Here is a 115,343-nt window from a genome sequence, read left to right on the forward strand (position 1 = left end):
CCTCGAAACCGTTCTCATACATTAACCATTCCGAGTAGTGGGCCCAGCCCTCAATGAAGTCCGTCGCGTTGGCGACTAAGTACCTGTACTTCGTTGGAAGGTGTAAGGAAAGCTGTAAGTGATGGCCCGGATAGGTCTCGTGTACTGCCGTATTCAGTATCTCGTAGTAGTCCTTCTTGGCGCCTCTGGGAGTTACGAAGAGGTAACCCATATTTAAGAAAGAGAAGGGAGATGGGGGATTGTAAGCAGCGAAAGGTATAGTTGGAATTAGAGGCTTGGGGGTGTCTTCGACGCTCAATTGCTCGTCTGGAGCTAAGGGCGCCAGCTTCCTTTCGATTACGAAACTTCTAGCTAAGGCAACGGCCTCTTGGTAGGCGGCCTTCGGATCCTCTACTTCCCTTCCCTTGGGCATCTCTCCCAATTCCTCCTTTAACTCAGCGACCTTTCTCCTAGCTAAGCTCTCGAGCACACCAATTCCCATTCCTATGTTCCTAACTCCTAAGAGCTCATTGAAGAGAGTCTCCCCCATCGGTTCGAAGCCTTCGTCCGCTTCCAAGCTTCCCAGCCACTTCTCGTACTCGCTAACCTTAGCGAGGACGCTTTGGGGTACTGAGAGCTCCAATAACGTTAGCTTCAGGCCCTCTAGTTCGGCTAAGGCCAGCTTTACCCACAAGTCCCTAGGTTTCTCCAAGAGCTCCTTACTATTTTCGAGAATTTCTGGAATGGCCCTTATTCTGCTTGCCAAGGCTTCGGATTTGTGCCTCTCCGGTACGTCCTTCCTCAGCAATATTGATAGGAGCAGTTCCGTTACGACGGATGGAGCTATCGGATAGCTCTTCCAAGGCCTCCAAAAGGCCAGCTCTATTAATTCAACTCTAATAGACCTGATGGCCTCCGAAACGTCTATCTCTAATGAAGGTTCGTCCCACTCCTCCAGCTCGCCTAGCAGCGATTCAGATGCGTCTACGTACCCTTCCAACCATTCGAGGTTCAGTTTCGGGTAAAGCAGGTCGTATTGACTGAGACCCAAGTAGCTGGCGTAGTGGGGAAAGTAGTTGAAGTGAGAGATTATAACCTTATCGAGAGGGTTCAACTTTAGCCTTCCTCGTTATTGGGGCCTCATTAGAGGTTAAAGTCCCTCTTCCTCATCGGTTCGCTAAAAATTCATGCGTATTAAGTTCCACTCTTCACCGGCCTCTAATAGCCATCCGGCGAGCATTCGAGCCATAAGGTCCCTAGCTTCCTCTTCGTCTCTAACATGGTAGCCGCTGTTCTTTAACGCTCTGTATGCCATCTTGGAGTTGATCCTAGACTTCATCTTCTCAGTTAACATTTTCCATACAGCTAATAGGTTAGCCTTGTCTTTATTGTTCTGAACTACTGCGGAGAGCAGCTTGAAGTCGGCCCCGGAAAGGAAGGCCTTATCGTACCACTCGGTATCCCTAACTAGTTCTAGGTAATACCTTAGTGGCTCGTAGTCGCGGACGAGCTTCTTCGTCGCAAATATAGGTTTCCAGCTCAACTCGGTTTTTGCCTCGCACAGATTAGATACCCCAAACACTTATATTAGTACTACGTTTGGGAACAGTAATTTTACTCACCTAATAGGTTCTCGATAATCGGTGTTATCGCCTTTATGACGTCTATAGCCATCACTACTGCGTAAGGTTCCTCGTCTTCGTTCAGTACAACTAGGTAAGGCGTTTCGAACTTCTTCATTAACCTCAAGGCGTCCACTACATCAGCATCGTACATAACGAAAGTCGGCTCCGTGTCTACGTATTGCTCTATGCTAGCCTCTACGTCGCCTTGAGCTACTGCTTCGGATAGTTGAACGTAACTGAAAACGCCCATGAACTCGTCGTCGGTCGTTTTAACTAATAGCGCTATGTTGTTTCCCTCGCTTATCTTTCGCGCCGCTTCCTTAATGCTAGTTGAAGGCAGAACCCAGACCCCGCTCCTGGCTATTTCCTTTACCATCAAGGGATCTCTCACGCGAGTATAAGTTAAGTAACGGAGTTTAATAATACCTAGGCCAATAGCTAGCGTTCAAAGGAACTAGAGGGATGGACCTCGGGAAGAGGGACCCTCAAGGGTATTACGTAATAGTCGCTAAGGCAGAGGCCAAGGAATTAGTTGGAGAGGGTTTAATCGAAGAGGTGGGCGATTGCGTTGTAATTAGAATTAAGTCCAAATCGAGGGCGCAGAAGTTGCTTAGGAAGCTTCAATCGAGAGGCTTACTTTGCACCTAGTTCAGCCAACTTCTTCAATACCTTCGTTGAGCTCACCGAGCCGTAGTAACCGAAGTCCCCCTTTACGACCGCTACGAGGGGATACTCCTCTATCTCTTCTTCTACGGCGATTACCTTCCCTATGCTGTCATTGCAATCGAACACTGGTACGCCTTCGTGATACACTTCGTACACTCGAAGTTTCTTCAGCTCGCTTTCGCTCAAACCTATTACGTCCTTGAGCTCCACGTATCCTATTGGCCAATTGCTGGCGTCTATTACTACTACCGCTTCCCTTCCGTCCTTAAGTATCTCGAATGCCTCCCAGAGAGTTTGGCTCAAGTCCACTGCAACTCTTTCCAACTCCAAGTCGCAGAACTTAGGTAATGATTGAGGCTTCCTCTTCTTCTTTATTGCCAACGATCCTATTGATAAGGTGTTCAAGAGAACCGTTGCGATAGATGCCGAATACAGCTCTTGCGAGAGCTTGCCTATTTTGAATTGGCTCGCTAGTAGAGCGGTGTCGATGCCCCCTTTAACTGTAGTTAGAAGGGAGGTCCTCCAATTCCATCCAGTAATTAACCTTACAATTACGGCTTTGATTAAGACTACCGAGAAGTTAGCCACAATGAGAATTGGGGCAACTCTCGAAAGTATAGCGAACGGGTTAACTAGGACGGACGAACCCACGAAGAACAGCGGTTCGAAGAACGAGTGATTTACAGCTTTTAACTTGCTCTTCAACCAAGGCCTTTCTATTAAGTACTCGCTTGCGACCAAGCCCATCATTAGGGAAACGACTGCGCTGTTCAGTCCAATGCTTTCCGAAGCATACCCAACTAATAGTATCAACGCTATCATGAAACTCAAAGGGAACTCCTTAGCTAAGAACTTCTCCTCGTATTCAAAGAATCTCTTAAAGAACTTCTCACCGTAAATTACGGACGCGACCGCTAGGAAAACCGTTAAAGCCAATACCTTTACGTCGAAAACTATGAAGAGATATAGCGAGAGGATTGCAATTACCTCCGCTATTTCATCTATTATTAGGAAATCTTCGAAGCCCTCTAGTTCCACGTGCTTCAGCAAGCTACTAATTCTTATCGTGCTAGGCATTGCGAATATTACTGAAAGCAAGAGGGCGTCCTTGAAATCTATTGCGGAAGCTAGGAGGGCGAGCGAAGCTAGGAACGGGGCAAAGAACAAAACTAGACCTCTAAGCAAGTAGCCCCTATTTACGTTCCTCAGAGACAAACCGAGGTCTTCAGTGCCCATCAAGAACGCCGTGAAGTTAAGGCCTACCGTAAAGAGCAAGGGGGCGAACTTATACTCTTCCCTGAACGCAGGGAAGAACGACATTAGGATGCCTAGGACGAGGGGACCTAACAGATGAGGCAACCCTATCTTTAAGGCTAGTTCCTCCGCGAGCTTAGCCAAAAGTAGAGTCAACCCTATGAGCGACGTCACTAAACTGACGTCCATTTCCCTTCTCTGTCCTCTTTTTGGAAGGGCCTCAACGCGGATTTTAAGTGTGAACGCGTAACCAAATATAGGTTTAATTAGAGAAGTACCGAGGACTTGAGATCATGAAGGCTCTCGTAACTGCGTTACTGCTCTCAGCTCTAGTTTCCGCTTACATAGTAGGGGCACCGGAGCCCCATTGCTCTACCTGCCACACTCCAGCGAACCCGGTTAAGTTCGAGGTCAAGGGATTACCTAAGTACTACGTTCCGGGAAAGGAATATAACGTAACTATAGCTATAACGGAGAAATGCGAAGGGAAGTGCTGCGAAGGCTTCTACTTCTCTATACCAGCGGGAGATGTTAAGGTGAGCGATCCGAAGGCGATGAAGGTAGAGAGACCTCCCTTTGGAACCCCCTATCTGACTCACACTGAAGAGGGTAGGTTCAGAACTTCTTGGAGCTTCAAGTGGATAGCGCCTAAGGAGAGGATACCTCTAACCTTTACCGTTTCAGTACTCAAGGCAAACTGCGATAACGAGCCTACCGGAGACAACTTTTCTATAAAAGAGATAAAGGTATACCCGGAAGGGTACGTGCCTCCTAAGAGCTCTAACAGGTTGCCTTACTTGATAATAGGCGTTGCATCGATAGCCATTGCGACTCTGTTGCTAATACTCGCTATAGCGTAAGGGCTTTTAGTTAGTTCAGCGAGGCTTTTTCTAGAAATGCGCGTAAAATTGCTAGCTCTCATAGTAATTGCCCTCGCAATTTCCTCCCGCTCGCTACCGGTAATAGAACTGCACCAAGCGTATTACCAACTAGGCGAGCTAAGTCACGCAACCGTAGTTGTTAGATCTGATTCGAATGAGGATTACCATGTAAGGGTTAAGTTAATTGGCGCGAAGCTGGAAAGCGGCGGAAACTCAATTGAATTCGCGAGGAAGGTTAAGTCGGGAGAGGCCATAAGGATCGATTTGAACTTCGTACCGAGGGAACCGGTAACTCGAATTAGATTGGAAGTGAACTCCGTTAAGGCCGAAGGCCTCTTGGGAAAGGTCCCCGTCCCAGGAGCGCTAGCCGAATACGAGATAAGAGAAAAGGTCATATCTATAGGGCTCTGGAACCCCCTTAGTAAGGCCGTTCGCTTCGTGGTTTCCTTCAATGCCGCCAATCCAGTTAAGGAGGTAGTTGAGAAGAAGTGCATCGAGAGGGGAACGGCGTACTCCACCTATTACTATTGCTTGAAGAAGACGTGTGCCGTGCCGTTCTACGGCAATTTGAACTGTACCAAGTGGGAGACCGTAGAGGAAGTGAACTACAGCTGCATTGAGTGGAGAGATGGGGGTTGCACCAAGTACTTGGTCGTCCCGATACGCCTCAATAAGTGCGTTGAAATGGTGGCCGGACCGGGATGTCTCTTATGGACGTGCGCGAAGTGGAAGGTAGAAAGGGAACCAGTGGAGTTCTGCAAGGTCGAAGTAACGGAGGTGAGGAAGCTCTGGCCTTCCTACGCTTTGTGGAGCGGGGAAGTGGAAGGTTTTGCGGAACTAAAGGTTCCATTCGAGTACAAGGAGGGGTCCCTCGAAGCTGGAGGAAACGAGGTCACGCTGTTCAGTGTTTACGCAGATGGAGAATTGGTCTTAGAGGCTAGGGAGAGCGCGTTCCCCGATATAATTCCTTTTATAGAGACGCTCATCCTGTACGCATTTTCCTTCTATTTCCTTTGGAGGAGTACCCACGGGTGATAGGGTTTGAGGGCCTTGCTTCTCATCGCTGCATCGCTAATACTAGCGTTCGCTTGCGTGGACGTTACCGTTTACCCGCTGAGCCAGTTCAAGCCCTTCGAAACGTCCACAGCGGTCTTTCGACTCCACTCCGAATGCCAAGCCGAGGTAAAGCTAATTGCGAAAATTTCCAATGCGACTGTTAGCGGAGCCAAGGGATTCGATTCAGTTGTTTCCAACTTGCTTATCTTGGAAAGGGAGCTCAAGAAGGGCGACCTAACCGCCTTCGCCACGCTCGTTCCTACCTCCGACAGAGTCAGCGTCCATATTTCTCTTTATATAAATGGAAGGCTTTCCAAGGACGAGGTAACGTACTTGGGAACGCCGCCTTGCGTCAGGGTCTACGCCTCCTCGCTGAATTTGAGGGATGCGTTAAAGGGCTTCGAAGTACCGGAGAACGCTAAGGCGCTCGATGTGCTTGTAATTAATCAGTGCGATGAACGTGTCTCGAGCTTGCTAAGCGTTAGGTTCCCGTTGGGCAAGGCGATGCTTTTCGCTCCCTACTACAAATGCGACGAATACGAGACCATAGCGTACACTGTTAAGGAATGCGCCAAAGACGAGTTAGGAACGCCGATTACAATTTGCGTAAAGAGCTCCAATACCGGACCCTTCAAGACCATTTACGTGAAGAAGAGCGCCCAACCGGTAGTGAGGAAGTGCACGGATTGCGTTCCAGTAGAGACGGCGAACGGAACTAATTACGTTTGTTCGAAATGCGAAACGTATGTTAGGGAACCAGAAGTTCTGGAGGAGATATCCGTTAGGGAGCCTAGATGCTTCGAGACGAGGTGCGCGAAATGGAACGAAATAGCTAGGACCCTAAGGGTTTGTAGGGAGTGGAGCGGTAAGGCGATTCGATCGAACGTTGAAGTAATAGGCAACTACTTCTCCTTGGAAGTTCACTTAGATAGAGGGGAAGCTAAGGAGTACCTCATACCCTTCGTCCTCACTCAGAGGTATTACGTAATAGGTTCCTTCTCGAGGGCAGTTGAAGTTCCAGTAGCGGTAATTGAGTACGGAGGAAGCGAGGTTAGGGTGAACGAAGCAATACCTAACTACGGATACGTCTTCACAGTATTACTAACGGTCCTCTCCCTTCTCTCAATTTCGTATTTCTTGATGAAAGTAGTGGGAGGATAGGAGCCCAGAGACCCCGTAGGGGGTGTGGTGGGCCCGGGGGGATTTGAACCCCCGACCTACGGGTCTCTCCTCCCGGGTCTTAACGCTCCAGACGACGATCATCGCCTTTCGGCTCTACCAGACCCGTAGTACGTCTGGAGCCCGCCGCTCTGCCTGGCTGAGCTACGGGCCCACCATATCTCATCCGTTGGTCCGATATCTAACGCTCGTAAACCAGTTTATAAGTGTTTATATCAACGCACCTTCGTTAAGTTCATTTCCAAGCATCGAAATACCGTTACCGATGCTAATGCGTTTCGGTGATGGTACTATATTTACGGAGTGCGTGCTATATCGTTATTATAAGAACTTTCTCGAGGTAGGTCTGAGAGTATTATCCAAACTGCATATGGTTATTTAGTTACGGCTGGTACCGTAGGGTGCTTATGCAATTAATATATCCCCGTTCGCTACGCCAATTTGGTTACAAGCTTAGAGAACGCTAGACGGGGCGGGAAATATGATAGGGTTATTAAAAGGTTTTATTCTGCAGCTCTCTAGTATGCCAATATCTAGCATGCCAATAACTACTAACCGAAATAAGGGATCAGGGAGGAAAGCCATATTAGTGCGTTTCAACGACCGTGCATTAAAGAAGTCTATTTTTAGGTACCAACTATGGAGAATCATTTCGCTAACATACGTTAATGGCCCCATGCCTATAGAGGGCTCGAACGCGCTAAATCAAGGATTCATTGGAGTTCCGTTAAGAGGACCACCTCGAGACAAGTTCTTTCTCTATATTCTAGTACGTGAGAGCATCGTGGGAAGGAAGCTATCGAGGAAGTACGAGAAGTTTCTCGAAAAGGAGATCTCGAGAATTGTTGAAGAAATTTTCGAGAATAGAGACGAAATAGATGCGAAAGACTTCATCGAGAAATTCTTCTCAAACATTGAGGAGAGACTAAATATGAGATTAGAGAACAAGGAGATTCTGTACGACTTCTTTACTACTGGTCGAACAGTTAAGCGACGAGGTGGTGAGGCAATAGAACTAATATATAATGACCTTGCTTCGTAAATCACTATGTAATGTTTTTAATAAGGACACGTTGTCAGTAACGAGTATTTTTCTAATGCCTCTCGGAGCCCTTCCATGGTTTATCTATACGAGCAATCTTAACTACTTCAATTCCACCTTGAATAGCGAAGCGTAGTTACCGTTTATATGGAAAGTAAATTGGGGTAACTCTTAGATATCGCGATTCCTCGCACAACTCCTCGAAACAGTTACTTGAACGCATCAATTAAAAAGAGAATGTCTTTAATGGCGGTTTCCATCACTTCTTCAACGTTACGAGATGACCTTTGATAATCGAATATCTTTGCAAGCCACCATGAAAGGTACCTCCTCTTGATGTCCTCATCTAAATGTTCTAATCCGCTCCCTAGTCCCCAAGATCTCACGTGAGCATCTACTATTTCGCGCAACCTCAAGGATCTACCAGTTTCCCCTTCACTGAGTTTAATCAAAACTTCCCTATCCATCATCTTATCGAAGACCTTCTCGAAACTTTCGATTAGTTTGAACCAAGCCGTTAGCCAAATCGGACCATTTGTAACGAGTTCTTTAATCTTAGGTGGAACTTCTCGCTCCAGAAATTCCAGCACTTCGTTGAGCAAGCTCTCTTCTACTTCCACTTCCGCGTTATCCAGACGGCATGCGACTTTCTCTTCACACGCTCTGTAGAGGTCGCAATATCGAACGTCGCAGAAGGCCAAGCGGTGGCGAAGCGCGACCAATCTATGTGCTCTGTTTTTATTCCCTATAACGCATCTATATCTTCCCTTGAAAGCTGCCACAGATTCTCCTAAAAGATCTCCTAGAACTGGAGAAATAGCGATTCTGACGACATCGGTCGATTCGCTTATCGACTGAATGTCGCCTTTTAATTCTTCAATTAAATTGCTATACGAAAGCTTACCGAATTCGAAGCTAGGAATCTCGATAACTAAATCAACGTATAACCTACTACCATGGAGTTCCGCACAATTACACCTAGCTCTCTTGATCCCTTCATCTATGTTACAAGGGTACGCAACGATACGATTTATCCTAATAGGTAAGACCCTTCGAGCGCATTGATGTGTAATACCCACTAGCGTTTCTAATGCATTTAAAAGTCCATTGGCTTCAACGGATTCGAGGCAAGCCATTAAATGGGCTTTAGGTTTATCCAGCGGTAGCTTTATGCTATTAACTCGAATGTAGCAATCTAATCCTCGCGAAAGGGCTTCGCAAAGCGTCCCCGGAGGTATGTGACGAAAGACGTCCTCTGGTTGCGGAAGCACTGGTCTCTTTCTTTCCGTTAAAGTGAACATTTCCATGGCGATTCTCGCTTTCTCTTGGTCGCTAGCTTCCTTACTTTCCTTTACAATCTTCAGAATGAACTTGTACCTCCTTTTAATGCAAGGTCTAACCCGCAGGCACGGCGTCAGACTGAAGTACTTGACGCTATAGTCACATCGGCTAACATCGAAGCCTCTCCGGAACCTATCGGGCAACGTTCTAAGCAATTTTTCCAATGGATCGACGTTCCCTATGTTCTCTTCTAATACTTCGCTTGCCTCGCGTACTAGGTGGTTTACTAAAGAAAGTAGCGTACATACGTCGTTTGGTATGCACGCTTCTATGCGGAGTTTGTTCCATACAACTCCGTAGGCGCCCTTAATTATTCTCGATTTGCTACAATCCGTTGGCAAATAAGTAGTCATTTCGTATATAGCGCTCTGTATCCCGGCAGTCAATGGCTTAATACTTTTTTCGATATAGGGAAATTTCTGATGACAATTTGAATGCTCTCTTAAGCTCATAACTTTCAAGTCAACCCTCTTGCGAATTACTTCGTCGTTACCGTACTTCTTATTCAATCTACTCAAGAAGTTGCAGTGCAAGTTTTGATTCTCATAGAATAGTACTATGACCACCAGCTCGACTCTGTTATTACTTTCGTTTAGTAGCTCTTTTGCTGTTTTCAGCATTTCATCTACTGCTGCAGTTGGGTGCCTAACCGAGGAATCGGAGTAGGTGACTTTGATGGTGTATGGAGAGGTCGTTGTGAACGGTATCTTCATGCATTTCTTACTGCCACAGGTTTCGAACCACTCTTCGCCGAAGTCGTTCCTAGGCGCGTAGAGATGTACGTTTTCAACTAGCTCGCCTTGAGGCTTCGTTTCAACTAAGTAATGGCTTACGAGCAACGCGTTAAGTACTTTTAAGGCTCTATTGAGGTCGTCGGTGAATATGTATAATAGTTTACGTCTACCTTCTCTCACTCCTCCCACTCCTCATCCCAATCTGAATAGAAGTCAGCTAAAGCACCGATCGAGTGGGCCAATCTGTGTTCGAAGTTCGAGTAGACTATGCAATCTGAACCCCCCTCGGGGCTTGTTGCCTCATAATACTTGTTAGGAACCCTTTCAAGCGTCCTCGAGATCCCAACCAGTTTACACGTCCTTACTGAGCCTTCCTTAGATGGCTCGCCTCTCCGGACGTATATACCGAAAGCGTGTTGGGTTCCCTCCTCGCTCATCAGCACTTCGGTTATTCTCGAAATATTACTGCTTATCTCTAAGTTATCCTCTCCCGAGGGTACCATTATGAAATACACTGATTCCGGAGGGTTCATTGCGTACAAGAGGAACCTATCGGTAGCGTCGCCTTGTAGGCTAAGTACGAGCGATGGTGTTCTTAGTTCTATCGATTTTCCATACTTTTGTACTGGTATGAAATAGAATTTGTCTCTCAATATCAGCGCTGATTCCAGTGATGGCGAGAGCACAAGGGTATCCTTTGGGTCGATAACTGTCAGACAGTATTTCATGTCCCTCTTCAACCCTTCCTCTGTACACCACAAGTGCTTCTGAGGATCTCTGTCAACGATTGTTATAGACGTAACCACTGGATAATCCGAAATAGAACATAGATAGCCTTCTCTACTTCCGTTCTCCTCCAGTTCCACGCTTTCATTGGAGGGAACGTTTATTTCAGAGCTTCCAGAAGTAGCTTCCAAACGTTCGCTGTGAACTGGAGGTCGCTTAACCCCATAGAAATAATCTGGCATTACCTCGAGGAACTTACCGAAGGCTTGTTCTATTAAGATCACGTGGGTTAATACTCTAGAGAAGACTCCGAATCCTAAAATGATTATTCTATTTGACCTTAGAAGGTGATGGAACCTGAGTGTTCTTCCAAATACGTTATCTAATTTCACGCAAGGCATGGATTCAGCATGAAACAACCTTCTCATAAGGTCGAGACTTGAAGCGACCAGTGACGACACAGAGAATATCTTTATGGGAAAGATGTAATCGATTACGTCCGAACTGCTTCGAGTCTCGTCAAGCGCAAGTGGATATATTACTAGGAAGAGGAGCGATACAAGTAGGGGTAGGAACATCCAAAGGTACTTCAAGATGCAATCGGGCGATTTCGTAAAGTACTTCCATTTAAACGGACATTCTAACATCAGCGGTATTGAATATGGCCATATAAAGTAATCTCTCCCATCTGAGTGCAACTTCGAAGATGGATTCGAAGCGAAGTAGAAGAGCTCCAAGGCGTATATTACGTTGAAGTAAAATAGGGTGAAAAGGGAGATTTGAGGGATCATGTTCTCTAGGAACGTTATCAGATCTCCCTGCGGTTCTGCTGCGTTCGCAGAGATAAGCCCAAGGGCCAACGTAATAACCCATGCCACCGCGTACTCTAATATAACTTCATTGCTTCCCTGAGCCCTCGGGAATAGATGCGTAAAGTAGATTAGATTAAAGGCCACAACTACGGCTTCAAGAACTGTTACGCAAAGCTGGTATAGGTACCGGTATAAATATGGTACGTGCTCGGAGTGGACGACATCATGCCACGTAAGTGTAGGCATTATAACTACGATCATGAAGAGAAAGAGACCGAGCCTAGAGTAGGGAGGATACTTATGAACGTATTTATCTAGTACTTTTAACGAAAACTCAGGCTTGCCCATATGTACTAGAAGAAGTGTTAAAACTAGAGGTGTTAGAAAAAACAGTAAGCACGTAAGTGGGGTCGATAGAAGTGAGAGCAGATGTGAGAGCAACTGAATAGTTATATCCAATATTATAATCAGCATGGGATTGACAAGTTCGCTGAGGATAAGCTCGATCGAATTTATAAGTAGCGTTCTCAACGAGTCTGACAATACCACGAGGACGTAAAAGATGGTAGATAAGGTAAAGGCGACCATCCTCAAGAAAATGGACTTTCTGCGCAATAGCAGTTTTAAGGAGGCAAAAAGTAATAGTGAGATAAATGTTGTAATCAAGAAGGAACTACTGTAACTTGGAAGGTTCGAATTGCGATAACTTAGTAATTGCGAAAAGTATAAGTTAGCCACCAATAACGCGGCAACGAGTTGCGCAAGCAATACTGCTAGATAAGCAATAGTCTCTATGTCGGCCCTGTCCTCCGCTTTACTCAACCTACTGGGACCGCGTACTTCCTCAATACGAGACTTATATTAGGCTTCTCGTTTTCAAGTATTTAAACTTTGGGTCGGTAGTAACGTTTTAATTCCAATACCTTCGTCAGAAAATGTGCGTGAAATCGCATGAAACGTGCACAAGTACTTATAACGATCCTTCTATTTCTTTCAACAATTGCGTTGTCATCGCAAATATCTATAGGGCTAGGCAATTGGGGGCCTCCTAACCCGGTCCGCTTCTACCCAAGAGGTCCGGCTTACGTAATAACTAGCTTCGCCTACGATACGTTGGTGTGGAAGGACTCCAAGGGAGTAATACCTTGGTTAGCCGTCAAGTGGGTAAAACTGAACGATACTGCATGGGTTTTCTATTTGCGAAAAGGTCTTACTTGGAGCGACGGTGAGCCCTTAACCGCCGAGGACGTAGCTTTCTCCTATAACTACCTTAAGGAATCTAAATGGGCATGGAAGGATATGAGCGTCTTGAAGAGAGCGGTCGCGTTGAACGAAACGACTGTTTTAATAGAATTGAATAGGCCCTTCCCTCTATTTGTAGAGGAGTACGCTACCACGGTCTTCGTCATTCCCAAACGCGTTTGGTCCTCAAAGCCTTCGCTAAGCGTATCGAGCGGACCTTACGTCCTCAAGTCCTATAGTCCCGGAAGCGGCTACGTCTTCGTAAAGAATCCGAGGTTCTGGGGTCCCGAACCCCTTTTCGATCAACTAGTAATACCTTCAATGCAGTTCACCTCGCCTCAAGCGCTCGCCTCGGCCTTCATTTCCGGTAAAGTAGACGCAATAACCCTAATGGGCAAGGCATGGAGATTGATAAAGGTAATAGAAAGTAGGAAGCCTAATGCTATAATAAAGAAAGGGCCTATGTACTGGGTCCTCTTCTTAGGCTTTAACTTAAATAAATACCCATTCGACGTAAAGGAGTTCCGTAAGGCAGTGTCCCTCGCTTTGGACTTGAAGCAGCTAGTTCTTAGAAGCGTGGGTAGCTTCGAAGGGGCCTTACCGGGAGTCCCTGGATACGTTCCGCCTTACAGCGCGTTCTACAATAAGAACGTAGGCGTTCACGAGTACTCACCGAAGGAAGCGGTCCAATTGATGGAGAAACTCGGAATTAGGGATTCGGATGGAGACGGTTGCGTTGAACTTAACGGAAGGAAGTGGAGGCCTCTCCTAGTTACGTCGAAGAGTTGGGTAACGGAGGCCTTAATAGTTAAGGAAATGTTAGAGAGGGTCGGAATATGTGTGAACGTGAAGACCGTAGCTGGAACGAAGCAACTCGATTGGATAGTTAAGAACGGTGCGTTCGATATGGAGATAAACGGCCACGGCGCGACGGGTAACAACCCGTTCGCGTTAACGTGGATATTCAAAGCATTTGGAACTCCTTGGTTCAATGAGAAATACGAAAAACTAATGAGGAAGTTGACCTCTGCAAAGAACTTGGAAGAGGCTGAGGAAATAGCTAAGGAAGCTCAAGGAATAATAGCGGACGAGGTGCCCAGGATAGCCCTCTACTATCCCTATCAGTTCCTCGTCAGCGACGGCAAGGCCCATTGGTTCTTTACCTATAATGGAATAGATGGCGGAATTCCGCTACCATATAACAAGCTAGCTCTATTGAAACCGATCCGCTGAGAAGGTGCTCCGCTTGAGGCCCCTCCAAGTAGTTTTTTCGATTCCGATTGTCCTCGTCACGGCTTACCTAATCTCGAGGTACGGACTAGGTAGTCCCTTTAGCGACCTAGGCGCCAACGGCTTCCTAACTGAAGAGCAACGAAAGGCCTTGGAAGAGGCCTACGGCCTTAGCGGCGATCCCTTACTCGGTTTCATTAATTTCACTTTATCCTTACCGAGGGGCGGACCGCCGAGCTCTATTTACTCCAAACCTTCCCTAGAGCTAGTTCTGGGTCCCTTCGCGCTAACGGTAGCGATCGTGGCCTTCGCAGCCACCGCTTCCGTGATCGTTGCAAGCGTAACTTTCGTTGCTAATCCAAAGGCATTGAAGCTCCTAGGGAGCGCGGCCTTCGTGCCAGAGTACTTCTACGCGATTGCGTTCCTCGTAACCTCGTGGTACTTCGGATGGCCCAACCCCACCCTGAACTTCTCTTACGATAAGTTCCTCGCTTACTTCGCAATAGTTTGCCTATCCATATCTTCGAAGCTAGCCCACCTAATCGACGAAATGGCTAGCGAGTTGTCATCCTCCCAGTTCGTAGCGTTCTGGAAAGCAGTAGGGTTGAGCGATCGCGCAATCAGAAGGGTTGAACTTAAAGCTATGTGGAAGGGGCTTTTAGCTTTCCTATTAACTTTATCAGCGGAAAGCTTAGAGAGAAGCGTCATGGTTGAATACTTGATAAACTTTCCCGGAATAGGCTACTTCCTCTTCACGTCAGTAGTAGAAGTGGACGTTGGACTGGCGGCATCTAGCTTCGCTCTCCTTTCCATTGCCGCCTACGCATTGGTTCAATTGGCTTCCTCGGTAGGTGATTCCAGATGGAGTGTGTGGAAGTAGAGCCCCTAGCTTCCCCAAGTCCGGCCTTCCCATTAGGGGGAGACCCCCTAGGAAGGGACGCGTTGTGCGTGTTCCTCTCCTTGCTGCCCAACACTTTAACGGCCCAAGTTGCTGCCATAGCCACTTCCTTCGCCTTCTTGTGGATATTGGTTCTATTAGCAGCTTCATCAAAAATTAGAAGGATCGAAAGGAGTTCGCTTAGCTTGGCCAACGGCTTCCCCAAGTTGCCATTCTTCGTCTTCCTCTCCTTAGTCGTCTCCTTAACCCCGCTTCAGATAGGCGCGCTCGTTGGAATATTAGGTTCCATTAGGTACGCAATAGGGCTTCTGGAGAGGGCCGAGGAAATAATGAACGAGTGTTTCTCAGTGGCGAGCCTTTCGTCGGGCGGAACTAAGATATGGGTCGTTAGGAAACACGTCTTGCCCCACCTAATTGGCTTAATTCTAAGGTCTTCCCTAATAGTAGGCGCGATAGCCGTTCACGCGGAAGTTGGCTTGGGAATGATGGGGCTGGAAGACGTTAGGCATCAAGGTATAGGCCAACTAGTCTACTTGGTTCTAAACACTCCCGGCGCTATCCAAACCCAGGCCGGATTGATCCAAGCGCTCTTCGTTACCTCATTTTCAACGTTCCTATCGGCCGTTCCTATGATACTTAGAGCTTCATTACCCTCGATCCGTGATAGGAAGAGGTACCTGAAGTGAGGAGGGCCTTAGTTCTCGGAATTGGTAATAGGATGTATGGCGAGGACGGATTCGGTAGCTGTTTAGGGGAGTTCCTATCCAAACAGAAGCTAAGCGACGTTGAAGCTAGGGACGGAGACTACATGGGAATGGGGCTAATAGGTTGGTTGGAAGGCTTCTCCTTAGTGATCTTCTTGGACGCTGTAGTTGATGACGTGAAAGAGGACCTAGTAGTATACAAGATCGTTCCAGAGAACGCTACTTACGAGGAGTTAGCGGAACTGCCCGTAGACGCGCACAAAGCCTCTCCAACCCAACTGGCCGCATTCGCGAAGCGTTCGGGAATATTCGATGGCGAGGCCTACTTAGTTGGCTTGAAGGCTGAAAAAGTCTGCTGGCCGTGTCCGCTTACCGAGAGAGCGGCGAACTTGATGCCCCTGGCTGTGGACAAGGTCAACGAGATCTTGAGGAAGTACGGCTTCAGTACGTTCAGCAAAGAGGGGCTAGAGGAGTGGGTTCGCTCTAACTGCATGGAAATAAAGTTCTGAACGCCGAGTACCAAGCTTATGAACATAGTCTAAGAGAGAATAGGGTGGATGGGAGATGGGTAAAATAAAGAGACTACTCCTAGATACGCTTAAACCCCTCAAGGGCTTGAGCATCATCGACATTGCTAAGGAAATAGTCGATATGGAGGGCCTCGGTAGAGTTACTATAAAGGTCGATGAAATGGACGTCGAAACCGTTACCCTTTCTATAATAGTTGAAGGGGACGACATTGACTTCGAGAAGCTGAAGGCGGCGTTGGAAGAGAGAGGCGTTGTAATACATTCGATAGATGAAGTGACTGCCGAGAAAGAGTAAATGAGCCCCGTTTCACCTTCCTAAAAGGTAGTGAATTGTGATTAAGGTCTATAATACTCTAACTAGAAAATACGAGGATTTTCAACCCCTTCAACCTCCTCTTGTAAGAATGTACGTTTGCGGTCCTACTGTCTACGATCACAGTCACATAGGCCACGCGAGAACTTGGGTCGCCTTCGATGTTGTGAAGAGGTACTTACGCTTAAGAGGGTATTTCGTAATACACGTTCAGAACATAACTGACATCGATGATAAGATAATCAATAGAGCCAACGAGCTTGGGGTTAGCTGGAAGGAAATAGCAGATAAGTACGCAAAGGAGTACTTAGATTTAATGAAAGAGATGAAGGTATTCCCTACCATTCATCCGAGAGTTACCGAACACATTAGCGATATAATAGAATTCATAAAGGACTTAATTGAAAAGGGATACGCATACGTAACTCCTTCCGGGGTCTACTTCGATGTGGACAAGTATCCATACTACGGTCAACTTTCCGGTGTGAAAGACAAGGAGATGTGGAGTCAAGAGACCTTCGTGAAGGACAAGAAGAACCCATACGATTTCGCTTTGTGGAAGTGTGCTAAGCCCAACGAGCCTTGGTGGGAGAGTCCTTGGTGTAAGGGGAGGCCTGGATGGCACATAGAGTGTTCCACTATGAGCAGTAAGTACCTGGGAAAGCAATTCGACATACATGGCGGGGCTAGGGACCTAATTTTCCCACATCATGAGAATGAGATAGCGCAGAGCGAGGCCAGGTTCGGGGTAAGGCCATGGGTAAAGTACTGGCTTCACAGCGGTTACTTGACTGTAAAAGGGGAAAAGATGAGCAAGAGCTTGGGTAACATAGTTCCCTTAGTAGATCTATTGAAAGAATATCCGGCCGATGTGGTTAGGTACTGGCTCACCACTGCCCACTATCGCTCGGAACTAGATTTTTCATATGATAGACTTGACCAAGCGAAGGTAGCCCTTGAGAGAATGAAGATGAGCGTTGACAAGCTTAGGAGAACTGTCGAGAAAGGCTACCCCAAGGGCTCGCTCAAGGACGAGGAGGTAAAGGCAATTTACGATATATGGAAGCTTAGGGAGGAGTTCCATCAAGCTATGAGCAACGACTTCAATACTCCAGAGGCTTGGGCCAAGGTAAGGGAGGCCCTCAGAATAGCCAACGAGACGGATTCGTGGGAAGTGGCTGCGATAACGCTCAACTTCGTTGAAGAGGCCGACCAAGTGTTTGCTGTATTTGAAGAGAAACGCGTGGAGGGCGTGGAACCGTTCGTGGACCTATTAGTTAGAGTTAGAAGTAGGTTAAGGGAAAGGAAAATGTGGGAATTGAGCGACTGGATAAGATCCGAACTAGATAAGCTCGGGGTAAAGCTATTGGACAAAGGTAGGGAAACTGAATGGAGGTTCGCGAAATGAGGATAGCTAGGGATGCATACGCTAGAGAGAAAGGGGCTTACTTGATATACGGATGGGCGGAAGGCGTCGAAGTGAAGGAGGAAGACGCGGAAGTAACTGAATTCTTGAGGAAGGTAGAGGAGGAGGTTAGGAGAAAGTACGTATTAGAGAAAGTAAAGGACGTTCCAGTAATAAGGGCGTATAGAGACTTTATGTGGAGAATTGGCATTGATCCAACTAAGATAAGGCCTTCCTCAGAGGCACTGCTCAGAAGGGCCTTGAGGGGTAGCATCCCTACAATAAATTCTCTGGTCGACCTAGGGAACGCGGTTAGCTTGAGGTATCTAGTTCCAATAGGAATATATGATTTGGACAAAGCGAAGGACTCAATGATACTGAGAAAAGCGAGGGAAGGCGAGATATTTCTCCCTATTGGGAAAGGGGAGGTGAGGTTGAACGGGAACGAGGTAGTATTAGCGGACGAAGAGGGACCAATGCACTTGTTCCCTTATAGGGACTCAAGGAGAACCATGGTGACCCTAGACACGAAAAGGGCCTTGGTTGTGGGAGCGGGAGTTAACGGCGTAGAAGAGGAACTAGTGAAGAAGGCAGTGAGCGAAATACTGAACTTCCTCCGCGAGAAAGGCGCTGAGGTGAGCGAAAACGTCTACGGATGTGAGGACATATAGGAAGATGGCTCTCAAAGCGGCTTCCAAGGCCGCGGAGTACTTAAGGAACACCTTCCTGAACTCCAACGAAACTGAGATAGTAGAGGACCACGGTTCGGACGTATCTAGGAGAATGGACCTTAAGGCCGAGGAGGTAATAATTAACGTCTTAAGGGAGGAGGGATTCAAAGGCGCCATAGTAACTGAGGAGAGAGGTACCCTAGGGGAAGGTCCCCCCTTCGCAGTTGTCGATCCAGTGGACGGGAGCTTGAACTACGTCGTGGGTTCGCCTTACTTCGCGGTCAGTATAGGAATATCGTTGGGAGATTCGTTGGAAGAAGTGGAGGCCGGGGCGCTCTGCCCAGCGTTCGGCCACCCTTGCTACTCGTTCGAAGGGCCTAGGGCGTTCCAAGGAAGCGAGGAGTTCTCGAAAGGCCGCTTAGAGAAGGTACTATTCTTCTACGGAGATCCCCTAATAGAGAGGGAAATGGAGATACTCAAGGGCATATACTCCATCTTAGGTAAACCGAAGATCAGGACTCCCGGGTCTATCTCGCTGGACTTGCTCAGCGTGGCCAAAGGGAAGGCCCTAGCAGCCGTAGACGTTAGGAGCAAATTGAGAAACGTGGACTTGGCGGCAGCTGTCCCCTTGCTGATTCGCGTAGGCGGGGGCGTGAACGAGGAAGTCTTGAAAGTGAAGGTCGATGGCGTTAGAGTAGCTGGCGACCTAATTGCTACTTATGATAGAGAATTGTTGAACAAATTATTACAGATCTACGCGTCCTTCCCAAAGGACGCGGTGTACGGGGAGTGAGGCGGAACCAAGCGCTTTACCTAACGATCCTACTGACCATTACCGTCATAGGATACCTAGTACCGATACCGAAAGTTAAGAGCGGAATGGCTTCAGCGCCCTTGCTCTCTAGCTCAGCCGAATCAATGAAGGTCTCGAACGTAACCAGTTCCTCATCGCTCAATGCGAGCAACGTGATAATATTCAATGTTACCAACGAGGAAATTAGCTTCTCGCCCAACTTCTATGAGAAGGTCGAGAGAATACTATCTGAGTTCTCTCTTAATTCCTCTCTAAATTACAACATATTGAACGAGGAGATAAGGGATAGGGTCTCGGAAGCGCTCGTTAACTACGTTAAGCAATACTTCCCCTATCTCTCGTATATGAAGAGCTTGATAAACCAATTCGACGCGATTTCCATATACGTTGTAGAGCAAATGAGTTCCCTCTGGAACTTAAAGCTTCTTTTAGAGAACTTGGATAGCGTTAAGAGAAACGTCTATAGCGAATTACTGAACGTATCTAAGGCCGTTAACGAATTCGAAGAAAAATTCTACCAAACGGAAATTGAAACTTACTTGAAGCTTAACGAGAGCGAGGCTTTGTTAAACGAGAAGTTGGAGATGGCTAGGAAAATTTACGATTCGATCGTTAAGGTGAACGAGGTCTTCCGTCAGATATATTCGAAGTTCAACCGAGTATTGGAGCTGGAATGTTCTAAAGGAGGCCTATCGATCAGGGAAGTAAGCGTAATTATTAGCGAATCTAACTCTACTCTTGAAAGAACGTTCGGTAATGTTCTATCTAATGCGTTCTTAGAGACTGCGGCTGCTTGGCCGAAGGACTTGAACGAAATATGTAAGGACCCGAGGCAGAGGTCCTCCTTCGTTGCACAGACCCTAGCTAGGTTCGTTTCCATAGCACCGGATTCCCTATCAAATGACGTAGGGGAATTATTCGGTTTAGATCCAGAATCATCTAAGACCATAATTACCATCGCATTGAGCTTGGGACCAAAGGTTAAGAGAGAAGTCTTGGAATCGGCCTTCGTTGAAGCCCTAAGGCTAATTTACAACGTCCCTGCCAACGAGGCAATACTCCTACTAGGAGGCATAAAGGGTCACGCTGAGGCTCGGGCCGAACTTATAATAAAATATATGAACGTGACCAACGGATGCATCGCTACCGCAATTAGGGAGAGCGTAACGACGAATTCCCCCCTAAGCGTTTCCCTATCGCGATGCGAAACGGAAGGCCTCTTAAAGGTCCTTAACGATCTCTATGGCGTTGATCCGCTCTCCCTTAACGTGAGCTTAGCCTACAGGGGCCTCACGAGCGACTGGCTAGATTACTTCGCTAAGGAAACCATTTACGAGAAATTGAGGGGGTTCGGGGTCCCCCATCCAATAGCTTTCGAGATAGCGTTCGAGGGGGTTAAACCGAGCGAGTACGAAGTGCTATATCAGACCCTCAACGCTAGCGGCTCCCTTTACGCAAAGGAAATAGCTTTCGCTATGGCCCATTCGAAGGACTTCGAGCAAGCAAAGAAGATAGCGCTAGTTAACGTCTTCAAGGGCTACGTCAAGGAATTGGAAGCCAGTGGCTTAAGTCAAAAGGCGGCCGAACTACTTCTAAGTTACCTGCTCGCTTGGACGCCAGGTCTCAATGACGAGCTAGTAAATCAAATAGTGTTCAAGGTAGTAGTTACGGAACTTATGGAAAGGTCCTCTTCTTTCGCGCTTTCTCAGCTCGTATTCAAACTGATAGACGTAAACGAATTCGTCAAGGAACTGATTCAATGTCCCGATATAGATTGCGCTCTGGAGAAAACCAACGAATTAAGTTCGGAGCTCGCTTCGAAGTTCATATCTAAGTACACCGCTTACGAGCTTCTAGTCGGAAAGGACGAGAAACACCCGATCTTTCTAATTAGTTCCCCATTGAGGTACGAGGAAGTTTCGAAGATCAAGAGCGTTCTAAGTAACTTAAGCGGCGTAAGGGACGTTCACTTCACCGGTACGGACCTCCTGAACGAGGACGTCCAACTCCACGTTAACGAAAGCTTGAACGACGTGAACTTGTTCTCAACCGTTGCCGTGTTGTTAGTATTGCTTCTATCGACGAGGAGTTTGAAACTGACCTTCATCCCACTAATTATAATTTTGATAGTACTGAAGGTGTACGATCTAGTTCTCTTCGCCTTGTCTCAAGTAACGGGCTTCGTTCCGGGTACGATAGACTTGATAGTGGCAACGGCAACGGTACTGGGTGTAGGGATAGACTACACCCTTTACGCAACCAGCAGGTCGAGGGAGGTCGGTCTAAAGGAAGCGATGAAACCTATACTGCTGGCCTCCGGTGTAGCTTCAACGGGATTCTTGCTCTTCGGTGCCCTCGCAACAGTGTTCCTCCCAAGCTTGAGCTCAATAGGAGTAAGCGTCCCATTAGCGATAATGCTCACTTCTACTCTAGGTCCGCTAATGGCCTCATCCATTGCAGACGTCCTTAACGTAGAACCGATGCCCATGCCGAGGAAGAAGCCTGGGTTGGCTGCTCTATCTGTCGAGTTCCCCAGGCTAACGGTCGCTCTGGCGTTGACCTTAGCGCTGATAGGCGTTCTAACCCTCAGGTACTGGCCTCCCGGATACGACTTGTTCCTCTTCCTACCTCCGGACGCCCCTTCAGTGAAGAGCCTAAGCGTTCTAGAGGAGTACTCTAGCCCGGGCGTTATAGGGCAAACAGTAATCTTGTTGAAGCTAAGGAACTCAAGTTCTATAGCAGAAGTTACTGAGCAGATAGATAACTTAGTCCAGTACTTCTTGGAGAGCGGTTACTTCGATTACGCCTTCACCGTTACCAGACCCTTAGGCAAGTTCGTTAGCTACGACTACGACGCCCTGAAGCTCTTGGGGGCGGATCGCTTCGTTAAGGGAAGTTACGTAGTAATTTACTTGTTACCTCATTACCCGCCGGATAGCAACGTAATGATAGATTACGTCGGATACATGAGGTCTTTCTTAAAGAAATGGGTTAGTTCGAAGAACCAGTTCTTCGAAGAGGCCTTGGTTGGAGGAGAGAGTGCAATCAATTACGACGTGTCAAACGCAATAAACAACGTAATTTTGAGTTACATGACGCCTTTGATGATAATACTTAGCTCGGCTATATTCGTAGTTGTGTTTGAAAGAATGGAATTCATTTTGGCAACGGCCATCTCCACTTTAGTGCCAATAGCCGTTTCGTTGGGTCTCAGTAACTTGTTGTTCAGGACCTTGTTCTCGATTCCTATGCTGTGGTTAGTAGTACCCCTGTTAGTTACAGCAATACTAAGCATAGGTAGCGATTACTTAGTTTTCTACCTATACGGGGTTAAGGAGGGCATGGAGAAGTGTAAAGTGAGGTTAAACGGGGAATGCGTTAACATGCTGAACGTACTGCTTTACACCTCATCCAAGCTATCTAAACTCATTATGGGCTTCGCCTTAACTTTCTCAGTTGCTTACTTATCGATGGTAGCTTCCAAGATATGGGCCCTTAGGGAGATAGGTGCCTCTATAGGCTTAGCGGCGATACTCCTACTGATATCCGTGGCTTACACTCTAGTACCGGCCGTGCTGGCACTAGTGTACAGGAGGCGATGAGAGCCGCGTCGGAAGCCGATTCGATGATGGTATTGGCTACATTTCGAGCCTTCAAATTAAACCCCCTCTAGTTCAATTCCTCGGTGAACTACCTTCTATCCAGTCATAGTTGCCTTGGATCCTCCAATAGGTGAGGGATGGGAATGGGCACTGAAAGTGGCCGAAAGGCTGAAGGGTAAGGTGAGGGCGTTCAAGGTCGGATGGCCCCTCTTACTTGAAGGGAATAGGGTGAGGGAACTAAGGGAGTACGGCGAAGTTATAGCTGATTTGAAGTTAGCGGACATAAGTTACACAATGATAAACATCGTTAAGAGAGTTGGAGCTGACGCATACATAGCCCACGCCTTCGTTGGAAGGAAGGACGCATTAAGGGAACTTAGAAGGGAAGTCGACAAGCTCTATCTGCTGGTTTCAATGAGTCACGAAGGTTCCAAGGAGTTCATTGATCTCCACTGGAGGGAGTTCGTTTTAGAAGCATACGAACTGGCCGACGGAATAGTTGCTCCCGCTACTAAGCCGGAGTTAATAAGGAAGGTAAGGGCCATTTGGCTCAAGGAGATAATATCTCCCGGTGTTGGAGCGCAAGGAGCCCTACCTTGCTCAGCGATAAGGGCTGGCGCCAACTACGAAATAATAGGTAGAAGCCTAACGCGAGCCGAAGATCCAATATCGTTCCTTGAATCTCACTACCCGTGTTAGCGTCGCCTTCGCTCCACCAAAGCCGATCATCGCTGGGGATAAAGCTCAGATCGTCCCTGCACGCTCATCCGCTTCCGTTGTACTCAACGCCTTCGGGCCTTTATAGACGAAGACCCTCTCAGTTCTATTTCAAAATTTGAACTCGATTGATTTAGTTTTCTTCGGGCTTCAAAAATTCTATTATAATGTATAGTTCTTTAAAGAATCTTCCAACCTCTCCATGGGTTCCGAGCTGGTTTCATTTCAAAACCATTTTTCTCCATTCACATTAAAATAAGGGTACGTTTGGGGATCTTCTAGGATTCCCCATCAAATCGGGGACTTCATCATGAGATTAGGTTAGGTTACTAAAGGAAACTAGAAAAGCAAATAAACTCCAAATTAGAGATAACCTTGGAAGGGCGTGGGTTGAAACGAAAGAAAACGGAAAGATTTAATTGAAGAGTCAAACCGTGTATACTTTTAAGTTAAAATTTAAATAAGACGAAAAGGCTAATAAATGTCACAAGACTGTATCTCAGCGATTAGGGAAGAGGTGCTTAGTTGCTGTTCATGCGAACTATGCAAATATAGGACGAGGCCCGTCCCGGGAGAGCTCATGGGCAGTGGAAAGTTATTCTTAGTTGGGGAAGCGCCCGGAAAGAGGGAAGACGAACTCGGTAGACCGTTCGTGGGTAAGGCCGGGATCCTCCTCAGGAAAACGTTAGATGAGGTTGGAGCGAAAGACGTATACATTACCAATGCCGTTAAGTGCAGACCACCTAACAACAGAACCCCCACTAGGTCTGAAATAGAAACGTGTAAACCATATTTAATTAGAGAAATATCTTGCTTAAGGCCTAAGGTGATAGTTGCCCTCGGAAAAACAGCTTCCTACGCGCTCTTGGGAGTGGATAGAAGCTTGAAGGAAATGAGGGGTAGGAGGTTTCAAGCCGAGTACGGAGGAGTCAAAGTTGATGTAATAGTTACCTATCATCCCGCTGCTGTAGTTCGGAACCCCAAATACTTACTGCCCTTTAAGTTCGATATAAGAAGGGCTTGGGAAGAGGTTAAAGGGTTAGGTTGAGGGCCATTTCCAGGTATTCCTTGAATCTCTTTAAGGCAACTTCGTTTAGTTCGTAGCCGTAGTGAACTTTCACGTACTCCCGTCTAAATTCAATTACCTTCTCCCTAACTTCCTTCGGGTCCTTTCCGTTTAGTACATCCGAGATGAACTTCGCTATTTCCTTCATCTCCCCTTCCTTCATACCGAACCTGGTCATCTCTTGAACGCCTAACCTTATTCCGCTTGGATTCGCTATCGCGTCCGGCGGATCCCATGGCAACAAGTTCTTGTTAGCTATTATGTTGGCTTCCTCTAGCCTCACTACCGCTTCCGCTGCACCTCCCCTATCTGAGAGATCGAGTATCACTTGATGCGTCCGAGTGAAGCCTAACTTCTCGCCTAAGACCTTCACGCCCAACGAATGAAGTTCTTCCGCTAGCGCCTTCGCGTTCGATACTATTTGCTTCGCGTATTCTTCCCCGAAGTTCATCATTTCGATGGCGGTGACTGCTAGAGAGGGTAGCCGGTGAGCGTGATGGTTGCTCACGAACACAGGGAATACTATTTTCGAGATCTTCTTGTATAGATCCCTATCGTTCGTTAGGATGACCCCGCCTTGGGGTCCGGGGAAGGTCTTGTGAGTGGAAGCAGTCATGACGTCAGCGCCTTCCGTTAACGGGTTAGATAGAGCCTTGCCGGCAATTAGACCCAATACGTGAGCCGCGTCGTATACTACCTTAGCCCCGACCGCGTGGGCTGCCTCGGCTATTTCCTTTACTGGGTGCGGGAATGGGTACATGCTACCTCCGAGGACGACGAAGCTTGGCTTAACCTCTTCGATCATCTTAACCGCTTTATCGACATCTATGTTGAAATTGTCCTTATCGTAAGGCATTTCTATGTGTTCGATGCCTAGGGCACCTAAGATACCGAACTTGGTATGGGAGACGTGGGAGCCTGCTTGAACTGGGGGAATTAGAGCCTTCTTCCCGCAACCTCCGAGCGCGTAGAACACGGTTCCGTTGGCAGTAGTTCCGCTAACAGGCCTCACTTCCGCGTAATTAGCAGAGAACAACTTCGACATTAGATCGGAAGCTAACAGCTCTATTTCGTCTATATATTTCGTCCCCTGATAGTACCTCTTCCTAGGCTTTCCTTCTGCGTATCTATGTAACATGTCGTTTAAGTAAAGGCTTTCGGCGAGCGGGCTCATTACGTTTTCGCTAGCTATCAAATTTATCGTGGAATGCCTCCATTTATCGTGTTCTGAAACAATAGAAACTATCCTGTTTATGAGGTCCTCCAATCTCGTACGCCAGTTCATCCTATTCCTTTATCCTTATTAAAAGCGTGACGACGATGTGGAAATAGTTCCTACGAAAGCAACTTTAGCTCTCGTTCTTACTTATGCTCAACTTCCTCCTAATTTCTATTGCCTTTTCGAGGTTCGAAAGCCATATGTTGAGTTCGTCAGCCTCTAACTTCGTGGCCTTAGGTATCTTCGAAGTGAAGTCAATGACCTTTTCTAGGATTGCGTTAATTAAGTCGTCTAGAGTGTTATCGACCTTTATTTCAGTTTCCTCCCTACGGGACGTTATCTTTCGTATCTCTCCATGGATTGGGCAGACTATCCTCCCGTCTTTGAGCTTGTAGAGGGGCGATCCACACAGAGGGCACGTTTCCGGTAACATCACCGCGCCTTCTTTCAAGAGTTCCGCTGCCCTTTTCACAACGTCTACCATTTCGTTTCCCCTACTACTACCCTTAACTTAATTGTTAAGTTTAAGTCATTAAGTTGCTTTCAAACCCATTCACCATGGGATGGTGAATCCCCATCTCCACCTCTTGTCCAAATTCACTTTTCCATTTACTCACAATTAATTCACTCATTCCCTCAACCTTAACCATTTGAATTCAGAATTAATGGTCTCATTAATCACCTTCAGTTTCTACTAGCCTTCCCAATGGTCAATTCCATTTCAACTCAATCAATTAGCATTGTATTTGCAAAATCAAACTCGATTTACCACTCTTGAGCTTAGACCATCAGTACGCGGTCCTTTCAAGATCGATCTTTATAATGAGAAGTTGCATTTAGGGGTTAATAAGCGATCATGAGAACTCTAATGATCATGGGGATTTCTACTCCAGCCTACCTTATACAAGCACATACATGCATATATTGGACAACTACTTGAGTTTAAGTTCTGAAAGGAAAGGTATGAATGTGGAAAGGCAGATGAAGGGAAATGGTTAAAAGGTGAGAAAGAGGTTGTTTAAATAGGAGGGCAACGGTAGAGATCCAATAGGGAATAGAAAGAACGCGCTTTCGAATAACTTTACGTCGACATTCTCTATCTCGGGTAGAGATCCAATAGGGAATAGAAAGAAGCACAACAAGAAAGGCTTATTCGATCTATCAATAGTAGAGATCCAATAGGGAATAGAAAGATGAACCCTATCTCGCTCTGATGTATTATCAATACGAAGCAAGTAGAGATCCAATAGGGAATAGAAAGTTAATACCAGGCTCGGGAACGAGTGCGACAGCAGAGATTTTGTAGAGATCCAATAGGGAATAGAAAGCATTTCGTACGTATGAGAAAGCGTTATGACTGACGTAAACAGTAGAGATCCAATAGGGAATAGAAAGATCCCAATATACTCTCATCGGTTCGTCTTTGTTGTTCCTGTAGAGATCCAATAGGGAATAGAAAGTTGATTTGTTCAAGGCTCTTGCTGACGACGTCATACATTTCTAGTAGAGATCCAATAGGGAATAGAAAGCTTTCTCATGTAAACTCTTTTCCTCATCTCGAAATGTTTTCAGTAGAGTCCCAATAGGGAATAGAAAGTTGTAATACTCACTAAGGTTTTCGATGTTGACAGGTCTCCAACTGTAGAGTCCCAATATGGAATAGAAAGAATTGGACAGGAAGAAGGTTCTCTTCAGGAACTACAAAGTAGAATCCCAATAGGGAATAGAAAGTTAACTATCCTGTCCACATTGCAATCCTCCACTGCCAACTGTAGAATCCCAATAGGGAATAGAAAGAAGGTCTTCGTTAATCCTCCCATTCCGCCACCGGACATACTGTAGAATCCCAATATGGAATAGAAAGCAAACTGAAATTGAGAATCATAAGCGACAGAGGGAAGGACGGGTAGAGATCCAATAGGGAATAGAAAGCAAATATATATGTAAATTCCTTCAAGGAAGAGAAATAGGAAGTGTAGAGTCCCAATAGGGAATAGAAAAGGTAAACCTACGGGACTGCCCGCAAGCTGACATATAAAAATGACTGTAAAGACCCCAAAGGGTACGAAAACCGTTAGGATAGCCGACGTTATGGGGAAACCTCTTACGGAATTGGCAAAGGAATTTTGGAAACGATTAGAGGAAAAAGAGAAAAAAGAAAAAGAGGAAAGGGATTGAAAAACGCAGCAACATCTGAACAACAAAGCGCCTCCGTACGTTTCAGACATCAAGAACGCAGTCCTCTTATCGGCGTAACGATTGAGAGCTTTACCGGAAACTTATACCAACTGTTCTTTAGAAGCAATTAGTGGACCGAGGGGGACTTCCGAGATGCCCAAGGAGATTCCGTGGCACAAGTTAACTCCAGAAGAGAGAATAGTGGTTCAGTACTTCTTGGCACATAAATCGATAGGGGACTTGATACTACTTAGGGACTTGGAACTGAAGGGCATCAAGAAGCCAATAAGAGTGTTGGAGAGTTTATTGAACAAAGGGATTCTGGAGAAGGGCGAGGGATGTTACTCGCTTAGGAAGGAATACAGGATTTAGGGAACGACCCAAGTGCCTTCGCCTGTTTCCAAACACCTCAAGGGGTTTTCACGCGTCCCGTCACATATGACTACCTTAGTTCCGCTCGAAGCGACCCTCCCCGCCATTATTACCTTTATGTTCATTCCGGGTCCTATTTCCTTAGCAATCTCTTCCGCCTCTGACGACTTTATTTCCTTAATTACTTCACCATTCATGAGAACCCCCGGTACATCGGTCAAGAGAACTAAGTAGTCAGCCCTTACTGCCTTAGCTATCTCGCTCGCCATTTGATCACCGTTAACGTTCAGAAGCTCCCCTTCCTCGCTTATGGCTATCGGCGCGATCACGGGCGTGTAACCCATTTCAACCAACTTGGTTAAGAGATCGCCATTAACTTCCTTTATCTTACCGGTGTACCCTCCCGGGATGGCTCTCTTGATTTCCCTCTCCCCGACCTTCTCCTTTACTATTACCCTTTTCTTCCTGTCAGCTACAACCAGCTTCCCGTCCGCTCCCGTCAAACCTATGGCCTTCTTCCCTAACCTCTCCAAGCTACTCACTATTCTTTTGTTCAATAGCCCTCCCAGTACGGCTACGAACACTTCGAGTTCCGTTTCGTCAGTATAGCGGAACTTTATTCCGGAAGCCGAGATCTTGAACTTCGGCTCTATTCCCATTTTCCTTTCCCATTCGTCAACTAAGTCTCCTCCACCGTGAACGAAAACAACGCCTTCAAATCTCGCGATGTCCCTTACAATGTTATCCATGTTATTGAGTAGGGTCCTACCTCCAGCCTTAACGACTATCAAATGCTACCCCTTATCCAGCTAGGCCCATTATCTTATAATTGGTCCCCTAAGTAGGCTTGTTTGGAATGCTATGAATGGTCCCCTAATAGCTAAGTACGAGGATTTGAGCAAAGCCGCCAAGGATAGAGGCGTTAAGCTAGTAGTGGCTAGGCCCCGTCCAACTGAGCTTAAGTGGGAGTCCGTATGGGAACCTGGAAAGGTACTAGCTTCGAAGACGTTCGAAATAGGCTTCGCTACCCCCTCCTCGTCCCAAGATTTCCATATGCATAAAACTGTCTACGAGGTCTACGTGTTCCTCGGGAAAGGCCTCGTTAAGTACCTGGAAGGAAATCGAGTTAAGGAAGTGGAAGTAAGCGAAGGGGACTTGGTAATGATTCCGCCAGGAACGTATCACTATGTAGAGATAAGGGAGGGAGGAGCGTACGCAATATCTATATGCTCTTCCGAAAATTGCGATCTGGGGCGGGACAAGGTAGTTCTGAACGCTCCCTTCGAGGGATGATCTGAGCTAGATTGACTGATCGATGAGGACGGTTTCTGGTGGTGACCCCAATTACCCTATTAGAGATATGACAATTAGCCCCCACGCAATAGAAATAGTTAGAAGTATAGCGTTAACCCTAACGAAAGTTCTCAAGCTAGCCTTGGAAATGGTAATTGCGATAACGTTGGCAAGTGAGGCTATGGGGGTTCCCAGTCCTCCAACGTTTACGCCTAAGGCCAAGGGAAACCAGTCCCTAGTGACGTTTAGGAGAATCAGCGTAGCGGGAACGTTACTGATGACTTGGGACAAGCCTACGGACATTAGGAAGACTTCCAATGGACTGGATGCGTCGATTTTCAAGTGCTGACCGATCCATTTAAATAGAACAATCATAATAGAGAGGCTCGCCAACACTTTCCACTCGATTTTCGGAGCCTTCCTATACAAGGAAATATACGAAGCGAAGGAACTCAAGAGGGCGAGGTACGATAGTTCGAGCCTTATTAAAGCTACTGCTACAATGAGAGAAGCTAACGCAACCAAGGCTTCGGAGCCCTTGAGGGGAACGGTCTCTCCTAGGCTCCTCTTCTCGTACCCCTTTAAGGAGTACAAGGAAACTGCGATCGGTAACGCCAGTCCGAGGGACATCTTGCTAATGAATAATTCTAGAGGTATCTTGAACTCGTTCCATATTATTACGTTCTGTGGGTTACCGAATGGAGTTAGCGCTGAACCCAAGTTTACTAAAGCAGCTATTAAGGGAGTTACCTCATTGGAACCCATCGCCACGCTTATTGGAATTATTACGTACATGGCTCCATCGTTCATTAGGAAGGCGCCGGCGGCTAGAGCCACCAGACCTAGGATCCAATACGAGTTTATTCTCGCAGCTAAGTTCTGGAAGAGTCCCGATTCCTTGAACTCCTCCGATATTACCATGAAGGTCGCGAGTATCGCTAGCGCTTCGAAATCAGATTCCACGCTCAACGCCAAGGAAGTTCGCCGCGCAACGCCATTTGAACTATATCTATGGAAATAGAGAAAACGATGGGTGCGTCTCGGTCAAGGCTGAACTCTTCACCCTTCCGTAGAGGGAGCCTCCTCATCGACCAAGTAGCTTCCGCAAACCGGACATAGCTCGAACTCCTTCGGATACCTCAAGCCACAGCTCAAGCACTTCCTAGTATATCTCGAAGCAATTCCCTCAAAGGTTCCCCCATTTCTTCTGCCATTTTCATTAAGGACTCCCTCATGCTTTCCCTTATCTCCTCCACTCTCTTCATGCCCATTTCCACGTATTTCTCTGCTTGGAAATATGTGGCCAGCGTTTCCGCTACTTTTGCCACTTTCGCCTCTGTCGTTCCCTCCATGTATTCCATTGAGAGCTTCCAACCCTCTAGCACCTCCTTTAATTCCTCTATGGCCTCCCTCTCGAGGGCCTCCTTAACTTCCTTCGCCCTATCGCTGCTCCACTTAGGTATATCGCCTAACTTGGCTTCGCCGAAGTCGTGATAGAGGGCTATTAACGCCGCCCTTTCGGGATTTACGTTGAGACCCCTCTTCTTGAGCCTAACCCCTATCTCATAGGCTAGAACGGCTGAGTAGAACGAGTGGAGCGCCACGCTTTCCCCTAGCGCGGGCGGGACGCCCCTTTGCATCCATCCGGTTCTCACCAAACACGCGAGAGACCAGAGCACTTCCCACACTTCCTTCAAGGCTCTTCCCAGGTCACTCGATGGCGGTGAAGTTAAATGGGAGGAGTCCAACAGCTTGAACGGTTTCAACGAAATTGAAGTACGCAGTCATAGGCGCGTGGGGTTACCTAGGCGCTAACTTGTTGAACGAATTACCTTCGTGTGGAATCGCTAGGAAGTCGAGCGCGGAGAGGAGACCCTTCCTTAAGGAGGCCTTCAACGGAAAGGAAATGTATTTATTGAACGAAATAGCTGAGGAGGAACTAAAGGACGCGCTAGAGAGGTGCGGCGCGGACTCGGTTATTTACGCAATAGGTAAACTCAGAGGCAACTACGATCAAATGAAGGAAGCTCACGTAGACAAGGCCTTACTAAGCTTGAGAGTGGCAAAGGAACTGGGCTTGAAATCGTTCGTCTACGTAAGCTCTGTTTTAGCTATGGGCATCGCTGAGAAGTGCAAAGACTTGAACGGGGTCGTAACGGAAGAGGAGAGCCACTTGGAGGGCTGCGAACCAATAGGCAATTTCTCGATTACGAAAGCTATGGGGGAGGCAGAGATCGTTAGGAACTCCGAAGGAATAACAGTTGGAATAATAAGGCCGGCGCTAATTGTGGGTAAATGGGCCTACCATCCCGAATGGAAGTACTTAAACCTAGCGAAGTCCCTCGGACTACCGACCCCTAACCTGAGCGCTAGCACCATTAATTGCATAGTCCAAGGCATAGAAGTGGCCTCCACTAGCGGAGGCTGGTACTTAACGGTCGATGGGAGCTTGAAGGAGCTGGGGTTTAGAGCCTTTGACGTAAAGGTCCCCTTGGGCCTCATTAAAGCGGCTCCAGACTCTTTGAAGCCCTTGCTCCTCGCCTTGAGGTACAAGTACGCTTCGAGACTCCTTCCATGCTAAAGAACATTTAACGGAGGCGTCTCCGAAAGGTCGGATGGACTAATGGAGCTCGGCGCGATAGCCGTCGCAGCGCTAACTGCCTCTTTCATTTATAGTTTCCTTTCCAGTCTAAGCGTCACGCTTAAATGGAAGAGGAAAGTATGGGAGGACTTCCCTCCATCCTATAGTAAGAGAGTTAGCGTGATACTTCCTTTCTATAACGAGAAATTTGAAGACGTTGAAAGAACTATCGATAGCCTCGCTAGGCAAGACTACCCTAAGGAGCTTTTGGAGGTCCTAGTAGTTTTGGAGGAAGGAGATGAGGGAACGGAGGAAATAGTTAAGGAGCTCCTACCGAGAATTCCTTTTAAGAAAAAGATCGTAAAGGTTCATGGAAGGAGGGGCAAGTGGAAAGCCCTAAACAAGGGGTTCAGCGAGGCCAATGGAGAGTTAGTGGTAGTATACGACGCGGGAGACGTTTTCGGTAGCGAACACATATCTAAGCTAGTTGGGGCCTCCTCGAAATACCCAATAGTCACTTCGAGGGTTCTTAGGAAGGGGAAGGGACTGTGGGGCAACCTTTCGTTTGCGGAAACGATTCTTTGGACCGAAGTAGCAATTCCGTTAATAAAGAAATTGACCGGAGTCGTGCCCCCTAGCGGGGAGGGAGTGGCGCTTACTTTCAAGCCCACCCTTCCGCCCTGTCTCGCCGAGGACGCGTTCCTGGTGTTGCTTGGAAAGGAAATAGGGGCCTTGGACTACGAAGTAATTGAGGGAGCTCCTTCGACGTTTAGGTCCTATGCCTTACAGAGGGCCCGCTGGTATAAAGGGTACCTTCAATGCATGGCGAGGGCTCTGAAGGAGAAACGCGTGAAGGAGGCCTTGATTTTCTCGATACCTCTCGTGATGGTAATGTATTCAATAGCGGTTCCGTTGACGTTATTGCTTCCCTTAATCGATCCATCCCCGAAATACTTCATCTTCCCGATTTCAATAGTTGCAATGATTTCTTTGCCATCCCTTTACTTGAGAGGTAGGGTCGATAGGAAGGCTTTGTTGTTCTTGCCCCTATCGGTAGTTCTTCAAGGCTTCATAGTTCTCTATTCTATAGGTGTGCGCGAATGGTTCAAGACGGAGCGTTCCTATGGATAGAGGCTACCGATTTCTATAAGTCGAGTCCTTTAGTCTATCTATAATTTTGGAATACGTTCATCTCTTCCAAGAATTACTTACGGAACGCGAAGTTTACCGAAATATTTTTATATAACCGTTGAAGTAACCTACTTTTAAAGTATTTCGTCTCTTCCTATCTTGAGGGACGCGGCATGGCAGAGGAAAAGGTCCAGACCCAAGAGGAAAAGGTCAAGGCGTTGCAAGACGAATTGAGGAGCTTACTATCTCAAGCTGAATACCTAAGGGACCAAGTGGATGCAGTTAACGCGATAATAGACGACCTCTACGCTAGCCTAGAGGTGCTCGATTACGTTTCGAAAGAAGGCAAGGGCAAAGTAGTGTTGGTCCCAATAGGCGCCGGAAACTTCATAAAGGCGAAGATAGAGGACACGAGCACGGTCATCACTTCGGTGGGCGGAAGACTCAACTTAGAGATACCCGTAGAGGAAGCCAAGAAGGCAATTCAGAACAGAATAAGCGCTTTGGAGCAAGTCAGATTAACCTTGCTCAGGAAGCTAGAAGAGATAAACAGGAAGGTCAATGAAATTTTGCCTAGAGTGAGAGAAGAGGCCCAGTAAAGGTGAAATTGCTTTGAGCGAATCCTTACTCTTTTTGCAATATAAGCTCAAAAGCGTGGAAGAAACTATCCTTAAGTTAAAGGCTGAGTTAGAGGAACTCAAGTCAGCTTCGAAGTTATTGGAAGAAACGAAACCCAAGTCAGCTTACAAGGTGTTTGCAAGTAAAGTAATGATAGAGTTGGACCCAGCTAAGCTCAAGGAGTTCATTGAGAGCGAAATTGAGAGTTTAGAAATGAAGATAAAGGCACTAGAGAAGGAGAGGGAAGAGCTATTAAAAGAAATTAAGTCGTTAAGGGAAGGGCTAGGCGTTGGGCCCTAGGCGAACTAGGGCTCTATATAGATTATTACTTCTTCCCTAGTGACGGGATCCCTTCTCTTTACGTAACCACTAAGCGGACCGGTTCTCTTCCACTCAACTAGCTCAGTAAATCGCTTCAAGGGTTCGTACTGAGGGGGATCCCAAACTCTGGTTTCATCAAAGACGTCTACTTTCCTAATAATATACGCCAAGTAGGGGATCCCTCAGATTAACTTGGCTACTTCTTTACCAAAAAAGTTTTCGCTTTAGCGGGGACTTATTTTCTCGTATACTTTAATTCCAGTGTCGGGGTCCCAGAAGCCTATCTTCACGACGGTGGGCTTGTTGTTAATTACCTTTATAGTCCAGTAGTGATAGCTCGTCTTCATTGGTTCCTGCGTTAGTGGGTTGAACTTCTTCGGACCGGTGTAACCCTTGAAGTAGGCGCCAACGTCTAACAGAGCTTGCCTTATGGCATCGGCATCGTACTTTCCGGCCTTTAGGACGCTTAAGGCAGATAACCATAGGGCGTCATAGATGTAGTCTGCGTAAAGCATTGGCGGGATGCCGAACCTGTTCTCGTATAGCTTCGCGAACTCCTCGCTTCCACCCGGACCGGTACCGACGCCTTGCTTGAGGGCCACTATCTTCGCTAGGTACGGATCGTTCAGTATTACTCCTCTACGAGTCTCGCTAAAGAGCCATGGGTACTTCTGTAAACCTAGAGTTACGGCTTGCCTTAGTATTACCTTTAGCTCGTCGAACGAGATGAATAGTATTGCGTCGGGCTTGCTGCTAGCAGCCACTCTCAGTTCTGCATCGAACGTTCTTGCATTAGGATCGTAAGGAACTAGGACGACCGTTCCACCGTACTTGCTGAAGTAATACTTGAAGGCAGTCGCTAGACCTACGCCGTAGTCGTCTTGCCTGTACATGATGGTTACTTTCTTGTATCCTAACATGTGAGCTAGGTCTGCTAGCGCGTTTCCTTGCAGGAAGTCGTTAGTTATAGCCCAGAAGATGTACGACTTACCAGTCTTGGATATGTACCTCTTGTAGTTCTCTATTCTTAGGTTAGGTGCAGTGCTGGTTCCGGACATTACCACTACGTGAAGCTCCTCGTTAACTGGATACATTAGGGAGCCCATTGGTCTGCTAGTTATCCTACCGGCGATTATCTTCACTCCTTGTAGCGCTAGCTTCCTGACCACTTCAACTGCAGTCTGAGGGTCGGTCTTAGTGTCCTCCGGGATGAACTTGAACCTCCAAGGTAGGCCTAGTTTCTCCATACATGCGTTTATTTGCTCCGACGCTAGCTTTATCGCGTTGTAGTTGGAAACGGCGAAGGAACCTAGCGCTCCGCTCAAGGGGGCGGGAGCGCCTATTGGGATCTCTTTCGGCAAGTCAATGCTGTTAACTCCTCCGGCCCACTCAATTACCTTCATAATGCTATCGCAGTTGGGGCCGAGTTGCACCGGTTGGGTCAATAGCTTTAGGTCCTCTTGGGACATTCCGGCCGCTAATAACAGGCTGGTTAGGAGTAGCGATACTAGTGCCACCTTTTCCCTCGACATCGGAACTCGCCTCGAAGGGGTATTTACCTTGAATGGATATATATACTTTTTCCGGTTCAATATTAATATGTTCGTATTGCACATATTCTTTATTAGTCGTATACTATTTTAGAGACAATTTACGGTAAACTTTATAAACTCTAGATCAGACTCAACGATTGAGGCCGCCGTAGCTCAGCGGGAGAGCGCCCGGCTGAAGACCGGGTCGTCCGGGGTTCGAATCCCCGCGGCGGCACCTCTCCCGTTTCTGCTTGGTTCCTCGCCTTTCGGTGAAGGAACTTGAAATTAGCAATCGTGGGCGCTGGATTCGCAGGCCTCTTAACAGCAAAGAGGCTATCGGAAAGGGGCTTCAAGGTAGATCTGTTCGAGGAGCACGATGAAGTAGGAGTTCCGGAACATTGCACCGGCATAGTTTCGAGGAGGGCAGTAGAACTAATAGGAAGCGAAGCCAAGGAGAACGTCGAAGGGTATGTAAGCGAATATTTTCTTTCCAATTCCGATTTCCATGGCATTTGGCTCAAGGGACCGAAGGACTTCACTGTAAAGCTTAGGAGAAGGGACCTCGAGAGGGACTTGCTGGAAAGCTCGTTGGCAAACGGAGTTTCGTTTATAAAGAAGACGGTGTTTAGAGTCGATCCCAAAGGAAAGGTTGATGAAAGAGTTTACGAGAGGGTCTTCGTTGCGGAAGGTTGGAGAGCGGAGCTCTCTAAGGGGCTCGGAATAGCCCATAGGTCGAGAACTGTTTACGGACTGAACTTGGAAGTAAAGGGGAGAACGGCGTATCCAGGGACTTCATTCATAATTTTCGATAGGACTCTCGCTCCAGGTTTCTTCGCGTGGATCGTTATGCTAGAAGGGAAAGCGGTGGTTGGAACGGCTTCAGAACCCAAGAAGGCCAATGTAATGGAGTTAGCTAGAAAGGTACTGGAAATAGCGCGCGAAAGGGGGCTGGTTGAAGGCGAGGTCGTTAAGACGTACGGTGGAGTGATACTAACTGGTCCGCCATCGCTCGCCCCTTGCAACTCCAAGGTATGCGCCATAGGGGACGCCGCTGGTTTGAACAAACCCTTAACGGGCGGAGGCTTGTATCCAACGTCAGTCGTAGCTAGAGAGCTGCCCCTTAGAATAGAGAACCCGATAAGAGCTTACTTCCCGTTAGTACCTAGGCTTTACGCTGAAACCCCTATTGCTAGGTTCCTCCATAAGGCTCCCCAAAGGTTCTACGCGAATTTCTTTTCGAAAGTTGATGGCGAGGAAGTGAGCGTATCTGAATACGACAATCACCTAAAGACGTTATTAGAAATGAAGTCCAAATCTTTAGTTTTCCTCCTCAAGGCCGTCTCAGCGTTAATTTAGAACGCTCTGCCCATTATTATGCTATACCTAGCTAACCTCCTATGTATCTCCACTTCCTTCGGGTCAACTAGGAAGTAGGCCAAGCTAATTCCAGCCACGAATCCACCTACGTGCGCCCACCACGCTACTCCGCTAGGGACACCGAAGAGACTCCACGTTCCTTCTATTAATTGATATAGGAACCAGAACCCTAAGAAGTACTCCGCTGGCACTAGGAAGAGGAACGGAAACGGGACGAATGCTATTACCTTCACCAATGCCCTTGGATAAAATAGGAAGTACGCTGCTAGAACGCCGCTTATCGCTCCAGAGGCGCCTACGGCCGGGGTTAGCCATGGGTTCTGGCTCAAGTATGGATTAAGCGTACTATTAGGAAACAGCGCTATTGAGGCCAAGTGGAAGGCTACCGCCACGAGGCCGGAAACTATGTACAGTAGGAAGTACTTCCACCTTCCTAGTATCGATTCGACGTTATCTCCGAAGATCGCTAAGAACAGCATGTTTCCGACGATGTGATCTATGCTAGCGTGGAGCCACATATGAGTAAACAATGTATATAAATGACTTCCCTTAACTACGAAGTAAGGTACCATACCGTAACTCTTAATGAGCCTGTTCAACCCTAGCGCGTCGTTCGCCAATATCAAAGGCAGTTCTAATACAGCGAAAACCAGTACGTTTAGCGCTATTATAATGGTGTTTACCAACGGCTTCTTTCTTATTGGATTGATATCGCCAACTGGAATCAATACTTAGCGCCCGTCCACCTTACGCTACTCTAATAATTACCTTTAATCCCACTTCCCATGGAGTGATTTCGCTTGAAGACCAAATATAGGGAATTTAAAATATCAGAAATAACCCCCGAGATGGAAGGGAAGGAAGTAAAGATAGCTGGATGGGTACACTCCGTTAGGAGAGTAGGGAAGATCGCCTTCTTAGTCTTGAGGGACTACACTGGCTTAATTCAAGTGACTTTCCGAGTTCCGAAGGACGCAAGCGACGAAGAGAAGGAGAGGATGAAGGAACTAGTGAAGAAGGTAACTCAGATCCCGCTAGAAAGCGTCGTTGCAGTCAAGGGCGTTGTTAGGAGGGATCCAAGGGCGCCTAGAGGAGTTGAGATAGCCGGTAAGGAAATAGAGATATTGAACGAAGCTAAGAGCCCCTTGCCGCTCGATGTCAGCGGTAAAGTAGATGCCCACATAGATACGAGGCTCTCCAATAGACCCATAGACCTAAGGAGACCGGAGAGTCAAGCAGTATTAAGATTGGTGTCCATTGCAACGAAAGCTATAAGGAGCTACCTCTATACCTTAGACTTCACCGAAGTATTCACGCCGAAGATAATTGCCTCAGGCACTGAAGGAGGAGCTCAAATGGTTCCCGTCTTCTATTTCGGAAAGAACGCCTTCTTGGCTCAAAGTCCCCAGTTGTACAAGGAGCTTCTCACTTCGAGCTTAGAGTACGTCTTCGAAATTGCTCCGGCTTGGAGGCACGAGGAAAGCGATACTCCTTACCACTTAGCGGAGTTCATTTCAGTTGACATTGAAATGGCCTTCGCCGATTACGAAGACGTAATGAAGGTTCTTGAGAACGTAGTGAAAAACGTTAGAGATGCGTTCGTGCGCGAGGGTTCGAAGTGGTTGGAGGTATTGAACTACCAACCCCCTGAGGTAAACTTGCCTATACCTAGAATTTCCTATAAGGAAGCATGGGAAATATTGAAGGCAGAGGGAATTGAGATTGAACCGGGAGAGGACTTCGGTACGCCCGAACTAAGGAAGCTAAGCGAGGTCTTGGAAAAGGAAGGTAAGACTTCCGGTGGATTCTACTTTATAGTAGAGTGGCCTGCGGACGCGAGACCATTCTATACAAAGAGGGGACGCAAGGAAGAGATAGGAGGAAAGGAGATCTACTTGAGCGAGAGCTTCGACTTGAACTGGAAGCACTTGGAAATCTCCAGTGGGAGCACGAGAATTCACAAGAGGGCTGAACTAGAAGAAGAGATGAAAGCTAGGGGACTCAATCCTCAGAGCTTCGAGTGGTATCTCAAGTGGTTCGATTACGGCATGCCTCCTCACGCCGGCTGGGGCATGGGGCTTCAGAGGCTAATGGTGCCGTTAACTGGAATACCTAACGTGAGACTGGCAGCGAGCTTCCCAAGGGACATGAAGCGGTTGGTACCCTAATGCGTTCAGTATTCGCTCCCCGGTTCCTAAAAAACTCCAAACATTGTCTTATTTTTACGCGAAAAATTGAACATTTGTAAACAAATTTCGAGATACTTTTATCATATTGTTCGAATTTTACAGTAGAAATTGGTGAAAATGTTTGGATGGTATAAATGCCGGAAATACCGCTTGGTTACTGAGCGCGTCTTCCATGGTACTCTTCATGAGCGTACCCGGCTTAGCGTTGTTCTATGGAGGTCTAGTAAGAAGTAGGAACGTCCTATCTACCATGCTTCACGTGTTCTCGGCGTTCTCTATAGGCTTAATTACATGGATCTTGTTCGGTTTCAGTATTGCATTTGGGAGCGATTTAGCTGGATTTATAGGCAATCCTGTGCAGTACTTCGCGCTCTTACCGCAACTTATCCAAAAAACGTGGCCCGGAACGGACGTCCCGTTCCTACTATTCGCAGGATTTCAAGGAATGTTCGCGGCTATAGCAATAGCGATCATCGCTTCAGCCATTGCTGAGAGAGGTAAACTGGAGGCGTGGCTCGCCTTCAGTTTCCTTTGGGTCTTACTAGTTTACAGCGTAATAGCCCACTGGGTATGGGGAGGCGGCTGGCTCTCATCAATGGACTCCTTGGACTTCGCGGGAGGACTAGTAGTTCACATAAGCTCCGGATTCTCTGCTCTCGTGTTGAGCTTCGTAATTGGTAAAAGGAAATTCGTTAAGAAGGTCGAGTTAATACCTCACAACATCCCTCTGGTACTAATAGGTACGGGAATACTGTGGTTCGGATGGCTAGGCTTCAACGCCGGTAGCGCCTTAGCTGCCAACTTAGACGCCGCTAACGCGTGGCTGGTTACTGCAGTCGCTGCAGCTGCTGGAGGATTAGCTTGGACATACCTAGATAGGATGGAGAACGGTATAGTGAGCACCGTGGGCTTCGCTTCCGGAGTAGTGGCCGGATTGGTCGCCATAACGCCAGCAGCCGGTTACGTGGACGTATTGGGAGCTATTGCAATTGGCGCTTTAGCTTCAGTAGTTAGTTACAACATGGTTAAGTTCAGAATAGCTAAAGGATGGGACGAAACGTTAGACGCGTGGGCAGTTCACGGCATGAGCGGTGTGTGGGGAGCTGTAGCTACTGGTCTCTTCGCCAATCCATTAGTAGCTGGGAAATCAGGGCTCTTCTTCGGAAACCCGTTTCAATTGGTTATACAAGTAATAGGTGTAATTGCGAGCGTAGTTTACTCGATAGCAGTGACTTACGTCATTGCAATCTTAATAGAGAAGACTATAGGCTGGAGGGTTCCGGAGGAGGCAGAGAAGCTAGGTTTGGATCTAACCGAATTGAATGAAGAGGCATATAATATATAAGGAGGTGATGGGGAGATGACTAAGTTAGTTATAGCCTTCATAAGACCCGAAAAGCTCGATGACGTAAAGGAGGAATTAGAGAAGGTCGGGATATACCCAATGACTATCATTGAAGTAAAGGGTAGAGGTAGTCAAAAGGGAGTTACGCTAAGCTACAGGGGCGTACCGGTAACAATAGAATTCATTCCGAAGCTGCAATTAGAGCTCATATTGGAGGACGATGAAGTTGAGAAGGCGATAAAGGCCATTACTAAAGGGGCTTACACCGGGAGCCCCGGCGATGGGAGGATAGTTGTGTTGCCCGTGGAAGCGAACGTGAGAATAAGGGAGTACTACGAAAAGATTAAGGACTAAATCCATACCTTAACGTCAACGGCCCAGCAATTTTCCTCAGATACAATAAGAGGGTTTACCTCGAAAGTTTTCGCGTCAGTTAAGCATAACTTCTTAATAACGTCGACTACGCATTCCTCGTTTAACTTCTTCCTGTACCTCATTACTTGCCCTATCTTAGAGTTTGCAAGCTTCAACCGGACCAGTTCCTCGCATACAGGGCACTTAGTTACTATTGCCTCTCTGATAAGGCTAGCGTATATCCCACCCATTGCAATTACTGCGACCCTTCCGAACACCTCGTCTAGTTTGCTTGAGACCAACAGCTCCAAGTCGCCTTTAACGGCTCTTTGAACTATAACCTCGCCGTACCTTTCCTTCAGGAGGTCGAAGGCCCTCTTGAGCTCTTCCTCGCTTTCCGCGAACGTAACCGCCTTCGCCTCCGTCTTGTGAGGTAGAGGTACGTCGGCCTTGACGTAAGCTGGAGCCCCAATGGAGGGGTCTTTGCTCCATTCGGGGACCGGTATACCTAGCTCTTCCGCGATCTTCAATGATTCCGAGGGTCTCAATAGCACTTAGTCCTCACCTCCAATAGTTTCCTCGAGGTCATTTCCTTTAGTAGTAACCTAGAGAAAGCTACGGCTTCGTCGACGCTCTTAGAGAAGGGTATCCCTAATTCCCTGGCCCTCTTTTCCAAGGCATTACTCATTACACCACCGAACGAAAGCAGCAAGTGAGGTTTGCCAGTAGCTTCCATGCTCTCTTTAACTATATCGGCTAAATAGAGAGTAGTTGCTGGCGATTCCATTAGCGCTACCACTATTACTAAGTCGTACTTAGGTGCCAAGTACTCCAGTACCAACCTATACCTCTCGTCATCGGCGTCTCCCCCAACGTCCATAGGGTTGTTCAGCTTAACGTAATCCGGAAGTTTGCTTTCTAGTTCCACGCTAACGGGCCTCGGGAGATCCAAAGGAAGCGCGTCGGCTAACATAACCCCTACGCCGCCGGCATCGGTGACCACCAATGCTCTCGTTCCTCTAAGCGGGGGCGAGTATTGGAACGCGGAGAGGAACGAAACTACCTCAGTGAAGTCCTCTAAAGCTATTGCGCCGTACTCCGAAACTAGGTCTCTGTACACTTTGTAATCGCCCGCAACGGAAGCAGTGTGGGAGGAGACCGCCCTCTCAGAGGCCTTCGTTCTACCGCCCTTGTAAATCCCTATCCTCTTCCCAATGGAGCTAAGCTCAGCCAAGGTCGCTAGGAACTCCTCTCCTTCGCCAGCTCTTAGACCTTCGACATAGAGTAAGAACTTATTGAATTCCTTAGAGGCCAAATATTCCATTACCTCAACCTCGTTAACGTCGGCCTTATTGCCTAAGCTAACCGCCGCACCGATTCCTATGCCCTCTACCGATGCCCAATCCAGTATGGAAGCTGCCAGAGCCCCGCTCTGGCTTATTATCGCTGTATCGGAGAGCGGAGGCCTTGGAGTGCCGGGTTCCCTAAAGAAGAACGTATCTACGCCGGTCCTTCCGTAGTACACCCCTAAGCAGTTGGGGCCAATTACCCTTATTCCGTTAGCCCTGAGTTTAGAGGTTACTCTTTTCTCGAGCTCTTTGTTACCTACCTCAGAGAACCCTGCGGTGATAATAATTACTGCCTTTACGCCTTTGGCTATTGCGTCATCAACTACTTTCTCAACTGCGTGGGTTGGAACGACGACTACAGCTAAGTCCACGTTGTCCGGTATTTCTCTAAGAGATTTATAGCAAGGCACTCCCAGTACTTTCTCATATTTAGGGTTTACTGCGTAGAGCCTTCCCTTGAATGAACGCTTTAAGTTGGTAAGTATGACGTATCCAGGTTTCGGGACTTTAGGTGTAGCGCCCACCACGGCAATTGAGGAGGGTTCGAAGAACTCCTTCAATTTCGATCCAAGTAACTCTAACCTCCTTTAAGTAAAATTCTTCCTTGGAAACTCACGTATTGGTTCGCTTTAGGTACTTCTTTCGAAACGCCTCACATAAGTCTATCCCTAAGACGTTGGCGATCGATAGCAACCAGGCCAATACGTCTGCCATTTCCTCCTCTATTTTCTCCCTCTTCTTCTTCAAGATGGCCTCACTGAGCTCACCTATCTCTTCGATAAACCACAAGAAGGTCCAACTAACGCCTCTATTCCAATCTTGTTCGAAATACCTCTCCTCAATTACCCTCTCCAGCTCCCTTAAGTCGCACAACGCCTATCTCCAGCGCTTTCAGCGAAGAAAAATATTAAACTGAAGCGAACCGTTACTGAATTAGTCTCTGCTCGGGTTCTCGGGACGGTGCTTAGGGAAATTGAGGTTCGCTTTGGTAGGCGCTGGACTGACTTGCAAGCAATTGACGCCCGAAGCGTTAGAGGTTATACGAACGTACGAGGAAGTTTACGCCGATTTGTATACTAGCATCTACGAAGGGGGTCTCTTGGAATGCTTGAGAAGGCATCGAACCGACGTCAAACCAGCTTACAGGAGCGACTTGGAAAGCGATTTCTTAAGCGACAAACGCGACGTCGCCTTGGTCGTGGCTGGAGATCCACTCGCTGCTACCACCCACTCGAGCTTACTGCTAGACGCATTGGAAAGGGGCTACGAAGCGAAGGTAGTGCCCGGTATTTCCGCGCTCCAAGTTGCCAGAACCAAGAGCGGGCTTTCCCAATATAGGTTCGGTAGAGTTGTTACAATGATGTACCCTAGAGAGGGAATAAATTTCAGCGAGTCGGTTTACTTAGCAATTAAGGACAACGACGAACTCAACTTGCATACTATAGTACTTCTAGAGACTGGTTACGATAGGTCCATGAAAGTATCTGAGGCAGCGAGGCTCCTCTTAGAAGAGTCAGAGAGGAAGGGCGATTCTACAATGAAAGATAGGATGGTAATAGCTATGGCTAGACTCTGTTGGGAGAGCGAAGAGATAAGGTTAGTTACCTTGGAGGAGGCCGCGAAGTTGGACTTAGGCGAACCACCTCATCTAATGGTGTTCCCCTCACCTAAGTTACATCCAATAGAAGAAGAGCTAATTAGAAAATGGTTTAGGTAATTGAATACTTGCTTAACCCCTTTAAAAGTTTTATCATACCTAGGTAATAGCGGTGCGGACGGTGAGGTTGGTAACTGTTAAGATGCCCGAAGCTTACGTGGAAGCGATAGACGAATTAGTAAAGAAGGGTAGGTTCACCTCTAGAAGCGAGGCAATAAGGGTCGCAATTAGAGAGTTACTGAGAAGGGAGATGTGGATAAGGGAGCTCCCGCCAGACGAGGAAGAGGAGGAAGACGTCATCGACGAGTTCTGAGTTCCCTCCCAGTTTCCCCTACAATTTTCGATAAAGACCCGAAAACGCCTTCTTTCTCTAACTCCACGGTCATCTTAACGGTAATGCCACCGGGCGTTTCGACCCTTGCCCTCACTTCAAGCGGATCGTACTTCTTTAAGAACTCCATAGTTCCAATTACTGATTCCTTGACCATTTCCTCCGCTAGCTTCCTGTCTACGCCCGCGTAGACCAATGCCTCAACTAGGGAGTTATAGTAGAGCGAGTGAATAGCAGGTCCTGATCCGACTACCGGGAGGGCAGCGTCTAATACCTCTTCCTTGACCCATATGGGCTTCCCGAGCTTACTTAGAATCTCTTCAACTGCTTCGTCGTTACAACCGCCCCTTTCGCTAACGAGTACCGGCGACTTTCCTATTTCCACTGTAACTGAAGGCATAGTTCTGTAACCACACTTTACCTTCCTCCTAATTTCCTTCAATCCGTAGAGCGCGGCTGTAGATATGAGCGGTTTCTCAAGTCCCTCCATTTGACTCAAGACGGAGTCCATCGCCGAAGGTTCCACTGAAACTATTACCACGTCACCGAAATTAATGCACGTCTTCAAATCAACTACTTCCAGGCCCTCCTTTCTGGCCAACTCGTCCGTGGGAGGTAAGGTGGAGACCTTCATTTCGTAAAAGCGTTTAAGCCTCTTCCCAATGGCGGAACCTAGTCTACCGAAGCCGACTAAACATATCTTCAAGGCGTAACTCCGTATAAGCATATGAACGACCAGTATTAGGCCCTTTGGGGAAGAAGCCTTTGGAAGGGGAGTATTACAAGCTAATTTCCCTCGGACCCCCTAAGTTAACTAAGTTCGAAAGGGCCGCTATAATAGGCGTTAGGGCACTCCAACTCTCAATCGGCGCACCGCCCTTAATAGATGTCTCGAATATAGAAAATAAAGATCCAATTAACATAGCCAGGGAAGAGCTGAAGAGAGGACTATTACCGATAACAATTAGAAGGAGAACTATGGGAGGAAAGGAACAGAGGATACCAATTGACTGGCTTCTCAAAGCACAGAAAGAAGTATACGGAGACCTACCCGAGCTCATGTGAGCCCATAGGCGTCGGCGAAGGCGAGTACTTAGTAGGTCTTAGAGAACTGAAGGAGTGCAAGGAATTCAGGAGGTTCGTTGGCACTAAGTTCTCTCATTTCGTGCTTCTCAAGGAACCGGAACTTCAAGTACCTCCGTTTTACGCCTCGATAATATCAATTGTCCTTTACTTCTATTTCTCCTCTTCAATGGCATACGCCTTCTCGCAAAACACTAACTTCAACTTCGTTAGCGCCTTATTTTGGTTCGTTTTCGGTGCATTAACTCCATTGCTAGTTCAATCCTTGTGTTTCCTAGCGTTCGCTCTGTTGCAGCGCTCACCGGTTTCGCTGACCCTCTTACCGGTACCATCGCCAATACCGGCTCTCTTGCCCAGTTTCGTTCCGACGAAGCCCTTAGTTAACAGAAGGAGAGCTTCCTTCATATCAACGGCCTCTCTAATAGCGGGTCTACTCGTTGCATTAGCGATATTATACTCATTTAGAGAAATGGAAGTAGTAATTAGGGTCCCGGAAGTCCAAAACGTTAAAGTCGCGCCCTTAGCGCTCTCCTTCTTCGTAACTACTCCGAACCCAGTTGCTATGGGAGTGCTAGCTTACGTGATATCGTTGCCTTTCCAATTGATTCCCTACCCGTTCTCACCAGGTTGGTTCGTCTTCGGTGAGCTTCCCCTCTCATGGATATCGTTCGTGATACCAATTACTATCGGCTTAAAGGACCAGCTAATGGCAACTGCGACCTTCGGATACGCCATTTCTACGTTCCTTTCGCCATTAGTAATTAGGCCATTCCAATACGTTACGGATCCTTTCGAAAGGCCCTCGAGGATAGCAATAGCGATTGCTACAGGATTATTCGTCTTAACTGTCCCCGCGATCTGGTAGCTAGGTGAAACTGAGATTGGCGAGAGACGCGAAGAAGGAAGCAATTGAATGGGGTAAGGCAATAGTAGAGGCTGTAGTAATACTGACCGTTCTGAAGTTCTTATTTAACACAGAGATACCTATTGCAGCCGTCGCTTCCGGTTCCATGTTACCTACTTTAGAGAGAGGCGATCTGGTAATAGTAATAGGCTCGAAGCCTGAGAACATTAAGGTCGGAGACATTATAGTTTACCACTCTTGTCAAGGACCGTACATTATTCACAGAGTTATAAAGGTAGTAAAGGAAGGCAGTACTTACTACTTCGTTACGAAAGGAGATAACAATCCCGGAACTGACTGGTGGCTAGATCAGTTCGTCGATTGCAAGAACGGGACGCCTCTCCCCGGGGTACCTCAAGGAAGGGTCGCTGGTAAGGTATTGGAGCTCTTCGGTCACCCAATAAAGATACCTTACTTGGGATACGTCGCTCTAATAGCGTTCCCGTTCCTCTGGTGGGTTCCTCGTTAACCTCATTCCATTTTCAGTTAGTTGCGTAACGGAATATAATTTAGGAGTAAACTGAAACTAGTATACGTATAAAAATTTTTCCTTCTGAAGCCAAACTGAGTAAGACAGACCAGTCGAGAAGTTCCGATCTCTAACCCCTATTAACTAGTTAGCTAACCAAAAGTGGTGGCGGGGGGGGGGGGACAAAATCGAAGCTTCCACTTAACATGGAAAATGACGTTATAGAAGAACGGGTGCAGCCTTGGTGTTCTTTCGCCACGTACTTTCCCGAGGTCTCGAAGAAGAACTGGATAGGGCCGACGAAAGAATAGAAGAGTTCGTAGCCGTCCACCTACTTGACGAACTATCTAAATTAACGGACGAAGGCCCTTCCAAGTACATACTTTACAAGGTAATTAAAGACAATAGTAAGAAGCTTTTCCTTGAGAACGCTAAGGGCTATACCCTCGAGGAGACACTGAGCCAAATCTTCGGTAAGATAGGCAATACTAAGATAAGGAAAGAGGGTAATCAGATAGTAATAGAGATGGATAACTGTCCCTTAGCGAACCTACGTAATTTGAACCCTCAAAGGTGCATGGTACCAATAGCGATGTTAGCAGGATTAGTTGAGGCCGAAACGGGTAAGAAGGTAAAGGCTATCTCTCCCGCCGGCAAGTTCGGATTGGCTAGTGCAGAGGTAAACGTCGAAGTAACTAAGTGCGGTTCGCAGAACGGATCGTGCGAAATAAGGATCAGTGGAATATAAACAAATATATACTGATTTTTCGTTCTGCTATACGGTGAGTCCCTTGGAGGAGAGGCTTAAGGAGATAGAAGAATTCATCAATCCACTTAATATGAAGTTCCCTCACGAAAAGGTAATGGAACACCTAACTCATCCAGACCTCTTTGAGCTCTGAACTTACGTCCCTCAGAGCCTCCCTATACCCCCTTGGTACGAAACCTAACACGTCTTCTATTTTCGTAGTCTTTAAACACGCCTTATGTGGCCTCTTAGCCTTCTGATTAACCCTACACGAACACGTCGCTTCCAATAGGTCCTCGTCTAAACCTAGGACCCTCACTATTTCCATAGCGAACGAGTATCTGCTTGCGCACTCCCTTCCAACGGCGTGAAGTAGAATAGGTCCCTTAAGTTCCTCTATAGCTAGAATAGAGGCGTGAGCCAAGTCCCTAGCCAGCGTTGGATTGTTCCACTGATCGACGAAGACGCCTATTCTCTTACCTTCCATTACGTTCCTTATAACCCATCCCGGGAACTTACTTCTCTTGTCTGCGTCGTAAACTACAGCAGTTCTCAACACTATAGCTCCCTCCAAGAGGGCCCTTTGTTCGCCTACGAGCTTACTAACTGCGTATTGGGAGAGCGGTCTAGGAATTGAATCCTCTGAATAAGGCGGATTCTCTCCATCGAACACAAAGTCTGTACTTACAGTTAAGTACTTCACGCCCCTCCTCGAACACTCCTTGGCCCAGAGACCCGGGGAAACGGCATTGGTTTTCCAACATTGTTCTTTTCCAACGTCTTCGCAATCATCGACTTTATTGAAAGCGTGCATATCTATTACGGCATCTGGCTTAACTTCGTCCAAGAGCTTCCTTATAGATTCGGGTTCGTCGACGTCCGTCCTTATCCAAACGGCTTTCGAAGAGGGAGGTGGAGGCGTGTTCCTATAGGTAGCGTATACCTCGTATCCCTTCCTCGAAGCCTCGCTTACTACTTTCGAGCCAGTTAAGCCGGCACCCCCGAGAACGAGGATCCTCAACTCGCCTTCTCCGAACAAATCGTTGGACGCGCGGAAGGTAAAACTCAGTTGTTCTTCTTGAGCCACGATAAGTAGTATTCGCCTTCGCCATTCCTCACTAATATGCCTTCTTCGACAAGCTTTTCCAAAGTTTTATGAATAGTTGCTTTAGATCTCTCTTTCTTAAGTACCTTGTGAATGTCTGAGAACGTTGCTCCCCTACCTTCCTCATTAACCTTTTTAACTATTTCTATTATGCGAGCCCTTACGTCCTTCCTACCATAGAGCCCTAGTAAATGCGAGCTTATCTCGTCTAGAGCGTAGACCTTACCGGAAGTGGGATCTCCCTCTATCTCCAAGTAGAGCTTAACGTTAGGGTGCACTTCCATTGGAAGCGATAACAGAGCAGTGTATATGGCTAGGACGAGGGCCCTCATCCCGCCAGAGAGACAAGCAACGACCTCCTCAAACTCCCTTATCGAATCGTATACGGACGCTATCGATGAAAGCAGATCGAAGGGATCCAGCTCCTTTACTTCGATATCTATATTGAAGCCTCTAAGTAGGTCCTTTAGGTTAGCCATTACTGTTTCGTTCCTCTTATCCTTGGTTATCGGAACGAGCAACACGGCCTTTTCCGGAACGGACTTCCTCCTGAAAGCTTCCAAGAGGCAATGAAGGAACGGTCTCTCGTCGAAGCCTACAGCTGCGACCATTCCTTTCATGAACGCACCGGAAATCAGTTAAATACTGGGATATTAATCTAATGTGCTCCTCTCGAACGTCCTTATAGCAACTATTAACGAGATCGCCGAGAACGCGAGCAACGCTACGAAGTCTTCCAATAAACTAAATTGATACACGTTCGCAAGGGCTCCCCTCATTGCGTCCGTAGAGTACGTTAGCGGATCTAAGTATGAAATTACCTTGAACCAATCTGGCACGTTCATCAATGGGAAGAATGCTCCGGAAGCGAATATCAAGGGCATCATCAGTATGTTAACCAAACCTTGGAAAGCTTCCACGCTCTTGAACGCTTTTGAGGAAGCTATTGCTATACCTAAGGACGCGAAACCTATGGCCGTCAAGAAGGAAGCCAAGGCGACTACTGGCAGGCCTTGTAACTGAAGCTGAGGCGCGACCGCGAAGCCCAATAGGGCCAACACTATTCCTTGAATAAGAGCAACAACGGAATCGCCGAATATCCTTCCCGCAATGCTTTGCCAGCGAGGAGTAGGGGCCACCAAGACCTCTTTCAAGAAACCGAACTGCTTGTCCCATATAACGGCCATTCCGGACATAAACGATGAAATGAAGATTGTCATGGAAATTACACCGGGGATCATAAACGATAGATAGTCGGTCCCTAAGATCATTTCTATCCCAGGGAAGTTTAAGGTAGACGCCCAACCTATGCCGTAAAACGCTATCCATATTATTGGCATAGCAACTGTCATTACGACGCGAACCTTGGCCCTGAGGAACCTCTTTAATTGCCTATAGAACATAGCGATGAACGCGTCCATCGCTACCACCTCCTAAACGGTAACACGGGAGCAGACCCTAGCTCGTCCCTCAGCTCCCTTCCGGTAAGGGCTAGGAAAACGTCGTCCAAAGTAGGTTTCTTGAGATTTACTTCCAATATTTTGTATGGTTTCATGAGTTCTATTAGTTCTGGCAAGATCTTCGCCGCATTGTCTGCTTTAACTATTGCTTGATTACCCTTAGTTTCACAGTCGAACCCTTCTGGACATTTGGGAGGAAGTTCCGTTTTAACGTAAATCACCTCCTTACCGACCATTCTCTTAAGCTCATCGGGCGTTCCTTGCGCAATTATTCGACCGTGGTCGATGATAGCTATTCTATCGCATAGCTTGTCGGCTTCGTCCATATAGTGAGTGGTTAGGAAGATAGTTATTCCATATTCCTTATTAACCCTTTCAATGTACTCCCACACCTTTGCTCTAGATTGAGGATCTAAGCCTACAGTTGGTTCGTCCAAGAAGAGTACTTTGGGTTTATGCATCAAGGCTCTGGCAATTTCAAGCCTCCTCCTCATTCCCCCAGAAAAGAACATTACTATCCTATCCTTATGTTCGTAGAGGTCAAAGAACTTGAGGGACTCAATTATCCTTTCACGTAGTTCGCTCCCCTTGAGCCCGTAAAGCCTACCGTGTATATACAAGTTTTCATACGCGCTAAGGTAATTGTCTAAAGCGGGATCTTGAAACACCACCCCTATTAACTTCCTAACCTGCTTTGCCTCTTCCGGAAGTTTGTGACCTAGTATTTTGACTTCTCCTTCGTCGGGTTTGAGTAAAGTCGTTAAGATGTGTATAGTGGTACTCTTTCCAGCTCCGTTAGGACCTAGGAAGCCGAACTTCTCACCTTCTTTAACATAGAAAGTTATGCCTTTAAGGGCCTCTATGAAGCCGAATCGCTTCCTCAAGTCCTTAACTTCGATTGCGTAATTCAAAACGATTTCCCATTCGGTTAGCGAAAAACACGGGTAAAAAGATCGTGCGTAAGTGAAAGCACATCAAAAAAGCTACTTCTCAAACCAAGCGTAAGGGAATAGAGCTACTCCTCTGCCTAGGTTCTTATCGTTTATTAGCGCAGCAACGTAGTCGCCGCTTCTCTCAATTAAGCAAGCGTTGTCTACATTAATTGAAAGGACCTCTGCGGTTCCCTTGAAGAGCCTTAGACCCACCTTTCCACCTCTAAACGCTATCAAGACCTTACTGTTGGTGCCGTTCGCTTCTATTAGTAACGCGTCAGCAGCCTTTCCGTATTCTGGGGTTAGCACTAGAGGTAGTTGGAGTAGCTTCTCTCCCGTTTCGACGTTGAAAAGCACTACGCTACCGTCCTTGAGTACCATCAAGGCTAGGTTATCGTAGCCCCTCGCCTTCACTACGTTACCATCGAAGACCTTGACTGCGTTCTCGTTAGTGTAAACGTAGAAGCCGCTGGGGCCGTAAACAGCGTCGTACTTGGAAGTGATTACTACTCCCGTTGCGTCCTTTACGGGCTTTAGTTCAGTGACCTCGACCATGGTATTATTTCCTTCATCCAGTACGTATACTCCTAGGGATAAGGTGTTGTTATACTCGCTTAGCAGTATTATAGCACCGTTATAACTTGCGCAAGCTTTGACCGCTCCCTTTAGGCTAAAGTTTAGGTCCTTCGTAACGCCTCTATTATCTATCATCAAGAAGGAGGTATTAGGACCGTTAGCGTAAGCTATTACGGCTTCGCCTTCGTATGGGAAGGCGCATAGGGCAGCTCCAGGAAGAGGTATCTGCGTGCTAACGCCTAGCTGGTTGTTTAACAAGAAGGCGATAGTTCCGTTTATCGCCAAGGTGTAGTTGTTCGCCATACCTAGTAGGAAGGCTACCATGCCTATCGGGAAGAAAGCTCCATACATCGTTCCTCACATGGATAAGGGTTGAGACGAAATATTAAAAGATGCCAGTTAATACGAAATCGACTATACAGATCGGCTCTTCCTCGGTTAATAAGGAGTCGCGTTTCCTAAACTCCGTAATGGGTTGAAGATTGATAGTCGATTACGCGAGTCTCGCTTGTCTAGTGGGTAGCGCAATAGCAGCGACCACATCGATCGTGACGTTAGTTAAGGTCAATAAAGCCGTTAAGGGACTTAAGCAAATCTACAGGAAACTCGATGAGACGGAAGAGGCGATCGAGGAAGTGCGTTCAGTAGTTTCGCGCGATAGGCTGAGCAAGAAGAGCGCGTTAAGCTTGGTAGAGGCGGCTAGGTTGCTTGCGGAAGACGCGAGGAACCTCTACGAATGGAGCGGTGAGGAGAAGTTCTTGAACGTAGCTAGGAAGTGGGAGGCCTTCGCTGAATTAAATAGGAAAGCCATCGAAAAGATCCTCGGTTACGAACGAGACGAAATGCCTGCCTCCGTTACATATAATAATGAGGAAGCAATGGTAGCTTAGTTCCCATTTTTATAGTTACTCCATGCACTTGTATACAAGGTGCATCCATTCTGATGAAGAAGGCGACAATAATCTTCTCTATCTTCGTTATTCAAGCATTAGCAGTGAATTCAATGAATCCCGTTATTAGAGAGCTTTGGAGTCAAGACATTGGCTCTCAAGTGACGCAAATCAACATAGGCCAATATTACATCTTAGCCCTATCAGATTGCGCTTACGTCTTCAATTCGGTTCTAGGAACCACGGTCATGGAGGATTGCAATTACAATTCTACGGTTACGTATAACTACGGACGTTTCGCTTTAGTCGCTCCGGACGGGACCATTGAAGTGTACGACGATTACTTATCTCTACTATATTCGTTCGTAATACCTCAGAACTTCACTTCATCAGTGCTGATACTACCAGACGATAAGATTTTAGCTTGCTATAGAGGTTGCGCGCTCTTTGACGCTTACGGTAACGTATTATGGGAAAACGATCAATTAGGGCTGGTTCTAAACAGACCGTCATTTAACGGAGAGCTCTTGTTCGTTCCAGTTAACGATAAGCAACTAGTTGAAGTCCTCACGCCAAGTGGTACCCTTTTGTACTCGATAAGCGTTCCAGAGGCGCCTTGGTCCATTGATGCTTGCGGAAGATTAATGGCAGTTAAGGGATCGAGTACTGTCTTCCTTTACAACGTTACCTCTAGTGGATACGAGCTCTGGTGGACCAATCCCTCACCAGGACCTTACGGGGACGTTAAGTTCTCGAAAGATTGCAATTACTTGATAGCCGCGGGTTCTTACAAATTATTGATATATAACGTCAACGGCACTAAGGTCCTTGAAATGGAGTTACCCTTCAGTATTTCGAGTATCGATTGGAGGGATGACTTGCTAGTTATCGGCGGGTTCGATGGCAGTATAAGGGCCTACAAATTAGACGTAGAGAGCTTGAGTTCAATGAGTTCCGCCGTAACTGCCGATACGAATCAAATACCTTCTTTAGGATTGGTATCCTTAGCTCTAATTAAGGCTTTAAGAAGGAAAAGTAAGGAATAAATTGAACTCGTTGCCCCCTCTCTAGGATGGAACATGGAGGTAGTCGTAATAGGTGGCGGAGCGGCTGGAATGAGCGCGGCCTCTAGAGTTAAGAGAATTCGTAAAGATTGGACCGTTAGAGTGTTCGAGGCCTCTGGATACGTTTCTTACGCGCCTTGCGGCCTCCCCTACTTCATCGTAGGGAAAGTCAAGGAGCCTAACGACTTGACCTACTACCCAGTTGAAGTATTTAGAGAGAAGAGGGGCATCGACGTTCACGTTCACGCAAGGGTCATCGAAGTTGACCTCAAGAATAGGTCAGTTAAGGTAAAGGAAGAGGGCGAAATCAAGGAATATCATTGGGACAAACTCATCATTGCTACTGGCGCTAAACCGAAGGACTTAGGAGTGGAAGGAGAGAACCTTAGGGGAGTTATTAAGCTTCACACGGTCGAGAGCGGAATTAAGGCGAGAGAGGAACTGAAGGGAGCTAAGAAAGTGGTAGTGGTAGGAGCGGGCTTTACGGGATTGGAGACTGCCGGTGAACTAAAGGAAGCCGGTTTCGATGTCTATTTAATCGTTAGATCCCGAATATTGAGAAAAAGTTTGGATCCGGAAATGAGCGAACTAGTTGAAGAGCACGTAAAGAAGAGCGGTATTAACGTAATCAAGGGTGTTACTGTAGAGAGAATTCTCGGTACCGACAGGGTAGAGGGCGTTGAGCTTAGCGACGGGACTAAGTTGGAAGCTCAAGCCGTGGTAGTGGCTGTCGGAATGGAACCTGCTAACCAATTAGCTAAGCAGATGGGACTGGAGCTAGGGATCAATGGCGCGATCAGAGTAAACGAATACATGGAAACGAGCGAGCCCGACGTTTACGCTGCCGGTGACGTGGCTGAAAGCTGGATGGTCCATACGGGCAACAGGGTTTGGTGCCCGTTCGCGCCTCCAGCCAATAAGATGGGCTTGGTGGCCGGTCTATCTGCAGCGGGGAAGAAGGTTCCGTTTCCGGGTAGCTCTTGCACTGGCATAACCAAGGTAGTTGGGTTGGAAATAGGTAGGACCGGATTGAGCGAGGAGGAAGCGAAGGCCCTAGGGTTCGAGGTCACGGCCTCTATGGTTAAAGCTAGAACTCGGGCCCACTACTACCCCGGCTCCTCGTTCACTAACGTCAAGTTGGTTGCGGACGCCAAGAGCGGGATGGTCTTGGGCGTCCAAGTGGTTGGACCGGAAGGAGTAAAGGGTAGAGTCGATGCTGTTGCGTCGCTACTTACGAGAAAGGGTACTGTTAGGGACCTATTCTTCGCCGATTTAGGATACGTGCCGCCTCTCGCCCCAGTATGGGATCCATTGGTCACGGCCGCAAGATTGCTCTACAACGAACTAAGGTGATTTTTGTAAGAACAATTTAGAAAGACCATTTTCACTCCACCTCTTGGGAGAATATATGAGAAGGCTTCTCCTAGTGACCTTAATCAGTGCGATGCTCCTCAGTTCCATGGAACTGAGGTTACTGTGGACGTTCGACAAACCGGGAAACGCTATAGAAGACATGGCGTTCTCGCCCAACGGTCTCCTCGGTATCGCTTCGTGGGACAACTGCGCCTACATTGTTGACCAAAACGGTAATCTCTTAAATAAGAAATGCGGATGGGACGATATGAGAGACAGCGACTACTTGAACGGGGTGTTTGGTTTCGTAAATCAAGACGACTACGTTTACCTCTTCTGGGAAGGCAAGGCCTCTTGGAAGGTAATAGATGTTGGATATAAACACAATAGGGCGATTGCCCTATACGACTACGGCTTCGTCGCTTGCAACAACTACTGCGCCAAATACGACTTCGATGGACACTTGATATGGGAGGTAGAGGTAGGCGGAGAAGTTGAGGAAGCGGTCGTCCATAGCGGCTACGTGTACCTAGCCAACAAGTACGGCGAGAAGCTTCAAGTACTCGACCTCAGTCTAGGTCAAATAGTTAAAGAGATAGAGTACGATGAAGCTCCTAGCGGGGTTAGCGTTTGCGGGAACTACTTGGCGGTAACAGCTAAAGAGCTATACCTTTATGATATTAGCGATCCAGCCGATCCGAAGTTATTGTGGAAGACCAAGGGATTGGAAATAGATAGCTATCAGCATTCGCCAGCTTTCTCGCCCGACTGCAAGTACATCGCTGTCGCTAACAGCAAAAAGGAACTCCGCATATACGATGTAGAAGGCAATTGGGTCTATAGGAGACATTTACCGGGTATATGGTCAGTAGCTTGGTGGAGGGATAGGATATCTATAGGATATAAGGACGGTAAAGTAGAAACTTACCAAGTGATAGGATACGTTCAACGAGAAAGAAGCGCGCTAGTGAAGGCAATGGTAGTAGTAAGTAACCCCAACAGCTACGACCTCAAGGACTACCAAGTAAGGGTGAGACTACCAGTAGACCTCAAGAACAAGCCAATAGCAATAACCTACAACGATTCCCCAGTTCCATTCTGTTACGAAACTACTAATTACGAGTGCACAACAGACCCAACAAAGGGCAACGGTTACGTTTGGATAAAGGTTCCATTCATACCGACCAACGGAGAGACCTTCTTGAAGGTAATCGTTGGAACCAACGGAGCAGTTAGCGGAGATAAGGTATTCGACTTCTACGACGACTTCTCTTACCCCAACGGGCCCTTCGAGGGAAACGAAAAGTGGGAGGTTCATCGATACTCTGATGATAGATCTAAGGAGTGCGTAATCGATAACGGCATACTGTGGTTAGTGGAAAAGAGCTGGAACAAGGGTTGCAACGTATTGGCCAAGAACTTGCGAGTGAAGTACAACGATAAGGTAGTAATAGAGTTCGAGTTCAAAGTAGATTACGTTTGCGGAAACGTAAATGACGGCGATGGTCTGAGCTTGGTAATAGATGGAAAGGATACTGCTCCTGATAGAGGATGTAGTAGCGGTTTCCGCAATCAGAATCAAGGCATTAACGTAAACGTAAATACGGGCGAAGGAACTAGGGGTTCAGTTAGCGTAAGCAATACGCCGGAAGCATGCAGCATCGGTAGCGATGACCTAGTTTACATCGACGCGTCACCCAAGAAGTCCCAGCTGAGCGATGGAATAGTTAAAGTCAGCTTGACTGGAAGCGAAGTTAGAGTTCGTTACGAGGACTTGAACCCAGATGGAGGTAGGATCTCCGGATCCATGACATATCCTATATGGAATCCCGGGGGATTGGGATACTTAATGTTAGGAGCGGGAACTAGCTGTTCGGAGTGCTCTAAGAGTGGGTGCAATAGCTTGGATTCAGCTCACGGCGTGGATTGGATTAGGGTTAGGAAGTACGCCGATGATATGGTAGTGGGAATAGTGGTCCACTTAAGAAACTCAGATAGGCTTAGGTAGGGTTCCTTCTCGGACCCAGCTGGGCCATCCGATCCTTCAGTTAAATCTCTCGAACCCTCTTGCTCCGCTGGGAACGCGAAATTGGAGAGGCCCCTAGTAATAGGTCATAGGGGAGCTAGGTACGTAGTGAAGGAAAATACCCTACAAGCGTTCACTTACGCGCTCGAAAACGGCGCTGACGGCGTGGAGTGCGACGTTTGGAAAGCTAGAGATGGGAGCTTGGTGGTAACGCATAACAGGGAGATCGAGATAGGCAAGAGGAAATACGACGTCAAGTCATTGACCCTAAGGCAAATAAAGAGCATGAAGCCAACCGTTCCGACCTTGAAGGAGGTCCTTGCTTTGGTCGTTGGGAAATACAAAGCTAAGCTGTTCGTGGAGCTTAAGGATCCTTCCGCAACTGAGAAGCTAGACCAAACGCTTGAAGGGTGGGAGAACGTAACTGTAATATCGTTCTATGCCCCTGCATTAAGGGAACTGAAGTATCCGAGCAAGGGGTTGTTATTCGTATTGAGACCGTTATCCCTCTCTAGCTTAGTTGAAGGCCTTAATATAGAATGGATTGCGCCTAGGAGAGACATGATCGACGAGAAATTGATGGACGAGGCAAAGGACTTGGGGTTGAAGGTGTTGAGTTGGCTTCATAATACACCCAAGGAAGTCAGAGAGGCATTGAAGCTTAAGGTAGATGCAATGGCTACTGATCGACCGGATTTGGCCGTCAAGTGGCTCAGGAGCTCTATTAAGAGTTTAGACCATTGGTTTCAATCGCAATAGTTGTCATCAGTAAATAGCTTCCCCGTCCGTGGAGACGCGTGGGAAGTAAGGAATGTACTGGATCTCCAGAGCGAAAAGCGAGTTCGTAAAGAAAGTCGCTGAAGAACTGAGCGAAAGAGGTTTGAAAGTAGATTTAAACGAGATAGAAAGATCTATCGCACCACCTCCATCGCCGGACTTGGGCGACTGGGGCATACCTCTATTTAAGTACTCAAAGGCATTGAAAGTGAAGCCCCACGACTTGGCCAAGGAACTGGCCGAGAGCGCGAGGCTCGAATGGGCCAAAAGGCTCTTGCCAGTAGGCGGTTACCTCAACGTAGAGGTGGACGTCAATAAAGTCGCTAAGGAGATACTGGATGAGGCCGTTAAGGGCGACTACGGTAAGTGGAACTTTCAAGGAAGGAAGGTCGTTGAACACACTTCCGCCAACCCGGTCCACCCGCTTCACATAGGTCACGTTAGGAACATGTTCTTAGGAGATAGCCTTCAAAGGATACTGAGGAATTACGGGAACGCCGTTCAGACTAGGTTCTACGTCAACGACGTGGGCAGGCAAGTAGTAATCCTCATTTACGGACTATTGAAGCTAGGCCGTCTCTTGCCCCCGGAAGGCGAGAAGGCCGATCATTGGTACGGTAAGGTATATAGCGTCACTAACGCAGTAATAGAGCTCAAAGGCCCAGATAGGGACGAATGGATTGAGGTAGCTAGAGAGCTTAGGGAGAGGTATCCCGAAATATACACGAAAATAGAGGAAGAGCTCAAGGATAAGAGGTACGAGGAAATTAACGAGGAGCTTTCAACCCTTATGAAGAAGTACGAGGAAGGCGAAAGGGAGACTAAAGAAATCTTTAGGACTGTAGTGAACGAGGTCCTCAAAGGATTTATGGAAAGCATGAAGCTAGTGGGCGTTTCAGTTGAGAAGTGGGACTGGGAAAGCGATTTGATATGGAGCGGCGAAGTGAAAAGGATAATCGAAATGGCTATCGAAAAGGGAATAGCTAAAGAGAAGGATGGTGCCTTAGTAATAGAATTCACTGACGTAGACGACGAAATTAGAAAGAAGCTGAGGATTCCCAAAGGATTGGAGATCCCGCCTCTAGTTCTAGTAAGAAGAGATGGGACGACTCTTTACACTACCAGAGACATCGCCTATACTATTAAGAAATTTGAGGAGTTCAATGCTGATGAAGTGATAAATGTAATAGCAACCGAACAGAGACTACCTCAAATACAGCTCAGGCTCGCTCTCTGGAAGTTAGGATTTGAAAAGTACGCAGAGAACCTGATTCACTATGCATACGAGATGGTGAACGTCCCCGGAATGAAGATGAGCGGCAGGAGGGGCAGAATGATTACACTGGACTGGCTAGTGGAAGAGGCCATTAAGAGAGTGAGACCTCTAGTAGAGGAAAGGAGCGTACTGCAAGGTAAGGAAAAGGAAGAGATAGCTAAGAAAGTCGCCATAGGCGCAATAAAGTTCGCGATGGTCTCAGTTTCAAAGGATAAGCCCATAACCTTCAAATGGGAAGATGTGCTGAACTTCGAAAGGAACTCGGCTCCTTACCTCCAGTATACTTACGCGAGGGCTAAGGGGATATTGAGGAAAATAGAGGCAATTTCCATCCCAGATTATTCGAAAGCTGAGGCGCACAAGGAAGTGATTTTGAAGATCGCTGAGTTCCCAGAAGTAACTAGGAAGGCCGCAGAAGATCTCGCACCGGAGAAAATAGCCGTTTACTTGCTCGACTTGGCCGACTCCTTTAATAAGTTCTACCACGAACATCCCGTTGCAACGGAGCCCGACGAAGGATATAGGTCTTTGAAGGCTCTAATAGTAGAGGCTACTGCAAACGTCATTAAGAGGGGACTGAATCTCCTAGGCATCGAAGCACCGGGGAGGATGTGAATGGACGTTGAGGACTTAGCGAGGTTCCTATTGAACAAAGGATTTAGCGAAGACGAAGTAAAGGCCCTCATAACTTTCCTGGCTACCTTTAGAAAAGGCTTGGATTTCCAACGCTCCTCGAGAATAGCAGATGGAGTAATTAGGGACGTCGAAACGTCGTCTAGAGTTCTGGGACCTTACAAGCCTAGGGAATTCGGCGTAAGGGTTGGTGAGGCTGGAGTAGGCTCTCGAGGCACGGGCGATCTAGCGATCCACAGCGTGCTCCTTAAGCTCACGAAATCAGGGGACGCATTCAAGAAAGGGAATTTAGTAGCGGCAGTAGACGGCTTCCACTCGCGATTGAATCCCGTGCCGTTACTTATGGGATTCCACGCAACGAGGGCGGCTTTAAGAGACGTAATGGTGGCTGGCGGAGAACCTCTCCTTACTTTAATAGATGTTCATTTGGCAGACGATACGGACTTGGCCTATTTAATAGACGTTAGCGTTGGAGCGAAAGTGGCTAGCGATGCATGTGGTGCAGAGTTCGGTGGAGGAAGTACGCTCAGGATAGGGGGCGACATGGTTTGGGGCTCACGGGTCACTGGAGGAAGCTTCGCCCTCGGAAGGCTAGTTAGGGACTTAAATAGGTTCAACGCACGTCCCGGTTTGAAGCTCTGCTCAACTATAGGTAAGGGAGGCGGTACAGTAACTGCCATTGCCTTGTATCACGGCATTGAAGAACTAGTGGAGCTCACGCTAAACGTTGACTTCTGCTATCAAATGAGGCGATTCGTGAGGGACGAAAACGTCAAGGCAGCGTTCGATTGGACTAACGGAGGCATTCTGTTGGATGCGTTTGAGATAAGCGAAGAGCTGGGAGTTAAGGTTAGCTTGAATAAGAAGGTTTACGATGCAGTCCATCCTAAATTGCGGAAAGCTCTTGAAGAGTTGGATTTAGACCCTCTTTCAACCAGTGTGGACGCAATTGTATTAATAGCTGAGAAGTGCCCCGAGGACACAATAGAGATAGGAACCATAGAGGAAGGTAGGGGCGTTTACTTGGAAGGCAAGGAGCTCGAACCCTCGTTTAGAGAGGCCCCATACACTCACCTCAAGAAGGCCGTCGAATCCATCTCGAAGAGAATAGATATTAATGATCTAGTTAATTACGAAATGGAGAGGTTGGAGTTCCTCAAGAACAAGGTCAGAAGCTCTTATTGATCAAGACCTTCGCCGCGCTTTTCAATATCTCGCAACTGTCCCTATGGACGCAGTTATTGCAAGGCCTGGCATCGGGATTGTACACAATTTCCTTTATCATGCCTTCGCACTTGAACTGACTTACAATGTTCCTTAAGAACTCCTCATCGGCTTCGACCTTTTCCACCTTGACCTTTTCCGGTGTTATCATAACTATGTAGACTGGTACGTTAAGCGCGGCTGAGTAAATTTTGGTTTGGTACAAGCTCCGAATTCCTAGCTCGCCGCTACTCCTGTATTTTAATTCTATTGCGAACTTCTTGTTTGGACACTCAACGAACATGTCCACGTGACCTACTACTTTGACCGTGTAAGGAGGACATGGAACGTTTACTTCTTTTTCTATTTCCTTCTCCGAAGTAATTACGCATCCGTCAACGACCTTTCTATCATTTAAGCTCTCTAGCGCTATGTGAACCAATTGTCCCAAGAGCCACGAGACGCTGTTATTGTTACCGCTGAGCAAGTCCTTGATGAAACCCTTTAGGTCCTCCTCGTACGACTTCTTTTCCTCGAAGCGCGCACATCCCCTACTTAGTTTAGAAACGTGAACAACGTCTTCGCCATCGCTCAAGCTCTGGTCTTTGTCTTCTCTAGCTTTCTCGGTTACAGTTTTCAGTATTATCTCTAGTACGCTTTCATCGTTCAAAAGACTCGTCCCAATGTTCGGAGGAAGATGTGTTCATTAATGTGTTTTATCCGAAAAAATTGAACTTACTTTAAGAACGTAATGTAAATTATCGATGCCAAAGCAGCAATGGTCAAAACTAAGTTCACAGTCGTTAATAGTCTAAGGCTCTCTAGTTCTTTCCTCAAGGTCCCGGTCTCGCTTTCAATCTTTAGAGTAATCCTTTCGGAACTAGAGTTAATTTGGCCTTTCACGTACTCTTTCAACTCATTCGTCTTCTCGCTCAGCCTCTCGTCTATCTTAGAGGTTAGTTCCTTGACTAATTTGGCCAGTTTGGAAACTTCTCCCTTGAGTCGATTGAGGGTTTGATTGAGCGCGTCTTTTATCGAAGACAAGGCACTAACGTGTTCTATTAACAGCTTGTTCTCGTTTTGCAGCTTTAGGGTTAGGTTCTTCAATTCATTAACGTTGTAATTCAATTCGTTAAAGATTACCTCGAGGTGGCTGAATGATTCGTTTAAGTAACTTCTTAACCTACCTAGTTCACTAGTTAGAGTAACGGTTGCGTTCTTCGTCTCAGTTTTTATCAATTCACTTAAGTTACTCTCTAGAACCTTAGCGTAATAGGTCACGTTAGTGAGTATTGCAAGCGTGTTGTTCATTATTGTTGAAGTAGTGGTTTCGTTTAAGACGTCTATCTTGGCACTCAAATTCGCTAGGGTCTCCTCGACGTCTTCGAGTTTGGTTATTGTTTCCTTGGTTAAGTTCATTAAATAGGGTAGTTTACGCTTGCTAACCTCTGTTTGGAGTACTAGGATTTCCCTAGTTTCCGCGTTTATCGTCTCAAGCTTCTTAGACACTCCTGCTTCCAATAACTCCAAAGTTTTGTTGAGGCCGTTCAAGGTCTCTTGCAATTGATCCCTTATTTCGTCCATCGATCCCTTAAGCTCGGTAATCGTTGACTGAGTAGAAGCTACGTTACCGTTTACAATTGTTAGGTAGACTAGCGTTACGAGTCCAAATAAGGCTGCAGCGTATGTCGCCAAGCTGGTTAAGTCCACGCTACTCACCGTTCTCTTCACTTAATAGCGATTTACAAATCTTTCCTAACGCAGGGGACGGGGTTTGCAGTTAGTATTGAAGCTGAGAAGGGACTTCGAGAAGTGGTTAAAGGAAGACGTTCCTTACTACGACGTAACCGTTACTTCAATTAAGGACTTAATTAGAGATGGCGTGTTATTCGGCATCTACTCGAAGGAACCAGTGTACTTGTGCGAACTTGTGGGAATAGTGGAGGAAGCGTTGAGGGACTTCGGGATAGAGGCTAAGTTCGAAAGGGGATGGAGTGAGGGGTGGATTGGCGAAATAAGAGGCGATACCTCAACCATATTAACAATGGAGAGAACTCTCCTAAACTTCTTGATACACGTACTCTCTATTTCCACTGAAGTAAGGAAAGTAAGGGAGTTACTTAACCGAAGCGGTTTCGAAAACGTGAGGTTGGCTACTACAAGGAAAACTGTTCCCGGAATGAGAACGTGGGCGAAGCTCTTCGCCTCTTGCGCGGGGGCCGATACTCATAGGCTTGGCTTAAGCGACATGCTAATGATAAAGGACACCCATCTCGCAGCGGTGGGCGACTTCGAGAAAGCGTTAATTGAAGCATCGAAGAGGAAGAGCTTTTCTCACAAATTGGAAGTAGAGGTAAGGAACGAGGAACAAGCCTTGATAGCTTCCAAATACGCGGACGTAGTAATGCTAGATAACTTCCCACCTGAGAGAGCTAAGGAGGTCGCGTGCAAACTTAAAGCGATGTCTAACGTCATAATTGAGGTGTCTGGCGGCGTAAACAAGGACAACGTGCTTCAATACCTCAACGAATGCATCGACGTAGTCAGTATGGGCTACCTAACCATAAACCCACCACGCGTCGACCTCAGCATGAGGGTCAAGGAATGAAGCTCTGCGTAATAGGTTGCGGCAACGTGGCGCGAATACTGAAGCGAGAACTAGCGAACTACGAGTTCACTTTCTTTGATAGGAATCCAAACAAGTGCTCCGAACTAGGTAAATACGTTAACTCGTTCGAGGAATTAATGGAGGCTGATTGCGATCTGGTAGTTGAAGCGGCTAGCCCTATGGCAGTAAGAGAATACGCCGAAAGAGCCTTGGAAAAGGCCGATTTGGTGGTCCTAAGCGTAGGTGCGCTAATTGACGAAGAGCTCTATAGAAAGCTTGTAGATAAGGCGAAGCTGCTTGGAAGGAGGATATACGTTCCTTCGGGAGCTATTGCCGGAATAGACGCCATAAAGGCCTTGAGAAGGGTGGGAATTAACGAGATAGAAATAGAAGTAAGGAAGAACCCGAAGTCGTTAGGAGTTTCCGCTAACGATGAGAAGGTTTTGTTTTACGGAGACGCCAAGGAAGCCGTCGAGAAGTTCCCATTCAACGTGAACGTTGTAGCGACGCTCAAGCTCGCTTCGGGAGCTCCCGTAAAGGTGAAAGTAGTAGCAGATCCATCAATCAATAGGAACGTTCACACTATAAGGGTGAAGAGTAAGGCAAGCGACATATTCATAAGAGTGGAAAACGTACCCAGCCCGTACAACCCTAAGACCAGTTACTTAGCCGTTCTATCTATAATTGAATTAGTGGAAGAACTCTCCTCGCCTCACGTTATTAGAATTGGTAACTGAGGGAGCGAACCGTGTTTAAGTTCATAGCGTTCGACGTTGACGGAGTGCTACTAACCTTCAAGAGTAGCTGGGCTGAGGTGCACAAAGCCTTCGGTAGCGTTGATTCGATCGAAGACATGAAGGCTTACTTCAAGGGCGAAATAACTTACGAAGAATGGTGTGAAAGAGACCTAAGGAGGTGGAGCGAGGCTCTAGGTAGGGAACCTACCGAGGAAGACATAGCCAATGTGTTCAAGGACATAGACTCGAAAGTTCATCCGTATGCTGGAGAGGCAGTGTCGCTAAGCAAGAGGAGGGGATTGGGAGTAGGGCTCGTGAGCGCAGGTTTGAGCGTCACTACGAGGATTGTGGCAGAGAAACTAGGTATTTACCTATGGAAAGCCAATCCCATAGCAAAGCCGTGTAGGGCTGGAGTTGAACCGAAGAATAAGCTAAGTGCGTTGATAGATATGGTCAACAAGCTTGGAATCTCCCTCGAGGAAACGATATACGTAGGTGATTCCATAATAGATCTCCCTGCGCTCTGGGGGAGCGGTTGTGGAATAGGAGTAGGGAGCGAAGAACTCAAAAATCTGGTTCCCGTCTGGATTAAGGACTTAAGCGACTTTCCCCAGGCGCTTCTCAAGTGCCTCAATCACTTTGCTCCTGCTGAGGCCGATCCATACTACGAACAGTATAAATACAACGATCCCTATGGAGACGATTTTCCATGGATCAGGTTTCTTAATCTCGACTGATATCAATTCCCTTAGCATTGCCAGCATACCTACCTCTACTGCCACTCTCAAGTACTCGTACGTGCTAGTGTACCTAGCTATTACGATCTGGAGCACGTCTATGATTATTAGAGTTAGCAACGCGATGTCTAGCAATTCAACTACTTTCGTCTTATCGAGGGATTTGAGGTCCATGAGGTCGTGATACATGCTCAAGGCGAACCACAATAGAGATATTAGCGTGAATATCGACGTCAGGAGAACCAGCAATATTTCAAGCGACATAACGATGTATTCGAATATCTTACTACCTTCTTTCTTATTCATTTCTCTCTTACCAAGTTAGGAAACTTTTCAGATCAGTTATTGAGTTTTGGTTGCGCGTAGCAACTTTCTTTAAGGCTCTTCTTGAGGTCCCCAATATGAGGTTGATTTGAAATGGCCGGGTTGATAGCGTTAATGATGGCTATAATGGCCTTTTTCCTTACGTTAGGTTTTTCATGCTTTTTGATGAGAATTATAAATAAAGCAACGTCCCTAGCGTTAGCGTTGGTAGTGGCCTTGATCGTGTATTACTTAATACCGATATAGTCCATTTCTAAGATATAGAAATGAGGTGGTGGACCGGCCGGGATTTGAACCCGGGACCTCTCGGGTGCAAACCGAGCGCTCTTCCAGGCTGAGCTACCGGCCCGTTTCCGTCATCTCCCCTCCCGCTTTAAAGTTTTACCTATTACTGTGCGATTATACGATATATTGACCCCAAACTAATTCCTTAAATGGGATGCAAGGAATATGAGGATAGTATACCCGGAAACTAAGGTCTTTCAGAGCATGGTCGAAGCTTTAGGTAAGATAGTGAACGAAGTTGCTTTGATCGCGGACGAGGAAGGTATAGTAATGAAAGCGTTAGATCCAGCCCAAGTGGCTCTTATCCAAGTCAAGATAAACAAAGACGTTTTCCTCGAATACGAAGTCGAAGGCAGAGAGAGCATTGGTTTCAATATAGCCAACGTGCTGAAGTTCATGAAGAGGGCCAAGAAAGGTTACCAATTGGAGCTAGGTACTGAAGAGGGGGGAAGCAAGTTCAGGATTATGTTGAGAGGTACCCTTATCAAGAAGTATACCATCTTAAACCTCGACGTACCGGAACCCGAAGTTCCAGATCTCTCTTCTCTCAATTACTCGGTCAAGGGCTCTATATTGGCCTCAGTCTTGGGAAACGCCATTAAGGACATCGAAGCTATAAGCGATACAGTTTACTTCGAAGCTCCCGATACCGATACTCTACTGATAAAGTCTGGAGAGGGGGAAGCGGCGAGCGTAACGAAGCTCACGAGGGCGTCTACTGCGTTAATAGAGCTGGAGGTAAACGAACCAGCAAAGGGCGCTTACGATGTATCGTTCTTAAAGAACGTAGTCTCTCTCACCAAAGTTTCAGATACCATAGACTTCATGTTTGGTAATGATACGCCCTTGTACTTGAAGTTCAGCATAATTGCGGGAGGAGAAGTGGAGTACTTGCTTGCTCCGCAAGCGATCTAGATAAAAAAGTTTCTGGAATCCTATACGTACATGGAGCGATCGGCTCCGCCCCTCACTACCTTTTTGGCCTTTAGCTCCCTTACTATGTACTCGAAGGCTCTTTCGGGATCCGTGTGACTACCACAAGAGTAAACGTCGACGGTAGCGAATGATAGCTCTGGCCACGTGTGTATGGTTATGTGACTTTCGAGAACTATACCTACCACGCTAACTCCTTCCCCTATTTTCCACGACTTTACGTCGAGGAGGGTCATACCTCCTAACTTCGCTGCGTTAATTACTATTTCCTCTAGCTTCCTTTGATCGCTCAACACTTTAGGATCGCAATTGTACAAGTTACCGTATACGTGTTTTCCGTAAACGGCTGCTCCCTTGTCTCTTCTTTCTAGAGATTTCAGAATTTCTCTGTTTGCTATCATTGCTACCACCTTCACTTGCATTTGGTATAGTAACTCCTTATATCCTCATGCCCCCCAATCAAATGAAGGAGGGCAAGAATTTCAATGGACTGCGAACGGTTGAAGATGCGTACAGCTATAGCTATAGCTGAACCAAACTTTCACAATTTAGTAGAAGGTCTAGAAGTATGTTCCTCACCCTACTCTAAGATATATGAAAACGGAGAGGTTGCAATAATAAAAACGTACTCAGGTCATTACCTTCTCGATACAGTTTACATGCTTAAGGGGCTAGGAATAAGGAACGTGATAGTTATTGATAGCGCCACCTCAATAGTAAGTAACTTAAACATCGGTCAATGGTTACCAGTTTACGCAGCAACGCCCTACCCTAAGATAGAATTAGGGGAAGGGGTAACGCCAGTAGCCGACTATAGGCTCTTGAGAGCAGTAGAGGATCTCATAAAGGAAGAAAACGGACAGATGGTAGCGATAAGCGCCACGACGCTCCTTCCATTAGAAGAGGTAATAAAGGATATCGAATTGCTTAAATCGATAGACGTTAGCCTAATAGATAGGTCTTCTGCATATTTGTATTCGCTGTGCAGAGGATCAATAAGGTGCTTAGTAATTGACGTAGTAGATTCGAACTTAACTAAAGGCGTCGATAAGGCTAAAGTGTATGACGAAGCCGAAAAGTACCTCGAAACGCTCCAGTCCTCGACCAAAGAGCTATTAAATCAGTTAATGAAAATTGAAGGAACGGAGTTAAGGGCATGAAGCTCGACGTAAACTTCGGTAAGATGATAGAGGAGTTCAGGAAATCGTTCAAACCGAAGACTACGCAAAAGAAGGGGATACCACTCTACCTAAGGAAGTGTAAGTACTGTAAATACATCGAGTTAACGTACTGCAAGTACCACGCCGTAACTATACACCCAGAATCGAGAGCGTGTCCAGCATTTTCCCTTCAAGAAAAATACTTGGAAGCATACCAAAAAGGCACCACCCCACAAGAGGCTCAATTATAGACAGCTCTCGCGCCGAGCCTCTAGGGCACGCGAATGCGCTCTCTACTAGCTGAGATACTCAGCATGACGTTACAAGGGCTAGGGGAACTAGCGTCCGGCTACTTGTGGTCGCTTTCTTCCCCGATACTATCTAGGCATCCGTCCATATTGATAGCCTTACCTGGCTTAGCGGAAGACAGAGGAGCCATTTACGGTTCTTTAGCAGCCAAGTACTCGTCAATGCTTTATACCGGTGAAGCTACCTCGCCGAGAGATCTATTGGAAAATAAAGTTACAGCAGTAGCCGTCTTATTGGGCTTGCTAGGAGGTCTCTACGTAGTCTTGTTAACTTCCTTTCTGGGTAACCCTTTGGATGTATTAGCTTACTTCCTAGTTTCTCGAGGATTTACGCTAACGTTAGTTATACCATTCAACGCTTACGCCTCGTTTCTCGCTTTCGTAAAGGGTTTGAACGTAGATTTGGTCGTAGTTTCGACCTCAACAGTTCTCGCAGACATAACAAGTTCGATATCAATACTTCTCACTTTCACGCCATTCGCATTAATAGGAATAGCTTTAATGCTAGTGACGACTTACAAATATTCTAAGAACGTTGGAAGGGAGGACTTGCTTCGCTATAAGGAGTTAATGGTTTCATCCATAATTGCATCGACGCTCTCTACAATCGCAGGTTTCGTTCTAGTAGCTAACGAAGCCCAGAACAATCCAACGCTTCTCTTCATAACACCCCTTACAATGGCCTTAAACGGTTCAGCATCGATGAATTTCTCTTCGTGGTTAGGTACAGCTCTCTTAACGGGTGAAGTGGATTCAAAGGAACTATTCAGAAGCAAGAGGGTCTACGAAATAATGTTAAGAGTTACCTTTACAACGCTCACTGCACTAACGTTAGTTTTACTGCCGGCAATCACGCTGGCTAACATGGATCTGAGGGGTCTCAAATGGGCATTGCTTTCTACCTTAACTCTTAGGTTGGTAATGCCGTACTTATCCATGGTAGTTGCGAGGATAGGGTTCGAGAAGGGGTTGGACCCCGACTTGATAACCATACCATTGCTATCGAGCCTAAACGATATCGTTACTGCTCAAGCGTTAACGACGATGGCGAAGCTGATCTAAAGGGGCATTGGAATTGCATGGAAGCCCCTTAATCGGAGCTTGGAAGCGAAAGAGGTCGCGAAGTTCGATCGCGATGCATCAACGATAACTAGTTTGGGTCTGCTCTCCTCTACGTAGTACATGGTGCCGTTGAAATCGGCGTGATCGCTGAAGGCAACTATCCATCGGTTATCGCTTACCTTCAATCTAACCGAATTTACCAACCACCCGTCTAACCTAATGTGAATCCAGTTCTCGTTCGAGCATTTATGCCACTTATTGTAGTGATCGAACTCAATGAACTGACCGCCCTTAACTAACTCGGAGTACGTATCGGATTCTTTAAGTACGAGGTCACCGAAGCTGTAACCGTGCCTCTCTAGGGCTTTGCTTAGCTTGTAGATCTTGTTAGGAGCAACGAAGGGTTCCTTAACGTTGTACTCCCGTAAGAGTTGCATTACTTCTTGTATCTTCCCGTGATAAGCGTAAATTTTAACTGGCCTACCTAAAGAGAGGGCGTATTCTATTAATTCTATTAGCGATTCCAGTACCTCGTTCTGACTGGGCCTAACGTACTTCGGGTGACCGTAAGTTGCATCTATTATTAATACGTCGAGGTCTTCGACGATGGGCGTTCCGGATCCGGGATTCTTGAAGTCACCGGTATAGAGAGCCCTGAAGCCCTTATCGTTCTCTAATAAGACTTGAACGGAACCGGGTATGTGTTCGGCCCTAACGAAAGTTAGGGTCTCGTCCTCACCGACCCGGAACCTCTCACCAATCCTTAACGCTCTAAGCTTAGAAAGGGGGATTCTTTTCCCATATAGTACCTTCAGCATGTCTATGGTCTCCGGCGTCGCTATAATTGCGCCTTGCGTTCCAATGCTCTTGTTCAAGTCTACAGTATGGTCGCTGTGAGCGTGCGTCACTACTCTGTACTTCCTTCGAGGTATGAAGCCGTCTACGGAGGTGTACTTGCCTAGGGCAATGGCCATGTTCGACCTTACTGACGAGTTCTCTATCAGTCTCTGTGGTAAATTCATCTCGCTTCAACTAGAGAGATCGCTTGGGAGATTGATAAGAGCTCCCTGAAGCTCGAAAATTTCGCGCTCTTTCCATTTATTCGCTTACCGAACATGGGACGTATAGGACGTTAACCAATGGAACTCCCACCAGACGTAAAAGCGTGGTTAGAGGGTAGGGGCATAACGGATCTTTACCCAATACAGAAGAAAGCGGTAGAAGCGGGGTTATTCAAAGGTCATTCCTTACTCGTTTCAGCGCCAACCGGTTCCGGGAAAACTCTGGTTGCTGAAATGGCTATAGCCAACGCACTGTTCGAAGGAAAGAAAGCTATCTACTTAGTGCCGTTGAGGAGCTTGGCTTTCGAGAAACTAAGGAGCCTGAGAAAGGGCTTTGAGGGATGGAAAATAGAAGTTAGCGTTGGCGACTATCACAAGCCTCAATTAGGAGATTTCGACGTACTAATAGCTACTTACGAGAGGATGGATTCTATTCTAAGGCACTCAACCAGTTCTATAAGTGAAGTGGGAGTGGTAGTAGTAGACGAAGTACACTACGTTGACGATGAGGACAGGGGACCAACGCTCGAAGTAGTAATAACCCAACTGAAGAGGCTTGGGACGCAGCTGATAGCGCTCTCTGCAACTATAGGGAACCTCGGAGAGCTCGCTAGGTGGTTAGGGGCAGTACTGGTAGTGGACAACTGGAGGCCAGTTCCGCTTAGAGAGGGAGTGATGAACTCCAAGGAATACGTAATATGGTTCGAAGACGGCTACGAGGAAGTTCCAAAAAAGACCGGAAAGGCTCCGCTGGACGTAGCCCTCTACAAGCTCAACAAGGGCGAGCAAGTGCTCTATTTCGCAAAAACGAGGAAGAACGCGGAGAAGGCGGCCGAAGAGGTTGCGAAGGTCTTCAATCGAACGAAGGAATCTCTCGAATGGGCGGAACAGCTCAGGCTTGAAGTAGAGGGGGAGTTGGGGGAGAGGCTCTCCCAGTTGGTCTCGAGGGGAGTAGCCTTCCATCACGCCGGCTTAACTAACGAGGCAAGGGAAATAGTAGAAGAGGCCTTCAGAGCCGGCGTCGTCAAGTTCCTGGCCGCCACTCCAACTCTCGCGGCCGGCGTCAACTTACCAGCTAAAACCGTTGTTATTGAGAGCGCGTATCGATTTGAATTAGAGAAGGGTTCCGTACCAATCAAAGTCTCTGAGTATAAGCAAATGGCTGGAAGGGCGGGAAGGCCCGGCCTCGACAAGGAAGGAACTTCAATTCTAATTGTTAACGGTAACGTAGATCTCTTTTTCGAAAGGTACGTTAAAGGGTTTCCCGAAGACGTAGAGAGCTCGTTAGTTAGACCGAGAGCGCTGCGGAGAGCGATCTTAGGTTTGCTTGCAAGCGGCTTTGCTAGGGACTTGGATGACGCTATAGAGTTCTTCAAGGATACCCTCTACGCGATTCAAGTGGAAAGCGTTGTTGAAGTGGAAAGGGAAGTCAAATCGGTCATGAGGTTCCTAAAGAAGAACGGAATGATAGATAGCAGAGGCAGACTCACGGAATTCGGAAAGAGGGTGGCCTTGTCGTACGTTGATCCATTGGGCGTAAAGATAGTACTAGACTCGTTGAGGAAGAGAGTCGGGAAGGCCTCGACGCTCGGCTATCTTCACTTGGTCTCGCTCACCCCAGACATGCCATTAAAGTTCGTTAACAAATGGGAGATGAGGTCCCTAAGCAACGCTCTAAACGAACTGGAGGTAGACCTAATAGCGAGGGAGGTCGAAGACTTCGATCCGACGATATACTTCTCTGCCTTAAAAACAGCCCTAATTCTTAAGGACTGGGTTAACGAGGTCCCTGAAGACGAAATATCGAAGAAGTACTCCGTATACCCCGGGGACGTGAGAGTTTACGCCGATACCGCTTCTTGGTTAGTTCACGCTTACTCGGAACTGGCTAGGTTCAAGGGCATGGATTCTCACTCGAGGGCGTTAGCTTCGCTGGAGATTCGATTGAAGTACGGCGTTCGGGAAGAGTTGGTCGAATTGGTTACCCTAAAATACATTGGGAGGGCCAGAGCTAGGAAGCTCTGGTTACATGGAATAAGATCCAGAGAGGACCTACTTAATGCTGGGGAAAGGAAGTTAGCTTCGATTCTGGGCCCGAAAGTTGCCAAGAAGGTTATTGAACAATTGGAGAGGGAACTTAGTTTTAATTTTAAATAGCCCTTTACGCTAGAGCGTTGGGTGGTGCTTATTGTTGAGAACAAGTTATATGACGAAGTAGAATCCCTACCCGAGAGAGTCAGGATCTTCGATACTACTCTAAGGGATGGCGAGCAAACGGCCGGTATAAGCTTCACGAAGGAACAGAAGCTAATGATTGCTAGGCAATTAGCCAAGTTAGGGGTAGCCAGCATAGAGGCTGGCTTCCCGGCCTCCTCTCCCGGCGAGCTGGAAGCCGTTAAGGCAATAGCTAACGAGGGCCTAGGCGTTGAAATAGTAGGCCTGGCTAGATCGAATAAGAGAGATATAGACAAGGCACTAGACGCCAACGTTGACGCAATTCACGTCTTCATTGCAGCGTCAGACATTCACTTAAAGTATAAGTTAAGAATGACGAGGGAGGAAGCCCTTCGAGCCGCGATAGAAGCAGTAGAGTACGCCAAGGAACATGGTGTAGTGGTCGAATTTAGTCCCGAGGACGCTACCAGAGCCGATCTGAAATACCTCTATACTATGGTAGAAAGCGTTGTGGATGCCGGGGCGGACAGAGTAGACATACCAGATACAGTAGGCGTTATGACTCCTACCAGGATGAAGTACCTAATAAGATACATATTACCCGCAGCTAAGGGGAGAATAGTTAGCGTCCATTGTCACAACGACTTCGGTCTCGCGGTGGCCAACAGCATAAGCGGTATCGAAGCTGGCGCTCAACAAGCTCACGTAACTGTCAACGGAATAGGCGAAAGGGCAGGTAACGCCGCGTTAGAGGAGGTCGTAGCCGCGCTCGAATTTCTACTGAACGTACGAACTGGAGTTAAAACAGAGCTCCTTTACGAAACTAGCCTGTTGGTTTCGAAGCTATCGGGTATACCGATACCTCCGAACAAGCCTATCGTGGGCGCTAACGCTTTCGCTCACGAATCCGGGATCCACGTTCACGGCGTAATAAACAACCCGTTCACCTACGAGCCAATAAGACCTGAAATGGTCGGCCAGAAGAGGAGGATAGTTCTAGGTAAGCACAGTGGAAGACACGGCGTCGAGCATGCGCTGAAGACCTTAGGGTACCCAACCCATCCGGACCTCGTCCTAGTTGTGTTAAAGAAAGTCAAGGAGTACGGCGACAAGGGAATGAGGGTTACTGAAGAGGAGTTCCGGAAGATAGTAGAGGAATCTCTAAGGGAATTGGAAGAAAAGGAGGCTAGGGCTGAAGAGATTAAAAAGAACGTCTAAATTCTTTTGACCACTTCTTCGGCAAACTCCTTGGTCCCCAAGTTACCGCCCAAGTCCCTGGTCTTGAGGCCTTCCTTAAGGGTCTCTTCAATGGCCCTAACGAGATCTCTCGAGGCTTTGGAACCGTTCCTCAATCCCTTCTTCGCTTCCAACCACTCTAACATCATGGAGGCAGCCAACATAGTCGCTATAGGGTTAGCTAAGTTCTTTCCAGCTATATCGAAGGCCGCTCCGTGGACCGGTTCGAACAAGGCTCTTTCGTCTCCTACGTTAGCCGAAGGAGATAGGCCCAAGCTTCCGACTACTTGGGCTGCTAAGTCGGACAATATATCACCAAATACGTTAGGCGTGAGCATTACGTCGAACCTGTGGGGGTTCCTAACTAATTCCATTGCTGCCGCGTCCACGTACATCTCGTCTACCTCGACGCCTTCCTTCTCCAAGACTTCCCTAGCCACTTCCCTGAACAAACCACACGTTTTCCTCATAACGTTGGCCTTGTGTATTATAGTTACCTTATTAGACCTCCTTTTAGCGTATTCGGCTGCTACCTTGGAAATTCTACGAACTTCTCTTTCGCTAGTTAGCCTCAAGCCTACCGCTACTTTCTGTCCTAGGGAAGTTTGAGGAAGGAAGTTCTCTGCACCAATATATAAGTCTTCTATGTTTTCTCGTACTATTATAATGTCTATATTCTCTTTAAGAGCTGGCACTCCGGGTAAAGTTTTGGCGGGCCTTATGTTAGAGTATAGATCGAGCTCCCTCCTCAATCTAACGATAACGTCGGCCGCAGTTTCGCCTACTGGACCTTTAAGTATTGCGTCGCTCTGGAGTATTTTCTCGTAGCTTTCCTTAGGAAGCGCTTCCCCGTATTTCTCCTTAGCCCTATCGCCGGCCTCGACTTCAATGAATTCTATATTAAGCGAATATTTTTCAATTAACTTTTTCAATACTAGTAAGGTAGCTCCAACTACTTCCGGACCTATTCCATCGCCTTTTATAACTGCGACTTTCACCATTTCTATAACCATAAGGTAAGCCCTTAACGAGCAAATAAGTTTCAGTTCAAATAAGAGATTATGTTAAAAAACACTCAAATTTACTACTTCAATGGGGAAATCATAAGAGACATAGAAACGCTTATTGAGGCAGTGTAAGCTCCGGGTTCGAACGGTGCCACGTTACCAGCGAACAAGCTCTCACCCAAGTTGATTTGAGTAGTACTTCCAACGTTCCTTATTAACGGTAGCTCCATTGATCCAATTAACTCGTTCTTTAATTCTCCTCCATCGTATTTCTGTAAGTAGACGTTTAGTGCTACGACCTTTCCATCAACAACCTTAGGCTTCAATACGAACTTTATATCTCTATAGCCTAGAGCAGGGTTCACGTCTACCACTTGAACGTCACCGTTCACTTTTAACAACAGCTTCACGTTCACTACAGCATAAGGTTTCTCATCATCTAGGTCGTAGACTACCATTACCGAGTTCTTTATCTTGGTCTCCACCACGTGTCCAGGAAGTTCTATATCTGCGTAGAGGTTATCTAGGAACTCCGGTGGAATGTTAAATATCTGTTGAAGTTCAACCTTAACTATCAGCTCTAAGTTACCGAGTGGCGCTACGTCCACGTTATCAAATACGCCATCTCCGTCAGTATCAGGCCTCAACGGGCTCGTGTGATATACCTTGACTTCTTGGTAGTCGGTTAGACCGTCCTTATCAGTATCGTTGCTGAGCGGGTTAGTATGATATTCCACTACTTCCTGATAGTCGGTCAAGTTATCCTTATCGCTATCTTTAACTAGAGGATCTGTGTGATACCTAACTATCTCCTCGTAGTCAGTTAAACCGTCTTCGTCAGTGTCCTTCTTCAATGGGTCAGTGTGATATACCTTGACTTCTTGGTAATCAGTTAGACCATCACCGTCGGTATCTGGTCTCAATGGATTAGTATGCGATATAGCCAGTTCGTAGTAGTCAGTCAATTCATCGCCATCTGTATCGTTCTTCAATGGATCGGTGTGGTATACCTTAACTTCTTGATAATCAGAGAGTTTATCTCCGTCGGAGTCGTTCTTCAAGGGGTTCGTTCCATATATGACTGCCTCTTGGTAATCAGTTAGTTCGTCTCCATCCGTGTCTTGCTTTAGCGGATCAGTATGGTAAACCTTAACTTCTTGATAGTCGGTTAGACCATCACCGTCAGTGTCCTTCTGTAATGGGCTAGTGAAGTAAACGAAGAGCTCTTCGTAGTCAGTTAATCCCTCACCGTCAGTGTCGTTCTTCAATGGGTTGGTTTCATATATGAATATCTCGTCGTAATCAGTAATGTTGTCCCCATCTGTATCCTTCTTCAATGGATTAGTATGGTACTTCACTATTTCATCGTAGTCAGTTATTTTATCTCCATCAGTATCTGCCAAGGACGGACTGGTATGGTAAACCATTACTTCTTGATAATCAGTAAGCTTATCTCCGTCAGTATCTGGGTTCAGTGGATCAGTGTGGTAAACCTTGGCCTCTTGGAAGTCCGTTAGTCCGTCGCCATCGGTATCGGGGTCGAGCGGGTTAGTGCCGTATTTGAATATCTCTTCGTAGTCAGTTAGACCATCGCTATCGGTATCGTTAAGAATGGGCGATGTATGGTATACTGATACTTCTACGTAATCACCGATGCCGTCGCCGTCAGTATCTGGACTCAGGGGATTTGTCTTATAAACGAAAACTTCATCGAAATCGCTTAGCCCATCTCCGTCCGAATCAGGCGTTAGGGGGTTTGTCCCGAACGCTTTAACTTCTTGGTAATCGCTCAATCCGTCTCCGTCCGTGTCTTGGCTCAAGGGATTGGTATGATAGACGAAGAGCTCTTCGTAGTCAGTTAGACCATCGCTATCGGTATCTGGGTTTATGGGACTCGTGTGGTAAACCTTTACTTCCTCGTAATCGCTTAGACCGTCTCCATCCGTGTCCTTCTTCAACGGGCTCGTGCCGAAGACGATCAATTCGTTGTAATCGCTTAGCCCATCCCCGTCCGTGTCCTTACTTAAGGGGTTGGTTCCGTAGACCTTTATCTCCTCGTAGTCCGTTAGACCGTCCTCGTCGCTGTCCTTCATGAGTGGATTGGTGTGGTAAACCTTGACTTCTTGGTAATCAGTTAGACCGTCCTTATCAGTATCGTTGCTGAGCGGGTTAGTGCCATATATTTTGACTTCGTCGAAAGCGTTCAAGCCGTCCTTATCGGGGTCAGTTAGACTTACGTTAAGGAAAAGCGCTGCTCCAGAAAGGTCCTTCGAGAGAAGTATTACGGCGCTGTCTACGTCTTTCGTGACCCAGTATAGTTTCACCGTTACGTTCCCTTTAGTTACGTTAATGTCGTAAACGCGCTTGCTTAACGGGAAGGCAATTTGCTTCGGACTAATTCCAGCGATTTCGCCGTTCTTTACTACTATGGTAAATAACTTGGGATAGTCGGAAGTCTTAACGTTAAATGTTAGCAGTAATTTGCCTATGGATGCATATAGGTTCTCTAGAACGTCCCTGAGGTTATTCTCGAAACTGAGTCTAACTGTGGTCGAATTAGTTACGAAGGAGCATTTCTCTATAGGAACACTTAACTCATTCGTTTGGACGTTCAAAGCCACGTTAAATGTACTGACCGTCTTATTGGCCGCGTTCCTAAGTTCTATCTTCAAGGCATTACATGGGAATGTGTAGTTGAGTTCCTTCAGTGGTATCTCTAGTTTAATTAAGGTTGAGACGTGATTCAAGGGTACGTAGTATTCCTCGGAAGTTATACCGCAAGCATCGACCACAACCTTCATGGTAGCAGCGTTCTCTAGGGTTAGAGGTACTGCTACGAACGGCTTCGGGTAATCCTTGGAAATCTCGCAGATTATAGCGTTAGGTGCGTTTATAGTTGGAAGTTGCATAGCGACGGAGGCAAATATCAGTGCCGAAATTACGAAGACCGTTTTCTTCAAAGCAATTATCCCGTGAAAAAGAACCAGAGGACTATATTTTTCCTTATCCTCCTTACCGAGTATAACGAGTTTTAATTCAAGCTATTTTGAAGGTTAGACCCTTTACCTCATCTAGGGTATGTCTCTCAAACTTTATGCCGCCTTCGGTAATTATAGCCACGTCTATGCCTTCTCCCGAAGCAGTGTCTCTCTGGGTAGCGGCGTAGACTGCCTTGAGAGCTAACTTAACAGCTTCCTCTACCTCCATGTCTTCTCTATATTCAGCTTCTAAGACGCCTACTGCCATAGGCGATCCCGAGCCCGTTACGAGGAACTTCTCTTCTGCAACTGTTCCGAACCAATCCAAACTGAAGAGTCTCGGTGCCGTGTCGTAACCTCCTAATAGGAACTGAACTATGTATGGGTAATACCTAGACGCTCCAAACAATATGTTGGAAAGGAAGGTGGCAGCTGCCCTTACGCTCATCCTTTTTCCGACGCTTAACTCATATCTCTTTACTTCGTTCCTCAGTACTTCGGCTAACATCTGAGCGTCTGCAACTAGGCCGGCCGTAGTTAAGGCCATGTAATCGGAAATCTTTATTATTTTTACCACGTTCTTGTGTACAATCATGTTTCCAGCAGTAGCCCTCTTATCTGCCGCTAGAATTACTGCGTTTGAAGTCCTTATACCAACGGTAGTTGTGCCCTTGATTGGTTTAGGTTTATAGTCCATTTTCTTATCCCTATGAGCTTGGCACTGTGGAAGGCAAAAAAACCGTTTACCTAAGCCTCTGCCTAGTCCAAGATTTCTTGTTCTGCCAACTGTACCTTCTCATTCTCTTAGACCTACCGTAACCGCAAGCAACGCAGTAGCCCTTACTTACGTTGAATGAATGTCTTCCACATCTTCTACATCTTATATGGGTCTTGTTTTTGTTCATTTTACCGAACGAAGGCGTACCCTTCACTTCTACTCACCACCTTAGCCGTTGAGTACAGGAGATACAAATACTACGCTATCTCCTCTAATTAGAATTTTACCTAAAGGCTTACTTCCGTTCTCCTTAACCTCCTCGGCGTCTTCTAGTACTATGTTTAAGTGCATATCAAAGGTCCTTAACTTACCTCTAACGACTCCAGACCTTAGCTTTATCAGTACGATTGATCCCAAGGCGTCCGCTAAGAGCTTATGAGCGGTGCTCATTCTCACGTACCCAGCCTTGCCCTCACTTTAAAGTTATAAATAGTTAATTTGGCGCGAGTTCGCCTAGGCCTCCGCCCTTCAAGTTTTCCTTGGCTAACTCCCTCTTAACCTCCCTTAGTTTCCTTACTTGGACTATTTCCCACTTAGGTTCCAATTTGTAAAGTTCCAATCTGGCTAACCCTTGCCTATAGAATATTCCCCCTAAGTCGTGGTCTATGTCCCAAACGTCTACCACTAACCCCTTCTTCTTTCCGGGATAAGGTCTGGTCACTCTTCCTATTCTCTGCAACGTTCGGGTTTGAGACCTGCCGCCGGCAGCCAATATTAATGTCCTCAACGGAGGTATGTCCAGGCCTTCGTCTGCTAGAGTGGTGGCTATCAGAACGTCGAGTTTCTCTTCTTTTACCAATCTCAACGCAGTGCTCCTTTGGGCGGAGCTCTCCTTTCCAGTTAGTACCATTGAGCTCATTCCCTTTGACTTAATTGCGCTATATATTTCGTTAGCGTGCTTTATCTCTTTTGTTAGCACTAGAACAGGTTTGGGTGCCGAGAGCGCTATTTCGGCTATTTCCTCGTTCCTCTTCTCATTATAGAATACATAGTTTTTCAATTTAGCGTACTTCCTAGCCCCGCTGAGCCCTTGCAGTTCCGATAACGCCTCTTTCGGTATCTCGAGCTGTCTCCTCCACATTATTATCTTTACGGGAACTAAGTAGCCTTTTTCTATGAGTTCACTCGACGTAATCTTCCTTTCAGCGACGTCTCCAACTAAAGCGTAGATCAACACGTCCCTTCCATCGTCTCGCCAAGGAGTGGCAGAGAGACCCAAGCGAAGGGAGCTCTTATTATAACTCAAGACCTCGCTTACCGTTCTAGCTGGAACGTGTTGCACCTCGTCCACTATTACTAGTCCGGCCTTCTCGTATTCGCTTACTAACTTCGACGCTTTTTCAGTGCCCAGTTCAACCCAGTCGATCAAGATCTCCTCTGCTACTTCTTTCTCCTTAATGGATCTAACTTTACCTAACTTCTCTAGGGATTTATAGAGCGTCTGAACGGTACAAGCAACGATAGGCTTTTCCACATCGAAATTCTCCGAATCAACTAACCCGGCTTCGAGTCCATACTTTTTGAACCTTTCAACTGCTTGAATGTTTAGGGTTCTGTTAAGACTTAGGAAGAATACCTTCCCTGTAACTCCCCTTTCAAGTAACTCCTTCGCTACTGCGACCGCCATCTCGGTTTTTCCCGCACCCGTCGCTGCTTGTATAGTGGCTGCCCCTTGCAACCTTAACAGCTTAAGCGCTGAATTCACGGCTTCCCTTTGATAGTCTCTCAAGAACTCTTGTTTAGTTTCCTCTGGAACTTCAGGAGCGTATCTAATTCCGTAGTCCTTTCCAAGAATTTTCAATACTCTGGACAGAAGTCCTCTGTAGGTCTCGATAGTGCCGTCGCTCGTATCTATTTCGTAAAGTCTCTTAGTTACGCCCCTTAGTTCCAATTCGTCTCCTACTTGAACCCACTTGTATTCACAGTAACTGAGACCGCGTTCCCTCCTAAGTTTCTCTAAAGTCGGATTTCTTATTTCGCATTCCTCTAACGGTTCTATTTCGCTCAAGAACTTCGGTATTTCCTCAATATCAAGCTTGACTACAACCTTATCTCCCTTGAATATTATCTTTCTTTCTTGACCAACCGCTTTTTCAAGAGCTTTGGCAGCAACGAGTGCCCTAGTTTCCATAGCGTTCCTGAAGATTACTTCAACCACTTCCTTCGGTAAGGGATTATCTGGAGCAACGCAAAACCTTCCATTCTCATATCTCATGTACTTCGCAAGTTTCTTGAAGTCCTCGCCATCGAGTTTGCGCAACTTGAAACATAGCTCCCCTTGGACCTCATTCGAAAGTTCGTCTATGTACATATCTATGTAGCTTAAAGCGTCAACTACAGATTCTCTATTTAGAACTACTTCGAACCTAGACTCCTCATCTCTATACTCTATTCCTATGCCCATTTCGGAGAGTTCTTCGAGGAGTCCTATTACGTTCTCCGCTTCCGGTAAGCGAAATTGCGGTTTCAAGTACCAATTCTTCGACTCTCTGTCCCAGTTGGCCTTCAATTCCCTCATTATTTCTAACTGCCTTTTGAACTCTGAGTCCGTTAGCGATCGTTTCTTAATGAAAACTAGCTTTGGATTCTTGGCACCTAATCGCTCAAGTAGTTCCTCGTCGAATAATAGCGTTGCCACTGCTAATACGTTTGGGTCGGTCATTTTCGTTAGGTACCGCTCTTGCTTTAACGGATCAGCTTTATCAATGAATTAGCGAACGGTCCTTCCTAGCGAATGACTTATAATCTTCAATGCTTGCCACCTAAACCGGGTGCCGCCGTAGCTCAGCCGGGCAGAGCGCCGGGCCCATATGGCACCGGAGAGAACCGATCTGGGAAACCCGGTGGCCCGGGGTTCAAATCCCCGCGGCGGCACCACGTTTCCCACAGAGGGTAAAACGATGGCGACCTTGACCGTTTTAGTAGATAACGAAGCAGAGAAACCGCTGAAAGAGGCATGGGGTCTCTCAATCCTCGTTGAGATAGGTAACTTAAAGGTTCTATGGGATACCGGTCCTGATCCTAAGGTATTGAAGTACAACGCGTCCGTTCTAGGCAAAGACCTAACGGTTGACTACTTGGTTCTAAGTCACAGGCATTGGGATCACGTTGGAGGCATCAGCGTAGTGAATTACGGAAAGGCAATAGTCCCGAGCGATCCTTTATTTCCCGAGGTACCTAGGAGCGAGGTGAACGATAAAGTAACGAAACTCGCGCCTAACGTCATCATTACGAGACCATTAAAGGATTTCGATATATGGGAACAAGGATTGGTAGTCATTGGAGAGAAACGTTCAGCTCTACTCGTTGGATGCAGCCATCCCGGCGTCACCAACATCTACAAATCTGTTATAGAGGACATCGGAATGAGACCGGAAGTGGTAATTGGAGGTTTTCACCTCTATGGGTTACCCAGGAAGGAAGTAGAAAGAACTTTAGCGAAGCTTAAGGAATTGGGCGCTAAGGAAATACACCCTATCCATTGTTCCGGGAATTACGCTAAACAACTGGCTAAGGTTAGAACTAAAGCTGGTAGCGTCTTGAGGCTATAGGTATGTTAAGAGAGCTTAAGGAGGCTCTGGAAAGGCTCAAGATTACAAATAGGGATAAGGTCCTAGCTAAGAGGTACGGTTACTTACCTTATATGATAGCTAGATATAGGGAGATGTTAGGTAACCCCGTTCCCTTGTTAAAAGCATTTGAGGAGGAACCTCCCAATACCATCTTCTGTAACCCAATAAAGGGAAGTTGCAACGAGCTGGTAAAGCGCTTAGAGAAAAGGGGTTTCAAGTTTGAAAAAGTGCCTTGGAGCCCGTATTGCTTCGAAGCGTCCAAGGAGCCTTACTCCCTTTCATCAACGCCGGAACACTTAGCTGGCTGGTTTTATATACTAGATAAGGCCAGTTGCTTGCCTCCAATAGTTCTTGATCCTAAGGGAAGAGACAGGGTAGCTGATATGGCAGCCGCACCGGGAGGGAAGACCGTTCAGTTATCCGTCATGATGGGCTTACGTGGATACTTGGTGTCTATCGAGAGGAACCCTAAGAGGGCCAAAGCACTCATTTCGAACATTGAAAGGATGGGGCTTCTAAACGTGAAAGTGATAATAGACGACGCTTCCAATGCATCGAAGTACGGTCCCTTTGAGAAAGTCCTCTTAGACGCTCCATGTACTGGTGAAGGGGTAATAGGGAGAGACCGGAGTCGGAAGAGGTCAAAGGGAATAGACGATTTGTTGCTTATGCACAAAGTTCAAGTATTTCTATTAAATAGAGCAATTGATTCCCTAAAAGTGGGTGGCGAAGTAGTTTACAGTACTTGTTCAATAGCACCGGAAGAAGACGAGGCCGTAATTGCTTCAATTCTAGAAAAGAGGGGGGACGTGGAGGTAACGGATAGCGGTGAGGCGGGAAGTCCGGGAATAAGTGAATACCTAAATTTGAAATTCCCTTTTGCAAGCAAGTGTAGGAGGCTATGGCCTCACGTCCATGGGAGCGAAGGCTTCTTCGTTTGCAAGCTTAAGAGGGTTGGTTGAACTTCTCATCGAGTTCCTTAGCCACCTCAATGAACGTCTTCCTAGAGAGCTTCGAGTACTTGTTCCTTTGGATCTCCTCTATCACTCCCCTTAACTCGCTGAGTCTCTCGACCACCTCCATCGTTTTCTTTAATGAGTGAGTAACGTAGTCCTTGTAGTTGACCCCGAGCTCCCTAGAGAGCCTCTCCATGGTTTCTTGAAGGGTCATTAAGGCGAAGTGATGGGGAACTTGAGTTATCGCCATGGCCTTTTCGTGCTCCTCCAAGGTACTAATCACAACTCTTAAGCCCATGGCCGTTAGCACGGAGTTCAGTTTACCTATCCAGTAATCATAGCTCTTTAATGGAATGATCACAATTGTTTCGCCGACTGGGTTAACGTCGGGACCGAAGAGGGGGTGTAGGCTTACGTACTCTATATACTCTGGAAGCTCTTCCAAGATCTTATCGACTATTCCAAGCTTAATAGAGAGGATGTCACTCAACAGACTGCCTGAACGCATGTACTTAGTTAAGCTCCTCGCGACCTCTAAGGTGGCCTCTGGAGGGGTGGTTAGTATTAACCACTCTACTTCGCGGGCCACTTCCTCAGGCTCCTTTACGTCTACCTTGAGCCTTTCCGCCAACTCCTTCGCCTTATCCATATTCCTTCCAGTAATTACCACGTTGTGACCGGCCCTAGAGAAGAGGGCCGCTAGGGTTCTAGCCATACCTCCGTAACCGTATATACCAACGTACAATTTCTCATTTGCATATAATTGAACGCTTCGGGACATCGTGAGTATTACGTTATATATATCTTCAACGTACCTCCAATCGAGGCCCATCTCAGCTGCCCAAATGCTTCTGCTTTTCAGTACTTCCTCCTCCCTCTCCTCATCGACTACCGGTAAGTTCAAGCTCTTCTTTATATTCGTTATTTCGCTTACGGTTTCAATCCTTTTCTTTAGAAGTTCTAGTATTTCCCTATCTATTTTATCCAATTCTCTTCTCTTAACCTTAAGGTATTCGTATGGATTAGTGGGCCTCATAGTTTCGTCCTCCTTTCTAATCTTTTCACGGCGTTAATAATGGATGTACTATCCAACCCCTGAGCTATTATGAGTTGCCTCACGTCCCTAGCTGATCTGCCGTATCCCCTTGCACCCATTATTTCCATTGGAGGTGGGGGCGAAGTAGAAGTTGAGTGTTGCAACAAGAACTCGGCCACTGCTGAACCTAAACCGCCTCTTACGGAGTGTTCCTCAATAGTTACTATACCGTTGAAGTTGAACAGTTTCGTTAACGTTTGAGTGTCCAATGGCTTTACGGTGTGCATGTTGATAACCGCTACGCTAATTCCGTTTTCCCTCAAGTGATCGGCGGCTTTGAGCGCGTCCCATAGAAGTGGGCCGTTGCCGACTATTACGTAATCGTGACCGTCTCTTAACCACTCGGCCTTACCTATCTCGAATTCATAATCCTCCTTGTGTATTGTTGGTCCGTAGTCTCTCCCTATCCTCATGTAAACGGGGGTAGGGTAATCGAGAATGGCCTTAGTTGCCTTGTAAACCTCTAGTGGGTCCGCGGGAACTACTACTGTCATACACGGTAAAGTCCTCATCAACGCTACGTCTTCTAAACACTGGTGACTAGAACCATCCCCAGCATCAGAGAAGCCCGCATGAGTGGCTACGACCTTTACGTTCACGTGCGCTCTGCATATCATGTTCCTCATCTGCTCCCATGCTCTCATTAGGAACATGGCGAAGGCGCTAGCGAGAGGTAGGAAGCCCACAGCCGAGAGCCCCGCGCTCATACCGATCATTGCTTGTTCCGATATGCCGACGTTGATGAAGCGATCAGGGAACTTCTCAGCGAACCACTTGGTTCTGGTCGCATCGGCTACGTCGGCAGTTAAGACGACTAAATCCTTCCTCTTCTCTCCCTCCTCTACTAACGACTTACCGAAAGCGTCCCTAGGTGATCTCAAATTTTCCCACCGCAATCCCACAAAATGAACAGATTATAAGGTATGTCGGTGAGGTCCCTACTCGTCACCCTTCAGCGCAAATAGCCTTCCTCATCCACTAGTTTCAATGCCCCCTTACACAATTTATAAAGCTCTCAATTCCGAGGCATCGTGATGTTCTTTGAAAGTCTTGATAGTGTTCCCTCAAAGGAGGCCGCCACCGAGCGCAATAGAGCTCCGAAGCAAGTTCTTAGAGTATGGAATAGATCCCTTGCTTTACCGCTTCGACGACTTCGACTGCTATTCAATTGAACGATTCGACCTAATTCTCCTAAGAGGAGCACGATACGATTACAGCTCAATTAGGCTACAAGCAATAGCTACTTGTCTGGACGAGAGACTCACAATAAACCCACTTAAGTCCATGATACTAGCTAGAGATAAATATACCTCAATAAAGGTACTTGAGAGAAACGGATTACCCGTTCCAGCAACCTTCTTCGTTAGGAACAAAGGCGATCTACTGAAGAGGCTTTCTACTTTGGGGAAGGGCGTCCTAAAGCCCGTTTCAGGGAGCCTGGGATTTGGAGTTACGCCAATTACGGAGGACGGAATATTCTACCTCCAGACGCCCTATCCCCTAGACTCCGTTTTTCAAGAAGAGTTGGAGAAGGCCAGGGACGTTAGGGTCCTAGCTACTAGGGAAGGCGTCGTAGCGGCCATGTACAGAATATCTTACGATGCGTTCGCCACGAATTACCACGTCTCTAAGAACGCTGACCCTGCTCCGAAAGACCTATATGAAGAGATAGCTGTGAAGGCGCTCGAGGCGTTAGGCTTGTATTATGGCGGCGTGGACTTGATTGAAACGCCTGAAGGCGTGAAAATAATAGAAGTTAATCCCTCGCCCCTATGGAACGGACTTAGCGAAGTAACGGGCGTGGACGTAGCAAAGGAACTGGTTAAGTACTTCTTAAAGGTCGCGAGGGGATGATTTGAAGACGGGATCTGATCGATGATGAGCAGGCTAGTATATGACTCTAAAAATCAATTCCGTTACACCCCGTTGAGAAGCAATTAGTTACGGCCCCTACGAGCTCTTTTGGGAAGGTTCAATGAATATTGAAGAGGGGTCGTTAGTTTTAATATACATCGATCGAAAGAGAAAGAAAATAGTTAGGGTCGAGAGAGGAAGGGAATACGCTAGCGATAGGGGCAAAATCGATCTATCGGAACTGATTGGAAGGAGGTACGGGGAGGTTGTGGAAACGAGCTTGGGCTTCAAGGCCTATTTATTAATGCCAACGCTTGAAGACATACTATATTCTTTTTCTAGGAGAACTCAAGTTATCTACCCAAAGGACGTCGCTCTAATGGCAATCAAGTTAGGGGCCGGAAAGGGGAAGCGTTGCTTAGAAGGGGGTACCGGTTCGGGCTTCGTTACAGCAACCCTTTCTTGGTTCGGTTGCGAGGTACATACCTTCGAAGTGAGGAGGGAACATTTGGAGACGGCTAGATTGAACTTAAGGAAGTTTGGATTAAATGAGAACGTAACTTTCGTTAAAGCAAGTTTGAAGGAGGTTGCGGAAGTTTACCCAAAGGAATACTTCGACTTAGCAATAATTGACGTTGGAGATCCGTGGAAAGTGATCGACTCCGTCTGGGAAGTCCTTAAAGGCGGATCTTCAGTAGCCTTTTGGGTTCCAACCTTTAACCAATTAGAGAAATTAAAGGCAGCGATCCGAGGCAAGTTCATCTGGATAGAAGCCTTAGAGGTAAGCGAGAGGAGGCTTAAAGTGGAGGAAGGAGCCACCAGACCGGAACAATTCGGAATAACGTTTACCGGATACATGGCGATAGTCAGGAAGGTTAACAATAAGTAAAGGGGCACTTTCGTAACACTCCCTCCCCCTTAATTTCATCCGATTACTAGCAATAGTTTTAGGGGGAAAGCAGTGTTAATAGCTGGTTGGAAGCCTTTCTCACTAGTAGACGTTGTTGGAAAGGTAACCTTTACTACGTGGGCCTGCGGCTGTAATTTGAAGTGCCCATTTTGCCACAATTGGAGAACTGCCGAGTGGCAAGGATGCGTGGAACTTCCAGTGAGCAAGTTTGAAGAAGAACTTAAGGACGCGAGCGACTTCGTCGATTTACTCCACCTAACGGGAGGCGAACCTACGTTACAACCGAAGCTAGTTACGACGTTGAGCTCGATTGCCAAGAAGGTAGGTGTCCCGTTCTCTCTTAATACGAACTGCACCACTAAGCAATCAATAGAGTTAATAGAGGTAGCCGACCACGTAGCTACTGATATCAAGGTTCCTTACCAAGAACTCTATGGTCTTAACGGAGCTTTCGACGACCTTTGGAACACCTTCCTGAAATGCATCGAAAAGTTGGCTAGTATGGGGAAAGAAGTCGAACTCAGAATACCCGTTGCCAAGGACTTAACTAAGAACTACTTAAACGAAATAAAGAGAATAATATCCATGTTCGATCCTTCGAAAGTTACGGTAGTAGTTAATCCACTAGTAACTGAACCCTTGACCGATCCTAGGGATAAGGAATGGTGCTCCAAGTACTGTTACAAGGGTAACATGGAATCTGATGAAGAGAATATGTGGAGAGAGGAGATTGGGGAGTTGGGAGTTAAAGTAAAGGTAAAGAGATGGTTAAACTAGAGTTCCTTCGGGACCTCTCTTTTACTTTGTTGCCAAGAAAAGGGAACACTAAATTCGTTATCTCCTTACTAATCCCGCAAATACAAGTATAGAGGGCCACGTTGTTTTCCCTTGAGACCAACTCGCATTCCTTTCGAATAACGTCGGTAACCCTTTCTCCTAGATCTAGTATTTCCTCATCCCTTACTTTAAATGACTTAAACTTGGACCCTTGCATAAACGTCACAACGTTGCTCGTCAAATCTATATCCAAGCTCAACTCCGAGTCCATATCAAACACTTCCAAGTAGATGTCATCTTTACTCACGCTAACCTTTGCTGAACACGGCGCGATCATTCAATTTCCGCCATATGTGAATAACTATAGTGTGAATATTAAACGTATGTTGTATTTTGCGCCTCAAAGCAATATTGGTCAGAAAGGTTTTGAGATACCGTGGGGATCGGAATGCCTTCATTAAATTCACTTTTAAAAGAATTAGGAGCCGTAGACGTAGGAACGGTAGACGAATCGGAAGTTAGGGAGCTCATAAAGAAGTACGAGGAAGCGGGGAAGCCAGTAATTTATAAAGTAAAGGGTAGCGACGTAAGGGTAGCCTCCGCCTTATATTCTACAAGGAAGGCCGTACACAAAGCTCTCAATTCTGAAAACGACGTGGACGCTTACAAGAAGCTTATAGAAGCCAAAAAGGGTCAACTGATTGAAACTGAGTTCAATTTCGTTAAACTCAAGGACCTAGATGACTTGCCTTGGGTAAAGTTTTACCCGAAGGATGGGGGTAAGTATCACACTGCCTCTATATACATATCTTGTTACGAAGGAAAGTGCAACGCTTCCTTCCATAGAACTATGAAACTCGATTCGAGAAGGTGCGCAGTCAGGTTAGTTCCTAGGCACTTGTTCACGTTACATAAGAAGGCCATTGAGAAAGGTGAGGAGCTACCGGTTGCTGTAGTAATTGGGGCACCTAGCGAGGTGGAGTTCGCATCGGCCTTGAGCCTACCCTTTGGTGTTTTCGAGCTAGAGGTTGCGGCCGGAATAGCTGGTTCCTTAGAGGTAGCTAGGACCCCAATTTACGGACTTCCCGTACCTAGGAATTCTGCTGTTGTAATAGAAGGGAGACTAACTAAGGAAAGGGTTAAGGAGGGACCTTTCGTGGACCTCTTACACACTTACGATAAAGTTCGTGAAGAACCAGTATTGGAGGTCGATGCAGTCTATTGGAACCCTACTGAGCCCCTTCACCTGATACTTCCCGGGGGGAGAGAGCACCAGTTCCTCATGGGTTATCCTAGGGAGGCATCGATATGGGACTCCGTAAGGAAAGTAGTGCCGGAAGTTCACAAAGTTAGGTTAACGCCTGGAGGAGGAATGTGGTTACATGCGGTTATTAGCATAACTAAAGCTAGCGACGGTGATGCGAAGAACGCCCTCTTGGCGGCCTTCGCTGGACACCCCTCATTAAAGCACGCGATAGTGGTGGACGAAGACGTTGATCCGGATGACCTTGAACAAGTGGAATGGGCTATAGCAACCAGGTTCCAAGCGAAGGACGATTTAATAGTAATTAATAACGCCAGGGGCTCCTCGTTGGATCCCAGCTCCAATGGACTTACTTCAAAGGTAGGAATAGACGCTACCAGACCAATTAAGGAAAGGGATAAGTTCGAGAGGGTTTACTAGAACTCTTCCCACCACTCCTCCGAAGAAGCCAAGGCTTCGTAAACGTGTTCGGGAGGGGCGTACGTCGGAATTATCCCTAGCCTGCTCATGAGTTTGTCTACGAAATCTTTGGAGGAAACCCCTAAGAGGGGGGCGTAGGGGAGGTACTCGCTATATCTCGATACGAACGTTTTGGCTCCGTCGTAGTTGCCCTTCTCTACCATCCCCTCAACGGACTTTAATACGTTCCACAAGACCTTCCTAATTTCCTCAAGCAGTCTCTTCCCTTCCTCTGTAACCTCGAGGTACGTTTCGCTACCAAGAAGTTTCCTCTTCTTCTTGAGTCTAACGTAGCCCTTCTCAGTTAAGTCCTCTATCAAGTCGTTCATCATTTCTTTATCTATTTCTAGAATTTTAGATATCTCCTCGATGCTGTACCCCCTGTCGCTCAGAATGAGAATCAAGAGTTCCAAGGGCGTTACTTGGAAGACCACTGCCCTCACCTAACTCTTCAAACGATTACCACCTTATTCCTATTTATAAAGGAATAGAGGGCGGCAAGCGTTGTAACTGCCGAAGTTAATCCTAAGATTCCCTTAATTGCTGGATGTACCGGATCCGTCTCCATATCTATTAATCTGAACGCTTGTAGCGTTGGTACAAGGACCACTCTGTTTTCGAAGCCTTCTCCCGGATAGTACTCGTAAACTATTACGTCCTTCTGGACGCAAGCGTAGTACTTAATACCATTCTCTTTAATTAGATATTTGGTGCACGGTATAACTCCGTGCGGCAAACCGAGCGCCCCGAGTCCGACCTTAGTTTTTTCTTGAACCACTTGGTTGAATGCCACGAACTTGCTGGCGGGATTGAGTAACGTTTCGAATGCTCCGCAATAATACGGGTCGCAAAAATACGTTTGCCAATTTACGTCTGAGGTAACGTAAGGTGGAACGTAATCAATTCTTAAAATCCCGTAACCTATTATTGAACCGTCTTTGAGTATTGCCATTACGTTATACTTCAGCGTTAGGGCGAGTATCATGGACGGGAGTAGGAGCGTAATTAAGGCGAGTCTCAACTTTTCGAAACCCTATATATTGATCTTTGCCTAGGGTAAAACGCGTTCAAGCAGTATTCCAGTAACATTGACTACAGTTTACGTTGAAAATAAGTTTTCAACGAAGAACTTCTTAAAACTGCATTGGAAACTGAAATTTCGTTTCCAATCTTATTCGGCTCTGTTAGTAATTTCGTTCTACGTTTCGAAGGTTCCGGAATGCCTTCTTTCCACTCAGTGTTAGGACTATACGCGAGATATTAGCAAATTTACTAAGTTCAATATATTTCTATTCCCTATTTGGACTTTACTTTATATAAGGATTCCCACCAAGTGGGCACATAAACTCTTTCTATTCCCTATTGGGTCTCTACACGAGTTGTCAGGCCTGAGCGCCAGGCCTGAGGAGGGGTTCGCTTTCTATTCCCTCTTGGATCTCTACACTTTTGAACGAACACACAGTTGCAGAAATCCGACTCGACAGACTTTCTATTCCCTCTTGGATCTCTACACGAAAAGAACAAGAGAATTCTCTCTGAACTCTCGTCGATCTTTCTATTCCCTCTTGGATCTCTACAAAGAGAGTCAATCAACGGAATTGGATGGAATGTTCTTAGATGCTTTCTATTCCCTCTTGGATCTCTACAATTAATAGGAATGGGCCGGATCTGTAATTTGCCATGAAACTTTCTATTCCCTCTTGGATCTCTACAGGGGATTGGAAAGAAGAAGAGAAGAAGAAAAGGAAATTTCTTTCTATTCCCTCTTGGATCTCTACGCGGTCAAGTAACCGCAACGAAGTTAGCTGAACTAAGTGACTTTCTATTCCCTCTTGGATCTCTACCGAACTAGCGATAAGTGTCAGAGCGTACAGCAGGAGCAAGCTTTCTATTCCCTCTTGGATCTCTACCTTACGATAGAATTCATTGAGATCGTCGACGACATAGACTTTCTATTCCCTCTTGGATCTCTACCGAGTAGTATAACGTGAGGTGGGTCGGATGGAAGAGGAGAACTTTCTATTCCCTCTTGGATCTCTACCGTTGCCCTCCTATTTAAACAACCAATTCTCCATCTTTTAACCCTTTCCCTTAGCTCTCCTTTCCACATTCACACCTTCCCTTTCAGAACTTAAATTCAATTAGTTGTCCAATATATGCATGTATGTGCTTGTATAAGGTAGGCTGGAGTAGAAATCCCCATGATCATCAGAGTTCCCATGATCGCTTATTAACCCCTCTAAGCTCCTTCTCATTGTAAAGATCAATCTTGAAAGGACCGTGTACTGATGGTATAACCTCTGGATTGGTAAATCTTATTTGGTTTTGCAAATACAATGTTGAATGATTGAGTTGAAATGGAATTGACCATTGGGAAGTCTAGTAGAAACTGAAGGTGCTTAAGAAGACCATTGTTTCTGAATTCAAATGGTTAAGGTTGAGGGAATGAGTAAATTGATTATGAATGAATGGAAAAGCGAATTTGGACAAGAGGTGGAGATGGGCATTCACCATGGGATGGTGAATAAATTGGGAATGGAAACTTATAAATAGGTATACCTAACCTTTAATCCGCGTATAGGTTTGACCTTACGGAGAGTGGAAATTCATGAAGGTGGCTGTTACGTGCGAATGCATAAAGGGTAAGTGTACCGTGTCTCATCACTTCGGTTTGGCACCGCTGATTTGCATATACGAAAACGGTAAGGAAGTGGAAAGGTTCCTTAACCCATATATAAAGGCTGAAAGGAGGAGGGGTCGATCGCTAGTCGAGTACTTAATTAGAAAGGGCGTAAACGTAATAGTAGCTCCAGAAGCCGGAGGACCCGGTGTTACGGAAGCCGCATTGACTTATGGCGTTAAGATAATTACAAAGGCCCCTGGAACGCCAGTCGAGGAAGTGCTTAAGGAGATATTTGGAGCGCTTCCTTAAATTACTGGTAACTGGCGAAAGCATTTACGGGTACTAGGTTGAAGCTTACCTTCATCGACGCAAGGGCATGGAAATATATCATGCAATCAATAGTGAAAGCAGTTAGCGAAACAACGATCAAAGTTTCTCAAGAAGGTCTAAGGATAAAAACAATGGATGAAGCGAAAATAGTACTGATAGATTTCTTCCTACCTGCTAGCAGTTTTTCAGAATACGAAATTGATGGTGAACTGGAGTTCGGCGTGAACCTAGAGGACTTGGTGAAGGTCCTTCGAAGGGCACAAAAAGAAGACGTGTTAACTTTAGAAGTAGGCGAGAGCAACTACAGCATAACGTTTAAGGGGAAGGGTATAAGGAGGTTCACGCTTCCTCAGCTCGACTTAGCGGGAGAAAACATTCCAGAAGTGGACCTCCAACTAGACGTGAAAGCTACGATGACTCCAGACGTATACAGAGAAATAGTGAAGGACTTGGAACCCATTGCTGACACTGTTACCTTCGTGGCAGAACCCTCGAGTTTGAGGATAGAGGCGGTGAGCGACCTAGGAGAGGCCGAAATAGACGTACCCACAGAGACGGTTCTAACTGGTTATGAAGTTAATGAAGAGAACTTGCCGGCGAAGTCGTCCTATGGAGTCGAACACCTAACGTACGTTACTCAAGTATCTCAAATCTCCAATGAAGCTATCTTGGAGTTTAGTAACGAAATGCCTCTGAGAATAACCTTCACCCTCCCGGAAGGTGGTTCGTTTGTCTACATCGTCGCGCCAAGGGTATTCTAAACTAGAAGGTTTGTTTTCAAAATACTATTCTAAAGCGAAACTTGAGCCACCGGACGATTTACCCGAGAGGGAAGTAGCTCTACAGACCTTTAGCGGAGTAATGATTAGACACCTCGCTGTTAGATCCGTAGAGGAACTTAGAAAGATAGTAATTGAGAAGAAGGGCGCGCACTTGTTCGTTTCGACAGCGAGTTACGAGGATCCGGGAGCGCCTTCAATGGATGAAAAGGGATGGAAGCGCGCCGACTTACAATTCGATATAGACGTTGATCACTTCGAAGGTTGCAAGGGAGATTACAAAATTTGTAAAGATGAAGTAGTTCCAGTTAACGAGGATTGCGAGGGAAAGGTAATAGGAATAGTTCCTGAGAGATGTATTGAAAGGGGGTTCGAGGAAGTTAAGAAGCTCGAGAAGGTACTTAAGAAGTACTTATCTATTGAGAATTTCGAAATTCACTTCTCAGGCAATAGAGGCTTTCACTTAATAGCGAGGGGGACCCCTTACGACTTCGAAGGCTCGGACCTAAGGAGGGAAATAGTTGATTTCGTAACCGGAAACTTGTTCGACCTAGGGAAAATATGTATCAAATCGAATTGCGTTATTCCCAAGAGCTGGGAACCTGGATGGAGGGGAAGATTGGGGGAAGCGTTAGAGCTGATGCTTCCAAGTGGATTGAAAACGTGGAGCGAGGTGGATGATCCTAAGGGAGTTCTGGAGAGGGCCTTCGAATTAGCTAAGGTGGACGTGGACGAGCAGGTCACAGTAGATACTAGTAGGCTATTGAGGGTTCCAGGGAGCCTTCACGGTAAGAGCGGTTTGCGGGTCGTCAAGGTATATAGCAACTTCTCTTACGGTCCGCATTTGAGCCCTTTTCACGGGCTTGAGACTTACGTTCAAGCGAAGTATTCAATTGATATGAAGGTTTTCGGTGAAAGGATCGTGCTGAGCAAAGGCGAGAAGGCCTCCTTTGATGGAGCAATAGGAGTGATGCTCGCACTGAGGGGGTTAGTAGAACTCATCGATTATAGAGCCCCTACGTAACTAATCCGAATAGGGATTAAGGTTTGATTTACAAGAAGAAGATAGAAGTCGCTGAGGACTTGCTTGCTGAAGCGATGGAAGAAAACTTGAACAGGGAGGAAGTTAAGAAAAGGCTAGTTAACGCTTACAAGAGGGAGGGCATTTCGCCCTTCAGAGGACTCGCTTTACCACCAGACATTACGGACAAAGAGATGGCGACCCTTTACGTCATAGCGAAGTATGGACTAGGTATAGAGGACGAACTAAGGGATGTATTCGAATACGAGGAGAGGCTAGAGAAGGCCGCAGAACTCTTACTCAAGGGCGACAGGGAAGGAGTTCTTAAGCTCGTTGGTGAAATAAACAGTAATACGTTATCGAGGATATTCCGCGTAGTATTCACCGCGGTCATACTAGGGTTTAAGGATGAGAAAGAGCTAATAGAGCTCTTGCATAAGGCAATGGAAGTATTTCCCGAAGAGGAAAAGACTGCAAGGAAGTACGCGAGATTCTATATAGCGTTTAGGGTAGCTGAGGGTATAGCCAAGGGCGAAATTAGGGACAAGCTGGACAAGGAAGCTCTAAAGCAATCGCTTTCCCTTAGAATAGGCATACCGAAAGTGCTTCCCGATGATGAGTACGTTTACATTATTGCGAAAGAGGTATTCAATCTCGATGACTCAGTTCTCAAGAAAATACTTAAGATTGTTAATAAGAGGAAAGGGACTCATTAAAAGCGCGTGTACTTACTTAGTAGCTGGGTTAGAAGAATGGTACTCTACCACCTATCTCGCCTCACTGACGATTTGTACGTGTTAAGGGTTGATGACAGATACACGAAGTACTTCGAAGCCCTTTGGGAGATACCGGAAGGAATTACCTATAACGCATACCTCTTAAAGACGAAAGAAGGGGACGTACTCTTCGATACTTGGAAGAGGCAGTTTTCGAGCACTCTCCTAGAGGCGTTGGAGAGGGTAACCTCCCCAGAAGAGCTCAAGTACGTCGTAGTTCACCACTTAGAACCCGATCATTCTGGAAGCTTGGAAGACGTAGTAAGGTGGGCACCCAACGTAAAGGTCTTGAGTCACCCATTAGCTGGTAGAATGATGACTGCCTTCCCGAAGGCTAAAGCGCGCTTCAAACCAGTCAAGGACGGCGAAACCCTAGAGTTAGGGGGCAAGAAAATAAGGTTCGTTCATACACCATGGCTTCACTGGCCCGAAACAATGATGAGTTGGATAGAGGACGAAGGAGTACTGCTTACGTGCGATGCGTTCGGAGGTTACGGAATACCGCTATCCCTCTACGACGATCAGTGCGTTAACGTAGAGCAAATGGTAAGAGCAGTTAGGAAGTACGTCGTTACAGTAATAGGCCACTATAGGGAATGGATTGAAAGAAACGTTTCGAAATTAGAGAAACTTGGAATAAATCCCAAGGTCATTGCTCCCGCTCACGGCCTCATATGGAGAAAGTCCGCGGACAGAGTAATTGAAATATACAAGAACGTAGCCAATTCCGTTCCAAGGCAGAACAAGGTACTAATAGTATACGCATCAACGTATGGTACAACAGAGAAAATGGCTAGGGGAATAGAATGTTCTCTAGTCAAGAACGGTATGGAAGTAGTTACTTACGGATTTAATGACACTTCGAGGGCGCCTATTTCAGAAATCCTTACTGACGCTTCCGATGCAGAAGTAATCGTCTTCGCGACGCCGACCTACGAAGTGGAGGCTTTCCCTTACTTGAAGTTCGTGGCCCAAGAGCTCTGCTGGAAAGTGGGTAACGGAAAGAAAGTCGTGATAATCGCGAGCTATGGATGGTCGAGCGCGGCAGTAGACGATCTGAAGAAGACGTTAGAGGGTTGCGGGTATAAATCAGTTTCCGAAGTGAAACACAATGCTATAGGTCCAACCGCGATAAATGATGAAGCCGTCGAGGAAATAGCTAAGAAGGTTCTGGAAGCTATATCGAAGTAAAAGCAATTCCCTTTTGAATTGTAGCTAGCGATATACAATGGAGCTATACTTTGAGGGGAAGGGTCCTAGTAGCTGGAATAGGCGGAGGAGGAGACGTAGGATCTGCCCATTGCGTTGCAACCTATCTAAGGGAATTGGGATATCGCGTTTTCTTAGCCTCCGTGGTATGGGAAAGAATGGTACGCGATCCAGTTCCGGGACCGATTTCACCAAAGGAAGTACAGGGAGCGGAGCAGTACAATTGGATAGCTGTAGTTAGAGGCGGTGAATTCTCTTTAAGGGAAGGAAAGAAGGTCGAACCGGAAGCAGCGTTGCTAGCCAAAGCTACGGGCGAAAGCGTAATACTATTGGACTTGACGGGAGGATACTACTCTCTATACCAAAGTTTCCTTGAGGCGATTGAATTAACTGGGAGCGATATAGTAATAGGCGTGGATGCTGGTGGAGACGTTCTAGCTATGCCGGGCGATGACGACGTCTGGAGTCCCCTCACGGATTCGATAGCTCTAGCCGTATTACAGGATTTGGAAACGTCGCAACTCGCCGTAGTGGGACCTGGATGCGATGGGGAGATGCCCACTGAGAAGGTTCTAAGGAGAATATCTATGGTCTGGAAGAACGGAGGAAACTTGGGCGGCTTCGTTATATCAAGGAACCTAAAAGAGGTTTGCGAAAGGGCTATGAAATTCATGAAAACTGAGGCGTCGCGAGTGGTGCTTCGAGCCGCTTCCGGAGAGTTCGGGGAAGTGGAAATTAGGAGGGGCTCGCGAAAGCTACTCCTAAGCCCCGTCTTGGCCACGACGTTCTTCTTAGACCCTAAAAAGGTTCAAAGCCCATTGGCTAACGCAGTCAGGGGGACAAAGAGTATAGAAGAAGCTAGCGCTAAAATGTTAGAAAATTGTAGCGTCTCTGAACTTGAACTTGAGAAAATACTCAAGAAGTTAGGTGAACCAACTAAAGAGAACTTGGAGAAGGCCAGAGAAACGTTATTGAAGATGAGGAGGTGTTCAGATGCAAGTAATTTACAACGCGAAGAGATGGAACGTTTTAAGGACTAAGAGGGAAAAGGCCATTAATGTAATGGAAAAACTAGCTGACTTACATCCAATTGTACACGGCTCAGTTGCTAGAGGGGACGTTAGGGAAGACAGCGACGTGGACATCGCTATCCTGAGACCCGTTCCGCCTTATATGGTAGAACTCAGGCTGCATTTCTCACATGGCTACATCGTTCAAGCGACTCCCTTCAGCACACCCAAGGCTTACCTAGCCCTAGACGAAAGGGAAGAGGTGGTGATCTCCTTCCCGTTAGCTCCCCTTTCGAGGTCCGAAATAGAGTTCTATGCGTTCGGTGGTCAGCTGGATCTGGAGGGGCTTAAGAAGGGTTTAAGGGTTCCGGGAATAGACAAGTCCCTTCATTTGATCGTACCGACAGATCAGGGACACTGGGAGGAACCGGTAATAGGTATGGAAGGAGAGGCAGCAAAGTTGTTGGGAATATCCATTCTAACTATTAAAGAGAGAATCGCCCTACTGACTAGAAGAAGGGAAAGAGGTCATACGGGAGTTTTCGTTAAGTTCAAGTTCCAGGGAAGCGTTGAGGAGGCTTTATACGAAATGGCTCGGAAAAATAAGTTATTTAGAAAGAAGTTAGAGAATGCTGGAATGTTATGAAGACCTCTTACCGCTGCTTATTAATGCGAATATCGAAACGAAGAGCGATATTAGGGAGGTCATTAGGGACGCTAGTACCATATAGAGTAATATCGTATTAGAACCATTTGAAGTGAAGGTGTTCTGATTAATTATCTTCTCCGGAGGAACGCCGTAGGGCAACGCAGAGAATATTTTTACGCCGTACATGTCGCCATTGGGCGAAGCATCGCCGTTAGCTACTATGCTAGCAACCCTGAAACCTACTACCACTGGCTTCTCGGGAGCTTTCCAACTCACTTCCCACGCCCTAGACCTCACGAGGGAGCCCTTTTCCGTGTGGGTTACGTATTCAACCATACCCCCTAGACCTAGATCGAAGACGCTGGTGAGGAACGTATGTTCGTGATCGACTACCTTTACTTTCCCTGCTGATGCGCTGAATGCGAAGCCGCCGCAGTGAACCATAGCTTCGGTACAATTAGGTACGTTAACAATCTTTATCTTCAACTTATAGAACTTACCCGGTTCGTAATAGTACTTACCGTCCTTCTCAATTAGACCTTCGACCACTATGTTGTTGGAAGACAACGGCTTCGCGTCCATGTGACATTGACTACATTCGAGGGCTGGCGCACCGTTGCTCATTGCGAACGCGAGGGACGGAATTAAAATTAGGACCAACACTGCTTTCCAATTCATGGGTCTTCGCGTTTAATTGGTTCCGGTAAGCAATATTAAAAGTACGGAGTTTTATTGACACCGGAGATTTCCAAAAATAGCAGTAAATTAAGTTTCTCGAACACAGTTTTAAGGGGTTCGCGTAGTATCCTATAAAGGACACGGAGAGTGAACCCGATGAAACTGATGGTACAATTATCGCCGTGTGGTGGTAGTGGTAGACACTTAATCGCTTACGAAACGGCAGTGCACTTAGCTATGAGGAGAGGTGGAGGGAAGTACTTAATCATGGACATATCGTCCAACGCTGTCTCTCCCCTCGATATAAGGGGCTGTTACTTGGGTTACTTAATGGGAAGGTACCACCCTTCCGAAGCGATAGTGAAAATACCTCGACACGACAACTTCTACTACACTCGATTCATTACTCCCACTTGCATCAAGGACTTGAACTACAACCTCGGTTTAGTGAACTCCAGACTTGAAGAAATAATTAGCAAGATGGCAATAGAAATAAAAGATCTTATAAAGAGAAATTACACGGTTATCATTACGGCCTCTTACGACATTTTAACCATGAATCTAATAGAGGAGTTGATGAGGGGTCCGCTCTCATTCATTATGGACAGCGAACCCGTACTGATATCTAACGAAAACATAGTATGTATAAAGGAAAGCATCAGATTAATGGAAGAATTAAACCTTAGGAGTAAGAACTTAATAGTCAACAAAGTGCCAGCTGCTGAAATCATGAGGTTGAGGGACGAAGTAATTTCCTTGAACGGCCTCAACTTAGCTGTCCTAATACCGCTATCCAGGCAGCTCTACTTCAGGCACTTCGCGCACTACATGAGCGTTGCAATAAAGGCTAATACTAACCCACATGCTAGAACAATATCTCATTTATTTGACAAAATACTAAGGATACTGGAGGGCACGGAGGAGGGCGGAAAGGTATTAGCGCTCATAGGTGGTTTGATAAATGAAACAGATCTAATACCGAGCGTCAACGAAGGTGCGAAAATAAAAATATTTTAGGAGAGTAGCTCTCTGACTGCTCTCTCATATACTTCTATTGCATGTTTAATCTCTTCTAAGCTCATTACTTCGCCGTCAGTATGACTTAGCTCGCTCTTTCCGGGACCGTAAGCTGCAATGCTCTCCGAGACTTCGGCCAACACGTTCATATCGCTGGTACCTCTCTTTTTAGCGTACCTAGCTCTCTTACCGCTCTTCAGTATTGCCCTCGCCAAGGCCCTCGGTACCGGGGAAGAAGGCTTAACTTCCGCCGGAGGTAAGCCATCGACTAATTCAACATCACAAGGCTCAAAGGCTTTCAGTATGGACTCTAGTTCAACGCCCTTTGGGTACCTCACATCGAATTGAGCTACAACTTCCTTCGGCAAAACGTTGAAGGCGTTCTTAGAAACGATGGTTGTTAAGGAAACGGTGGCTGGTTGGAGGTTCTCTTTCGCCTTTAAGTACAATTCTATTAGCTTATCCACCGCACTTTCCCCGACTTCTGGAGAGGAAGCGTGGCCTCCCTTGGCCTTACACTCCACTTTGAGCCAAGCATAGCCTCTGTAACCTATTATCACGTTAGTGTTGTTCGATGGTTCTCCGATGATTACGTATCTAGCCTTCGGCCCGTTTTCCTTTAAGTACTTGGCGCCGTAGCTATCTGTCTCTTCCCTAACCATTGCACCCAGCAAAATCGGTCCTTCGCCTATCTTAGCTAATGCCCATATCATCGCGTTTAGAGGGCCCTTCGCGTCCACCGCACCTCTACCATAGACCTTGTCCCCAACTATCTTAGGCTGGGGGAAACCCGGTACTGTATCCATGTGAGAGATCAATGCGACTTCGTATTGAGGTTTCTTCGAGGGAGATGCAAGTACGTTGCCAGCCCCATCTTCCCAAACTTCTACCGTGCCGCCCGTTACTTCCTCTATAACTTCCTTGAGCGTCTCCCTAACTTCCTCCTCGTTACCGCTTGGAGAGTAAACCGAAACTAGTTTAAATAGGGTCTGTAGTTCCTTCATCGTTTTACCTAGGGGTTCATTCCGTATCGGATTAAAGAGTGAACGAGAAATTTTAGGAGGAAGGAGAGCGATTTGAAAGCAGTCTCCAGCTTAGTATCGGAATTACTCTTGCTAGTAATAACGGTGTTCCTAGCGGTAACAATCTACGGTTGGACTGCCAAGTTACTAACCATGCTCTCCGCGAATCCGCTTCCGCCAATACCCGAAGTTACTGATGCGTACCTCTTCACAGTGACCAGTAACGGAAGGAGCGCCTTGTTCCTAACTCTCAGAGTGCCTAATGCGATTGAAATAAATGGCGTTTACGTATATGCCGGCGGAAACTTGATCTGTAGTTCGAGCGAATTCCTATTGAGCGCTGACGATCCGAAGGCCAATGAATTCGGATGCAAGGCTCTGAGAGTGGCCGGTTATTACGGTTCGGTGAAGGGTCTAGACGATGAAGATTCCCGATATCCCGGTCTAATCCTCTTCTCAAGCGGTTGTCAGAGACCTGCCGTAGACGAAGCCAGCTCCTCGCAAGTAGGAACTGAGTGGTTCTATCTGGATGGCCCAGGCGGGTACGCTGATAAGTGGACTACCGTAATAGCCGCAGTTCCGCAAGCGTACGAAGTCGGGGGGAAATAAAGTAGAGACGTCGTTCAGTGCCTCCAACACCACTGTAATCTTTCAGAGCTACTTGGGAGTGGAAAGGAAGGCCTTTTACTCCAATGCGGGATGGGTATATATACCGGCTTTCAAGAGTGTCAGAGTGGAAAGGGGTACGTATACGATAATTGTCTGGTGTCCTAGCACGAACTTCGAAGACTTCTCTGCGGTAAAGGTCTCAGTAGTGACTGATATATACGTTGTTACTAGGGAGGTGAACTTGAGCTGAGTTACGAAATAGACTGGAAGTTATTGGAGAGCTTCCTAAGGGGGCTCAAGGGTAGGGTTGTTGTCGAATCGCCGCCCGGTCTATGGAGGGAGGCGAAAGCCGTATGCTCGTTTATCGAAGAGAGAGGTTTGGAATGCGTTAGGTCGGCCATGCCTAGCTTCGGCGCTTGCCTAGTATTCCAAGACTTGGGCGACGCAATAGTCCACTTAGGTCATTACCCTTACCCTTGGTGGAAACCTTCGAAGAAAACGCTGTTCCTGCCTTGTCCTTGGAAAGGTGAGGTTCGATTACATAAAATTAAGAGCGAGCTGGAAGGGAAGAGGACGCTTGTCGGTACGACCGCTCAACACTTGGAGTCCGTGAAAAAGGTCATAGATGAAATGAAAGCTGAAGGAGTGAACGTGGAGCTTTCCTTCAGCACGCCCCGTGGACTCGTTTTGGGTTGCGATTACACGGGTTTGAGGAGGGGTTACGACGAGTACTTAATAATAGCTGGAGGAAAGTTCCATTCCTTAGGTGCATCTCTATATTTAAAGAGGGACGTTATAGCCTTCGACCCTTACTCTGAAAGATGGGAAAGAGTGAATCCATACCCGATTTTAAAGAGAAGGTTATGGAAAGTGTCTGAGGCAATGGAAGGAAGGGAAGTTGCGATAATAGATGGAATAGAGGGGCAAAGCAGGGAGAACCTAGTTAAGGCATTGTTCCTCGAGGCCTCTAGGGGAGGGTTTAAAGCTAGGTTATTTAAGGCTCCAATACTCACTAAGGAGTTCGTTGCGAACGTTCTGGAGGAGGTAGATTTCGCAGTAATTACCTCTTGTCCCAGATTACCTTTGGACGACTATGGAGACTTGGAAAAGCCAGTTCTCGCGCCCGGTGAGGCCAGGGCTGTCTTTAGGAGGAATTTGGAGCTCTACTCGTTTCCATTCTGAAGGTATTTAGCCATTATCCGATACTTCACGTACTTGTCTTCCGGACTGAATCTAGGTGGATGCGGGACCTTGGTAGGGGTTCCACACACCGGACACGTTTCCTTAAACGTATACCTGCCGCAGTTGGGACACTGTCTCATTAACCATTTCAACTTTGCTTCACCTGTTGGAACTGGTATAGGTGGAAGCCCTCCTTCTTAGCGTCCTCAAGTATCTTTTGTCCTATGGCCTCCAAGGTCTTGCCAGCCGTCTTGTAGTCGAACGCGTGGACCTCTATTACGTACCTAGGCGCACCTATAGTGTATATTCTAACCCTTATTTCGTCCCCTTTCATGAAATCGTAAGCGTTCATTAGGACCCTCCTTATCTTGTCTACTCCTTCCGGGTCGAACGTTTGGAGTATTGCCATACCCTTTAGCACAGCTTCTTTGATCTTTACGTGCGTCTTAGCTACCTCCTCAATAGCGCTGGCGATCTCTTCGGGAATCCCGGCCTTCACCAAAATTTCCTTACCCTTTAACGCGGTGTCCTCGAAGACGCCAAGTAAGTCTCCGAACTCCTTCTGAATTAGAGGTTCGAGCATGTTGTAGAGCTTATCGTAATCCATTCCAGTCTTTTCCGCAACTATTTTGAGGAGGTTCTCGCCTTTCTTCAATCTCTTGTACAGTAACATCTTCTGCCTCTTCTCAGACTCGAGGACCTTCTTCAAGGAAACGTCAACGGTACCCCTTTTCTTGTTAACCCTGATGACCTTCACGACGATCTTCTGGTTCTCTCTTAAGACGTTCCTTATGTTCCTGACCCATCTGGAAGCCACTTCGCTCCATGGTAAGTAAGCTTCCAAATCGTTGTATTCGTCTAGAGTAACGTAGGCACCGTAGTCGAACACTTGCCTAACTGTGGCTACTACGAGCTCTCCAACTCTAGGAAGCCTCTTTCTAGCCATCTTTAAGTTCCCTGATATTAACGGGGAGGAGGCGTTTAAGACTTCAAAAGCAGGAGACGCTATTCAAAACCTCAAGTTATTAGTTCCTTAACTTTCTCCGCTAGCTCCTTAGGAGCTGCTTCAATCTTCACTTCTTCACCGTTCCTCAGCTTTATTATTATCTCCGAGTAACCCATGAGTTTACCGAGAGCGTCCGTAGCTACTGTAACTTCGCCAATAACGTTCTTTGGAATGCTTCTAACCTTACTATATAGTGGGAACTCCACCGATATCGTTAAACCTTCATCGCTTAAGACGTACTTCATTGACCTAACGTAGATTACTAACATGTAGAATTCCACGGCAACTACTATTAGAGCTAACGCCGCGTACAAGGGACCGTAGAGGTAAAAGAGAATCATTGAAGGCAGTAATGAAATCAAAGTGAGTACGAATGCCCTTTTCGATACGAAGTACGAGAGCGCTATCACGGCAATTGGCAGAGCGTACCAATAGCTCCTGTAACTTTCTGGTACGAGAGGTGCCGCTAGGATAGCGATCGCGCTCAAGATTAACATTAATATTTCGCTAAAGTAAGCTCTCAAGGTAGGCTTTATGACTACTTCCAAACTCTTCTAACCCAGCTAACTCTCTAATGCGAGGTCTTTTATCGCTATTTTTCGTTGCAAGTGATCAATTTTTATTTCGGATCTTCGGAAAGCTTGGCGGTAAGGCTTCTTGAAATCTAAGCTCTATTGCGAAATGTGTGGATCCCCAATAGAAGGAAAGGCGTATCGAGTGGTAGTGGAAGGAACGGAAATGTTGCTCTGCGAGAGGTGCTACAGATCAGTTAGGGCGAAGGCCGTTCCGACTACTACTAAGAAGAAGGTCGAGAAAAAGGAGGAAAGGAAAGTTGAGAAGCCTAAGAAGAAGGTAGTTGAATACGAAATCGTAGAGGACTACTACGAGAGAGTTAGGGAGGCGAGGGAACGCTTGGGAATGAGTAGGGCTGAGCTTGGAATGAAGGTCGGAGTTGGTGAGAATGTTATAAAGAGAATTGAACTTGGTAGGTTGGAACCGGACCTAGAACTGGCTAAGAAGTTGGAAAAGGCGCTTAACGTAAAGTTAATCCGGAAGGTAGAATACACGGAGGAGGAAGGTCAGGCGAAGCTACCATCCGAAGAACTAACTTTAGGAGATATAGTGGTCATAAGGAAAGATTGAAGGCTCGGGTGGGGTCCAGCAATCTCCTCATTTCATCAGATGGACCGGACCCTCCTCATAGCCCAAACTTTCATAGCGCCTTTTGAGATCTAAAAGGAGTTCCCGAGATCTGTGAAAAGTTGCGGCGTTAGAATGATTAGTTCTTGAACCAGCTAATTTAGGAGCTGTTAGCTTCCTTAAGCCCTTCCATGAATTAATCAAGTAATTGGAGTACCCCTCACTACTACTCCCCTATAGAAGTCGTTGAGTATAGTGGCGTTGTTAGGCAATCTCATTACTATTACCTTCTCGAAGGAAGGAAGCTTATTTCCTATCACATAGATTACGGGCTTCCCATTAACGGTTAAATAATTTATTGGGCATTCGTTGAGAATAGTTACGTTTAGCAGATCGCTAATGCCCTCTACTTTCTCGTTGAGGTAATTAGGCGTGAGCTTGTACGCCCTCTGTATGATTCCATTTAAGGGATATCCGGGAGGATAGCTGGCCCAACCCCTTACGTAGTCGCTGTAATTACCGGGCTCAACGATTACCCAGACGTACTTTAAGTTGCTTTCGTGAATGGCAAAGAGCCAAGGAACGTATTCGTAAAGGTTATCTCTATCTACCGAGTAGACGAGGCCGATGACCGAGTAACCCCTTTCCTTCAACCACTTGGTCATCTCCTTCGCTATTGGGTACGTGTATTCGTAGTACTTTTCCACATGGCTATTGAAACTTACGTAATCTCCTGCCCTAAATCCATTGTAGGGGTTTAACCAGAGCCAGAGGACTGCAAGTTTCTCGCCATTGACGGGCGCTACGTATCGAGCCTCGCCACTGCTTAGCGTAACTGAGTTCGTTACTAGAACCAAGTAAACTACATACAAGACCATGAACTTCCTCCAATCCATATATCTCTTACTAAAGACATATAGCGTAATTACTATCGTTACGTGATATAGTAAAAGCGAGAGCGCCCCAATAGCTGAAAACAGTCCTTGTAGTCCCAAGGTGCCCCTATAAAGGTACACTATACTCAAGCCGAGTCTATTCAGTATGTCCTCAGCCAAGTAACCTAGAGGGCCGTAAGCTGTCCCGAAGACCAGGTCGACGAAGGTAGCGAATACGCTCGGTAATACTAACCATTTGAAATCTACCCCATAGATCATTAACAAGATCAATGGAATTACTAAGTTTTGAGGACTTATAACTTTACTAAAGAGAATGAAGGCTAGAGCGGAAAGCGCTAGAGCGGAACCGAACTTCCCTCTTAAGGACTTGATTAAAGACGCTATAACGAATAACGAGAACGTCACGGATAGAACGTAGTAACCGATTCCGTTCTTGGGCAAAGGTTTCCCGAAGCAAGGAGCAACTATATTAGCTATGTGAAAGGTCGCCACGTCGCCTGCTATTATGAGTAACGGGATTCCAGTGTATCCAAGGGAAGCGGGCGGTCTCTCGTTATGCATTGAAAGGACATTGGAAACGTAACCTTCGCTAAGGAAGGGTAAGTTCAATGAAGCAAAGAGTAAGGTAGTTAGAATCAGGTCTCTAAACCTTCTCTCCCTTATCCACATTCCAACGAAAGCCGGTAACGCTATCCATGAAGTCTGTTTCGTACTTAAGGAAAGAGCCAAAGGTATCCAGTAGAACCCATCGCCTATTCGCATTCGATACAAAGCTTCGACTAGTAGCGACGAAGCCAGTACGTCTGGCATACCGTGAACGGATGCTGTAAACCAAACGAGGGGATTCAATAGAATGAAGTTCCGAGAACCGCTCTTGATCTCCTCGAGGCGCCTAGCCATCCAAAAGACTGCCGCTACTAGGACTATTTTCTCTATTACTCTGAAAGTCGTTAAGTTCAGCATCCCCAAGGTCTTGAGGGGTAGGGAGAGCGCCCCCCATACTAAGAGGGCGAACGGAGGGTAAGCGTACCATTGAGGGTACGTAACGGGGTTGGAATAGATCCAAGGTGTACTGGGATCTACATTGTATGGATTAGTGAAGTTAAGTAAGAGCGCGGTTGCTCTGAAGAATACCGTGAAGTCGTAATGGTGAGATGTTAAGGAGATCGGCAGTAAGTACAGCAGCGCCTCTATTATCATTTAAGCACCGATGGCGAAGTTCTCAAGGAGAGGTTTTAGGAGTATTTCCTAAAACGTATGTCGCAACTTCCCTAACGTAAGTTCCGAAGGATTTCCCTTTGGAGGCCTTTTCCAAGTACTCCCTCCAACTCAGTCCCATCCTCTCTTTCCAAACGGGATAGACTGACTTAAGGTTGCTTAGAGCGATTTCGTGGACCTCGCAGAACTGCCCGACTCTGGGTCTACCGCATATCGGGCAAGGGTTAGAGGGCTCTAAGTCCCCTAGTGAGTAAGCCAAGCTTAAACCGACTTCCCCTAGCCTCGGTAAATACTTTGATATCAACCTCTTCAACTCGCTCTTCGCCTCCTCTACTACTTCTTCCCTCTTCCTCTTACCAAGCCGCACGTTCTCCATCTCGATTTCGAACTTCCTCGTTAATTCAACGCTCGTCAACTCGGGGAAGAAGTTCAGCAGGACGGAGGCAACTGCTATACCCAAGTCAGTCGCGTAGACCTTACCCTTCAAGTCCCTCAAGTAACCCCTCTTAAACAACGTCTCTACTATCCTGGCCCTCGTAGCTTCAGTTCCAATTCCAACCTTCTCCATCCATTTAACAAGGCTCGCCTTAGTGTACCTCTCGGGCGCTTTAGTCAATTGCTGTCTCAAGGAACAACTTACCTCAACGACCTCGCCCTTCGAGAAGTCAGGTAATTCCTTCTCTTGAGGTGCAGAGAATGGGTAATATAAGCTCCATCCCTTCCATAAGGTTCTCCTTCCGGTAGCCTTCACCGTTACCCCATTGACTTCCAATTCTACAGTTACTACCTCGTATTTGGCTTCGGTGGCCATAGTAGCCATGAAGCGCCTCACTATTAGGTCGTATATCATTGCATGTTCCTTATCGAGACCACTTGGGACTTTACCGGTAGGGTAAATGGCCGGATGCGCTGGATCGTCTTTCGGGCCGTTATTAGGTTGGAGGACGCCCTTCGTTTCCTTAATTAGTGCATAAACGTACTTCGAATACTGCGACTTCTTTAATGCGTCTAGTATTCCCCTCAAGTCTAAGTCCTTCGGATACTTCTGGCTATTAGTCCTTGGATAAGAGATATATGCGTCTAGATACAAGTCTTCAGCTATTTTCTGTGTCTTGGCTGGTGAGAAACCGAACAGCCTGGCGGCCTCTTGCTGCAAATCGGGAAGGTTGAACGGGTGAGGCGGTCTGAGCCTCTCAACTCTAGAAACGACGTCTCTAACCACGCCTCTATTGCACTTGCTTTTCCATGAGAGAGTCTCGCTCTTCTTCTCGAACTTAATAGATGGTTCAAACGTAACTCCCTTTGACGAAATTGTAATTGAAAAGTAGGGTAACGGAACGAAGGTACCGATCTGAAGTTCCCTCTTGACGGCTTCCAGTAAGGTCGGGCTCTGCACCCTTCCGGCCGATAAACTCTTCGATCTCCCGGTTGCCTCCCTATAGGCCCTCATTAACGCCCTCGAGACGTTTATTCCCCAGAGCCAGTCCAGTTCGTGTCTCGTTAGTCCGGCCTCCACCATTTCCCAATCTAACGGTCTCAAGTTCCTCCAAGCTCTCCTCAGCTCTTGGGGAGTCAGTGCGTGAAAGACCATTCTCCTTGCCTTTCGCAAGTCGCCTAAGTTCTTGATTACCATAAAGCCAATCACAGATCCTTCGATATCGTAGTCACATGCATTAACGTATAGAGAAGCTCCTTTGGCGACCTTACCTAGGACTAAAAGGAACTTTTTAGTATGGGAGGAACTTTTATCTATCTCGTACAAGGGTTTCCACTCGTATGAGTAGATGGGGAACGAATTGGACTTGGCAGCTATTCCGTACAAGTGGCCCGCCGCAGACGCTACTATTATTTTAGTTCCATTAACAACTTCCCAATAAGGAACGTTGTATAACTTCTTCTTTTTCGGAGTGCCGAGGGCCGAAGCTATCTTTTCGGCCGCCTTAGGCTTCTCGGCTATCACCAGTACGTGATTCAAAGCGGTCTTCCATAACCCCGATTGGGTCCAAGGGCTCTTGAAGGGATGGGCTCCTTACACTTAATCCTCTCTACTGATTCCAGTCCTGGAGAATTACGTTGAGGGGCTCCTACGAAGCCGTAGTATCGAAGGTCCTAGTAGCTTTCTCGCTAATAGTTTTCGCAATCGGTTACGTAGTGAGCGTGGCGAAACTCAATTGGCTCCATATAGACTTGATGAAGAGCGCTTTGGTGCTCTTCCCTCATGGCGTAGCAATAGCATACGCTAGCAGTTTGAGTAAGAGAAAGGAATTGTATAAGCTACACTTACTTAGCTTACCGTTGATAGCTCTCCCGTTCTCATATGACATAGTTAGATACTACCTTATAATAGTATCAAGCTACTTCGTTCCCTTTACCTTACTCTCGTCTAAGGATTGGAAAGGGCCCTTCAAGCGGTCGCTGGAGTTAGTTGCCGTTTCGTACTTAGCTTTAGCGTTATATTCAGCGATTCGCGCTAACGATCCCTTCATAGATGGCGTTAGGCTCTTGGTTTACCCAATAACTTTAATTTACGCAGTGTCTAGCCAGTCCTTCCCGAAAACGTTTGGAGACCAAGCCCATTGGGGCTTGGTCTTTACGTCTTCTGTATTAGCGTTCTCAATTCTGCTTTACCCAAATCCTGCCTCCGTATTGACCGTCGCTTCCTTGTTCCTATATCTCGTATCAATCAAACTTTACAAATTTAGAGAATATCTAGCGAAAGTGGAAAGCATGAAGGACAAGCCGATTCCGTACAGAGCGAACAGGTACTTCCTTTACGGTCATTTATGGGTAATCGTATCTACCTTAGCTCCTTTGCTTTACTTCAATTCGCCCCTAGCGTTCCTCCACTCGCTAGTCCTAGGTTTCATTTCGCTCCATATATTCATACACTTCCCGTTAATGGTTCCAATTATACTCAGAATAAGGAACGCTAAGAGGTACAACCAGTTGCCTTATCCCTTTGCGATCATATCGGCGTTCGTTTGGCCTTTCGCGAAAGATTTAGCGTGGATTTCCTTCTTAGTGGGTTTCGCTCTACTACTGCGAATAGTCCTTTGATCTCGTCCAAGCAATTTAAATCTCCTCTCCGACTACTAGTTTAAATTCCATACCTCGAAACACCATTACCCCTATCGCACTGTAGTATAGATATATATACTATGAATTCGAAATATAGTAACTGCTGGTTAGAGATGTCTTTCAAAGCGTTTACGCTAACTTTGGCTCTACTACTAGTTTCTAGAGCGATGAGCCTATCCGAATTGTGGAGTTACAACAGTGCAGGTACCGCCACAAGCCTAACTTTTTCGGAAAACGGAAACTTGGGAGTTTCCTCTTTGGACAGTTGCGCTTACGTGTTCGATCAAAATGGCAACTTGTTGAACAAGACGTGTGGATGTTGGAATTGCTATATGGGAGACGTCTCCTACTGCTGCGGGAAATTCGGTTTCATTAACGAAGATAACAAAGCCTACATTTTCTACGAAAACGGGACGCTGTGGAAGAAGGTAGATGTAGGTTCACATTACTATCACAGTGCAATCACAATACACTCTAACGGCTTCATTGCTTGTAGGAGCTACTGCGCTTACCTTTACTTTAATGGAACAAGGAAATGGAACGTATATGTTGGATACGTTGAGAACGGTCCTAGTATTCACGCTAACTACGTTTACGCAGCTGATATTAATGGGAAAAGTCTCTGCGTCCTCAGGCTCTCCAACGGCGCTAAAGTAAAGGAAATAAGTTACAATGAATTCGTTTACGACACTGCTACCTGCAGTAATTACTTGGCAGTTTCAACTTTACATCACCTTTACCTCTATGACCTATCTGACCCCGTTAACCCTATTGAGCTCTGGAGTAGTGAGGGACTTAACTATGCTATTCATATCACCTTCTCGCCGGATTGTAGGTACATAGCTGTTGCTGATTACAACAACAAGAAGCTCAAGATATTCGATATACGAGGTGAGCTAGTATTAGAGAAGGGATACCCTAACGAAGTCTATAGCGTCGCTTGGTGGAACGATAGAATTGCGGTCGGATTAAACAGTAACGAATTCCGCGTTTACAAGATTGTCTTTGATCAAATCCAGAATACAGCTACAACTATTAGCACGTCTACTGAGAGTGAGAGTACCCAAGCTTCTGAAAGCGTTGATGAAACGGGAACTCAAATACCCCTTGTAGCTCTGGCAGTTCCCGTGATTATTACACTCGGGAGAAAACTCAAATTGCTGTAATAACATCACACCTTGTTCAATTTATGTTCAATTTATTTTACCACACACTTTTTCGAGAAACTAGGAAACGCATCGCTTAGTATACGTTCGTATTAAATTGCCTAAGGTGTCTCTAGAAGGCTCTGACTTATTACGCTAGATAACCTATCATTAGGAACTGTCTCTTACCATTTATTATCAAAGCGTTCTGCTAATTAGCTCTCTGGAACCTTCTTCCTCATAAGCCCTCTGTTTCTATAAGGTTTGGAAACTATTATGGTTTCGAGAACGCGTAAATATTACAATGGCAATTCCAAGCAATTTAAATCTCCTCTCCGAATTGCACATGGGGGTTGAGCAATGATAACTCCAAAGGAAGTTCCACCGGATAGATTCAACCAAAAGCTAGCTATGTACCTTAAGGAGAAGTTCCCGGAAATAAGGCCTCCTGAGTGGGCTATGTACGCTAAGACCGGCCCTCATAAGGATAGGCCTCCTATGGACGTAGACTGGTGGTACTATAGGGCAGCAAGCATATTAAGGAAATTGTATATCAGTGGAGAGCCAATAGGAATAGAAACGTTCAGGACCATTTACGGAGGCAGGCAAAGGAGAGGCGTGGCTCCTGCGCACTTCAAGAAAGCCGGAGGATCTCATATAAGGAAAATACTCCAACAACTCGAGAAAGTTGGTTTAGTAAGGAAGACGAAGAACGGAAGAGTCCTAACTCCTGCTGGAAGGAGCGTTCTAGATCACGTTGCCTACTACACCTTCTTGGAAGTCGCCCAAGAGATGAAGGAGCTGGAGAAGTACCTCGGGAGGTGAACGCCGTTTTGAGTATTGACGAAAGGGAGTTAGAGGAACTCAAGCGGCGAAAGTTAATGGAACTTCAAAGGGAGCTGGAGAGCAAGAAGGCGGAAGAGCAGAGGAGAGCGAAGGAAGAGCTAATAAGAGAAGAAATATTGAGGAGGGCGCTAACCTCCGAGGCGAGACAGAGGCTCGCTAACGTTAAGCTGGTCAGACCGGAACTAGCCATCCAAGTTGAGAATTACATTATTGCACTTGCACAAGCCGGCAGAATTCCCAGACCAATAACAGATGAAGAACTAAAGGAAATACTAGCTAAATTAACTGCCCATGAGAGGAGCACTGGCGGGAGAATAAACATCAAGGAAAGGGGGTGGAAGTGAGATGGCCCATTACAAGCACGTCGCGAAGAAATTAAGATTAGCTAAGAAGACTAAACAGAATAGAGCCCTTCCCGCATGGGTTACTTTAAAGACGAGGAGAAGGGTTATTGTTAACCCCGTGAGGAGATACTGGAGGAGGCAAAAGATAAAGAACGTGTGAGGTGAATGGTAATGCCAAAGGATAAGTCCGAAGTAATATATGTGATCAACTTGAACAGGATCTACTGGGGAAAGAGGGTAAACAGGGCCAAGAGGGCTATAAGGTTCATCCGCGAGTTCGTAATGAGACACACTGGGGCGGACGTAGTGAAGATAGACAACACAGTAAACAACTACGTATGGAGCAGGAGTATAGAGAAACCTCCTAGGAGAGTACCAGTATACGTAGAGACATATGAGGAAGAGAACGAAGAAGGGGGTAAAGTAAAGGTAGCTTATGTAACCTTAGCCAACGTTAAGAACGTGGAGGCCTAACGCTTATGGTAGATTTCGAAATTGAGAAGTTGAGCGTTTTTGGTAACCCGAACATAGGTGTCTACTTGTTTGCCAACAACCATTACGCAATAGTACCTAGTAACCTAGACGAGGACTCGGTAAAGATTATTGAAAGAACCCTGAAAGTGCAAGTAGTGAAGATCAGCGTCGTTAGTAGCCCATTAATAGGACTGTTCCTAGCCGGCAACGATCACGCAATTTTAGTTCCATATATTATAAAAGATTACGAGCTAAACGATCTCAGATCCCAAGTGGACATGAAAGTACACGTACTCCAAACGAAGCTCACTGCGCTCGGAAACGTAATACTTGCTAATAATAGTTACGCTTACGTACATCCTGAATTAAGGGACGTTAAAGATAGAATAAAGGAAATGCTTGGGGTCGAAGTAGAGGAAAAGGAAATAGCAATGATCCCAACCGTAGGAAGCGCCGCCGTGGTAAATAACAAAGGCGGCGTAATACATCCGGAAGCTAGCGAGCAAGAGGCGATGGAGCTAAAGGAGAAGTTCAAGTTATCAGTCGTAGGTACTGCCACGGTAAACGAGGGTATTCCCTACGTAAAGACCGGATTGGTTGCTAACGATAAGGGGGCATTGGTAGGAGAACAAACGACTCCAATAGAAATGGCGCACATAGAGAGGATCCTCTCGGGAAGGGAGTAGATTGAAGAACGTAATTAAAATAAATTTATGTAGGCGGAAGATAAGGGAGTTTAATCCGATATGGGCGTTCGCCCCTAGAAGGGGGCCCAAAGTAGCTCTCTTCTATCCTGCTCCTTACGAGGTCGCATCTCAGAGCTTAGGGTTCCAATTAGTTTACGCGCTCCTAATAGCCCATGGTATTAGGGCTGAGAGGTTTACTACTGACTCTTGTGGCTTCAGTCTGGAGACGAAAACCCCCATAAAGAAGTTCGACTTTATTCTAGCGTCTTCCTCTTTCGAAATAGATTACTTGTACCTAGCGGACTTCTTGAAGAGGTACAAGACTAACCAAAAGGTATTAGTAGGTGGTCTCTCTCCTATGGCTAATCCCATACCTTTATTCGACCTAGTAGATTACGTGGTGCTGGGCGAAGCGGAGGCAACTATACCGCAGTTGGCATCAGATTTCCATTCAGGTGATATAGAGCCAAGGGAGTGGCTAGTAAGTTCCACATCGGAAGGTGGTAAGAAGGCATGGATCGATTTGAAGGATGCTCCCTTGCTAGCTAGTCAGTTTCTCCCCTTAGATATAGATCCCCCTTGGGGAAAGGGCTTCTTAATTGAAGTAACCCGAGGTTGTCCGCACAAGTGTAGGTTTTGCATGGAAGGTTGGATCAATAAACCGTTTAGAGAGAGGGACTTGAAAAGCGTTATTAAAGTTTTGAGGGAAGTCGGCGAACCTTATGAGAAGGTAATTACTTTATCGCTGAGCCTAACGGATTACAACGATTACAAAGCGTACCTCCGGGAACTAGCTTCGCTCGAAGTAACCGGATCCGTTCCGAGCCTTAGAGTAGATGGAATAGATGAGGAAGCGGTCGAATTGATAAGGGCAATAGGTCAAAGAACCGTTACAGTTGCTCCAGAAACGACCCTTCCGGAGAAATCAAAGGTTCTAGGAAAGGGATTTAATCCTAGTTTCTTAAAGGAGAAAATTAACTTAGTCAAGAAAGTTCAACTGAAGCCCAAAGCGTACGTAATGATAGTTCCCGGCGAACACTTGGAAACGGCCAAAAAAGAAATAGAGAACTTGAAGGAGATTTTCGGAAAGGAAACTCACTTTACAGTAAATCCCTTAATACCGAAGCCTTGGACGCCTCTTCAGATAGCCCCAATCCCAAGCGATAGGGAGGAAAGGGTCTTAATATACTATAAGAAGAACCTACCTAACGCCGATTTGTATCCCATACGCTGGGCTAAATTGCAAGCAATCTTATCGCTCGCCACGAAGCCCGTGTTGAAGTACTTAGATCCGAAACTGCCGCCAAGCAAACAGATAGCTGAGCTCGCGAAGGTTATTGATTTAAGTGAGCTTCATAAATGGAGAACGGGTTGGGAACCTCCTTGGATGAATTTCGAGGTAGCGGACCCAAGAGAAGCATTGAGGCTGGGAGAGGAAAGTTACGAAGCGTGGAGAGAGGTTTTCTCGGAATCTCGGACCTAATACTCCACGGAGGCAAGGTCCCACCTCATTTAATGAAGAGAATGAAAGGTCTCTCCGAGGCCATAGTTAAGTTCATAGTAGATGAATACGGTCCAACGGAGTTAATTCAGAGGCTCTCCGACCCTTTCTGGTTCCAAGCGTTCAACAACGTTATAGGAATGGACTGGGATTCCTCAGGAAGTACTTCCGTAGTGATGGGTATACTTAAGGAACTCACGTGGAGGGAGGACCTCGGTTTCGTAGTGCTCGGTGGTAAAGGTAAGAACATGCTAAAAGTAAGAGAGGAAGCAGAGGAGGCCGCAAGGAAGTTTGACATAGATCCAATGGAGGTTTCGCTGTTCTCGAAGGTAACGGCTAGAATAGACTCTGCATTGCTTCAAGATGGGTACGACCTATACGTTCATTACGTAGCTCTCTCAGAGGACGCGTGGCTGACGGTACAACAAGGAATGGACCTTGAAAGGAAACTGGCGAGGAGGTATCACGTAACTAATAGGAATTTTCCATGGAAGAATCCTCACTCGGGGATTAGTGGGCTCAGGGGAGAGGCCTTAGATGTTTCAGCGCCTACTGGGAAGAAAGTTATGGAAGTAGGCGTAGAGGTAATAAATGAGGGGAAGGCGTTTTCCTTACTAAAGGTCGCCAGAGCCTCGTTAAAGGGACAGAGGCGTCTCGATGGTAGCTTCGTTATAGATCCCTCCAAGCTGAAGTACTACTATCCCGTCAGACCCACTAAGCAATTGGAATTAGCACTAGAGAAGATAGCTCAAGCCTCTCCTTCGTCTGCTGAGGAACTACTCTTAAGCCCCGGTCTCGGGCCCAGAGTAGTTAGGGCCTTGGCGCTAATAGCCCACGTCATTTATGGATACGAGCCTTCGTTTGACGACCCCGTAACCTTCGATCCCTTCGCTTACGCTTACGCTGTAGGCGGTAAAGACGGAATACCTTACCCATACGACTTAAATGTAGCAGACGAGGCAATAGGGTTACTGAGGGAGGCTTTGGAGGAATC

121 protein-coding genes, 4 tRNA genes, 1 pseudogene and 2 CRISPR repeat arrays (2 of these 128 only partly in view) are annotated in these 115,343 nt (G+C 46.6%); of the genes and pseudogenes, 78 read left to right on the plus strand and 48 right to left on the minus strand.

Annotated features, from left to right (window positions below; translation table 11 throughout):
* The 3 genes from EYM_RS05770 to EYM_RS05780 all read right to left on the minus strand — a co-directional run.
* A protein-coding gene (locus tag EYM_RS05770; RefSeq protein ID WP_075050092.1) for a DUF885 domain-containing protein crosses the window boundary here: on the minus strand, positions 1–1,093 show its 5' portion. Its footprint begins 368 nt before the window's first position; the window shows 1,093 of its 1,461 coding nt (coding positions 1–1,093); its start codon is at positions 1,091–1,093; its stop codon lies off the left edge, out of view.
* A 63-nt stretch (positions 1,094–1,156) separates the two neighbouring features.
* Entirely contained in the window at positions 1,157–1,522 is a 366-nt protein-coding gene (locus EYM_RS05775; RefSeq protein ID WP_075050093.1) for a hypothetical protein, read from the minus strand.
* A 71-nt stretch (positions 1,523–1,593) separates the two neighbouring features.
* Positions 1,594–1,980, minus strand: a complete 387-nt coding sequence (locus tag EYM_RS05780; protein ID WP_157058785.1) for a CBS domain-containing protein — start codon at positions 1,978–1,980, stop codon at positions 1,594–1,596.
* An 86-nt stretch (positions 1,981–2,066) separates the two neighbouring features.
* Here EYM_RS05780 and EYM_RS05785 point away from each other — a divergent pair, with 86 nt between their 5' ends.
* A complete protein-coding gene (locus tag EYM_RS05785) occupies positions 2,067–2,252 on the plus strand; it encodes a hypothetical protein (RefSeq protein ID WP_075050095.1) in 186 nt (61 codons plus the stop codon).
* On the opposite strand, the gene EYM_RS05790 is transcribed toward EYM_RS05785, so the two are convergent.
* Positions 2,238–3,668, minus strand: a complete 1,431-nt coding sequence (locus tag EYM_RS05790; protein WP_168050235.1) for a cation:proton antiporter domain-containing protein — start codon at positions 3,666–3,668, stop codon at positions 2,238–2,240. The genes EYM_RS05785 and EYM_RS05790 overlap by 15 nt on opposite strands.
* 149 nt (positions 3,669–3,817) lie before the next feature.
* On the opposite strand from EYM_RS05790, the gene EYM_RS05795 reads away from it, so the two are divergent.
* From EYM_RS05795 to EYM_RS05805, 3 genes are read left to right on the plus strand one after another with little or no spacing between them, the layout of a single operon-like run.
* On the plus strand, positions 3,818–4,384 hold the full coding sequence (locus tag EYM_RS05795; RefSeq protein ID WP_075050097.1) for a choice-of-anchor V domain-containing protein: 567 nt from the start codon (positions 3,818–3,820) through the stop codon (positions 4,382–4,384).
* Between the two features lie 36 nt (positions 4,385–4,420).
* Complete coding sequence (locus EYM_RS05800; protein ID WP_075050098.1) at positions 4,421–5,440, plus strand: hypothetical protein; 1,020 nt, start codon at positions 4,421–4,423, stop codon at positions 5,438–5,440.
* A gap of 6 nt (positions 5,441–5,446) precedes the next feature.
* Positions 5,447–6,622, plus strand: a complete 1,176-nt coding sequence (locus EYM_RS05805) for a hypothetical protein (protein ID WP_075050099.1) — start codon at positions 5,447–5,449, stop codon at positions 6,620–6,622.
* Positions 6,623–6,647: 25 nt separating this feature from the next.
* On the opposite strand, the gene EYM_RS05810 is transcribed toward EYM_RS05805, so the two are convergent.
* A tRNA-Trp gene (locus EYM_RS05810) sits at positions 6,648–6,794 on the minus strand.
* Positions 6,795–7,316: 522 nt separating this feature from the next.
* Between EYM_RS05810 and EYM_RS05815 the strand changes: the two genes are divergently transcribed.
* Positions 7,317–7,682: a hypothetical protein gene (locus tag EYM_RS05815; RefSeq protein WP_157058786.1), complete on the plus strand. Its 366-nt coding sequence runs from the start codon at positions 7,317–7,319 to the stop codon at positions 7,680–7,682.
* Positions 7,683–7,891: 209 nt separating this feature from the next.
* On the opposite strand, the gene EYM_RS05820 is transcribed toward EYM_RS05815, so the two are convergent.
* On the minus strand, positions 7,892–9,946 hold the full coding sequence (locus EYM_RS05820) for a hypothetical protein (protein ID WP_075050101.1): 2,055 nt from the start codon (positions 9,944–9,946) through the stop codon (positions 7,892–7,894).
* Positions 9,934–11,556, minus strand: coding sequence for a hypothetical protein (locus tag EYM_RS05825; RefSeq protein WP_157058787.1), 1,623 nt, complete (start codon positions 11,554–11,556; stop codon positions 9,934–9,936). The genes EYM_RS05820 and EYM_RS05825 overlap by 13 nt, the downstream gene beginning before the upstream one ends.
* A gap of 690 nt (positions 11,557–12,246) precedes the next feature.
* Between EYM_RS05825 and EYM_RS05830 the strand changes: the two genes are divergently transcribed.
* The 11 genes from EYM_RS05830 to EYM_RS05880 all read left to right on the plus strand — a co-directional run bounded on the left by EYM_RS05830 (position 12,247) and on the right by EYM_RS05880 (position 24,469).
* A complete protein-coding gene (locus EYM_RS05830; protein ID WP_083495088.1) occupies positions 12,247–13,770 on the plus strand; it encodes an ABC transporter substrate-binding protein in 1,524 nt (507 codons plus the stop codon).
* Positions 13,771–13,783: 13 nt separating this feature from the next.
* The gene (locus tag EYM_RS05835) at positions 13,784–14,647 is read left to right on the plus strand and encodes an ABC transporter permease family protein (RefSeq protein WP_075050104.1); all 864 of its coding nucleotides are present in this window, start codon (positions 13,784–13,786) and stop codon (positions 14,645–14,647) included.
* Positions 14,629–15,351 (plus strand): ABC transporter permease subunit, encoded by a 723-nt coding sequence (locus EYM_RS05840; protein WP_075050105.1) that lies wholly within the window; start codon positions 14,629–14,631, stop codon positions 15,349–15,351. Before EYM_RS05835 ends, EYM_RS05840 begins: the two co-directional genes overlap by 19 nt.
* Complete coding sequence (locus EYM_RS05845; protein WP_075050106.1) at positions 15,348–15,878, plus strand: hydrogenase maturation protease; 531 nt, start codon at positions 15,348–15,350, stop codon at positions 15,876–15,878. The genes EYM_RS05840 and EYM_RS05845 overlap by 4 nt, the downstream gene beginning before the upstream one ends.
* A gap of 55 nt (positions 15,879–15,933) precedes the next feature.
* On the plus strand, positions 15,934–16,194 hold the full coding sequence (locus tag EYM_RS05850) for a DUF211 domain-containing protein (protein WP_075050107.1): 261 nt from the start codon (positions 15,934–15,936) through the stop codon (positions 16,192–16,194).
* 37 nt (positions 16,195–16,231) lie between these two features.
* Positions 16,232–17,620, plus strand: a complete 1,389-nt coding sequence (gene cysS / locus EYM_RS05855) for a cysteine--tRNA ligase (RefSeq protein ID WP_075050108.1) — start codon at positions 16,232–16,234, stop codon at positions 17,618–17,620.
* Entirely contained in the window at positions 17,602–18,288 is a 687-nt protein-coding gene (locus tag EYM_RS05860; RefSeq protein WP_075050109.1) for a B3/B4 domain-containing protein, read from the plus strand. The genes cysS and EYM_RS05860 overlap by 19 nt, the downstream gene beginning before the upstream one ends.
* A complete protein-coding gene (locus EYM_RS05865) occupies positions 18,275–19,081 on the plus strand; it encodes an inositol monophosphatase family protein (protein ID WP_075050110.1) in 807 nt (268 codons plus the stop codon). The genes EYM_RS05860 and EYM_RS05865 overlap by 14 nt, the downstream gene beginning before the upstream one ends.
* Positions 19,078–22,704 carry an MMPL family transporter gene (locus tag EYM_RS05870; protein WP_075050111.1) on the plus strand — a complete coding sequence of 1,209 codons (3,627 nt, stop codon included), beginning with the start codon at positions 19,078–19,080 and terminating at the stop codon, positions 22,702–22,704. The genes EYM_RS05865 and EYM_RS05870 overlap by 4 nt, the downstream gene beginning before the upstream one ends.
* A 105-nt stretch (positions 22,705–22,809) precedes the next feature.
* Positions 22,810–23,403 carry an orotidine 5'-phosphate decarboxylase / HUMPS family protein gene (locus EYM_RS05875; RefSeq protein WP_083495089.1) on the plus strand — a complete coding sequence of 198 codons (594 nt, stop codon included), beginning with the start codon at positions 22,810–22,812 and terminating at the stop codon, positions 23,401–23,403.
* A 499-nt stretch (positions 23,404–23,902) separates the two neighbouring features.
* A complete protein-coding gene (locus EYM_RS05880; RefSeq protein WP_075050113.1) occupies positions 23,903–24,469 on the plus strand; it encodes a uracil-DNA glycosylase in 567 nt (188 codons plus the stop codon).
* Here EYM_RS05880 and glyA read toward each other — a convergent pair.
* Positions 24,453–25,772 carry a serine hydroxymethyltransferase gene (gene glyA / locus EYM_RS05885; protein ID WP_075050114.1) on the minus strand — a complete coding sequence of 440 codons (1,320 nt, stop codon included), beginning with the start codon at positions 25,770–25,772 and terminating at the stop codon, positions 24,453–24,455. The genes EYM_RS05880 and glyA overlap by 17 nt on opposite strands.
* A 64-nt stretch (positions 25,773–25,836) precedes the next feature.
* Positions 25,837–26,190 (minus strand): Sjogren's syndrome/scleroderma autoantigen 1 family protein, encoded by a 354-nt coding sequence (locus tag EYM_RS05890; protein ID WP_075050115.1) that lies wholly within the window; start codon positions 26,188–26,190, stop codon positions 25,837–25,839.
* A gap of 552 nt (positions 26,191–26,742) precedes the next feature.
* Positions 26,743–27,707: direct repeats of the CRISPR family, unit length 26 nt; unit sequence GTAGAGATCCAATAGGGAATAGAAAG.
* Positions 27,708–28,037: 330 nt separating this feature from the next.
* Between EYM_RS05890 and EYM_RS05895 the strand changes: the two genes are divergently transcribed.
* Positions 28,038–28,256 (plus strand): PolB1-binding protein PBP2 family protein, encoded by a 219-nt coding sequence (locus EYM_RS05895; protein ID WP_075050116.1) that lies wholly within the window; start codon positions 28,038–28,040, stop codon positions 28,254–28,256.
* Here EYM_RS05895 and EYM_RS05900 read toward each other — a convergent pair.
* Positions 28,253–29,047, minus strand: coding sequence for a [LysW]-aminoadipate/[LysW]-glutamate kinase (locus tag EYM_RS05900; protein ID WP_075050117.1), 795 nt, complete (start codon positions 29,045–29,047; stop codon positions 28,253–28,255). The two genes, EYM_RS05895 and EYM_RS05900, sit on opposite strands and share 4 nt — an antisense overlap.
* Before the next feature lie 70 nt (positions 29,048–29,117).
* On the opposite strand from EYM_RS05900, the gene EYM_RS05905 reads away from it, so the two are divergent.
* Entirely contained in the window at positions 29,118–29,549 is a 432-nt protein-coding gene (locus EYM_RS05905) for a cupin domain-containing protein (protein WP_075050118.1), read from the plus strand.
* Between the two features lie 51 nt (positions 29,550–29,600).
* Here EYM_RS05905 and EYM_RS05910 read toward each other — a convergent pair whose 3' ends face one another.
* On the minus strand, positions 29,601–30,524 hold the full coding sequence (locus tag EYM_RS05910; protein WP_075050119.1) for an ArsB/NhaD family transporter: 924 nt from the start codon (positions 30,522–30,524) through the stop codon (positions 29,601–29,603).
* A 176-nt stretch (positions 30,525–30,700) separates the two neighbouring features.
* Complete coding sequence (locus EYM_RS05915) at positions 30,701–31,237, minus strand: HD domain-containing protein (RefSeq protein ID WP_236943453.1); 537 nt, start codon at positions 31,235–31,237, stop codon at positions 30,701–30,703.
* A gap of 83 nt (positions 31,238–31,320) precedes the next feature.
* Here EYM_RS05915 and EYM_RS05920 point away from each other — a divergent pair, with 83 nt between their 5' ends.
* The 4 genes from EYM_RS05920 to EYM_RS05935 all read left to right on the plus strand — a co-directional run bounded on the left by EYM_RS05920 (position 31,321) and on the right by EYM_RS05935 (position 34,179).
* Positions 31,321–32,130, plus strand: a complete 810-nt coding sequence (locus EYM_RS05920; protein ID WP_075050120.1) for an NAD-dependent epimerase/dehydratase family protein — start codon at positions 31,321–31,323, stop codon at positions 32,128–32,130.
* Between the two features lie 42 nt (positions 32,131–32,172).
* The gene (locus EYM_RS05925; protein ID WP_075050121.1) at positions 32,173–33,261 is read left to right on the plus strand and encodes a glycosyltransferase family 2 protein; all 1,089 of its coding nucleotides are present in this window, start codon (positions 32,173–32,175) and stop codon (positions 33,259–33,261) included.
* A 173-nt stretch (positions 33,262–33,434) separates the two neighbouring features.
* Complete coding sequence (gene pfdA, locus EYM_RS05930; protein ID WP_075050122.1) at positions 33,435–33,860, plus strand: prefoldin subunit alpha; 426 nt, start codon at positions 33,435–33,437, stop codon at positions 33,858–33,860.
* 13 nt (positions 33,861–33,873) lie between these two features.
* Positions 33,874–34,179 carry a prefoldin subunit gene (locus EYM_RS05935; RefSeq protein ID WP_075050123.1) on the plus strand — a complete coding sequence of 102 codons (306 nt, stop codon included), beginning with the start codon at positions 33,874–33,876 and terminating at the stop codon, positions 34,177–34,179.
* Between the two features lie 5 nt (positions 34,180–34,184).
* Here EYM_RS05935 and EYM_RS05940 read toward each other — a convergent pair whose 3' ends face one another.
* Positions 34,185–34,370, minus strand: a complete 186-nt coding sequence (locus EYM_RS05940; protein WP_075050124.1) for a hypothetical protein — start codon at positions 34,368–34,370, stop codon at positions 34,185–34,187.
* A 54-nt stretch (positions 34,371–34,424) separates the two neighbouring features.
* A complete protein-coding gene (locus tag EYM_RS05945) occupies positions 34,425–35,732 on the minus strand; it encodes an ABC transporter substrate-binding protein (RefSeq protein ID WP_075050125.1) in 1,308 nt (435 codons plus the stop codon).
* Between the two features lie 163 nt (positions 35,733–35,895).
* Between EYM_RS05945 and EYM_RS05950 the strand changes: the two genes are divergently transcribed.
* A tRNA-Phe gene (locus EYM_RS05950) sits at positions 35,896–35,967 on the plus strand.
* A gap of 44 nt (positions 35,968–36,011) precedes the next feature.
* Positions 36,012–37,088 carry an NAD(P)-binding protein gene (locus tag EYM_RS05955; protein WP_075050126.1) on the plus strand — a complete coding sequence of 359 codons (1,077 nt, stop codon included), beginning with the start codon at positions 36,012–36,014 and terminating at the stop codon, positions 37,086–37,088.
* Here the strand turns inward: EYM_RS05955 and EYM_RS05960 are convergent.
* Positions 37,085–37,837 (minus strand): rhomboid family intramembrane serine protease, encoded by a 753-nt coding sequence (locus EYM_RS05960; protein WP_075050127.1) that lies wholly within the window; start codon positions 37,835–37,837, stop codon positions 37,085–37,087. The genes EYM_RS05955 and EYM_RS05960 overlap by 4 nt on opposite strands.
* A 72-nt stretch (positions 37,838–37,909) precedes the next feature.
* Between EYM_RS05960 and aspS the strand changes: the two genes are divergently transcribed.
* The 3 genes from aspS to EYM_RS05975 all read left to right on the plus strand — a co-directional run bounded on the left by aspS (position 37,910) and on the right by EYM_RS05975 (position 40,997).
* Positions 37,910–39,277: an aspartate--tRNA(Asn) ligase gene (gene aspS / locus EYM_RS05965; RefSeq protein ID WP_075050128.1), complete on the plus strand. Its 1,368-nt coding sequence runs from the start codon at positions 37,910–37,912 to the stop codon at positions 39,275–39,277.
* Positions 39,278–39,419: 142 nt separating this feature from the next.
* The gene (locus tag EYM_RS05970) at positions 39,420–40,643 is read left to right on the plus strand and encodes an ammonium transporter (RefSeq protein WP_075050129.1); all 1,224 of its coding nucleotides are present in this window, start codon (positions 39,420–39,422) and stop codon (positions 40,641–40,643) included.
* Between the two features lie 15 nt (positions 40,644–40,658).
* Complete coding sequence (locus tag EYM_RS05975) at positions 40,659–40,997, plus strand: P-II family nitrogen regulator (protein ID WP_075050130.1); 339 nt, start codon at positions 40,659–40,661, stop codon at positions 40,995–40,997.
* Here the strand turns inward: EYM_RS05975 and EYM_RS05980 are convergent.
* Genes EYM_RS05980 through EYM_RS05990 form a run of 3 tightly spaced genes read right to left on the minus strand, consistent with a single transcriptional unit; the run spans position 40,994 to position 43,219 of the window.
* A complete protein-coding gene (locus EYM_RS05980) occupies positions 40,994–41,551 on the minus strand; it encodes an acetate--CoA ligase family protein (protein ID WP_075050131.1) in 558 nt (185 codons plus the stop codon). The two genes, EYM_RS05975 and EYM_RS05980, sit on opposite strands and share 4 nt — an antisense overlap.
* Positions 41,542–42,906, minus strand: a complete 1,365-nt coding sequence (locus EYM_RS05985) for an acetate--CoA ligase family protein (protein WP_075050132.1) — start codon at positions 42,904–42,906, stop codon at positions 41,542–41,544. The genes EYM_RS05980 and EYM_RS05985 overlap by 10 nt, the downstream gene beginning before the upstream one ends.
* Before the next feature lie 52 nt (positions 42,907–42,958).
* The gene (locus tag EYM_RS05990) at positions 42,959–43,219 is read right to left on the minus strand and encodes a MazG nucleotide pyrophosphohydrolase domain-containing protein (RefSeq protein WP_075050133.1); all 261 of its coding nucleotides are present in this window, start codon (positions 43,217–43,219) and stop codon (positions 42,959–42,961) included.
* Between the two features lie 100 nt (positions 43,220–43,319).
* Between EYM_RS05990 and dph5 the strand changes: the two genes are divergently transcribed.
* Positions 43,320–44,063, plus strand: a complete 744-nt coding sequence (gene dph5 / locus EYM_RS05995; RefSeq protein ID WP_075050134.1) for a diphthine synthase — start codon at positions 43,320–43,322, stop codon at positions 44,061–44,063.
* Positions 44,064–44,124: 61 nt separating this feature from the next.
* Positions 44,125–44,316: a ribbon-helix-helix domain-containing protein gene (locus EYM_RS06000; RefSeq protein ID WP_174500661.1), complete on the plus strand. Its 192-nt coding sequence runs from the start codon at positions 44,125–44,127 to the stop codon at positions 44,314–44,316.
* On the opposite strand, the gene EYM_RS06005 is transcribed toward EYM_RS06000, so the two are convergent.
* Positions 44,300–45,040, minus strand: a complete 741-nt coding sequence (locus EYM_RS06005; RefSeq protein ID WP_075050135.1) for a pyrroline-5-carboxylate reductase family protein — start codon at positions 45,038–45,040, stop codon at positions 44,300–44,302. The two genes, EYM_RS06000 and EYM_RS06005, sit on opposite strands and share 17 nt — an antisense overlap.
* A 59-nt stretch (positions 45,041–45,099) precedes the next feature.
* Here EYM_RS06005 and EYM_RS06010 point away from each other — a divergent pair, with 59 nt between their 5' ends.
* The 4 genes from EYM_RS06010 to EYM_RS06025 all read left to right on the plus strand — a co-directional run bounded on the left by EYM_RS06010 (position 45,100) and on the right by EYM_RS06025 (position 47,538).
* Positions 45,100–45,399, plus strand: a complete 300-nt coding sequence (locus EYM_RS06010; protein WP_217221074.1) for a DNA-directed RNA polymerase subunit K — start codon at positions 45,100–45,102, stop codon at positions 45,397–45,399.
* Positions 45,341–46,282: a hypothetical protein gene (locus EYM_RS06015; RefSeq protein WP_075050136.1), complete on the plus strand. Its 942-nt coding sequence runs from the start codon at positions 45,341–45,343 to the stop codon at positions 46,280–46,282. Before EYM_RS06010 ends, EYM_RS06015 begins: the two co-directional genes overlap by 59 nt.
* A gap of 16 nt (positions 46,283–46,298) precedes the next feature.
* A complete protein-coding gene (locus tag EYM_RS06020) occupies positions 46,299–46,790 on the plus strand; it encodes a signal peptidase I (RefSeq protein ID WP_168050240.1) in 492 nt (163 codons plus the stop codon).
* A gap of 244 nt (positions 46,791–47,034) precedes the next feature.
* Positions 47,035–47,538, plus strand: a complete 504-nt coding sequence (locus EYM_RS06025) for a hypothetical protein (RefSeq protein WP_157058788.1) — start codon at positions 47,035–47,037, stop codon at positions 47,536–47,538.
* A 124-nt stretch (positions 47,539–47,662) separates the two neighbouring features.
* Here the strand turns inward: EYM_RS06025 and EYM_RS06030 are convergent, their stop codons facing one another.
* The 5 genes from EYM_RS06030 to EYM_RS06050 all read right to left on the minus strand — a co-directional run bounded on the left by EYM_RS06030 (position 47,663) and on the right by EYM_RS06050 (position 51,962).
* A complete protein-coding gene (locus EYM_RS06030; RefSeq protein WP_075050140.1) occupies positions 47,663–48,559 on the minus strand; it encodes an SDR family oxidoreductase in 897 nt (298 codons plus the stop codon).
* Positions 48,560–48,603: 44 nt separating this feature from the next.
* On the minus strand, positions 48,604–49,263 hold the full coding sequence (locus EYM_RS06035) for a hypothetical protein (RefSeq protein WP_075050141.1): 660 nt from the start codon (positions 49,261–49,263) through the stop codon (positions 48,604–48,606).
* A gap of 33 nt (positions 49,264–49,296) precedes the next feature.
* On the minus strand, positions 49,297–50,064 hold the full coding sequence (locus tag EYM_RS06040) for an ABC transporter permease (RefSeq protein WP_075050142.1): 768 nt from the start codon (positions 50,062–50,064) through the stop codon (positions 49,297–49,299).
* Between the two features lie 2 nt (positions 50,065–50,066).
* Complete coding sequence (locus EYM_RS06045) at positions 50,067–51,014, minus strand: ATP-binding cassette domain-containing protein (protein WP_075050144.1); 948 nt, start codon at positions 51,012–51,014, stop codon at positions 50,067–50,069.
* Between the two features lie 72 nt (positions 51,015–51,086).
* Positions 51,087–51,962: a hypothetical protein gene (locus tag EYM_RS06050; protein WP_075050145.1), complete on the minus strand. Its 876-nt coding sequence runs from the start codon at positions 51,960–51,962 to the stop codon at positions 51,087–51,089.
* Between the two features lie 131 nt (positions 51,963–52,093).
* Here EYM_RS06050 and EYM_RS06055 point away from each other — a divergent pair, with 131 nt between their 5' ends.
* From EYM_RS06055 to EYM_RS06085, 7 genes are all read left to right on the plus strand, one after another.
* Positions 52,094–52,501, plus strand: coding sequence for a hypothetical protein (locus tag EYM_RS06055; protein ID WP_075050147.1), 408 nt, complete (start codon positions 52,094–52,096; stop codon positions 52,499–52,501).
* 53 nt (positions 52,502–52,554) lie between these two features.
* Positions 52,555–53,547 (plus strand): WD40 repeat domain-containing protein, encoded by a 993-nt coding sequence (locus tag EYM_RS06060; RefSeq protein WP_075050148.1) that lies wholly within the window; start codon positions 52,555–52,557, stop codon positions 53,545–53,547.
* A 33-nt stretch (positions 53,548–53,580) separates the two neighbouring features.
* Entirely contained in the window at positions 53,581–54,918 is a 1,338-nt protein-coding gene (locus tag EYM_RS06065) for an FAD-dependent oxidoreductase (RefSeq protein ID WP_075050149.1), read from the plus strand.
* A gap of 55 nt (positions 54,919–54,973) precedes the next feature.
* Positions 54,974–56,926, plus strand: a complete 1,953-nt coding sequence (locus tag EYM_RS06070; protein WP_075050151.1) for a DUF2341 domain-containing protein — start codon at positions 54,974–54,976, stop codon at positions 56,924–56,926.
* An 81-nt stretch (positions 56,927–57,007) separates the two neighbouring features.
* Positions 57,008–57,703: a glycerophosphodiester phosphodiesterase gene (locus tag EYM_RS06075; RefSeq protein ID WP_075050153.1), complete on the plus strand. Its 696-nt coding sequence runs from the start codon at positions 57,008–57,010 to the stop codon at positions 57,701–57,703.
* A gap of 52 nt (positions 57,704–57,755) precedes the next feature.
* Entirely contained in the window at positions 57,756–59,612 is a 1,857-nt protein-coding gene (locus EYM_RS06080; RefSeq protein WP_075050155.1) for an arginine--tRNA ligase, read from the plus strand.
* Positions 59,613–60,815 (plus strand): AIR synthase family protein, encoded by a 1,203-nt coding sequence (locus tag EYM_RS06085; RefSeq protein WP_075050156.1) that lies wholly within the window; start codon positions 59,613–59,615, stop codon positions 60,813–60,815.
* Here the strand turns inward: EYM_RS06085 and EYM_RS06090 are convergent.
* Positions 60,799–61,503, minus strand: coding sequence for a hypothetical protein (locus EYM_RS06090; RefSeq protein WP_075050157.1), 705 nt, complete (start codon positions 61,501–61,503; stop codon positions 60,799–60,801). The genes EYM_RS06085 and EYM_RS06090 overlap by 17 nt on opposite strands.
* 65 nt (positions 61,504–61,568) lie before the next feature.
* Entirely contained in the window at positions 61,569–62,543 is a 975-nt protein-coding gene (locus EYM_RS06095; protein ID WP_075050159.1) for a coiled-coil domain-containing protein, read from the minus strand.
* Positions 62,544–62,607: 64 nt separating this feature from the next.
* Between EYM_RS06095 and nadC the strand changes: the two genes are divergently transcribed.
* From nadC to EYM_RS07930, 3 genes and pseudogenes are all read left to right on the plus strand, one after another.
* Complete coding sequence (gene nadC / locus EYM_RS06100; RefSeq protein WP_075050160.1) at positions 62,608–63,441, plus strand: carboxylating nicotinate-nucleotide diphosphorylase; 834 nt, start codon at positions 62,608–62,610, stop codon at positions 63,439–63,441.
* A complete protein-coding gene (gene nadX / locus EYM_RS06105) occupies positions 63,438–64,178 on the plus strand; it encodes an aspartate dehydrogenase (RefSeq protein WP_075050161.1) in 741 nt (246 codons plus the stop codon). Before nadC ends, nadX begins: the two co-directional genes overlap by 4 nt.
* Before the next feature lie 11 nt (positions 64,179–64,189).
* Positions 64,190–64,690, plus strand: a pseudogene (locus EYM_RS07930) (HAD-IB family phosphatase); the annotation flags it as partial.
* Positions 64,691–64,774: 84 nt separating this feature from the next.
* On the opposite strand, the gene EYM_RS07935 reads toward EYM_RS07930, so the two are convergent.
* On the minus strand, positions 64,775–65,221 hold the full coding sequence (locus EYM_RS07935) for a phosphate-starvation-inducible PsiE family protein (RefSeq protein WP_075050163.1): 447 nt from the start codon (positions 65,219–65,221) through the stop codon (positions 64,775–64,777).
* Between the two features lie 111 nt (positions 65,222–65,332).
* On the opposite strand from EYM_RS07935, the gene EYM_RS07840 reads away from it, so the two are divergent.
* Positions 65,333–65,485 (plus strand): hypothetical protein, encoded by a 153-nt coding sequence (locus EYM_RS07840; RefSeq protein ID WP_157058789.1) that lies wholly within the window; start codon positions 65,333–65,335, stop codon positions 65,483–65,485.
* A 26-nt stretch (positions 65,486–65,511) separates the two neighbouring features.
* Here EYM_RS07840 and EYM_RS06120 read toward each other — a convergent pair.
* Positions 65,512–65,588: transfer RNA gene (locus EYM_RS06120), tRNA-Ala, on the minus strand.
* A 101-nt stretch (positions 65,589–65,689) separates the two neighbouring features.
* Between EYM_RS06120 and EYM_RS06125 the strand changes: the two genes are divergently transcribed.
* Positions 65,690–66,439 (plus strand): DNA polymerase sliding clamp, encoded by a 750-nt coding sequence (locus EYM_RS06125; RefSeq protein ID WP_075050165.1) that lies wholly within the window; start codon positions 65,690–65,692, stop codon positions 66,437–66,439.
* 20 nt (positions 66,440–66,459) lie between these two features.
* Here the strand turns inward: EYM_RS06125 and speD are convergent, their stop codons facing one another.
* Positions 66,460–66,858: an adenosylmethionine decarboxylase gene (gene speD, locus EYM_RS06130; RefSeq protein WP_075050645.1), complete on the minus strand. Its 399-nt coding sequence runs from the start codon at positions 66,856–66,858 to the stop codon at positions 66,460–66,462.
* 84 nt (positions 66,859–66,942) lie between these two features.
* Here speD and EYM_RS06135 point away from each other — a divergent pair, with 84 nt between their 5' ends.
* From EYM_RS06135 to EYM_RS06145, 3 genes are read left to right on the plus strand one after another with little or no spacing between them, the layout of a single operon-like run.
* Positions 66,943–67,617: a phosphorylase family protein gene (locus tag EYM_RS06135; RefSeq protein ID WP_075050167.1), complete on the plus strand. Its 675-nt coding sequence runs from the start codon at positions 66,943–66,945 to the stop codon at positions 67,615–67,617.
* A complete protein-coding gene (locus EYM_RS06140) occupies positions 67,614–67,868 on the plus strand; it encodes a hypothetical protein (protein WP_075050168.1) in 255 nt (84 codons plus the stop codon). Before EYM_RS06135 ends, EYM_RS06140 begins: the two co-directional genes overlap by 4 nt.
* A gap of 33 nt (positions 67,869–67,901) precedes the next feature.
* Positions 67,902–68,987: a magnesium transporter gene (locus tag EYM_RS06145; RefSeq protein ID WP_075050170.1), complete on the plus strand. Its 1,086-nt coding sequence runs from the start codon at positions 67,902–67,904 to the stop codon at positions 68,985–68,987.
* Here EYM_RS06145 and EYM_RS06150 read toward each other — a convergent pair.
* Entirely contained in the window at positions 68,984–70,009 is a 1,026-nt protein-coding gene (locus tag EYM_RS06150) for an MBL fold metallo-hydrolase (RefSeq protein WP_075050172.1), read from the minus strand. The two genes, EYM_RS06145 and EYM_RS06150, sit on opposite strands and share 4 nt — an antisense overlap.
* A 117-nt stretch (positions 70,010–70,126) precedes the next feature.
* Between EYM_RS06150 and EYM_RS06155 the strand changes: the two genes are divergently transcribed.
* Both EYM_RS06155 and EYM_RS06160 read left to right on the plus strand, forming a co-directional pair.
* A complete protein-coding gene (locus tag EYM_RS06155) occupies positions 70,127–72,205 on the plus strand; it encodes a DEAD/DEAH box helicase (RefSeq protein WP_075050174.1) in 2,079 nt (692 codons plus the stop codon).
* Between the two features lie 24 nt (positions 72,206–72,229).
* On the plus strand, positions 72,230–73,441 hold the full coding sequence (locus EYM_RS06160) for an isopropylmalate synthase (protein WP_075050176.1): 1,212 nt from the start codon (positions 72,230–72,232) through the stop codon (positions 73,439–73,441).
* Here EYM_RS06160 and EYM_RS06165 read toward each other — a convergent pair.
* The 6 genes from EYM_RS06165 to EYM_RS06190 all read right to left on the minus strand — a co-directional run bounded on the left by EYM_RS06165 (position 73,438) and on the right by EYM_RS06190 (position 80,884).
* Complete coding sequence (locus EYM_RS06165; RefSeq protein WP_269465087.1) at positions 73,438–74,472, minus strand: isocitrate/isopropylmalate dehydrogenase family protein; 1,035 nt, start codon at positions 74,470–74,472, stop codon at positions 73,438–73,440. The two genes, EYM_RS06160 and EYM_RS06165, sit on opposite strands and share 4 nt — an antisense overlap.
* 71 nt (positions 74,473–74,543) lie before the next feature.
* Positions 74,544–77,426: a binary toxin-like calcium binding domain-containing protein gene (locus EYM_RS06170; protein WP_075050178.1), complete on the minus strand. Its 2,883-nt coding sequence runs from the start codon at positions 77,424–77,426 to the stop codon at positions 74,544–74,546.
* A 76-nt stretch (positions 77,427–77,502) separates the two neighbouring features.
* Positions 77,503–78,141: an archaeal proteasome endopeptidase complex subunit beta gene (gene psmB, locus EYM_RS06175; RefSeq protein ID WP_075050179.1), complete on the minus strand. Its 639-nt coding sequence runs from the start codon at positions 78,139–78,141 to the stop codon at positions 77,503–77,505.
* 46 nt (positions 78,142–78,187) lie between these two features.
* Positions 78,188–78,376, minus strand: a complete 189-nt coding sequence (locus EYM_RS06180; protein WP_075050181.1) for a 50S ribosomal protein L37e — start codon at positions 78,374–78,376, stop codon at positions 78,188–78,190.
* A gap of 14 nt (positions 78,377–78,390) precedes the next feature.
* The gene (locus tag EYM_RS06185; RefSeq protein WP_075050182.1) at positions 78,391–78,612 is read right to left on the minus strand and encodes an LSm family protein; all 222 of its coding nucleotides are present in this window, start codon (positions 78,610–78,612) and stop codon (positions 78,391–78,393) included.
* Between the two features lie 43 nt (positions 78,613–78,655).
* Positions 78,656–80,884, minus strand: coding sequence for a DEAD/DEAH box helicase (locus EYM_RS06190; RefSeq protein WP_075050183.1), 2,229 nt, complete (start codon positions 80,882–80,884; stop codon positions 78,656–78,658).
* Positions 80,885–80,995: 111 nt separating this feature from the next.
* Here EYM_RS06190 and EYM_RS06195 point away from each other — a divergent pair.
* The 3 genes from EYM_RS06195 to EYM_RS06205 all read left to right on the plus strand — a co-directional run bounded on the left by EYM_RS06195 (position 80,996) and on the right by EYM_RS06205 (position 82,756).
* Positions 80,996–81,099, plus strand: a tRNA-Met gene (locus EYM_RS06195).
* Positions 81,100–81,122: 23 nt separating this feature from the next.
* Entirely contained in the window at positions 81,123–81,773 is a 651-nt protein-coding gene (locus EYM_RS06200; RefSeq protein ID WP_075050185.1) for an MBL fold metallo-hydrolase, read from the plus strand.
* A gap of 2 nt (positions 81,774–81,775) precedes the next feature.
* Positions 81,776–82,756 (plus strand): RsmB/NOP family class I SAM-dependent RNA methyltransferase, encoded by a 981-nt coding sequence (locus EYM_RS06205; RefSeq protein WP_075050186.1) that lies wholly within the window; start codon positions 81,776–81,778, stop codon positions 82,754–82,756.
* Here EYM_RS06205 and EYM_RS06210 read toward each other — a convergent pair.
* Together EYM_RS06210 and EYM_RS06215 are read right to left on the minus strand one after the other, a co-directional pair.
* Positions 82,740–83,786 (minus strand): prephenate dehydrogenase/arogenate dehydrogenase family protein, encoded by a 1,047-nt coding sequence (locus tag EYM_RS06210; protein WP_075050188.1) that lies wholly within the window; start codon positions 83,784–83,786, stop codon positions 82,740–82,742. The two genes, EYM_RS06205 and EYM_RS06210, sit on opposite strands and share 17 nt — an antisense overlap.
* Positions 83,783–84,727 carry a transketolase family protein gene (locus tag EYM_RS06215; RefSeq protein WP_236943409.1) on the minus strand — a complete coding sequence of 315 codons (945 nt, stop codon included), beginning with the start codon at positions 84,725–84,727 and terminating at the stop codon, positions 83,783–83,785. The genes EYM_RS06210 and EYM_RS06215 overlap by 4 nt, the downstream gene beginning before the upstream one ends.
* 160 nt (positions 84,728–84,887) lie before the next feature.
* Here EYM_RS06215 and EYM_RS06220 point away from each other — a divergent pair, with 160 nt between their 5' ends.
* From EYM_RS06220 to EYM_RS06230, 3 genes are all read left to right on the plus strand, one after another.
* Positions 84,888–85,700, plus strand: a complete 813-nt coding sequence (locus tag EYM_RS06220; RefSeq protein ID WP_075050190.1) for an ATP-grasp domain-containing protein — start codon at positions 84,888–84,890, stop codon at positions 85,698–85,700.
* Positions 85,701–85,821: 121 nt separating this feature from the next.
* Positions 85,822–86,589, plus strand: a complete 768-nt coding sequence (locus EYM_RS06225) for a tRNA (adenine-N1)-methyltransferase (protein ID WP_075050192.1) — start codon at positions 85,822–85,824, stop codon at positions 86,587–86,589.
* A 72-nt stretch (positions 86,590–86,661) separates the two neighbouring features.
* Positions 86,662–87,387, plus strand: a complete 726-nt coding sequence (locus EYM_RS06230) for an anaerobic ribonucleoside-triphosphate reductase activating protein (protein ID WP_075050193.1) — start codon at positions 86,662–86,664, stop codon at positions 87,385–87,387.
* Here EYM_RS06230 and EYM_RS06235 read toward each other — a convergent pair.
* Entirely contained in the window at positions 87,356–87,724 is a 369-nt protein-coding gene (locus EYM_RS06235; RefSeq protein WP_075050195.1) for a hypothetical protein, read from the minus strand. The two genes, EYM_RS06230 and EYM_RS06235, sit on opposite strands and share 32 nt — an antisense overlap.
* Before the next feature lie 111 nt (positions 87,725–87,835).
* Here EYM_RS06235 and EYM_RS06240 point away from each other — a divergent pair, with 111 nt between their 5' ends.
* Entirely contained in the window at positions 87,836–89,071 is a 1,236-nt protein-coding gene (locus tag EYM_RS06240; protein WP_075050196.1) for a UbiD family decarboxylase, read from the plus strand.
* Here EYM_RS06240 and EYM_RS06245 read toward each other — a convergent pair.
* Both EYM_RS06245 and EYM_RS06250 read right to left on the minus strand, forming a co-directional pair.
* Positions 89,068–89,544 carry a hypothetical protein gene (locus EYM_RS06245; protein ID WP_075050197.1) on the minus strand — a complete coding sequence of 159 codons (477 nt, stop codon included), beginning with the start codon at positions 89,542–89,544 and terminating at the stop codon, positions 89,068–89,070. The two genes, EYM_RS06240 and EYM_RS06245, sit on opposite strands and share 4 nt — an antisense overlap.
* A gap of 17 nt (positions 89,545–89,561) precedes the next feature.
* Positions 89,562–90,131 (minus strand): hypothetical protein, encoded by a 570-nt coding sequence (locus EYM_RS06250; protein WP_075050199.1) that lies wholly within the window; start codon positions 90,129–90,131, stop codon positions 89,562–89,564.
* A gap of 327 nt (positions 90,132–90,458) precedes the next feature.
* Positions 90,459–91,151: direct repeats of the CRISPR family, unit length 26 nt; unit sequence CTTTCTATTCCCTCTTGGATCTCTAC.
* Between the two features lie 567 nt (positions 91,152–91,718).
* On the opposite strand from EYM_RS06250, the gene EYM_RS06255 reads away from it, so the two are divergent.
* The 7 genes from EYM_RS06255 to EYM_RS06285 are packed head-to-tail and all read left to right on the plus strand — an operon-like array spanning position 91,719 to position 97,504.
* Entirely contained in the window at positions 91,719–92,042 is a 324-nt protein-coding gene (locus EYM_RS06255) for a NifB/NifX family molybdenum-iron cluster-binding protein (RefSeq protein ID WP_075050201.1), read from the plus strand.
* Positions 92,043–92,080: 38 nt separating this feature from the next.
* Positions 92,081–92,824: a proliferating cell nuclear antigen (pcna) gene (gene pcn / locus EYM_RS06260; protein WP_075050203.1), complete on the plus strand. Its 744-nt coding sequence runs from the start codon at positions 92,081–92,083 to the stop codon at positions 92,822–92,824.
* Entirely contained in the window at positions 92,793–93,866 is a 1,074-nt protein-coding gene (locus tag EYM_RS06265) for a DNA primase small subunit domain-containing protein (protein WP_157058790.1), read from the plus strand. The genes pcn and EYM_RS06265 overlap by 32 nt, the downstream gene beginning before the upstream one ends.
* A 23-nt stretch (positions 93,867–93,889) precedes the next feature.
* Positions 93,890–94,579 (plus strand): DUF2192 domain-containing protein, encoded by a 690-nt coding sequence (locus EYM_RS06270; protein ID WP_075050207.1) that lies wholly within the window; start codon positions 93,890–93,892, stop codon positions 94,577–94,579.
* Positions 94,580–94,615: 36 nt separating this feature from the next.
* The gene (locus EYM_RS06275; RefSeq protein ID WP_075050647.1) at positions 94,616–95,830 is read left to right on the plus strand and encodes an FprA family A-type flavoprotein; all 1,215 of its coding nucleotides are present in this window, start codon (positions 94,616–94,618) and stop codon (positions 95,828–95,830) included.
* 50 nt (positions 95,831–95,880) lie between these two features.
* Complete coding sequence (locus EYM_RS06280; RefSeq protein ID WP_075050209.1) at positions 95,881–96,888, plus strand: DUF1152 domain-containing protein; 1,008 nt, start codon at positions 95,881–95,883, stop codon at positions 96,886–96,888.
* The gene (locus EYM_RS06285) at positions 96,842–97,504 is read left to right on the plus strand and encodes a nucleotidyltransferase domain-containing protein (RefSeq protein ID WP_075050210.1); all 663 of its coding nucleotides are present in this window, start codon (positions 96,842–96,844) and stop codon (positions 97,502–97,504) included. Before EYM_RS06280 ends, EYM_RS06285 begins: the two co-directional genes overlap by 47 nt.
* On the opposite strand, the gene EYM_RS06290 is transcribed toward EYM_RS06285, so the two are convergent.
* Complete coding sequence (locus tag EYM_RS06290; RefSeq protein ID WP_157058791.1) at positions 97,499–98,185, minus strand: choice-of-anchor V domain-containing protein; 687 nt, start codon at positions 98,183–98,185, stop codon at positions 97,499–97,501. The genes EYM_RS06285 and EYM_RS06290 overlap by 6 nt on opposite strands.
* Positions 98,186–98,341: 156 nt before the next feature.
* Here EYM_RS06290 and EYM_RS06295 point away from each other — a divergent pair, with 156 nt between their 5' ends.
* Positions 98,342–99,202: a hypothetical protein gene (locus tag EYM_RS06295; protein WP_075050213.1), complete on the plus strand. Its 861-nt coding sequence runs from the start codon at positions 98,342–98,344 to the stop codon at positions 99,200–99,202.
* Here EYM_RS06295 and EYM_RS06300 read toward each other — a convergent pair.
* Positions 99,199–100,206: a M20/M25/M40 family metallo-hydrolase gene (locus EYM_RS06300; protein WP_075050214.1), complete on the minus strand. Its 1,008-nt coding sequence runs from the start codon at positions 100,204–100,206 to the stop codon at positions 99,199–99,201. The genes EYM_RS06295 and EYM_RS06300 overlap by 4 nt on opposite strands.
* 72 nt (positions 100,207–100,278) lie before the next feature.
* On the opposite strand from EYM_RS06300, the gene EYM_RS06305 reads away from it, so the two are divergent.
* From EYM_RS06305 to EYM_RS06315, 3 genes are read left to right on the plus strand one after another with little or no spacing between them, the layout of a single operon-like run.
* Positions 100,279–100,833: a hypothetical protein gene (locus tag EYM_RS06305; protein ID WP_075050216.1), complete on the plus strand. Its 555-nt coding sequence runs from the start codon at positions 100,279–100,281 to the stop codon at positions 100,831–100,833.
* A gap of 58 nt (positions 100,834–100,891) precedes the next feature.
* On the plus strand, positions 100,892–101,083 hold the full coding sequence (locus EYM_RS06310) for a hypothetical protein (protein WP_075050217.1): 192 nt from the start codon (positions 100,892–100,894) through the stop codon (positions 101,081–101,083).
* 23 nt (positions 101,084–101,106) lie between these two features.
* Positions 101,107–102,015 carry a diphthamide synthesis protein gene (locus EYM_RS06315; RefSeq protein ID WP_075050218.1) on the plus strand — a complete coding sequence of 303 codons (909 nt, stop codon included), beginning with the start codon at positions 101,107–101,109 and terminating at the stop codon, positions 102,013–102,015.
* Here the strand turns inward: EYM_RS06315 and EYM_RS06320 are convergent.
* From EYM_RS06320 to EYM_RS06330, 3 genes are all read right to left on the minus strand, one after another.
* Positions 101,997–102,167: an RNA-protein complex protein Nop10 gene (locus EYM_RS06320; protein ID WP_075050219.1), complete on the minus strand. Its 171-nt coding sequence runs from the start codon at positions 102,165–102,167 to the stop codon at positions 101,997–101,999. The genes EYM_RS06315 and EYM_RS06320 overlap by 19 nt on opposite strands.
* Positions 102,164–102,961: a translation initiation factor IF-2 subunit alpha gene (locus tag EYM_RS06325; protein WP_075050221.1), complete on the minus strand. Its 798-nt coding sequence runs from the start codon at positions 102,959–102,961 to the stop codon at positions 102,164–102,166. Before EYM_RS06325 ends, EYM_RS06320 begins: the two co-directional genes overlap by 4 nt.
* Before the next feature lie 71 nt (positions 102,962–103,032).
* On the minus strand, positions 103,033–103,569 hold the full coding sequence (locus EYM_RS06330) for a PH domain-containing protein (protein WP_075050222.1): 537 nt from the start codon (positions 103,567–103,569) through the stop codon (positions 103,033–103,035).
* Positions 103,570–103,678: 109 nt separating this feature from the next.
* On the opposite strand from EYM_RS06330, the gene EYM_RS06335 reads away from it, so the two are divergent.
* Positions 103,679–104,164, plus strand: coding sequence for a multiprotein bridging factor aMBF1 (locus EYM_RS06335; RefSeq protein ID WP_236943410.1), 486 nt, complete (start codon positions 103,679–103,681; stop codon positions 104,162–104,164).
* Positions 104,165–104,361: 197 nt separating this feature from the next.
* Here the strand turns inward: EYM_RS06335 and EYM_RS06340 are convergent, their stop codons facing one another.
* The gene (locus EYM_RS06340; protein WP_075050224.1) at positions 104,362–106,257 is read right to left on the minus strand and encodes a hypothetical protein; all 1,896 of its coding nucleotides are present in this window, start codon (positions 106,255–106,257) and stop codon (positions 104,362–104,364) included.
* A gap of 22 nt (positions 106,258–106,279) precedes the next feature.
* Positions 106,280–108,250 carry a DNA topoisomerase I gene (locus tag EYM_RS06345; protein ID WP_075050225.1) on the minus strand — a complete coding sequence of 657 codons (1,971 nt, stop codon included), beginning with the start codon at positions 108,248–108,250 and terminating at the stop codon, positions 106,280–106,282.
* A 98-nt stretch (positions 108,251–108,348) separates the two neighbouring features.
* Here EYM_RS06345 and EYM_RS06350 point away from each other — a divergent pair, with 98 nt between their 5' ends.
* The 9 genes from EYM_RS06350 to EYM_RS06390 all read left to right on the plus strand — a co-directional run.
* Positions 108,349–109,332 (plus strand): hypothetical protein, encoded by a 984-nt coding sequence (locus EYM_RS06350; RefSeq protein ID WP_075050226.1) that lies wholly within the window; start codon positions 108,349–108,351, stop codon positions 109,330–109,332.
* Positions 109,333–109,433: 101 nt separating this feature from the next.
* Positions 109,434–110,519: an LVIVD repeat-containing protein gene (locus EYM_RS06355; RefSeq protein WP_157058792.1), complete on the plus strand. Its 1,086-nt coding sequence runs from the start codon at positions 109,434–109,436 to the stop codon at positions 110,517–110,519.
* A 339-nt stretch (positions 110,520–110,858) separates the two neighbouring features.
* Positions 110,859–111,323 (plus strand): 30S ribosomal protein S19e, encoded by a 465-nt coding sequence (locus tag EYM_RS06360; protein ID WP_075050229.1) that lies wholly within the window; start codon positions 110,859–110,861, stop codon positions 111,321–111,323.
* On the plus strand, positions 111,320–111,688 hold the full coding sequence (locus tag EYM_RS06365) for a DNA-binding protein (protein WP_075050231.1): 369 nt from the start codon (positions 111,320–111,322) through the stop codon (positions 111,686–111,688). The genes EYM_RS06360 and EYM_RS06365 overlap by 4 nt, the downstream gene beginning before the upstream one ends.
* A gap of 1 nt (position 111,689) precedes the next feature.
* Entirely contained in the window at positions 111,690–111,848 is a 159-nt protein-coding gene (locus EYM_RS06370; protein ID WP_075050232.1) for a 50S ribosomal protein L39e, read from the plus strand.
* Positions 111,849–111,859: 11 nt separating this feature from the next.
* Positions 111,860–112,162 (plus strand): 50S ribosomal protein L31e, encoded by a 303-nt coding sequence (locus tag EYM_RS06375; protein ID WP_075050234.1) that lies wholly within the window; start codon positions 111,860–111,862, stop codon positions 112,160–112,162.
* Positions 112,163–112,167: 5 nt separating this feature from the next.
* On the plus strand, positions 112,168–112,848 hold the full coding sequence (locus tag EYM_RS06380) for a translation initiation factor IF-6 (RefSeq protein ID WP_075050235.1): 681 nt from the start codon (positions 112,168–112,170) through the stop codon (positions 112,846–112,848).
* Position 112,849: 1 nt separating this feature from the next.
* Positions 112,850–114,331, plus strand: a complete 1,482-nt coding sequence (locus EYM_RS06385) for a B12-binding domain-containing radical SAM protein (protein ID WP_075050237.1) — start codon at positions 112,850–112,852, stop codon at positions 114,329–114,331.
* Positions 114,298–115,343, plus strand: partial view of a DUF763 domain-containing protein gene (locus EYM_RS06390; protein WP_075050238.1) — the 5' portion only. Its footprint extends 85 nt past the window's final position; 1,046 of the gene's 1,131 nt are visible here — the first part of the coding sequence; it begins with the start codon at positions 114,298–114,300; its stop codon lies beyond the right edge, outside the window. Before EYM_RS06385 ends, EYM_RS06390 begins: the two co-directional genes overlap by 34 nt.

The organism is Ignicoccus islandicus DSM 13165 (genome assembly GCF_001481685.1).
In the GTDB taxonomy this organism is placed as follows: domain Archaea; phylum Thermoproteota; class Thermoprotei_A; order Sulfolobales; family Ignicoccaceae; genus Ignicoccus; species Ignicoccus islandicus.

Excerpts from the sequence above, each read along its gene's own strand:
- EYM_RS05945 (WP_075050125.1), bottom strand. The coding sequence starts at position 35,732 with ATGTCGAGGGAAAAGGTGGCACTAGTATCGCTACTCCTAACCAGCCTG.
- EYM_RS06300 (WP_075050214.1), bottom strand. The coding sequence starts at position 100,206 with ATGAAGGAACTACAGACCCTATTTAAACTAGTTTCGGTTTACTCTCCA.
- pfdA (WP_075050122.1), top strand. The coding sequence starts at position 33,435 with ATGGCAGAGGAAAAGGTCCAGACCCAAGAGGAAAAGGTCAAGGCGTTG.
- EYM_RS05785 (WP_075050095.1), top strand. The coding sequence starts at position 2,067 with ATGGACCTCGGGAAGAGGGACCCTCAAGGGTATTACGTAATAGTCGCT.
- EYM_RS06065 (WP_075050149.1), top strand. The coding sequence starts at position 53,581 with ATGGAGGTAGTCGTAATAGGTGGCGGAGCGGCTGGAATGAGCGCGGCC.
- EYM_RS06360 (WP_075050229.1), top strand. The coding sequence starts at position 110,859 with ATGATAACTCCAAAGGAAGTTCCACCGGATAGATTCAACCAAAAGCTA.
- EYM_RS06155 (WP_075050174.1), top strand. The coding sequence starts at position 70,127 with ATGGAACTCCCACCAGACGTAAAAGCGTGGTTAGAGGGTAGGGGCATA.
- EYM_RS05975 (WP_075050130.1), top strand. The coding sequence starts at position 40,659 with ATGACTAAGTTAGTTATAGCCTTCATAAGACCCGAAAAGCTCGATGAC.
- EYM_RS05825 (WP_157058787.1), bottom strand. The coding sequence starts at position 11,556 with ATGATCGTAGTTATAATGCCTACACTTACGTGGCATGATGTCGTCCAC.
- EYM_RS05800 (WP_075050098.1), top strand. The coding sequence starts at position 4,421 with ATGCGCGTAAAATTGCTAGCTCTCATAGTAATTGCCCTCGCAATTTCC.
- EYM_RS05815 (WP_157058786.1), top strand. The coding sequence starts at position 7,317 with ATGCCTATAGAGGGCTCGAACGCGCTAAATCAAGGATTCATTGGAGTT.
- EYM_RS06145 (WP_075050170.1), top strand. The coding sequence starts at position 67,902 with ATGCGCTCTCTACTAGCTGAGATACTCAGCATGACGTTACAAGGGCTA.
- EYM_RS06340 (WP_075050224.1), bottom strand. The coding sequence starts at position 106,257 with ATGATAATAGAGGCGCTGCTGTACTTACTGCCGATCTCCTTAACATCT.
- EYM_RS06205 (WP_075050186.1), top strand. The coding sequence starts at position 81,776 with ATGTTAAGAGAGCTTAAGGAGGCTCTGGAAAGGCTCAAGATTACAAAT.
- EYM_RS05890 (WP_075050115.1), bottom strand. The coding sequence starts at position 26,190 with ATGGTAGACGTTGTGAAAAGGGCAGCGGAACTCTTGAAAGAAGGCGCG.
- EYM_RS05795 (WP_075050097.1), top strand. The coding sequence starts at position 3,818 with ATGAAGGCTCTCGTAACTGCGTTACTGCTCTCAGCTCTAGTTTCCGCT.
- EYM_RS06080 (WP_075050155.1), top strand. The coding sequence starts at position 57,756 with ATGTACTGGATCTCCAGAGCGAAAAGCGAGTTCGTAAAGAAAGTCGCT.
- EYM_RS06255 (WP_075050201.1), top strand. The coding sequence starts at position 91,719 with ATGAAGGTGGCTGTTACGTGCGAATGCATAAAGGGTAAGTGTACCGTG.
- nadX (WP_075050161.1), top strand. The coding sequence starts at position 63,438 with ATGAAGCTCTGCGTAATAGGTTGCGGCAACGTGGCGCGAATACTGAAG.
- EYM_RS06240 (WP_075050196.1), top strand. The coding sequence starts at position 87,836 with ATGCCTTCATTAAATTCACTTTTAAAAGAATTAGGAGCCGTAGACGTA.
- EYM_RS06200 (WP_075050185.1), top strand. The coding sequence starts at position 81,123 with ATGGCGACCTTGACCGTTTTAGTAGATAACGAAGCAGAGAAACCGCTG.
- EYM_RS06140 (WP_075050168.1), top strand. The coding sequence starts at position 67,614 with ATGAAGCTCGACGTAAACTTCGGTAAGATGATAGAGGAGTTCAGGAAA.
- EYM_RS05860 (WP_075050109.1), top strand. The coding sequence starts at position 17,602 with ATGGAGGTTCGCGAAATGAGGATAGCTAGGGATGCATACGCTAGAGAG.
- EYM_RS06150 (WP_075050172.1), bottom strand. The coding sequence starts at position 70,009 with ATGAATTTACCACAGAGACTGATAGAGAACTCGTCAGTAAGGTCGAAC.
- EYM_RS06210 (WP_075050188.1), bottom strand. The coding sequence starts at position 83,786 with ATGAGGCCCACTAATCCATACGAATACCTTAAGGTTAAGAGAAGAGAA.
- EYM_RS06135 (WP_075050167.1), top strand. The coding sequence starts at position 66,943 with ATGGACTGCGAACGGTTGAAGATGCGTACAGCTATAGCTATAGCTGAA.
- EYM_RS06375 (WP_075050234.1), top strand. The coding sequence starts at position 111,860 with ATGCCAAAGGATAAGTCCGAAGTAATATATGTGATCAACTTGAACAGG.
- EYM_RS06035 (WP_075050141.1), bottom strand. The coding sequence starts at position 49,263 with ATGAAAGGAATGGTCGCAGCTGTAGGCTTCGACGAGAGACCGTTCCTT.
- EYM_RS05840 (WP_075050105.1), top strand. The coding sequence starts at position 14,629 with ATGGAGTGTGTGGAAGTAGAGCCCCTAGCTTCCCCAAGTCCGGCCTTC.
- EYM_RS05895 (WP_075050116.1), top strand. The coding sequence starts at position 28,038 with ATGCCCAAGGAGATTCCGTGGCACAAGTTAACTCCAGAAGAGAGAATA.
- EYM_RS05780 (WP_157058785.1), bottom strand. The coding sequence starts at position 1,980 with ATGGTAAAGGAAATAGCCAGGAGCGGGGTCTGGGTTCTGCCTTCAACT.
- EYM_RS06185 (WP_075050182.1), bottom strand. The coding sequence starts at position 78,612 with ATGAGCACCGCTCATAAGCTCTTAGCGGACGCCTTGGGATCAATCGTA.
- EYM_RS05850 (WP_075050107.1), top strand. The coding sequence starts at position 15,934 with ATGGGTAAAATAAAGAGACTACTCCTAGATACGCTTAAACCCCTCAAG.
- EYM_RS06355 (WP_157058792.1), top strand. The coding sequence starts at position 109,434 with ATGAATTCGAAATATAGTAACTGCTGGTTAGAGATGTCTTTCAAAGCG.
- EYM_RS07935 (WP_075050163.1), bottom strand. The coding sequence starts at position 65,221 with ATGAATAAGAAAGAAGGTAGTAAGATATTCGAATACATCGTTATGTCG.
- EYM_RS06225 (WP_075050192.1), top strand. The coding sequence starts at position 85,822 with ATGAATATTGAAGAGGGGTCGTTAGTTTTAATATACATCGATCGAAAG.
- EYM_RS06290 (WP_157058791.1), bottom strand. The coding sequence starts at position 98,185 with ATGAATTGGAAAGCAGTGTTGGTCCTAATTTTAATTCCGTCCCTCGCG.
- EYM_RS06275 (WP_075050647.1), top strand. The coding sequence starts at position 94,616 with ATGGTACTCTACCACCTATCTCGCCTCACTGACGATTTGTACGTGTTA.
- EYM_RS06285 (WP_075050210.1), top strand. The coding sequence starts at position 96,842 with ATGCAAGTAATTTACAACGCGAAGAGATGGAACGTTTTAAGGACTAAG.
- EYM_RS06070 (WP_075050151.1), top strand. The coding sequence starts at position 54,974 with ATGAGAAGGCTTCTCCTAGTGACCTTAATCAGTGCGATGCTCCTCAGT.
- EYM_RS06325 (WP_075050221.1), bottom strand. The coding sequence starts at position 102,961 with ATGGCTAGAAAGAGGCTTCCTAGAGTTGGAGAGCTCGTAGTAGCCACA.
- EYM_RS06085 (WP_075050156.1), top strand. The coding sequence starts at position 59,613 with ATGGACGTTGAGGACTTAGCGAGGTTCCTATTGAACAAAGGATTTAGC.
- psmB (WP_075050179.1), bottom strand. The coding sequence starts at position 78,141 with ATGGACTATAAACCTAAACCAATCAAGGGCACAACTACCGTTGGTATA.
- EYM_RS05830 (WP_083495088.1), top strand. The coding sequence starts at position 12,247 with ATGAAACGTGCACAAGTACTTATAACGATCCTTCTATTTCTTTCAACA.
- EYM_RS05925 (WP_075050121.1), top strand. The coding sequence starts at position 32,173 with ATGGAGCTCGGCGCGATAGCCGTCGCAGCGCTAACTGCCTCTTTCATT.
- EYM_RS05905 (WP_075050118.1), top strand. The coding sequence starts at position 29,118 with ATGAATGGTCCCCTAATAGCTAAGTACGAGGATTTGAGCAAAGCCGCC.
- EYM_RS06125 (WP_075050165.1), top strand. The coding sequence starts at position 65,690 with ATGAGGATAGTATACCCGGAAACTAAGGTCTTTCAGAGCATGGTCGAA.
- EYM_RS06235 (WP_075050195.1), bottom strand. The coding sequence starts at position 87,724 with ATGATCGCGCCGTGTTCAGCAAAGGTTAGCGTGAGTAAAGATGACATC.
- EYM_RS06190 (WP_075050183.1), bottom strand. The coding sequence starts at position 80,884 with ATGACCGACCCAAACGTATTAGCAGTGGCAACGCTATTATTCGACGAG.
- EYM_RS05880 (WP_075050113.1), top strand. The coding sequence starts at position 23,903 with ATGTCACAAGACTGTATCTCAGCGATTAGGGAAGAGGTGCTTAGTTGC.
- EYM_RS06040 (WP_075050142.1), bottom strand. The coding sequence starts at position 50,064 with ATGGACGCGTTCATCGCTATGTTCTATAGGCAATTAAAGAGGTTCCTC.
- EYM_RS06165 (WP_269465087.1), bottom strand. The coding sequence starts at position 74,472 with ATGGTTATAGAAATGGTGAAAGTCGCAGTTATAAAAGGCGATGGAATA.
- EYM_RS06295 (WP_075050213.1), top strand. The coding sequence starts at position 98,342 with ATGAAACTGATGGTACAATTATCGCCGTGTGGTGGTAGTGGTAGACAC.
- EYM_RS07840 (WP_157058789.1), top strand. The coding sequence starts at position 65,333 with ATGGCCGGGTTGATAGCGTTAATGATGGCTATAATGGCCTTTTTCCTT.
- glyA (WP_075050114.1), bottom strand. The coding sequence starts at position 25,772 with ATGAACTGGCGTACGAGATTGGAGGACCTCATAAACAGGATAGTTTCT.
- EYM_RS06370 (WP_075050232.1), top strand. The coding sequence starts at position 111,690 with ATGGCCCATTACAAGCACGTCGCGAAGAAATTAAGATTAGCTAAGAAG.
- speD (WP_075050645.1), bottom strand. The coding sequence starts at position 66,858 with ATGATAGCAAACAGAGAAATTCTGAAATCTCTAGAAAGAAGAGACAAG.
- EYM_RS06380 (WP_075050235.1), top strand. The coding sequence starts at position 112,168 with ATGGTAGATTTCGAAATTGAGAAGTTGAGCGTTTTTGGTAACCCGAAC.
- EYM_RS06060 (WP_075050148.1), top strand. The coding sequence starts at position 52,555 with ATGAAGAAGGCGACAATAATCTTCTCTATCTTCGTTATTCAAGCATTA.
- EYM_RS06050 (WP_075050145.1), bottom strand. The coding sequence starts at position 51,962 with ATGTATGGAGCTTTCTTCCCGATAGGCATGGTAGCCTTCCTACTAGGT.